Here is a 109,479-nt window from a genome sequence, read left to right on the forward strand (position 1 = left end):
GTCCCTTGCCTTACCGCTTGGCTATACCCCAAAAGACTCTTATTATTCTACAGAAAAACTAGTAGGCTGTCAACACTTTTTTAAACTTTTTTCAAAAAAAGCAACCGGAAATACCGATTGCTAGGAGTTAGGAGATTTCATCATCTAAGCGAACTTAGATAGATGATATGAGGTCGCTTCAACCTCATATGAAAAAAGAAAAGTTTTAGGATGGTTTAATTATATGTTTTGCTAGAAATAAAGTCAAAGAATTTGACTCGCAAAATCCGAGTTAAGGTTAAGAGTTATGAGAACCCTCTCTAGCCCCTAGATAACAAGCTTAGTTGATAGCTTTATTCATCATCCTGCGAAACCAAATGATGTCTAAAGGCATAAACGACTGCCTGAGTACGGTCATCAACATTGAGTTTTCCAAGGATATTAGACACGTGAGTTTTAACGGTTTTCAATGAAATAAATAGCTCATTAGCAATAGTTTGATTGTCATACCCCTTAGCCAAAAGGGCCAAGATATCACGTTCACGTGCCGTCAAGTCATCGTGTAGGTCCGGATGGCTATCATGGTATTTAATCTTATTGTCCACCTCAGTTTCGATAGCTTCTTCACCACGGTAAACCTTACGGATACTATTAAGAATCTCTGCCGCACTGCTGGTTTTAAGCATATAGCCTTTAGCACCAGCTTCAATGACTGGATAAATTTTTTCATTGTCCAAATAGCTAGTCAAAACCAAAATCTTGGCTTCAGGCCATTCTTTGAGCAATTCCAAAGTCGCTTGAACACCATCCAATTCAGGCATAACAAGGTCCATAACGACGACATCCGGACGCAGTTCCAAGGCAAGATCGACACCCTCTCGACCATTCCCTGCCTCCCCAACTACTTCTACATCTCCTTGGAGATTCAAGAAACTCTTAAGGCCCAAACGGACCATCTCATGGTCATCGACCAAAATCACATTAATCTTATTCGACATTGTCTTCTCCTCTTAATATCGGCACACGGACATCAATAGACGTCCCCTTACCTTTAGCAGATAGGAACTGCACAGTTCCTGCCATTTCATCGACTCGCTCTTGGATATTTTTCAGGCCATAACTCATCTCGTCAGTCGACGCATTTAAATCATAACCAACACCATTATCCAACATTTTCAATTGAATTTCCTGACTATTTTGATAGAGATAAACCTCTATCTGGCTAGCCTTGGCGTGTTTAAGGGTATTAGAGATAAACTCTTGGGCAATCCTAAAGAGATTATTTTCAATACGCTTGGGCACTTTCTTAACCATATCCTTGTAGACGACATGGATATTGGATTTATCGGTTAATTCCTTAAGGATCATCTGCAAGCCTTCTTGCAAGGTCTTGTTCTCAAGCTCTGTCGGGCGAAGATGCAAAAGCAAGACACGCATATCATTTTGAGCGTCCGTCAGCATAGCCTCAACCGCCTGGATTTGATTATGCAAATCTTCCTTACTTAGCTGATCCGCCATCTGAGATACACCAGATAAGATCATACTAGCCGCAAAAAGTTCCTGACTAACGGTATCGTGAAGGTCCCGAGCAATACGACCTCTCTCCTTCTTGATAATATCACGACTTTGTAGAGCTTGGGCATTCTCAGTTTTCTGCAAATCCTTAGTCAATTTACGCATCTTATGAGACAAGCGCATCATATTCTTGTCTAACTCAATATCTCCCTGACGTTTGACTGGTTGATTATTGATAATGCGGCGCAAATCCTGATTGACTGAACGCATACTGTTATCATTGGCAATGGCCCAAAGAATATAAAGCAAAATGAGCAAACTCAGAACCACAAAAACCATGTTAAAAAGGAAGTGGAAGGCCTGAGACAGATTGCCGAAAACCAGTGAAAAGTTGAGGTTAAAGCTATCCATCACTACAAGAGTAACTCCAACCAAAACAACAACCGAGTAAATCAGGATTAAAAATAGGTACTGTTTCTTCATTTGCGACGTACCTCCACTGGTCCAGCTCCCACATTGAGAATCAATTTAACCGTCCGATGAGCATGCTCATACTCCGCCCCCTGCAAGGTCAAGCTTTCATAACGGAGGTCGTATTCATCTTCATTAAAGAAGGTGACAGAGCTATAGATTGCCGATATGTTGAGTTTAACGGAAACATCAATTGGTACCAAGATAGTCGTCGGTCCATACAGTTTCTGCAAAATCACGACATTATCTCGCCCCGAAACAATAACCTGAGTCAAATCAATCACATCTGTCCCAAAGAAACGGATGATATTGATATCATCAAAGTCATAACGATCACTGACAGGTTCCATACGAGTCCCAATCCACTGATTTCGGACAGCCCGAGGATTCAAATTATCTTCTTTGAATTGAATGAGGGCATAGCGATTCTTTTTCTTAACCTGTGAGAAATGGTTTATCATGACATAGGCCACACCCACTAGGATAGCAAGTACCACATAGATATTCCACATGGAAACCAGAAAAAGTGAGATCAAACTGATGGTCAAGACAAAGTCACTCTTGGACTCCTTGTTAAAAAAGCGAACGGCCAACAAGGTCAAGACCAGAATGAAAATAAAACTGGTAATATCATTATTAAAGATGGTGATCAGACCCAGAGTCAAAAGCAGGGCTTCCACCACTAAGAAAAAATTAAATTTGGTCATAAGGACCTCTCAAATAAAAGTATACAGGCTTCATTCTATCAAATTTTAAGGCAATTGACAAAAAGACCCAGTTTGAGCACAGACTAGACAAGATAGAAAAGGGGCAGCAGAATGAAAAAAAGTGCCTCCATTATAGGAAACACTGTCTTTCATTCAAAAATCTTAATCGTCAGTTTCGTCCATTTTACTATTTATGAGTTGCACCGTACTTCTGATTTCCTCCAGTATGACACGCTGCTCTGCCAACTCCTTCTCAATCTCAGCTAATTTTCGTTCAGTCTGACGACCTGAACGCACAAAAATATTATTGAGAGAGCTTGTTAACAAGCCCAGAGTGGCAATCCCACTAAACATGAGAATAACAGCAACTGCCTTACCTACCAATGTTCGAGGAACGATATCGCCATAACCTACCGTAGTAACCGTTGCTACAGACCACCAAATAGCATCTATAAAATTATGGTGCTCTACCCGAGCAATAACGGCACTACTGATAAGGATGATAATACTATTAACCGAAAGTAGAAAATAAAAGCCATTTCTTCGATTAATGCGATTGGAAATGTGCTTGAGCTTGCTACTCAAACCAATTAAGCGTGAGAGTTTGGCCAAACGAGCAAAGCGTCCCACCCTTGAAAAACGAAGGAAGGTAAAGACTTCATTGTAGGGAATAATAGCCAACAAGTCCAAGACATGCGTTTTAACAAAAATTCGCTTACGAGGTGCCAGGGAGAAACGAATCGCATAATCAATGGCAAAGATGAGCGTTATAGACTGATCTATCACTCTGAAAGGTCGCCTTCCAATTGGAATTAAGCCAACTAAATCAAAGATAACCAAGCCAATGGAAATCAGGGCCAGGACCGTCATGACGATATCGTAGGTAATGATATACCTTCTCAGTTTTCTACGGTTTCTCATAGCGTCTCTCCTATATGTGATGTCTTCATTATAAAAGAATCTCTGACCCCTGGCAAGCAGGCTTTTTAAGCTATCGACAGAACTCTAGATAAGAAAAAAGAGAGATTGAATAACCTCTCTTTTTTATGTCTCAATTATTAAAAACTATTGTTGGTCTGTGTGAGTAGCCTCTGTCGGTGTTTCAGTACTAGAGCTTGTGCTTTCAGTACTTGAGCTCGTCGATGACGAATGTGTCGTACTGCTTGAGCTTGACTGTAGGCTTGAACTTGCTGTTGCAACCGAAACATAGAGAATCACTGTACCATCAACGCTTATACCAGCTTGTGGATCTTGATAAAGGACCTCTGTGCTGCTAGGAACCTTATCCTTGTCTAACTTAGCACCAGTATTATAGTCATGATACTCGATGCTACTACTTGAGATACTCTTACGATTCAAAGTTTGAACCGCTGTTGAAACCGTCAAACCAGTCACATCAGGCATGGTAACTGTCTTAGGAGTTGCCACACGGAACTTAATCTTGGCCTTACTATCCTTAGGATTGAAAGACTTGTTTTTACCTGGACTTTGAGATAGGATTTCTCCCTCTTCAGCACTGTCGTCTTCGACATGCTGAATATCAATTTGGTCCTCAGAAACGCCATAATTCGAAGTTAAATCCTCAATGGCATCCTTATAGTTTTTACCCTTGTAGTCTTTCAAAGCGAAACCTTTACTACCAGAAGAAACATAGATATCAATACTTGATCCTTCTTTTCGTGTGGTTCCAGCTGTAGGATCAGTCTTTACGACCTTGCCTGTATCGACAGAGTCATCTTCCATTTCCTTAACTTCTCCTACCTTAAATCCAGCACCCTCAATTTTAGTCTGAGCTGTGGACAACTCTTGACCGACCACGTTAGGCACCTGAGTACTATCAGGGTTGGTAAATACCAAATAGGCAAAAATGATAATCCCGATAAAGACCAACCCCAGGAATACCTTGAGTGATGTCGAGAAAAAGCTTTTCTTTTTTTTCTTCTTTTTATTCTTAGCTAGTGTTGAATTTTTCCTTGGTTGCTTACTTACAGCTTGTTTTGACTCTGATGACTTGGCAGTTGCCTTTTTCTCAGAGCTTACTGACGGAACTGGAGTAACCTTAGGCAAAGTCTTAGTATCCGTCATGTCATCAAAGACTACCTTAGCATCACGGCTATGGCTAGGATATAAGCTAGTTACTAAATCTCGGCTCATTTCCAAAGTACTGTTATAACGATTTTCAAGCTTTTTAGCTGTCGCTCGAATAACCACATTTTCCAATGCCTGAGGAACATTATGATTCTCAGCCAAGATTGATGGTAATGGTTTTTGGAAATGCTGAAGAGCGATGGTAACTGCACTATCACCATCATATGGAATACGCCCTGTCAACATTTCAAAGAGCATGATACCCATAGCATAGATATCACTTTGGATAGTTGCTTTAGATCCACGCGCCTGCTCTGGTGAGAGGTAGTGGACAGAACCCAACATAGAATTGGTTTGAGTCAAACTAGTCTCTGCAAAGGCAACCGCAATCCCGAAGTCTGTAACTTTGGCCCTACCGTCTTTAGTTAAAAGAACGTTTTGTGGCTTAAGGTCACGGTGGATAATACCCTTTTGATGGGCAAGAGTCATGGCAGAAAGAATCTCTCCCATAATACGCACAACATCTTGGTTAGAAAGTGGCGCATGGTCTTGAATATATTTCTTCAAGTCCGAACCATCCACGTACTCCATCACCAAGAACTGCTGGCCGTCTTCTTCGCCAATGTCTCGGATTGCAACGATATTGGGATGACTGAGTTCTGCCATGGCACGTGCTTCACGCTGGAAACGTGCCACAGCTACCTGATCGGTTTGATAATTAGTACGAAGCACCTTAATGGCCACTTTCTCATTATCCAAGATCAGGTCATTAGCCAGATAAACATCCGCCATACCACCACGTCCGATAGCTTTAAGGATTCGATAACGTCCAGCAAACAATTTGCCAACTTGGATCATTATCCTTCCTCACTTTCTACTTTAACGAGGGCAACGGTAATATTGTCAAGACCACCTGCCTCATTAGCAGCGGCTACTAGACGACTGGTTTTTTCTTCAAGGAAACCAGGACTGTTAACAATATGAACAATCTGTTCGGTTGAAATCATGTTAGTTAGGCCGTCTGAATTAGCCAGAATATAGTCTCCTGGTTCCAATTGTTGGACACCAAGATCAGCTTCAATTGGAGCGGCCTGCCCTACAGATTGTGTAATAATATTACGTTGTGGATGAACAGCTGCTTCCTCTTTTGTCAATTGACCAGCCTTAATCAGAGCATTGACCAAAGAGTGGTCATTCGTCAATTGCTTATACTCACCATTACGGATAAGGGCAATACGTGAATCTCCAACATGAGCAAAAATCACAGCGTTATCAACAAAGGCAAGAACCTCAATAGTTGTTCCCATTCCCTTATATTCTTCGTTTTGGCCAAGTTCATAGATTTTACGATTTTCTGCATCAATGGCAGCAATCATCCAATCACGAATTTGACTCAACTCACGAAAATCAGTGTTAATCCAGTCACGACCAAGGTCAGTCACTGACATCTCACTGGCAATATTTCCAGCACGGTGTCCACCCATTCCATCTGCAACAACGACAAGGGTAACACCAGCTTGGTTGACAAACTTATTAACAAAATCCTGGTTATTTGACCGTTTTTGGCCAATGTCCGTTAATAATGATATTTCCATAGTTTTCTTTCTGACTTGCGTCAGCATTTCCTCCTCTGTAACCCTAAGCTTTTTTACGCAACTGTGCGATGAAAAAACCATCAGTTAAATACTGTTCGGGGGTAATTGCCAAACAGCCATTGACCACGATGTCCTTACATAGATGGTCTAAGGCAACTTGCTCAAAATCAGGATGGCTCTCAAGAAAGGCTTGAATCACCTCTTGATTTTCTTCTGCTATGATGGTGCAAGTACTATATGTTATTATACCACCTTTTCGTAGGGTTTGACAAACGCTGGATAGGATATCCAACTGTACAGCCTTAAGGGACTCAAAGTCTTGGAGATCCTTGTTATATTTGATGTCGGGTTTCCGACGAATGAGTCCAATCCCTGAACAAGGAGCATCCACTAAAATCTTGTCAAAACTATCAGCCGGAAAGACTTGATGTACCTTACTTGCATCTAGTTTCTGTGTCTTAACCTTATCAGCTAGGCCAAGACGTTGTGCATTTTCTTCGATAAGGGCAAGCTTATGATCATAGAGGTCAAGCGCCGTCACATGTCCACTCGTCAAATAAGAGGCCATATGAACCGTCTTACCACCAGGTGCCGCACAGGCATCCAGGATTTCTTCCTCGCCTTGAATCCCTAAAGTTGGTGCAACCAGTTGACTGGTCTCATCCTGAATGGTCAATAAGCCCTCTTTAAAATAATCTGTCCCAGCAAAGTAACCTGAAGACTTAACAAGCCCGACTGGTGATAGGACTGAACGCTCAGCCCCAGTGGTCTCCGCTATCTCTTCCAAACGTGACGCATCCGTTACACGCACACTAGCCTTATTTCTCACAAAGAGGCTTTGGAAAATAGCAAGGGCACGGGCTTCTCCATACTGGTCGATAAGTTTTTTAACCAACCATACAGGTAGAGAATACTGAACAGAATAGCGTTTATTGACACGTTTAATCTGGCTTGGATCTGGCAAAGGGTGGCTAGATAGTTTACGAAGAACCGCATTTACCAGCTTCTCAGCACCCTTTTTATTGCCACGATTTTTGGCAATAGAAACGGCATCATTAACCACCGCATGGGCTGGAATCTTATCTAAATAGGCCAACTGATAAAGGCTCAAAAGTAATAAGTCATAAACCCAAGGTTCAAGCTTATCACGGTCCTCAATGACATGGGCTAGAATCCACTCCAAAGTAATCTTACGAGCCACGGTCCCATAGACAATTTCCGTCACCAAGGCCTTGTCCTTATCTGTCAGCTGCGACTTGCTCAGATGTACATTGAGAGCAATATTTGAGTAAGCCCCTTCCTGAAAGACTTCTTCTAAGACTTCAAGTGCCTGTCCACGAGCAGTTTTTTTCCAATCATTGGCCAAATGCATCACCTACTTCAAGATTGCGTCCGACCCCATTAAGGAAATCAGCAATAGCCATACGAGGTTTTCCTGCAGGTTGAACTGTCTTAAGCGAAATGGCTCCTTGACCAGTCGCAACTACCAAACTCTTCTTGGTCTTTTCAATGACATGACCAGCCTGTCCTTGGCCTTCTGCCAAATCTGCTTCATAAATTTTGAAACGTTTACCATCAAGCAAGGTATGTGCTACAGGCCATGGGTACATACCACGGATTTGATTGAAGATGTCACGAGCCGGCTTATTCCAATCAAGGCGCTCCTCTTCTGGACTAATATTTGGCGAAAATGTTACCTGACTGGCATCTTGAGGAACAGGTTTGATTTCTCCAGCGATATAGGCAGGCAAGGTTTCAAGCAAGAGGTCACGACCCAAGACTGCCAATTTTTCAAACATGGTACCAACATTATCCTCGTCAAGAATTGGCAAGGCCTTTTGGCTAACCATGTCACCAGCATCCATTTCCTTGACCATTTCCATAATCGTCACACCCGCTTCTGCATCACCATTGATAATGGCATAATGGATAGGTGCTCCACCACGGTATTTTGGCAGGAGTGAAGCGTGGACATTCACTGCAAAATCCATGCTATCAAGCAACTTGCTTGGCAAGAATTGTCCATAAGCCGCAGTAACAATACCATCAGCACCAAGTGACATAAGTTGTGCCATTTCCTCAGAACCTGATAACTTTTCAGGTTGATAAATTGGCAAGTCATGTGCCAAGGCAACTTCCTTGACCGGTGTCATGCGAATTTCTTTTTTACGGCCGACAGCTCGGTCTGGTTGCGTCACCACAGCGACAATATCATAACGCTCATCGGTCAAAAGTCCTTCCAGCACTGTCGCTGAAAAGGCAGGCGTTCCCATAAATACTAATTTTGTCATATTCTTCCTTTTCTAGATTAGGTAAAATTCTGAGGTTCGTGATCAATAATCAAACGCAGGTCCTTGTTTTCAGGTTCCTGAGTCATGTCAAGGACCCTATTAAGTGTTTCTTCCAAGTTATCCTCAAAACGGTATTTGATAATAATCTGATAGTGATAAAGGTTATGTGTTCGGGCAATTGGCTTAGGCGTAGGCCCTAGGAAGGTCACCTTGTCTGACAGGTGCTCTCTTAAATAAGCCATAACCTCATAGCTCTTGCGAACTACAAACTCTTCATCCTTGTGAGAAAGCGTAATTCCTACCGTATAGAAATAAGGCGGATAGGCCAACTGACGTCGAATCCCCATTTCATAGGCGTAGAAACCTTCATAATCCTGTTGCTGTGCAAAACGAATGGCATAATGACTAGGATTATAGGTTTGAATAATAACTTCCCCTTCCTTATCCGCACGACCAGCACGACCAGCCACCTGAGTCAAGAGTTGAAAGGTACGCTCAGCCGAACGAAAATCTGGTAAATTTAGCGACGTATCTGCATTCAAGACCCCTACCAAGGTAACATTTGGAAAATCCAAGCCCTTGGCAATCATCTGGGTTCCGAGCAAAATATCGGCCTTGCCACTTCCAAAGGCCTCCAAGAGTTTCTCGTGAGCCCCTTTCTTACGTGTCGTATCAACATCCATACGAATCACTTTGGCTTCTGGCAAAAGTTCCGTCAATTGGTCATAAGCCTTCTGTGTCCCAGTCCCATAATAGCGAATCTGACGACTCTGACAGTTAGGGCAGACATGTGGTATTGCTTTTTGAAAATCACAATAGTGGCAATTCATGGTCTTAGTATCCATGTGCAAGGTCAATGAAATATCACAGTTGGGACAATCATCCACATAGCCACAATCACGACACATGACAAAAGAGGAATAGCCACGACGGTTCAACATCAAAACGACTTGTTCCTTATGGGCCAAACGTTCTCTGATTTTTTCCAGGAGCGGTGGCGTAAAATCACTCGCCTCTTGACGGCCCACATAGTCCTTGAAGTCCACCACTTCCACCTGCGGAATTTTGGCATTCGGATTGGCCCTTTGCGTCAACTCAAGAAAATGGTAAACCCCTTTCTGAGCTCTCGCCCGTGTCTCAATAGATGGTGTTGCTGAACCAAGGACAAGCACGGCTCCATGACTCTTAGCCCTAAGCAAGGCCACATCTCTAGCATGGTAGCGAGGGTTAGACTCCTGTTTATAAGTCGCTTCATGTTCCTCATCAATGATGATGGCCCCAATATTTTCCAAGGGAGCAAAGATAGCCGAACGTGCACCAACCACAACCTTTGCTTGGCCAGATCTAACCTTACGCCACTCGTCAAATTTCTCACCATCTGACAAGCCTGAATGCATGATTGCCACCAAGTCACCAAAACGTGAAATGAAACGATTAGTCATTTGCGGTGTCAGGGAAATCTCTGGAACCAAGACAATGGCCGTTTTCCCCATGGCCAAGGTCCTCTCGATAAGATGCAAATAAACCTCGGTCTTACCAGATCCCGTCACCCCTTCCAACAAGAAAGGTTTACCACCTTGTCTGATTTGGCGCGTCATTTCTTCAACCGCATGCGCTTGTTGAGCATTAAGTTCAAGAAAATCCGTCTTCTCTACCTTTTCAAAGTAGCTGTCGGCACGATTGACCTCAACTTCTGTGATGACCAAGGCACCAGCTTCAATGAAAAACTTAACCACATCTCGTGAAAAAAGCTTGTGGAGGTCTGCCACCTTCCCTGGCTCACTCTTCTCGAGCAAGAAATCACGCATCTCCAAACGTCTCTTAGCCCGTTGTGAAATTGCCAAAGTCTCAAGAGTGCCCTTTTGAACACTATAGTGCTTCTCAGTCTTAATGTTCTGCTTATCCTTAGCAAGGTAATCAACCGTTACACGCCCAGACTGGACCAGACGAGGAATGGCTTGACGCTGCTCCTCTGACAACTGCGAGAAAAGAACATGATCCTGCCCCTGAAGAAAAGTCTGTTTATCTTCTTCACCTAGTTTATCAGTCGCCATGATAACCTTATCGTACTGAGAATTAAGGAGACCAGGTAGCATTGACTTCAAGATGGAAATCTTATAGGAAAAGACCGTATGTCGCATCTGATCAGCCAAGTCTAGTTGATCCTGATTAAGGACTGGCTCATAATCTAAAAGCTCAGCAATAGGTTTTAATTCAGGAAAGTCTCTTAAATCCTCCTGCTCCTCGAAGCCAATAACAAAGCCTTGCAATAGACGATTTCCTTTACCGAAAGGTACATGCACTCGCATACCAATGGCAATTTGACCTTGCATGGCTTCAGGGATAAGGTAACTATAAGGCCTATCCGTCTGCATCAGAGGAACGTCTACAATAATTTGTGCTACTAAAACCATAAATTTCCTCCTGTCACTTCCTTAAGACCAGTATCTTTCAAGCTCAAGAAAAGCTGAGCTCTTGATTATCATCATAAAGAAGGAAGCTGAGACACTATGCCTCAGCTCCCCTCTCCTCATAAACCAAAGCATGACTTTGATTTTAGATTTTATCGCCTTCTTCTTTTTCTTTAGCGATTTGTTCTTTGATTTTACGTTCTTCTTCCTCAGCAGCAAGACGTGCTTGAATCACTTTCAAACGTGCCAATTCACGTTTAGATTCTGGATCTGGGTGAATAGTCACATTACCAGTTTCAATTTCTTCAAGAGCTTGAAGGGTTGGTTTTACTGATGTAAACTCTTGAGTTGGTTCAGCACCAGCGGCCAATTCATGGGCGCGTTTCGCTTGCAAAATAACCAATGAATATTTTGAAGGCACTTTATCCAAAAGTTTGTCAATAGAGGGTTTCAACATCATAATTCTATACCTATTTCTAATTTATTTATCTGATAATTTCTTTTCTGAAATCATATTACGATAGCGGCCAATCACACGGTCAACACGGAAGTGTTCTGCTTCAATAACACGTTTGACACGTTCAGCAGCCAAAGGCACTTCGTCATTAACAATGGCATAATCGTATTCGCTCATGAGAGCAATTTCTTCACGCGCACGCTCGATACGTTGAGCAATAACTTCCTCAGAATCTGTTCCACGACCAACCAAACGTTCTTGAAGCTCGTTCAAATCTGGTGGCGTCAAAAAGATGAAGACAGCATCTGGAACCTTTTTCTTAACCTGAAGGGCACCTTGAACCTCGATTTCAAGGAAAACATCAATACCTTTATCCAAGGTTTCATTGACATAAGTTAAAGGTGTTCCGTAGTAGTTACCTACATACTCAGCATATTCCAACATTTGACCATTACGAATAAGCTCTTCAAATTCCTCACGTGAACGGAAGAAATAATCCTTTCCATCAACTTCACCAGGACGCTGGGCACGTGTGGTCATTGACACTGAGTATTCAAATTTATGGTCAGGTGTTGAAAAAATCTCCTGACGAACAGTTCCTTTTCCGACACCAGAAGGCCCTGAAAAAACAATCAAAAGTCCACGTTCAGACATGTCTTCTCCTTAAACTAAGATTAAAAATCTTCTTATGACTCACCTTAAAAAAGAGAAAGCAATCATCTCTTTTTATGGCTTAGGGGTTGTTCAGTGATTAAGTTACAGCTCACTTTTCAGAGCATGCGTTTTTCCTTACCATTTTACCAATAAAAGTGACTTTTTTCAAGGTGAGGACACCATTAAAAAGAGTGAATTCCTTTTCCCAGTACTCACTCTTTTTAAACACTCTTTTAAACCAAACCAGTCAAGAGACCTTGCATGAATTCTTCTGAATGGAACTCACCAATATCATCAATTTTCTCACCAAAACCAATTAACTTCACTGGAATATCCAACTCTTGGCGAATGGCTAGAACCACACCACCCTTGGCACTACCATCCAACTTAGTCAAGACAAGGCCTGTAAGAGGTGTGATTTTTGAAAATTCCTTAGCCTGACTAAGGGCATTTTGACCTGTTGAGGCATCCAAGGCCAAGAGGGTTTCATGAGGTGCTTCTGGAACCACACGTTTGATAATACGACCAATCTTTTCAAGCTCTGCCATAAGATTGTCTTTATTTTGCAAACGTCCCGCAGTATCAATCATAAGGACGTCAACTCCTTCAGCAAGGGCCTTTTCCATACCGTCAAAGACCACTGAAGCTGGGTCAGCCTTCTCAGCACCAGTCACTACTGGCACATCAACACGACGCCCCCACTCAACCAACTGAGCGACAGCTCCCGCACGGAAGGTATCAGCAGCTACCAACATAACCTTTTTGCCTTCTTGTTTGTATTTATGCGCCAACTTACCGATAGACGTTGTCTTACCAACCCCGTTGACACCAACGAAAAGCATGACTGTCAAACCATCTTGGAAATTAATCTGCTCCTTGTAGACATCATCCTTCTCGTAGATGTCCACAAGTTTTTCGATAATCAAGCGTTGCAAATCTTCAGTCTTTTTGACATTTTCAAGGCGGGCTTCATAGCGCAAGTCTTCCGTTAATTGCGTTGCAACATTAACCCCAACATCGGAAAGAATCAGCATTTCTTCCAATTCTTCGAAGAACTCCTCATCAACACGACGGAAATTCGCAAAGAATTCATTCAAGCGAGCAGCAAACCCTGTACGCGTCTTCTTAAGGGTACGATTGTATTTCTCTTGTTCTGTTTCAGTTTTTGAGGCCTGAACTTCTTCAGTTTTTTCCTCAACTTTACGGGTTTGAACAGCCTCAAAAGTAACCGTTTCACCTTTTTCTGCAGCAGCAGCTACCTGAGCCTTTTTAGCATAGTAATCAGCCATAACATCTGCGAAGTGGTTATCCACAGCGACTTGGCTTTCTTCTGACTCTGATACACCCTCTGCTTCACTTGACGCCTGATCATCAACAGATAGGTCCTCATCAGACGCTACTTCACTTTCTTCTGTTACAGTAGATTCGCTTTCTTCAACAGATTCTGTAGACAAAATCTCTTCTACTTGAGTCTCTGACTCACTGAGCTGTTCTGCTTGACTTTCACTTGTCCCTTCACTTGTTGACAAGTCTTGATTATCAAGGGCCTCAGTTTCTGAAATTTCTTGATTTGCTACAGTCTCCTGTGACTGGTTTTCCTCTTGTCCAAATAATCGATCAAATAGACCCATTTGGTTCTCCTTATTTCTCTAGAATATACTTGTAGATGGCCTCAGCCACTCCAGATTCCTCATTAGTTTTTGTCGTTACTGCCTTGGCAACAGCCTTTACCTTAGGAACAGCATTTGCCATAGCCACACCTAGACCAGCCCACTCCAACATGGTCAAGTCATTTTCCTCGTCTCCCATAGCCATTACCTGACTTTTATCAAGGGCAAGATAATCAGACAAAAGTTTCAAGCCTACAGCTTTATGAACTCCTTTGGGCATGACCTCAAGGATAATCTCACGAGACTTAAAAACTTCAAAATTCTGGTATAGCTGTTTAGGTAGTTTTTGAATTTGGGCATCCAAAAATGCTTCCTCACAGACCGTAACTACCTTATTATAGACGATATTTTCAGGAATGTCATCAATACTCTCCACATCGACGAAGGTCAAGGTAGGATTAGCCTGACGATAGAGAGAATGATTGCCTTTACTTGGCACACCATAGACAATGCCATCACTGATAACATCCATAGGGAGCCCTAGAGGTTCAAAGACAGCATAAATCTGCTTTAAATCTTCTCGACTCATCTCTTTCTTTATGAGGATATCCCCATTATTACGCTGAACCAAGCCACCATTGAAGGTCACACTATAGTGCTTATCATCTAACAAGCCCAAATCTTCCAAGATATGAGTAATAGCTGGCAGAGGACGACCAGTCGTAATGACCACATGAACTCCCTTAGCTTCTGCCGCCTTCAAAGCAGCTCTATTTTCAGCTGTTACTTGCTTATCCTTAGTAAAGAGGGTCCCATCTAGGTCCAAGGCTAGTAATTTAATCTCAGACATCTGAGCCCACCAATCCTTCCATGTAGTCAAAGACTGCACCATCTTTATGGTGACCAATCACCTCATCTGCTACTGCCTTAATCTCATCACGCGCATTTTCCGTAGCAACCGCACGCCCCGCGAAGGTCAACATCTCCATATCATTGAGATTATCACCAAAGGCTACAACATCTGAAGCCTGGCGCCCCAACTCTTGGCAAAGATGGTAAAGACCAAAGCCCTTGTCCACACCTTTAAGGATGATATCCATAGAATCAAAGCCAGTTGTCACAGCTGTCATATCCTCAAAAATCGTGTTGAGGTAGTCACCACGTTCCATGATGGTATCTCCTTGGAACTTAGCAGTTACCTTGAAAATATCATCTGTCACCGCTTCAAGGTCCGTTGCCATAACATTTTCATAGTAACGTTCCATGGCCTTAAGATAGGCTGGATCTGCATCGTTTGGTGCATAGGCACCTCGACGTCCCGACAAAAGAATTCCCTCACAAGTTGGCAAAGCTAGGGTTGTATCTGCAATTTCCAAATAATCCTTAGGGTCTAGTTTGGACTCAAACAAGACTTCACCCTTGTACTGAACCAAGGCCCCATTTTCCGCAATAATCGCAATGCGGTCCACAAACCCATCAAAAAGCTCTTCCAAAGCCAAGAGGGCTCGGCCAGAAGCTACGGTAAAAACGTAATCTTTAGCTTCACAAGCATCCAAAAGGTTATCCAAACGTGCTTTGTCATAGGCACCAAGATGGTCTAGAAAGGTACCATCCATATCTGTTGCTAAAATTTTCAAAATAATCTCCCTTCAGGTCGAATATACTTGCCCCTATTGTACCAAAAATAGGAATATAAGTTTGGGAAAAGCCAAAGAAATTAGAGAAAATATGGCATTTTACTTGCAAATTCAGTGTTTTAGTTGTATCATTACGGTAGTACAAAAATAATCCTATTATACTTTTAGAAAGGAGTCTCTTATGGCTTGGACATTTGATGAAAAATCGCCAATCTATCTCCAAATCGCCTATCGCGTCAAACTGAAGATAGCTTCCAAGGAATTGAGTATGGGACAACAACTCCTACCTGTAAGGGAATTTGCTCAGGAAGCCGGGGTCAATCCCAACACCGTACAAAGAGCCTTCCAAGAACTTGAAAAAGAGGGGCTGGTCTATTCTGCCCGTACCTCTGGTCGCTTTGTTACTGAAGATGAAAAACTTATTGATCAAAAACGACACGAGATTGCCCAAAGTCTCATGAAAAACTTTGTCACTGAGATGGCAGCCATTGGTTTTAGCTCACCTGAAATCAAAGCCATTATTACTGACTACATCCAACAAACAGGAAAGGACTTATAGACCGATGACTGATATTGTAACTCTAACAAATCTCACCAAGACCTATAATGGTATTCCAGCCCTTAGAGATGTGACCATGTCCATCCCGTCTGGTAAAATCATTGGTCTCTTAGGACCAAACGGTAGTGGTAAAACAACTCTCATCAAGATTTTGAATGGCCTCCTCCAACCCACTTCTGGTTTAGTAACCATTAATGGATTTCAGCCATCACCTATCACCAAAGCTCAAGTAGCATATCTACCTGATACAACTTATTTAGATGAAAGTAAGACTATCCAATACTACTTGGACTTCTTCCAAGATTTCTATGCTGACTTCCGCTATCCTCTTGCCTTGCAACTCTTGCAGGATTTAAAGCTCCAGCCTGATTTACGCCTTAAAGACCTTTCAAAAGGTAACAAAGAAAAAGTTCAGTTGATTTTGGTTATGAGTCGTGAGGCTAAACTCTATCTCCTCGATGAACCTATCGGTGGTGTCGATCCTGCATCACGTGACTACATCCTTAAAACCATCATCAACCAATACTCTGAAGATGCTTCTGTTATCATTTCAACCCATTTGATTGCAGACATTGAATCTGTCCTAGATGAAGTTGTCTTCTTAAAATACGGTCAGATTGAACTTCAGGGTGATGCTGATAATATTCGTCAAGCCCATGGCAAATCTATCGACAAACTCTTTAGAGAGATGTTCCACAACTAGGAGGTATGAGCATGTTTTGGAAATTAGTTAAGTATGAATTACAATCGGTCCGTAAATGGTATCTCGGCATCTATGGTATTGCCATCCTACTCTCTATCCCCTTAGGTTTAATGCTTCAAAAATTTATTTTTGTAACTGAACAGAGCCACCAAGAACCTAGTCTACTCTTTTTTGCTTTCTTCACACTGATGGTTTTTGCCACTATTATTGTTTGGGGAACTATTTATATAGCGACAATAGTCCTTATTATTAGACGCTTTGCAAAGACTGTCTTTGGAAGAGAAGGCTATCTAACCAATACGCTCCCAGTTTCTGCTCACCAATTAATCTTGTCTAAACTCTTGGTAGCCTTTATTTTAGATATCATTTCATCACTCGTTATACTCCTTTCGATTGGAATTATAGCTGCTTTCTGCCTTGATATGAAAGATATCCTCCTAGCTACCAGCTACTTTGGCCAGATCCTAAAAGAGATAGGCGCTTTCTACCTCTTCATCCCTTCTACAATCTTGTCAATGATTGCTGGTATCCTTTTCTATTACCTCTGTATTAGTATCGGAAACCTCTTCAACACTAACAAAGTTCTTATGGGATTTGTCGCCTTTTTCGCCATTCAGGCTATCCTATTCTTTATTGGTTTCTTCTTTGGACTCGGTGCAGCCTTGACCGGAGATGCAACATATACTGCAATTAATAACTCGTCATATATCATTAGTCTAGTTCAGTCTCTCATTCTCATCGCGGCAAGTTACTTTGGTACCTACTATATCATGACCAAACGCTTAAATTTGGACTAAAGAAAAACCGTGTTCCTTTTGGAACACGGTTTTTTTTGCATTGAAAAGACTTACTTACTTACTTTGTTCTTTACGATAAGTCTCGATTTCGGCTTTGTTACCCCAAACGAAGTGTCCTGGACGTACTTCAACCATTTCTGGTTTATCAACAGAATAGTCGTGTTGGTTTGGATCATAAACCTTCAAGACTTTCTTACGTTCCAAGATCGGATCTGGAATAGGAACAGCAGACAAGAGTGACTTGGTGTAAGGGTGGATAGGATTGTTGTAGAGTTCTTCTGTCTCAGCAACTTCCACGATTGTCCCCTTGTAGATAACAGCGATACGGTCAGAAATGAAACGGACCACTGACAAGTCGTGAGCGATAAAGAGGTAGGTCAATCCCAACTCTTTTTGGAATTTCTTAAGCAGGTTCAAAATTTGGGCACGAACTGACACGTCAAGGGCTGAGATTGGTTCGTCAGCGATGACCAAGTCAGGTTGCATAACCAAGGAACGCGCAATACCGATACGTTGACGTTGTCCTCCAGAAAATTCGTGAGGGTAACGTGTCAAGTGCTCCTCAAGAAGTCCCACTTCTTTGATGATTTCCTTGATTTTAGCTTTACGATCTTCCTCATCCTTATAGAGATGGAAGTTATGCAAGCCCTCAGACAAGATATAATCAACTGTTGCACGTTCATTCAAACTAGCCGCAGGGTCTTGGAAAATCATCTGAATACGACGGATAAGGTCGTTTTTCTCAGAGTGAGATAAGTGCCCATTGATTTTCTTACCGTCAAAAATAATCTCACCATTACTTGTATCATTCAGACCAATAATGGCACGACCGATAGTCGTTTTACCACTACCAGACTCACCAACGAGGGAAAAGGTTTCACCCTTGTTGATGAAAAAATTAGCATTGTGGACAGCAACGAATTTCTTGCTTCCTTCACCGAAGGAAATCTCCACATCTTTTACTTCAACTAACTTCTCAGGCATTGCCTTCCTCCTCATCTCCTAAATGTGCAAATCCCATATTAGTACGGATTTTTTCATGTAGATTTTGGATAACCTCAGGTTTTTCAACTTTTGGTGCATCCTCATGTAAGAGCCAGGTCTTAGCCCAGTGAGTATCTGAAACTTGGAATTGTGGTGCTTTTTCCTCGAAGTCAATTTGCATGGCATAGTCTGAACGCAAGGCAAAGGCATCTCCAACAACTGGTGTATAAAGTGATGGTGGTGTCCCTGGAATAGAGAAAAGCTCACCCTTATCGTCAGCCAACTGTGGCAAGCTTGAAAGCAAGCTCCAAGTGTATGGGTGACAAGGCTCATAGAAAATTTCCTCAACCGTTGCGTACTCGATGATTTCACCAGCATACATAACAGCAACCTTGTCAGCGATACTTGCTACCACACCAAGGTCATGGGTAATGAAAATCACTGAGAAACCATACTCCTCTTTGAGTGATTTCAAAAGGTCAATGATTTGAGCTTGAATGGTCACATCAAGGGCAGTTGTTGGCTCGTCACAGATAAGGACATCAGGACGACAAGCCAAGGCAATGGCAATGACGATACGTTGACGCATCCCACCAGAGTATTGGAAAGGATATTCGTTGAAACGTTTTTCAGCATCAGGAATACCAACCTTATCCATGTAATCAATGGCCATTTTTTTAGCTTCTTTGGCTGATTTTCCTTGGTGTTTGACAATAACTTCAACAATTTGGCTACCGATAGTCTTAATTGGGTCAAGACTGGTCATCGGATCTTGGAAGATAGTCGCAATCTTAGCCCCACGAATAGGTGCCCAATCTTGGTGACTCTTAAGTTTGGTCAAATCTTGGCCACGATAATCAATAGAACCGCTAGCTACACGACCATTTTCTTCAAGCATCCCTGTGAAAGTCTTAGTCAATACTGATTTACCTGAACCAGACTCACCAACCAAGGCTAAAACTTCACCTTCAACCAAATCAAGGGAAACTCCTCGAATGGCTGTCAAAACACGGTCACGAACGTCAAATTCCACGACGATATCGCGAGCCGATAATATTACATTTTTATTTTCTGTCATATTGGACTCCTATCTATGCGTACGTGGGTCGCTGGCATCCGCCAAGTTTTGACCGACAATAAAGAGAGCAAGGGAAACGAGGATCAAGGTAGTCAATGGAATCCAGAAGAGATAAGCATTGACTGTAACGTTCTGTGCATAGTCTGAAATCAAACGACCAAGACTAGGCGTCGTAACGGGAAGCCCCAAACCAAAGTATGAAAGGAAGGCTTCGTAAGAGATAAATCCTGGCAAGAGTTGACTAGCCATAGTTACGATAACTGACACAAGTTGCGGCATGATGTTTTTAACCACAATCTTAGCAGTTGGCGTTCCCAGTGTACGAGAAGCCAAGTTGTACTCCAAATCACGGTAACGCATGATTTGAATACGAATGGTATAGGCAATACCAATCCAACCTGTGACAGTCATGGCAAAGATCATATTCCAGAAACCAGCACCCAATGAGTAAGTCAAGACGATAACTACAAGGAGGGCAGGAATATTTGAGATGATGTTGTAGATTTCCATCATAATCATATCGAAGGTCTTAGAAATCCCCCAAACAGCACCTACAAGCAAACCAATGACAACGTTAAGGAAGGTAGCGATAACAGCAATAAGGATAGAATTACGAGCTCCAAACCAAACACTATCAAAGAGGGACTTACCATTACTGTCAGTACCGAACCAGTATTGAGCATTTGGATGTACATAACGCAAACTGAAATCATTTACTTTTGAGACATCATTGAAGTCAAATTTAGAGAACATTGGATAGATAAAACTCATCAAAACGATGGCAATCAAGATCCCCAACATTACTACTGTTGATTTCTTTTTAAAGAATTGACGCATCACTGATTTCCAGTAAGAATAAGCTGGTGCATCAATTGTTTCAGAGGCAAAATCATCGCGCTTTACAAATTGGAACTTACTTTTATCAATTGAAGCCATTATTTACCTCCTTTAGATGTCAATTTGATACGTGGGTCAATTATAGTCATAAGGATATCACCCACAAGCAATGAGAAGATGGTGAGAGCTGTGAAAATAAATACAAGACCCACAACCATAGCGTTATTTGAAGCACGAACAGAGTCGATCAACATTTTACCCATACCAGGGAAGGCAAAGATTGTTTCTGTCAAAGTTGCCCCTGTGATAACACTAACGATAGATGCCGGGATTCCTGAAACCAAGGAAACCATAGCATTTTTGAAAATGTGTTTATTCGAAATTTCTTGTTCTGACAACCCTTTGGCACGTGCAAAACGAACGAAGTCCTGTGATTGCAAGTCAATCATGTAACGACGAATCCAAATAGCAAGACCTGGTGTTGACAAGAGACCGAGAATAACAGATGGCAAGACGTATGAACGCCAGTCACCTGCACCCAAGATAGGGAAAGAATCTGGAAGACCAATCTCAGAACCAATCAAACGAATGATATAAACCAAGGCGATGGTTGGTAGTGAAAGCAAGAAAGTCAAGACACCTGTTGATACACTATCAAAGAGTGTGTTTTTAAAGCGTGCCATGTATGATCCCAATGGAATTGCCAAAGCATAAGACAAGACCAAACCAATCAAACCTGCAATAGCAGAACTTGTCACCATTGATGGGTATTGGTAGCGACTCTTGGTAGCTGTATATGGATCATTTCCATAGTAAGAACGATCTCTCGCATCAGCCTGACTTGGTGATTTATAAGTACGAGAGTAGATATCTACTGAAGATACCTTCTTACCAGTAGGGAAGTTGACCTCAGAGCTTTGTGTTTGCCCTTGACCTTGCGTAATAACATCAAGAACACCTTGCTCAGCATATGTTGGGTAAGAGGTACCAAGGTTCATCTTCACAAAGTTTTGGTGAACAAATGGGAACTGGCTGTTAAAGTAAAGCAAATATTTATGCTTAGTTCCTGAACCGACAACTGACCAACCGATAGCTGGATCATTTTCAATACGGATGTAACGCTTCAAGTTTGGATTTGTTTTATCTTTAACCCATCCAGTATTGTCAAATTCAAAGAGGTGCGTATAGAAGCCAAACACACGTTCAAGCACTGGCACATCACGTGTTGCATAGAATTGTTTACTTTGCTTGAATTGATGCAAACGCCAGCCATGTCCTAAACTATCCACATATTTTTGGTAAATAGCTTTATTTTCTTTTGTTGGCTTAGTGGTTACTGACTTATCAAGGGAGCTAGCTTTCTCCTGCAACTCCTTGGTGTCATAGTAATCAATGTAACCCATACGTTCATAGATTGTATTTTCATAGTTAGCCTTAGAATCAGCTGTCTTAGCAATCTTGTTGTAGTTTGGGTCCTGTCTGAAAATCAGACGCCTCGGCACCATGGTATAGATAATCGTGTAGGTCAAGGCCGTCACGACAAATATTGACAATAGAGAACGGAGGGTTCTCAATAAAATGTATTTTTTCATGTCTCTTCCTTTAATTCCAAAAGAACTTTCCCAATCTAATGAGAAAGTTCCATCGTCCTTTTATTTAACGTGTTTCTCAAGGTCTTTTTGAGCTTTTTCGTTGGACTTAGACTTTTCTTTAAGCCAGCTTTCACGGGCTTTATCATAGTTTTTCTTAGTGACAACATCTTTTTGAGGCTCAAGGTACTTGAAGTATCTGTCAGAACCCTTAGGTCCTACTTGAGAGTAAGCACCTGAGAATGGTGTCAAACGAGCTACCATTGGAGCAGCACCCTTATTAACCATAAGTGGCATGAAGAGTGAGCTATCTTCCAACCAAGCTTGTGCCTCTGCATAACGTTCATAACGTACGTTGAGGTCGCTTGTTTCTTTAGCTGCATTATCAACCAAAGCATCAAAGTCTTTAAGACCTACTTGAGCTGCTGCTGCATTGTTAGGATCGTCGAATCCCATGTAAGTTTTTGTGTTCTCACTAGCTGTTGTCTTGAAGATATCAAGGAATGTTGATGGGTCTTCGTAGTCAGGCACCCAAGCAACTGAAATATTGATATCCCAGTCTTCTGCTGCTGCGTTAGCTGCATACAAAGTACTGTTAAGAAGATCATCTTGAGACATTTGGTTAACGTCTACAACAACATTTTCTTTACCGAGTGTCTTTTCAACAGATTGTTTCAAAGATTGTGCACGTGCTACAGTTGGTTTTGCAGCTTGGTCAACTGGAAGGTCCAAGTGAATTGGGAATTGAACACCTTGTGCTTGGAGAGCTTCCTTAGCTTTATTAAATTCAGTCTTAGCCTTATCAGCGTTGAAGAGACCATCTTGACTGTCTTTAAGGTTAACACCTGACCACTCGTCACCATATGAAGGCATCTTTTCAGTTACCAAATCACCGAATGACTTGTCACCAGCATAAACAAAATCAGGTTTCACAAGAATGTTACGAACAGCAAGTGCTGCACCTTTTTCACCATTAAGTTGTGCTGAATAAGCTGTACGGTCAATAGCAAAGTTAACTGATTGACGGAAGTCCTTGTTAAGAAGAGCTTTCTTAGTTGAATCTTTCTCAGCATCAGTCTTTTTAGCTGTATGGTTGTAAGACTGACGGTCAATATTAACACCAACCCCACCAATATCTGCAGATGGTTGTGTATAGAAGATATTATCTTTATATTGTTTTTCTACTGAATTAAAGTTTGAGCTTGTTGGATATAGACGTGCTTGGCTATAAGCGCCATCAGTGAAATTACGAACAAGCGACTCTTGGTCTGATGCATCGTAGAAAGAAAGTTTAATGCCATCGAAGTGGACATTCTTCTTATCCCAGTAGTTTTCATTTTTAGCCAATTCAATAGATGATTTAGCTGTCAATGACTTAAGGATGTATGGACCATTATAAAGGATAGATGATGGATCTGTTGATTTACCAAAGCTATCCCCTTTTGACTTAAGGAACTCTTCATTTACAGGCCAGAAGAGAGAATAAGTCATCTTAGAATTCCAGTAAGGTTCTGGTTGTTTAAGTGTGTACTGAAGAGTGTAATCATCAAGTGCTTTAACGCCAACTTTAGAGAAGTCTTTATCAGTACCATTGAAATAATCAGCAAGACCTACTACAGAATCTTTTGCCAAGTAAATTGACTCTGTCTTTTTATCAGCAGCATGCTTAAGACCTGTTACGAAGTCCTTAGCTGTTACTTCCGCATACTCTTCACCGTCTGAAGTATACCATTTAACTCCCTTACGAAGTTTGTAAGTATAAGTCAAACCATCAGCTGAAACAGTCCAGTCCTTAGCAATTGAAGGTACCAAGTTACCATATTTATCGTTTTCCAAAAGGCCATCGACACCATTTGTCACAGCATCAGTCGTTGAACCTTTATTGGAAATAAGGTAATCCAATGTTTCAGGATCAGCAGTATAAACATAGTTATAAGTATTGCTTGAAGTGTTTGATTTTGATGAACAAGCCACTAAAACCCCAACACTTAGGAGGGAAACACCCGCAATGGCCAACCATTTACTTTTTTTCATAAGCATTCTCCAAAAAATCTTTTTTATATGCCTACATTATACCATAAAAAATAAGATGAGTACAATTTTCAGAATATTTTGTCTTATACTGACTTTCTCACAATTATACCCCTTATGAACACTATGGATTAGCCCTTTTGGGACAAAAGAAAAAGGCTAACTGCCTTTTTCTCAAGAATATTATTTAACGTGTTTCTCAAGATCTTTTTGAGCTTTTTCGTTAGATGCTTTCTTTTCTTTAAGCCATTTTTCACGACTTTGTTCATATTCTTTCTTAGTAACTACTTTTTCTTGTGGTTTCACATATTTGAAGTAGTCTGATGAGTTCTTATCACCCACTTGCATGCTAGCACCCGTAAATGGTGTCAAGCGTGAGATAACTGGTGCTGCACCGTTACCAACAGTCAATGGAATGACAAGCGAGCTATCTTCCAACCAAGCTTGAGCTTGAGCATAGCGGTCATAACGAGCGTTGAGGTCTGTTGTTTCTGAAGCTGCTGAATCAAGCAAGGCATCATAATCTTTAAGACCTACTTGAGCTGCGGCCGCATTGTTTGGATCATCATAACCCATGAAAGTCTTGGTATTTTCACTTGAAGTTGTCTTAAAGATATCAAGGTAAGTTGATGGATCTTGATAGTCTGGACCCCAAACCACACCGTTTGAAATATCCCAGTCTTCTGCTGTCGCATTAGCCGCATTAAGAGTAGCATTTTGCATATCATCAGATGACAACTGGTTGATATCGATAACGACATTTTCACTGCCCAATGATTTTTCAATCGTTTGTTTCAATGATTGAGCTTGAGCAACATTAAGTTTAGAACTTTGATCAACTGGAAGGTCCAAGTGAATTGGGAATTGAACACCTTCACCTTGAAGAGCTTCTTTGGCTTTGGCAAACTCAGTCTTAGCTTTTTCCGCATTGTAGAGACCATCTTGACCATCCGCAAAATTGACACCAGACCATTCATCACCGTAAGTGCTCATCTTGTCTGTCACAAGGTCACCAAAGGTCTTATCACCTGCACTGACAAAATCAGAAGGAACAAAGAGGTTACGTATAGCAAGAGCAGCCCCATCTTTACCGTTTACTTGTGATTGATAGGCTGTACGGTCAATAGCGAAGTTGATTGATTGACGGAAGTCTTTGTTTAGAAGAGCCTTCTTAGTTGATGTCTTTTCAGCATCTGTCTTCTTAGCTGAGAATTTATAGCTTTGACGGTCAATATTCACACCAATAGCTGATGTCGATGCACCTGGTGCAGTGTAATAAATGTTATCTTTATATTTCTTTTCTACTGACGCATAGTTAGAGCTCATAGGGAAGACACGTGCAATGCTGAGACCACCATCAGAGAAACTACGTTCTTGTGATTCTTGGTCAGAGCCATCATAATATGACAATTTGATAGAGTCAAAATGCACATTTTTCTTATCCCAGTAATTCTCATTCTTAGTCAACTCGATAGATGATTTAGCTGTCAAAGATTTAAGAAGGAAAGGACCATTATAGAGGATAGATGTTGGGTCTGTTGACTTACCAAAATCTTTTCCTTTGTTCTTAAGAAAGTCTTCGTTAACCGGGAAGAGCAAACCATAGGTTGTCTTAGAGTTCCAGTATGGTTCTGGTTTTTTAAGGGTGTATTGCAATGTATAATCGTCGATTGCTTTAACGCCTACATTTGAGAAATCTTTATTGGCACCAGAGAGGTAGTCAGACAAGCCAGCAATAGAATCTTGCACCAAGTAAAGAGCTCCAGCTTTGCTATCAGCCGCATGCTTAAGACCAGTCACAAAGTCCTTAGCAGTCACATCAGCATATTCTTCACCATCAGAAGTATACCATTTAACACCCTTACGGATTTTATAGGTATAAGTAAGACCGTCTTGAGAGACAGACCAATCTTCAGCTACTGAGGGAACAAGATTTCCATATTTATCTGCTTCCATAAGACCATCTACACCGTTAGTTACAGCAGTCTTAGTAGGTCCAGTATTTGACGTGATATAGTCTAAAGTTTCAGGATCTGAGTTATAAATATAACCATAAGTCGTTCCACTAGTACTTGACTTAGAAGAACAAGCCGCTAAGGCACCTACACTGAGGAGTGCCACACCCGCAAGGGCTAACCATTTGCTTTTTTTCATAAGATTTCTCCAAAAAATAAAATTTTACTCTTTCATTATAGCATAAATAATCAAGAAAAGCAGTCGTTGCCAGACAATTTTGCACAAGCATTTTACATGATAAAACACGACAAACTCAATAGTCCCTTGTATTCCCTATATTTCTAGCCACTTCATTCAATTTATTTTTAATCACTCGTCATGCATAAAACAAAAAGGTCTAACACCTTGGTCAGACCTCTGTTTTTAAGTTAAAATTAGCCATTAAGAGCTTGAGCAGCTGTGATAATCGCCAAATTGTAAATATCTTCAGCACTAGCCCCACGTGAAAGGTCGTTAACAGGTTTATTAAGACCTTGCAAGATTGGACCGATAGCTTCGAACATTCCCAAACGTTGGGCAATCTTATATCCAATGTTACCTGCTTGCAAACCTGGGAAGACAAAGACATTGGCATGTCCTGCTACGTTACTATCTGGAGCCTTAATAGCAGCTGTTGCTGGAACAAAGGCTGCATCAAACTGCAACTCACCATCAATAGCCAAGTCAGGACGCATTTCTTTAGCAATATTTGTTGCTTGAACAACCCTGTCAACTTTTGGCGATTTCGCAGAACCTTTAGTTGAGAAGCTAAGCATGGCCACTTTAGGATCAATACCAAAAACTTTAGCTGTTTCAGCAGTATTAATTGCAATTTCTGCCAATTCTTGAGCATTTGGTTCAATGTTGATGGCACAGTCGGCAAACACCAAACGATGATCGGTATTTTCACGGTTCATAAGGAAAACACCTGATGTACGTGAAATGCCTGGTTTTGTTTTGATAATTTGAAGGGCAGGACGCACCGTATCCGCTGTTGAGTGAATAGCACCTGAAACCATTCCATCAGCAAGACCAAGTTTAACTAGCATAACACCGAAATAGTTCACATCACGAAGCAATTTCTCTGCATCTTCGATCGTTGCTTTTCCTTTACGGATCTCAACAAATTTTTCCTTCATTTCCTCAAAACCTTCATAGGCTTCAGGATTAATAATCGTATAGTTAAAGTCTGCAAAGCCAAAATCGCTCAAGATTTTGTGAACCTCAACTGGGTCTCCCAAAATAATAGGATCCACCAATCCTTCAAATTTCAAACGGGCAGCAGCACGAACCACACGGTCGTCGTTACCCTCAGGAAAAACAATCTTAACACCTTTCCCTAAAATACGTTCACGAAGTTCACCAAATAGACTACGCATAAAAAATCCTCAATCAATCTTTTTTAGTTTGTAAGTTCATGATAACGGTTTCAAAATCATCTGTCAAGGAAGATGCATGGACCATCTCTTTTTTGGTGAAAGGATCGATAAAGGCAAGACGATGACAATGCAAGGCCTGGCGCTTAATACCATAATCTAGGGAACCGCCATAAAGGTCGTCTCCCAAAAGAGGCAAACCTAAGTGGGCAAAGTGCACACGAATCTGATGCGTACGTCCAGTATGAAGATTGATATCAACCAACTTCACTCGACCATAATCAGCTACCAAGCGATAGCTCGTATGGGCATATTTCCCTGATTTATGAACCCGACGTGTAATAATAGAATCCACATCACGCGCAATCGGTGCAATGATTTCACCCTGCTCCTCAAGTTTTGTATCACCTTCAACCAAGGCATAGTAATGTTTCTTAATAGACTTCTGCTGCAACTGTTTATCCATACGCGCGTGGGCATAACCATGCTTAGCAAACAACATGAGACCAGATGTATCCTTATCCAGACGTGTCACGATATGCACACGCTGATTAGGATAATTATTGCTAACGAAGTGATGTTTGACGAAATTAGCCATAGTATTGTCATGGTTGACACTTGGAATACTAGCATAGCCATAAGGTTTATTAATCACCAAGAAGTTGTCATCCTCATAGACAATATCCAAGTCAAAAGGAATAGGTTTCAAGGTCTCGTGCGGTGCCTCATCAGGGATTTCAATGGCAATCACATCTCCTTCATGGACAGGATAAGTCGCAAACTGCTCCTCACCATTGACCCAAATATGACCGCCCTCAAACTTAATCTTGGCTAGAATACCTTTAGAAATATCGTGCTCCTTCAAAAAGGTCTTAACCCGACAAGAACGCCCTACTGTAAACTCATATCTCATTCTTCCATGTCTCCGATAAAGGAATCACGTACACGTTCCCAGAAACTTGTATGGCTGGCACTAGCCACAAAGGAAATCTTACGTTGGTCAATTGAGAATTCTACCTTTTTCACATTACGGTTGGTATAGGTTTTATTATCAACGGATAGAGTATAGCTTCCCATTCGAGTAGGATAAACCGTAATCTTCTCATGCTTAGGTACAATAAGGGGACTTCCTAGGGTACGGTACACACGATTATTAAGACTGGCAATCTCAGTCAGTTGCAAGGCTTCAATGGTAGGATGAAGGACTGCACCACCCAAAGATTTATTGTAGGCCGTTGATCCTGTAGGCGTTGACACCGACAACCCATCTCCACGGAAGCTCTCAAACAAGACATCATTAAGGCAAACATCTGCTGCCATGGTTTTCTCATTACGCTTGATGGCTGCTTCATTGAGAGCAATCGACGTAAAAGAACGCCCGTCAGCCAGGGTCAATTTGACATTCAAAAGAGGGTAAGAAATCTTAGCACCACTGTCTTTTCGAAGCGTCTCAATTAATTGATCCACTTCACTGTCCAAATAATCCGTATAAAAGCCTAAGTGACCCGTGTGAATCCCTACAAAACGCACACGAGCAAGCTCTTTTTCATACATATGAAAGGCCGATAGCAACATGCCATCACCACCAATTGAGATGACCACATCTGGATTTTTCTTGGTCAAATAAAAATCAGGATCATCTCGAAAGGCATTAAAAAGTTTCGAGGCAACACGCCTACTTTGGGGTTTGCCATTGGCAATAATAGCTACCTTCATCTCATCCGAAGAGGTCTTCATCTGTGTCATCACTATTTCCTACACTATCCTTCAAAGTTCTGTTAATTGGATCAAAGAGCAACTGGGCTTCTCTAATATCATCACGTATCTTACGCATTTCTTCATCAAGTTCATAAGCCATACGAGCCGTAGTTTCCAAACGAAGTTTAATCTCCTCTGGAAAGTTCCCCTGATACTTGTAATTAAGGGAATGTTCAATGGTGGCCCAAAAGTTCATGGCTAGAGTCCTAATCTGAATCTCCGCAAGAATTTCCTTACGACCATCAATGGTATCAACGGGATAAGAGACGATAACATGATAAGAGCGATAACCCGAATGTTTACGGTTTCTGATGTAGTCACGCTCTGAAACAATGGTCATATCACTACGGCGACGAAGCAAAGCCAAAACTTCATCCACATCATCGACAAACTGGACCATGACTCGGAGACCAGCAATATCCTGCATATCTTGGGCCAGATTTTCAACCGAAAGGCCACGAAGGGCGATTTTCTCCTCAATGGAAGCCACTGACTTCACACGTCCGGTCACAAATTCAATAGGCGAGTGACGATTTTGCTTACGAAATTGTTTACGAATGCCTCGGAGCTTGATTTTGAGCTCACCTACGGCCTGAATATAGGGGTCTAAAAATTGTTCCCAATCCATGGTCAAGATAGGACTCCTCCTTGTCAAAAGCTTTAGTTTTTTATAAAATAAATACAATCTGTTATATTATACCACATTTGAAAGCACAAGGGAGGACACACATGAACCATTTAGAGATAGAGTACAAGACTCTACTCACCAAAGACGAGTACAATCGTTTAGCGATTCTTTTCTCCCATGTGACACCTGTTACGCAAACCAACTACTACATCGACACTCCTCAGAGTGACATGAAAAATAAAAAACTCTCCTTGCGTATCAGGACGCTTCCCACTCATGGTGAGCTGACCTTGAAGATACCTGAAAAAGTCGGGAACATGGAGTACAACGTTACCATGGATTGTTCGGATGCTAAGGCTTTGACTAAGTCGTTGGACTTTCCTGATTGTCAGATCAAATCCATTCTTCTGGAACGTGGGGTTAAACTTGAGGACCTAACCATCCTCGGGCATTTGACCACTACCCGTCGCGAGTATCAGACCAACATCGGCCTCATGGCCCTCGATGTCAATGTCTATGCCGATAAGAAAGACTACGAGCTTGAACTAGAAGTTTCGGATGCTGAGAAAGGTAAAGAAGACTTTGATGCTTTCCTTAAAGAAAATAACATTGACTTTAAATATGCCAAGAGTAAGGTTGCACGCTTTGTAGCTACCCTCAAACGAGACAAAGACTAAAATTTAGACAAGGAGTTGGCTCCTTGTCTTTTTATGTTCAAACACATGCAGCGTTAAATAATACAAGCATTTTATCTCATAAATGACTTCCAGAGGTCTAAAAACGCATACAAAGGAATTTTATCTAACAAAGGTTCGGTATTTTTCACTAATATCATACTTTGATGGCTGAAATTTCTGCTTCTTTTTGCTAAAATAGAACTGTCTGTAGTTTTATTACAATAGCCCTAACTGGGCTTAGCATCTTATTTTTTTAAAGGAGTCACCATCGTCATGGTACATCAAAAAGCAAACCCACAATTGAAATTGTTCTCGCTCAGCTCAAACCCAGAAATTGCTGAAAAAATTGCTGAGGCTACTGGATTGCCACTTGGTAAAGTATCTTCACGTCAATTTTCTGACGGTGAAATCATGATCAACATCGAAGAGTCTGTTCGTGGGGACGATATTTATATCATCCAATCTACTAGCAACCCTGTTAACGACCACCTTTGGGAATTGCTCATCATGATTGATGCCTGCAAACGTGCCAGTGCTAACTCTGTCAACGTGGTTATGCCTTACTTTGGTTATGCACGTCAAGACCGTATCGCTGCTTCACGTGAACCAATCACTGCTAAATTGATTGCCAATATGCTGGTTAAAGCTGGTGTCAATCGTGTCTTGACACTTGACCTTCACGCTGTCCAAGTTCAAGGTTTCTTCGATATCCCAGTAGATAACCTCTTCACAATGCCATTGTTTGCTGAATACTACAACGAAAAAGGATTCACAGGAAGTGATGTTGTCGTTGTTAGCCCTAAAAACTCAGGTGTTAAACGTGCTCGTAGCTTGGCGGAATACCTTGATGCACCAATCGCTATCATTGACTACGCTCAAGATGATTCAGAACGCGAAGAAGGCTACATCATCGGTGAGGTTGAAGGAAAAACAGCAATTTTGGTTGATGATATCCTTAATACTGGTAAAACATTTGCTGAAGCAGCTAAAATCCTTGAACGTGGTGGCGTTAAAGACATCTATGCAGTTGCTAGTCACGGGCTTTTTGCAGGAGGTGCTGCCGAAGTCCTCAACGCTGCTCCAATCAAAGAAATCTTGGTAACAGATTCAGTTGCGACTAAAGAAAAAGTGCCTACAAACGTTAAATACATTTCAGCAAGTGAGCTAATCGCTAACGCTACTACTCGTATCTTCGAACGTCAACCACTTAGTCCACTCTTTGCATATACAGCACACGAGGACTAAGCTATGGTTTATTTGGACAATGCAGCAACAACTCCTTTAAATACTGCTGCTATTTCAGCTATGACACATGTCATGACTGAAACCTTTGGAAATCCATCCAGCCTCCATGCTTATGGTCGTCAAGCTTCCAAGGAACTTCGTGAAGCCCGTGAAGAAATGGCCAAACAATTTGAAGTCCCTGCTCGTAAGCTCATTTTCACTTCTGGGGGGACCGAAGGAAACAATACAGCTATCAAAGGTTACGCCCTAGCCAATCAAGCTAAAGGTAAGCACCTGATTACAACTGCTATTGAACACCACTCTGTCCTTCACACCATGGCCTACTTGGAAGAGCGTTTTGGTTTTGAAGTAACCTATATTCAACCAGAAAATCAAGTCATTACTGCCCAACAAATCGCTGAGGCCTTACGTGACGATACTATTCTAGTTTCTGTTATGTATGCCAATAACGAGACCGGCCAATTGCTTCCTATCAAAGAAATTGGTGACTTGCTTGCCAATCACCCAGCTGCCTTCCACGTCGATGCCGTTCAGGTAGCAGGAAAACTTCCTATTCATCCAGAGGAACTTGGAGCCGATTTTCTCTCTATTAGTGCCCATAAATTCCATGGACCTAAAGGTGTCGGCCTGCTCTATCATAACGATTTGCATTTTGACAACCTTCTCCATGGTGGTGAGCAAGAGGAAAAACGTCGTGCCAGCACTGAAAATCTGGTCGGCATTGCAGGTATGACCGCTGCTTACAAACATGCTAGCGACCACTACCAAGACAATTACCAACATGTTGAAAAGATACGTCAGGTCTTTCTAGACGCTCTTACCGTTCCTTATGAAATTAATGGTGGAGGATCTAGCCTACCCCACGTCATCAACATCAGTTTTCCTGGTAAGGAAAATGGCCCTCTCTTAACCTTGTTAGACCTAGCTGGCTTTGCTGTTTCAACGGGTTCTGCTTGTACCGCTGGAACTGTTGACCCTAGCCACGTCATCCAAGCCCTCTATGGCAAGGATTCTGACAAGTTAAAAACAGCTATCCGCATTAGTTTATCAGAGGAAAATACCGCTGAAGAACTCCAAGCCCTAGCAGAAAAACTTAATCAAATCATAGGAGACTAACATGGCATTTGAAAAAAGCATTCATTTGACTGACTGTAAATACCGTTACACCATCAGTCCTAATGTCAAAAAATTCACCCTACGTGATACGACTTTTGTGCAAAATAAAATTGGAAACTACGAGTTGCACCGCCTTCTCGAAAAAGTGCCTAACTCAGGCGAAGGTTTCCCACTTAAAATCACTATTAACAAAGACTTGACTGGTTTCAAATTGTCAATTACAGATAAATCTGGTCTTCGTAACGTTAATATCTTTAAAAATGAAGATCATCACATCTTGCAAGAGAAATTCTATTTCTTGATGCAGAGTTTGGTTGACCGTAACGTTTTCGAACAAGAAGAAGTCTAAATTTTTTCTTACTACATAGAAATAGCCTATCCTTGTGATAGGTTTTTTATATCGCCTCTTCTACACTATTTTGTTGCAATCTTCACAAACTTTTCTTAAAATATAAGAGAATCATACTAATTGAAGAAAGGAAAGCGATCAATGACATTTGAGAAAAACATCCCAAACGCCACTGCCAAACGTCTCTCTCTCTACTATCGTATTTTCAAGCGATTCCATCGTGAAAATATCGAGAAAGCAAGCTCTAAACAAATTGCTGAAGCGATTGGGATTGACCCTGCCACTGTTCGTCGAGACTTCTCCTACTTTGGTGAGCTAGGTCGTCGTGGCTTTGGTTATGACGTGAACAAACTAATGACATTTTTCGCTGAACTCCTTAATGACAATGCGACTACCAAGGTACTTCTCGTAGGTGTGGGGAATGTCGGACGTGCCCTTCTCCACTACCGTTTTCAAGAGCGTAACCGCATGCAGCTGGTCATGGCTTTTGATACAGACGATAACGAACTGGTTGGAACTCAAACTGAGGACAATATTCCTATCTATGGGATTTCCCAAATTAAGGACAAGATTGCTCAAGAAGATATCAAAACAGCCATCCTGACAGTGCCATCAGTTAAGGCTCAGGAGGTGGCTGATCTTTTGGTTGATGCTGGAATTAAAGGCATCCTCTGCTTCTCTCCAGTCAACCTCAATCTTCCACGCCACGTGGTGGTCCAATACGTAGACCTGACTAGCGAATTACAAACCCTACTCTATTTCATGAAAGAAGAAGAAAAATCAAGGAGGAACAATGACTAAACCAATTATCGGAATCACAGCCAATGTAAGGCCTAATCCAGCCCATGAAGACATCAACTGGTCCTATGCCCCATCTGGCTTTGTAGAAGGAGTTCAAAGAGCCGGTGGCCTAGCAATCCTACTACCCGTATCCGATCCATCGGAAGCCAAGACCTATATCTCCATGATTGACAAGCTCATCCTTATCGGTGGGCAAAACGTTGACCCTAAATTCTACAACGAAAAGAACCATGCCAGTGAAGATGACTTCTTCCTCGAACGTGATATCTTTGAAATGGCACTTATCGAAGAAGCCACTAAGCAAAAGAAACCCATTTTTTCAATCTGTCGTGGAACTCAACTCATGAACGTCGCACTAGGTGGTAGTCTCCACCAAGACATCGAGAATCACTGGCAGGACAAGCCTTCTGATTACCTCTACCATGAGATGATTGTTGAAGAGGACAGTAAGTTGGCAGAAATTTACGGACGTGAAACCTCTATCAACTCCTTCCACCATCAAAGTATTAAACACTTGGCCTCTGACCTCCGTGTCATTGCGCGTGATCCTGAGGACAACACTGTCGAAGCCGTTGAGTCAAATACACCAGACCTTCGCTTCCTTGGTGTACAGTGGCACCCAGAGCTTCTGCTAGATAAACGTGAAGAAGACCTCAAACTCTTTGAATACGTCGTTAACGAACTTTAAAAGCAACTGAGACTGCACTCAGTTGCTTTTCTCTTGTCTTTATCACATAAGCTCAATCTAAAGCTCAAAATCCTCCCTCTCCTCACGAAAAGAATAATAGGTCGATTTGCCAACAATCAGATGATCAAGCAGACAAATCCCTAAATCATCACAAGACCGCTTAATCTTTTGTGTAAAATCAATATCATTTCGACTCGGATAGGCCTCACCCGATGGATGATTGTGAACCACAATCAGGGACGTTGCCATCAGATGACAAGCATAATGCAAAATCTCACGTGGCTCAGCAATCGAACGACGAACACCACCAATAAAGACCGTCTTCTGCTGAATAACACGATTCTGCGTATCCAAGTAGATAGCCACCAGATGCTCCTGAGGCTTGTCCCCAATATCCAACATCATACGACGGGCTACTTGCTGACTGGACATAATCTGCTCGGAACGAGCCAACTCGGCCTTCTCAATCCGCTTAGCCAACTCCACCATAGCCTTCAGCTCAATAGACTTCACACGCCCAATACCAGGAATCTTCTGAAGCTCATTCAAAGACAAACGAGACAAATCCGCCAAACTCGTCATCCCTTTCAAAATACGATTAGCCATAGATAAGACCGACTCAGATTTGGTCCCTGTTCGTAGTACTATCGCCAACAACTCCTGATCCGATAAAACCTCTGCTCCCTTCTGTAAGAGTCGCTCACGAGGCAAAAGCCCCGCCTCCTCAGATACAATACTATACATAAGAAAAAACCTCCTACTTACCTATTCGTAAGTGGGAGGGGGAAGTTAAACAGCTGAAGATTTTTTTAATCCTAGTTTCTTTAACAAGGCTTTTCGATATGCTGAAAATTTACTCTTTAAGGTCAGTGGTTCTGCCACCTGTGACCTTTCAATAAAATGGACCTTATAACGTTCTGCAAAAGATATTTTTTCTGAAGCAATAATACGATAATCAATTCCTACATCCCAGGCTTTTCGATAGAAAAGATAAGGGAGAGTATTTTCGTCAAAGTCATAAAAAATATGCTCATCCTTTAGAATAATGTTTTCCAGAAAATCTTTTGACAACCACATAAAACCTTGAAAAACATGAAGCGAATGATTGATTACTTTTTGACATTCGTTAGTTAGTTTAACTGTCTGTTCTAGATTTAAGGCACCAATTGCATCGGTCCAATAAAGTTCTTTTGACAAATCAGCAAAAACAAGGCCAACCTCTGGAAAATGGTCAAAGATTGATACTACCTTCTCTTCATCTGATAGCATATCCACTAGAGCATGTCTTGTAGCTTCATCAACAAGTTTACCTTCATTTCCAAAGGCTTCTGTGTGAAAATGCCCAACAAAGTCATAGTCACTAAGCTTTGAAGCCAGAGAAACCAAGGCATGATAATGATTATCAAACCGTTGTGAGACTATCTGAAATCTATCTTTATCAAAACTATTTAATAAGGTATTCTCAACTTCAGTTTTATCTAAACGACTTGATAAAGTGAAATAATAGAAAGCAGATAACTTACTATCCAAAAATACTTTCAGTCTCTCAAGGTCGCTAATGTGCACATGGATAGCCATACGATACTTATGCTTGCTTAAGGTTTTAAAAGAAGGGCCAATAATTTTCTCATCTAAAATGACTAAACTGTCAGGGGAATGGTAACGATTTAGATGTGACTTAATTAGTGCTACTGGATATGTTGATAGGTTAGCAAGATAGTCTAAAAGTAATTTTCCCTTTTTTTCATTGTCGGTAAAAGCTTTTAGTTTAATGAACGGTACCTTATGCTCAAGGGTACTTATTGGTCTATAGTAAGAAAAGTCAGGGTGGATTAAATCTCCTGCCTCTGCTTCAATGGTATTAAAGACAGCATCATAACGATAACCTGCCTCAGTAAGAACACTGGTAACTCTAGTTTCGTAATTGTCAATAACATCTTGAACATCAGTAAAAGTCTTTATAGAAGTCCAAAATTTCTGAAAGACTTCTGAAGCGACAACATGATTTTTGAAAGATATAAAATAACTTTGCAAATGCTCTTCGAAATATTTGGTCTTTCTAAAGTTCGTCATCCCCCAAAAGTCAACACTCTGTCGTTGTTCAAAGTCTTCAACTAGGTCAGACATATCCCAAAGAGGACCAAAGCAAGTGTCATTCATGAGTGTAACCGAATCAAAATCTGCTAACCGTTCGAATCCAACATGAGCCATACCATCTCTCCAAGCTGCAAAATCAAAGCCTAGATTCTCTCTCTGAATAACTTCAGCTATGCCAAGCTCTTCGAGAGTTACTGTTGCAGACTTCGTTAGTTGACTATTTGAAATCACAATAAGTTTAGAAAAAAGTGGTCGAAGTTGCTCCAATTGGTAGAGCACATGACCACTTAATTCGTCGTACTTATTATAATGAACATACAATAAGAGACGTTTCATCTATTCTTGAATCTCCCATTTTCCATTTCTCTTAACCATACCAGTTGCAGAATCTTTAGCAGACTTATCATCATCTTCAATATCATTTCGATTCAAGAGAATAACTGGTGAGTTATCTGAATCAGCAAAAGCAATCATCTGATCCTCCTTATCTCGGACAGAAACCTGAAGCTTAAGCTTAATGTTATTAAGATGGGCAAGACTACATTTATATGTGAGTGTTTTTCTTCCAGAACCACTCGTTTTATTGTCCATGGAATTGTCATTATAAATCCAGATACCACGGTCAATATCTGTCAATGAAAAGGCGATATAGGTCTCAATATCCTCATTGACATCATATGAAATCTCAAATGAAATATCTTGGTCAGGACTGATAATATTGTCATTCAAGAGTTTCACTTGTAAATCAGTGATTTTTGGATTTTCAACAACAACGTCGTCATTTGAAACCTTTTGACCAGCAGCATTATCAAAACTATATTGGTTAGCAACTTCATCTGGATCACCAACCACTTTGACCAAACCATGTTCAATCAGAACTGCCTTATTACAGTACTTTTTAACCGCTGACATGTCATGGGTAACTAAGATGGTTGTCTTTCCAGATTGCTTACGTTCCATGAAATAATCATTACACTTACGTTGGAAGGCCTCGTCACCTACAGCTAAGACTTCATCCAGGATAAGGATATCTCCTTGAGCCTTGATAGCAACTGAGAAAGCCAGACGAACCTGCATACCACTTGAGTAGTTCTTCAACTTTTGATTCATGAAATCATGAAGTTCAGCAAAGTCTACAATGTCATCATACATGGCATCTACTTCTTCAGTTGAAAAACCAAGCATTGCACCATTCATATAGACATTCTCACGACCAGTTAGTTCTGGATTAAACCCAACCCCAAGCTCAATGAAAGATACCAACTTACCATCAATGGTGACCTTACCTTTTTCAGGAACATAAATCTCAGAAATAATTTTTAGAAGTGTTGATTTCCCAGAACCATTACGCCCAACAATTCCATAAAAATCACCTTTTTCAACTTCAAAAGAAATATCTTTCAAGACATGTTGTTCAGTATACCCTTTAATCCCTTTAAAGCGATTGACTAAAGTTGTTCTCAAACTCTGACTCGCCTCAGTTGGTAATTTAAAATACTTACTTACATGATCTACTTTTACAGCAATATTATTTGACATTATAGAATCTCCGCAAATCGTTTAGCATTTCGATTAAAGACAAGGAAACCAATGATAAAAATCACTACAGGAATCGCATAAGGAACAAAAGCAATCAGTTTATTATTAATAATATCCCAGCCTCTTGGGTTAACTGGATCAATAATAAAATGACGCATATCCTGTAAAATCTGAGCGATTGGATTCAACATCATAACCTTTGCAACAAACGTCTGGTTTCTTTGAAGAAGGTAAGTGATGGAATAGATAATTGGGCTAGCATACATACCAGCTTGAAGCACAACTTCCCAGATAGGACCAATATCACGGTATTTAACAAAGAGTGCTGATAGAATAAAAGCAACTCCCATTGCCATCAATAACACCTCAATAAAGAGAGGAATGATAACCAAAGTATTGAAACCAATTGGAACATGGTTAATTAAGGCAAATACGAAAACAACCACAAGGTTAATCAAGAAATTAATCGCAGCTCCTAGTACAGATGAGATTACGATTGTTTGCTTCGGAAAGTTTAGTTTACGTAAGAGATCCCCACGTGAAACAATGGAAAGCATCCCCATATTGGTAGCCTCCGTAAAGAAGCCCCAAAAAATCATGGCCAAAAGCAATCCTACTGCATAGTGTGGTGTCCCATCATCAAATCTCAAGAAACGAACAAAGACAAGGTACATAATTGTAAACATCATCAAAGGTTTCAAAATAGACCAAAGATAACCAATGAAAGAACCTTGATAACGCAATTTAAAATCCGTTTTAATCAGTTCCTTAAGTAAAATCCTATTTTTTTGACTAAAGAAATTCATCTAGTCCTCCTTATACATGAATTTTGTCAAAATCAAGCTCGTAAATACAAAGGTATGAAAAGCCCTGTTTTTACGATAGCCATATGTTTTCAAACGACGATAACGCTCTCTGAATCCTTGGTCCATAATGGTCACAAAGTTTTCAACCAACTCTCTATTTTCAGCATTCAATGGCAAAGAAAGAAGATTTTCCGCCTGATTCTGACTAGCCTTAATCAACTTCCAATATTTGTTGAACAAGGTCTGAGGGCGAATCCAATTCTGCATACGTTTCCGAAGCGTTCTAGCTCCCAAGACATTATCCGCATGCTGACGGTAAAGCTCTGTTGGCTGATCAATATAAACGAGATTGCCAAATGCTGACGCAAGCAAACCTAAATACCAGTCATGCATCAAAAGCTCGTTCGTTTCCTTACCAGTCCATAATCCAGCCAGAGCATGATTGATTAAAGACACACCACCTGTAACAGTGTTTTCTGTCATTTCTTGAACCAATTCCGTATTGGCATGATCAGACTGAGTACGAATCATACTCTCATGAAGTACCTCTAAATCTTGATTCACAACCTTTAAATCCGTATATACCAAAAGTGGTTTATCAGATGGGTAGTGACTTGCTTTCTCAAGTTGAAGAGATAGTTTCTCAGGTAACCAAGTATCATCCTGATCTGAGAAAAGGTAGTAGTCAGATTCTTGATACTTCAAAAGCGTAAAGAAACTCTTTATAACACCTAAATTTTCAGTTTGATCAGGATTGATGAAAACAATGCGATCATCTTCTGAAGCGAAACGTTTGATAAGGTCTCTCGTTTTATCTTTAGAACCATCATCACGAATTAACAAGGTCCAATCAGTATAAGTCTGTTGCTGAATACTCTCTATTTGCTCTGCTAAAAAGTTCTCGCCATTATAAGTAGACATGAGAATAGTTACTTTCATGATAAAAATAGCTCCTCGTATTCACCCACGATTTTTTCCCAGGTGTAATTTTCTTTCATATTTGCTTTAGCAGCATTTCCCAAGTCCTCGAATGACACTTTACCATCTACAGAATCGATAAGCTGAGACAAATTCCCATCCTCTTTAGTCCAATACAAGGCGGTGTCTTGAGCAACCTGATGATTAAAGTCTACATTATAGATAAGGTTGAGGTCTGTTTGAGCCAAGGCCTCTAATAAGCCTGGATTCGTTCCACCTACTTCATGTCCATGAATATAAGCAAAGGCTTGGTTACGGATATACTTAAGCAAGTCCTGATCATAGACAGTCCCCACAAACTTCACACGTTTATCTTTATCAAATCCTGTTATCTGTCGTAGTTCATCAAAGTAAGCATTTCCTTCATGATTACAGATGATAACAAGATCACGCTCTGTAGAGGACTTCATAAATTCACGAATTGCAGTTTCGTAGTTGTTTTCAGGAACAAATCGACCCAGTATCAAATAATAATCTTTTTCTTGAGTTTGCCATTTCTGATACCAATCTCGAACAGGGGTATCCTCAGCAGTCAAAGTCGTCTTAGATAAGTCAGTTCCATAAGCGATAAAAGTCGTTCTAGACCACGGATAGGTATTTTGAATATAGGTCTCAATACCTCGGTTATCAGAAATAATCAAGTTTGCATACTTTGTCATCTCTTTTTCAGAGTATTTGAGATAGCTTTGAACAGGCTTAGACCACTTAGCACGTTTCCATTCCAAACCGTCAGGATTGACTAACAAAATCCCACCAATGGACTGAATTTTCTTGGCAAAATGAACAATGAAAGCACCAATGGTATTTCCTAAAATATAGAAAATTGGGGCTTGAATTCCCTCTTTTTTAATAAGTTTCAAGCTATAATTAATAGCCATCATATCGTAAGCTATGACACGCGCAGGACCTAGCTTTGGTGGATTGACCGTAAAACAATCCGCACCTTTATAGTCAAAATGCTTGCCAGTACTTTCGTCAGATAAGCAAGCCACGTGATAACGTATAGTAGGCGATACCTTATGAGAAACCAACTTCTCAACAAATGTCTCAAAACCACCGTATTGAGCAGGCAAACCTCTGCTACCTATGATAAAAACATCCTTCAAAGTTTACCTCCATTCGTCACATCTCTCAAATACACAGAATTATACATAGTAGCTTTTATTATACCATTTTGGAAGGTATTTTGCATGATTGGACAGAAAGAGAAGAACAAAAAAGACAGCCAAAAAACTGTCTTTATACGGCTATCTTCAAAAATCAATTTTTGATAAAAATAGTTTGTTTTAAAATCAGGAAAAGTCCTTATAAGTTAGGAGTAACTTTAACAATTATCATATTATCTATAACCTCTATACCAAAATCAGTATTTTTATGCTCCAAAGTTGTCCTATTTTTCCAATAATTCATATACTCTTCATATGTTGGTGATTGGTATGACATCCCCATGTTTTCCATTATTGAAACAACGTTAGTAGAAATTGCATACGTTCCTCCAAACTCAAACATAGAAACTCCTACCAAATCTCCAAAATTACCAAATCTTTGTTTATTCTTAGCTGGTGAGGAACCAATAATCATTAACTTATAGTCACTTTTATTTTCAAGCTGTAAATTTTCAACTGCCTGATAAATTAGTTGAATTTTTTGTTGATCTTCTCTGAAAATTGCATCTTCAGCAACCACTAAATTACTCGACATTTTTACCTGAGTAAACGTTAATAAGAGCACTATACCAAGAATAACATTAGTTATCAATTTATCATTATCTACAAGTATACTCAAATAAAATACAATAAATGCGATTAAAAAAGGGTATTGGGGCACCATACTTCTCGGAGTAGGTAGAGTACCTGAAGCTATAACAATTCCTAGACCAGCAAGGAATAATAAGAAGAGTAACAAAGAGCAAATCTTAACATCATATCTTTTATAGAAATAAATTATTAGGATAAGAAAAGCAAATAAAATTGCTACTATAAAACTAAAACCATAAATATTCGGTGTCTCACCTAAAGTGGGGAACATAGAAGTAAATGCCACTCTCAAACTTGATAAACCATCTACAAATGACTTATCAAACCACGTTATCATTCCTAAGGAGTGATTAGCATGTGTTGTTTTCAGAGCAAAGACAATAAGTTTATCTAGTAACCAATAACAAGCTATGCCTAATAGTAAAACTAGTACACTAGGAAAAGCTTTTACTATTAATTCAGAAAAAGAGAATTTTGATTTCTTATATTCCAACAAAAGCATCGCAACAATTATCTGTATGAAGAATAAAATAAATGTTTGATAGACACCTATAACTAAGGTCATTAAGCTAATTAGGATAATATAAATGATTATTTTTTTTAATCCAGAAAAAGTTCTCACTTTTAAGCAATAACTAGCCACTATAACAGTCAGTAACATTGCCAGCGAAAACTCAAAATTCTGAAGAACAAAATAATATTGAAAAACAAATAACTGGCTTGTAATAAATAGACTAGGAACTATAAAAAGTTTCTTATTTTCTCTAATTTCTATATAATCACTAAAAAGGTAAGTTATATATAATGAAGTTATTCCTAAAAGTATACAAGTTAAGGTGTTTATCATATATATATTGGTGAACTCTTTCAAAAAGATTTTTTTTAGAATCACCTCTCCAAAACGTCCAATACTTATCCAATAATTCATATAACCTGATGGATTTTGAATAAACCAATTGGTATCCATTCCATAAGATGTATTTGCAATTTTTAATCCATAAATCAATACTATTAAAAACATAGTATAAATGACTAAAGATTTTTTCTTAGACATAAATTCAATCATTGAAACATGCGAACCTCTAATTCATTTTTTTAAGCTGAAACAATTTTTTCACAGCAGATTTTATACTCTTGGTTAGAGCTTTTCGGCTGTTTAAAAAATCGATATCTTTCTGAGTTACTTTTTTATGACGCAATTCATCGCCCTCAATCTTTTCAGTAATATTAGCATAAACACTCTCAAGAGAATATCTCTCTTTTAAACTTGGAACAGCTTGCACTGCTTCAAGTTTCTCTTGGTCAAATCCATCAAGGACCCCTGAAATCATTCTAGTCAAGGCATCCAAATCACCCAGAGGGTAGATATAACCTTGCTCGTTCATATATTCAAAGGCAGATTTATGTCCCGCATTATCTGATAAAATCGTTGGAATACCATTCAAAACAGATTCAACATAAACGAGACCAAACGTTTCCATACTAGATGGGAAAACAGCTAAATCCTTATCAGTAATCTCTGACCAAGGATCATCTAAATACCCCAAAAATGAAATATTCTTCAAATCGTGTTCTGCAATATAATCATCACAAAGTTGTTTGTAATCCTCATCCCATGCACCTAAAAATACAAGTTCAGTTCCTGCTAAATCAAGCATCTGAAAAGCTTTTATTAACTCAAGCTGATTCTTTCTCTGAGTCAAGCGTCCAACTGAAACGATACGATGTTGGTCGTTAGATTCAGTTTTTACTCCTTCTTTAGGTTCAATTTGAGTATAAGGAGCAAAGGAATAAATCTTCCTATTTGGAAAATACTTTTCTAAATCCTCGGCCAAAGCTCCTGTTACAGCAAAGATTTCATCAGAAAACTTATCTATAAAGTCTAGTTTTTCTTTGTAATAACCGAACTCTCCCTCAGGAAATTCATGAATCAACCAAAAATGTTTGATATTCTCATAAGCGGCAGCCAATGCACCTTGAAAAACATTTACTGTATTGCTGATAACAAGCTCCACCTTATTATCTACAATAATATTTCGAATGTCTTTGACATTCTTATTATAAAAATTTACTCGCAAAAAATGATTGCCTGGTGAACCACCCGGTGCTTCTTCCCACCACCATTTGACAGCTGAAAGACCATAGGTTTCAATCCCTGCTTTCTGAAGTTCTGCTTGATACTCCTCTTGGGATGGAACCTTATAATCAGGAAAAACGTTTAATACACGATAACCTTTTTTTACAAGAAATTTCATAAGATTGACTATCGAGATTTCAGCACCATTATCTAGAGTTCCTGTCGGAGAAATAAATAAAATTGTTTTAGTCATAAATTATGCAAATACCCCCCAATAATGGAAAAGAATCAAATACATAGCCACTAAGAAATTAGCAATTAAAGTCAGAGTTGCTATCTTCAATCTTTTCTGTCGAGATAAATCAATCTTAGCTGTGTTAGCGACTAGCGGCAACAAAAGAATGATAAATGGCGTGAAATAACGTCCTTGAGCACCAACCGATATATTAGCTCCCTGACCAAGAACAATCGGTGTCCACTGCATATACATTACAGTAACAGCAGCTAAAATCTCAAGAAGGAAGAGAATCCAGGATGCATTAGCAAAGTCTTTTGTAAAGAAATCCTTCTTACTTGATAGGAACAAAATGGTAAGAACGATGATATCAATAAAAATTAACCACAGTGGCATTTGTAATGTAAGGTTACCAAGATAACCGAACATCCCAAGTGACAAGATACCATTCAAATTGTCATTCAACTCAGGATTAAAGAGTGTATTACGCAAAACTTCTCCATAATGACGAAGACCACCTTGATTCTTCATTAAGAATTGAAGAACCACTACAACACCTACTACAAAAAGAAGGTAGAAGACTGCTTTATATTTTGAAATAAAGGTCTTAATGGCTTGTGCTGGACGATTTAGAAAGGCAAGGACACCTTCAAACTCAAGTGGTACAAACGGAATCAATCCCAACAATAAAACGTTATTTGGCTTAGTTGCTAACAGTAAGATCGCAAGACCTATCACCTGGATAATATTACGATTGGTAAAACGTTTAGAATAGGCAAGATTCGTGATAAAACCGAGAGCCAACATCACTTCTAAATAGTTCATCACATCATAAGAAAGTGACGAAGCTTGCTGAACCATAATAGGTAGCAGCGAAATAAACATTAGGGCTGTTTTCCCATACTTGAAATAACGTATTAAAAAGTAAATTCCTAGTATATAGGCCAGTGCATTAAAGATGCGCCCCATATAGATAATCATTCCAACTGTGGGACTAATCCAACTTCCAATCGTCATCCCTATCAACTGTGGAATAAAGGAGATCGTTTTTAAACTCACACCGAATTGAAAAGGTTCTTTACTCATATCAATCTTTTGAGCAAAAATCTGTTTATATTCTGCTAACTTAACCTTATCATTACTTGGAATCTCATCCATCCACTTAAAAGATGTTTCGGTTGGTTTATGGAAAGTTTCCCAAGTCATTCGCGCGTGGTTTGTTTCGTCTGGCACACGATTAATTGGAAATACAAACATAAATGAGAAAATAAAAATCGTCGCTAAGATGAAAAATAAATTTTCAACTTTTATCTGTTTAATTCTGTTCAAAATAAGTCACCATATCATCTTTCTTGCTTAACGTACAGTTTTCAAGAACAGCCCGATAAGCAGCATCTGCAATTTTCTGTCTTAATTCTGGAGATAAAACCAAGGCTTCGAGCTTGTCGAACCACTCTTCATCAGTAGCTAACAATCCTGTTTCACCATCAACAACCGCATCTGAGAAAGCTCCTATCTTACTTGCTACTGTTGGTACCTTCACCAAGGCAGCTTCAATCCACTTAATCTCTGACTTCGCACGGTTAAAGATAGAATCCACAAGCGGTGCTAGGTTAATATCAACTTCACTAATCAAGGCAGGCAATTTATCCCAGTCCACATAATCGTGAGTTACAATTTGATTTTCAAAGGGCTTCATATCTTGCGGAATATCCAAAATCCCGACAATATGTAATTGGACATTGCTATATTTTGTAAGCAGTTGCTTAATAGCTGGTTTAATCAATTCAAAATTCTCATTATGACTAATTGAACCAGAGAAATAACCAATCTTAACAATATCAGATGTTTGAGAGTAATCTTTGATATATTGGCTACTAATAGCGATTAAGTCATCAGAAGCCAAGTTGCGATTAAGTAAAACCTTACTTTGGTACTTATACAACTCCTCCTGCAACTGGTTAGTCGAAGTAATGGCACCATCACAGTTTTCTAGCATATAGCCATAATTTCGAACACCAGCATCATAGTTTCCTTTTTCAACCGAATTAAGCCCTTGCGTATAACTCAATTGGTCTGTATAAACCGTATCAAAAACCAAATCATCAATATCAAAGAAAACAGGTTTTCCATATTCCTTAGCCAAATGACAGAGACGCAAAAGCTCAGGTGAGATTGGTGAACGGTAGATAACGATGTGACTAGCATTTTGAGCCATCGATAATTGGAAATCAGATAGGTTAACAACTTTGACTGCAAAGCCATGCTTACGTAATTGTTCTGCTTTGTTCAAGACACGGTAACGGGTACATTGCGGAATGATATTTTCAACCCCATCAATCAATAGAATGTATTGGTCACGTGGAACAGTCTTAAATTTATTCACAATATCTTCCAAGATTGCCACAGGGTAATCCGTTTCTTCTGCAACAAAGTCTAACAAGTCAGGGACTTCTGAATCACGATCCAGACCTTGCCACAAGAACTGGTCTTCATCATAATTTTTCAGAGCCGTATATTTTACCAAGGGACTTCCTGCCTTGAGCATCTTAAGCGGATGGATATACATGGCAGAATCTTCGTATTCTTGTACAACCGCATCGAAACGATAACCTAAATCAGCAAAATGCTTGGTAAAACGTGTCTCATGTCGACCAATAGCCTTATCACGAGAATCTGTATCCGTCAAATGTGTCCAGTACTCATAAAAGTCATCATCGTTTAGCATGAGTTTTTCAATAACTAGGAAATAAGATTGAAGATGCTTAGGAATGTAGCCGTAAGGATTCTCTTTAGTAACATCCTCTTGTTCTTCTCCAAAGGAAATTCCCCAGAAATCTAGTTGCTTATCAGCCATTTCCTGGAACACTTGAGACAAATCCCTCATCGGACCAATATTAGTATCATTCACCAAGAGGAGCTGGTCATAATCTTTAAGCTTATCTTTACCAAAGGCAAAGATTCCTTCTCTAAAGGCCGCAGTATCATATCCCTTGTTATCACGAGTTAAAACCCTACCATAGGTCTCAAGGGTATTAATATCATCATCGTGAAGCTGTCCATTAACAACAACAATAACATCATCTACCAATGGAGCCAAGGCTTGCAAGAAACGTAATTTGTATTCTTGAAGACGAGCTTCAGACTCAAAAATAACATAAACCAACGCTTTCTTACCATTATACGACAAGGCAGAACGTTGACGGTTTCTAAGATGTCGTAACTGACGAACTTTAAGTGGTGTCATTCGACGACGTAGCTGTATCACTTTGACTTTTAAAGCTCTCAAATAATTTTTAATAGCTTTTGGATTCTTAGCAATTACCCCTGCTGTCTTTATAGGTGTGATAAGAGCGTTCCCCAGACGATATGACAGTGAACCTCGGATAAGCTCCATCTCTTTATGGGCATCCTTCAATCTCTTAGATTGTGTATACTTTCTTCGTTCAAGTTGATCACGTTCTTTTTTCAAGCGATTAACATAGTCTGTCACATCATCATGATGATTTATCAAATCATCTATACGACTCTCCAAAATCAATAAGTTTTCGCAAACAGCTTGATAGATTTCATGTGGTAACTTTTCGAGATACTTCTCGAGAACTTCAAGATAGATTTCATAATGGTAGCGTACTGAATCCCTTTTTGAAATCGAATCTTTTTCAAAAACACGATAATTCAATTTGGTATTAGGTTGGTAAACAGCCTTCGCCCCATTATTGATAATAAGGCTCAAGAAAAAATCATAGTCCTCGAGTTTCTTCCCTGAAAGTTTTTCATCATAATAGGTACCCTTTAATATGGCTTTGTTTACTAAAGAACAATTTGAAATATAGTTCGATACCAATAAGCTATGTAATTCAAATTCCTGAGCTTTTAGATAGACTTCATTTTTTTCAAAATTGAATAAATCACAATACACTATATCTGCTTGATGATTAATCGCACATTCATATAATTCTTGTACATAAGTTTCATCCAAAAAATCATCACTATCTACAAATAAAAAATAGTCCCCATTTAAAAGATTAAGTCCCTTATTCCTTGTTCTCACGACACCAATATTTTCATGAGACTCAAATGTCGTCACGAAAGGTGACTCTTTCAGAACTTCCTGAATAATCTCTGGGGAATAATCTGTCGAACCATCATCAAGAACAATTAACTCAATATTTCGATAAGTTTGGTTAAAAATACTTCGTAAACATTGCTCAATATAATTTTCATGGTTGTAACATGTTACAACTACTGATATTAAATTAGTCATTTTTCCATCCATTTTATGTAAGAAAATATTAATTAGTACATAATAATTACTATTAATTCCAATCTTTCAAAGAAAGAACAACTATCTTATTTTGAAAGTGTACACCGCTTTAATTATACTATAGTTTGAAGAAAAAATCCCCTTACTACAGACAAAGAAAAAAGCAGAATAACTCTGCTTTTACTTTATAGCTTTAGACCGTTTAAAATGAATATAAATGTCATTCAAAAAATAACAAGTAATAATAAATAGACTAAGCATTATAGGTAAATACGTTCTGGTACTAGAAGCATAAAGTGTAGGTGAAAATGAAATCAGCAAACGTCCAATTAAACCTATCCCGAATAAGTATATAATCCATAACCTATCTGAAACTTTAGAAAGAGTCCATAGAGAATACATCAGTATCATAAATAAAACGATATTATAAATCACCGCTCCAAAATAGACAACATTGTAATCAAAGGTGCCACTCTCTCTAGCAACTTTACTAACACTAGAAAGTGTAAATAAAATATTTCTCCACTCAAACTTCTGACTTAAAATAGCAAATAGGGTAAAAGATGACAGAATCAGTGAAATAAAATTCTTTTTATAAAACGATAAAACTACTAAAACTATCAAAAACACAAAAATAAAGCCGAAAGATACTGAAAATATACCATCTCCAGTTTCTAAAATTCCTAACCCTATTTTTTGGAATGGGTTCAAGTGGACAAAATTGGGAAACCAAGATTCCACATTTTTTTCAAACCTCAATGTGTTTCCAGGAGAAAATTTTGCAGAGAGAATTCCTGTCAACGAAACCAAGCCATACAATATATTTCTGTACCTAAATGTAATGACTTTCCAATCCCTTATTAATTCGAAAACAATCCATAAAAAAGCATAGACTGCTAACTGTTCATTCATAATAGCAAAAACAAAAGATAGGAACGCTAGACATTGAACCCACCACTTATCTGAATAACGATAATACAGAGAGAACAAAAGAAATGATGCTGGAAATACATAATTAATATATGTAGGAATAGAACCTGCACTTAAAAATTCACTTGCTGGAAGAAAAATAAAAATGAAAAGTCCAGGTATCCAAGGTAAATTAGGGCAAATTTTCTTACTAGGTAAAAGCAAAAAGAAACTTGCAATAATAGAAGCAATTATAAATAACTTATCGTGTACTGAAAAGAATAATGTTGCGGATTCAATCAGTAACCGGCTACTCCATGTAAGATAACGATTAATTCCAAATTCAAGGTAATTATGGTGAAATTCCTTTGCATAATTTAAAAATGCTGTTTGATCCCCTACAGGTGTAATTTTATTATTAATATAGTACTGAAAACCATACAGTATAGAAATAATTAAGATGTAACAATAAAATCTACTTTTACTTTTCATTTTCTCTCTCAAACAATAACATTCATACTTACCCATTCGTCTTCTGACTCTTCACATATTGTTTCATAAGGATATTTGCTATCCATTTTGGCCAAAAGAGTTGGTACATATACAAATCTTCTTTACTACGAGTATTATCAGCAATAGTCTTAGAAGTCTCAGATTCCTCATGAATTCGGTGACACATTAGCTTATCTGACACATAGACAAAACGTCCCTTGTATTCACTAATCTTATACCAAGCATACCAATCAAGGCTAACCTTCATTCCCTCATCAAAATAGAAATTCTTCAATTTTTCAAGGTTATAGGTGACAGCTGGACAACAAATGGGATTACCAAAGGCCATTACACGATTACGCCAAAAATGACTACCAGGAAAAAGATCCATTGTTTTTAGCATCAAAGTTTTAATCTTTAGATTGGTATTTGCAGGAATCTTTAGATCATTTTTTTCTTCAAAATAATCAGAATATCCGATTAGAACATCACTATACTTTTCCATCTTGGCCAATAATTTTTCTGCATATTTTGGCTCATAATAGTCATCCTGATGGGCGATAGTAGCATATTTTGTTTCTACAAAAGAGATAGCATTATTCCAATCTTTGCCAATCCCCCCACCTTGTTTAGTATAGAATGGGATAGCATAACGCTGGCAAAGTTCCTTAATCGAATCCAGTGGCGTTGAACTATAACAGATAATTTGAGATTGAAGAGTTTGATTTTTCAAAGATTGAATACAGGCTTCAAGATAATCACTTTCTCCATAAGCGCAAATTACCCAAGTATGATTATCCTTCATTCTTTTCCTCTTCCTCTTCTACATGACTTTTTAGAATAGATAATTCCTGAACTAAATGCTTTATCTGCTCCTTTTGCTTTGATACAGTTAATGTTTGCAAAAAAGTGATGACCAACAAGAAAAAGATAGCAAGTGACAGCAAAAAATTCGAAGTCAGCTCAAATCCAAGTAATTCTGCAAAATAAACCGGAATAGCATCAAAAATGGAAATAATAATCATTACCAGACTGATGACAATCCACATGAAAGCCTGTTCAAATAAGATATTATTCTTATTGATATTTCTAATGACTAAATAAAGGAAAAAGATTGAAGCTATCAACATCACCATAGATAAAACTGACATTATTCACTCTCCTTCATAAATGCTGCAATAACAATCGATGAACACACTTCAAGCATATAACGAATGGATTTAATTGGCGTAATAGAAGAAACACCACCAGTACGTTCAAACATATTTGCTGGTCGTTCAACAACTCTATATTTACGTTTCAAAATATGAACAATAGTCTCTGGTTCTGGATACTTGATTGGATAACGCTTAGCGAACTGTTTGATAACAGTTTTATCAGCCAAACGGTAGCCTGATGTTGTATCTAGAACCCTTTGTCCAGTTGTCCATTTGATAAGATTGGAAATAACACTGATTCCGAAGCGTCTCATAAAAGTCGTTTGAAATTCAGACTTAACATCACCAACAAAACGAGAACCAATCACTAGGTCTGCTTCCTTCTTTCGAATTGGCTCTAGCAAATCTGACAAGGACTCAATATCATGCTGGCCATCGCCATCAAATTGAACTGCTACATCATAGTCATGCTCTAGTGCATATTTGTAACCTGTCTGGACCGCACCACCAATTCCAAGATTCATCACGAGATTAACAGCATTAAAATGATTCTCTTCCAGAATTTGTTTTGTCTTATCTGTTGATCCATCATTGATAACAACGTAGTCCAAATCAAAATCAACCTTCTTGCGGTAATTCAAGATACTCGTTACCGTTTCGAAAATACTCTCCTCCTCATTGTAGGCAGGAATTATCATTAAAACTCTCATGTATTCTTATTCTTTCTGTATTTAATACGTCTATCTTTTATTTTTTTGGAGCTGTTTTTTTCGGTATTTCATAAATGCTGGTATCAGTGAATTAATAATCTTATATCTCAACATTGGAAAAGGTTTCATAATTATATTAAATGTCCTAAAACAAATAAAGTAAAATTCCCAACCAGTTTCCATAGGCGTTTTAGACCAAGGTGTCTTTTCAAGATAATAAAGATAGTACTTTCTTAATTTATGAGTATTTCCCTTTCTCCAAGGGCGTTCCTCTCCTAGATAATGGACAATGATTGGATTTTCAATAGCTTCTCGCAACTCTTGTCTACTTATGAACTCCGCTGGTAAAGATAGTTTTTTTAATACTCTGTAAGGGTAAAAAAAGTATATATTGAAGAAATTATATTTTGGAGAAATAACATAAATATCATCTTTTAAAGATCCATTAATTGCATCTTGGTCGTTAGCAAAAAGATTACCATCATGTTTTTTATAATATGCTAGAACTTTCTCTCCAAGTTTACAATTTCTCCACTTCTCCAAATCAATAAGTAGAACTCCAGCGTTACAATACATCTGTTTTCCCAAACCTAGAAATTCTCTTCGCCCTGCATCAACAGTAGATTCAGGACCCATTCCGATTGAACGGTTACCCATGTCTAATTCCCATAGAGATTCAAGACTCCCCAATACCAAAGTATCACCATCTAAATACAAAATTCTATCAATATCTTCTGGTAAAAGCTTGTCAACTAAGAGTCGTGCTAACACAATTGGTGACCAACCATTTGTATCAAAATCAAAATCTATCAAGCTCCTCAGATTAGGTAGAGTAATAAAATGAACTGAACGGCCATAAAGTTTAGTAAATTCTTGCAGTTTAGCTTTATTAGCCTCAGAGATGTCGGTATTTAGTAAATAGATATTAATTTCATCCATTGATTTATTATTCTCAAAAATTGAACACATACATGTTGCAACTTGAGGAACAAAAGCGTTATTTAACGTAAATAAAATATTCATTAGCTTCTCTTTCTTTTATCCTTATTATTTACCCAAATATAAATTATTATGCTAGTGCTAAAAAAGATAATCATTGAAATTAAGAATGATAACGATGCACCAAGAATACCTTCTGACCTTACAAATGACAATGTAGCCAATTTAGCTACAATAAAAGTAGCTATATATGAAATCACTAGATATGATTGCTTTCTAAAAATTGTCATAACTATATCAATAACAAGTGCCAACACATTAAGAATACCTCCCGCCAGAAGAATTGCAAAAGGCACTTTATATTCTACCAATGATGTTCCATAGACTAAACCTAAAATCTCTGTACCTATTAGATAACCTAGACCGATAATAATTACACCTAAAACTGTCATGGCTGCAAACAAGAGACGAACTTGCTTATAAAATAACTCATATTTCTGTTCATACCAATAAATAGACAACTGTGTCGTCAAAGGTCTTAAAACGAAAAATAAAAGGGATAAAACAAAGACGGGCATAAACAACACATTAAAGTCTCTCTGAATACCATTGGAAAAAAATCCCTGGGTTAAAAGCAAGTCAATATCAATCTTAGCTTCATTATAGACATAGGTAATTAAAAAACCATTTAGAAATAAAGGAAAGGCTTCTTTCAAAATAGAGGTAATATTTTTTCTATCTTTTATTATTGATGGAAGAAAATCTACTTTAAAGTTATTTATAGAAACTCTATAATCTAGTATAGCTGTGAGAAATAGATTTATCAAACAGATAATACCACTTGAAAGCAATAAAGATTTTGTTAGGAGCAAACTTAACCCAAAGACTAATATACAGACCCAACTTCGAAAAAACTGAACCTTTCCAGCTAAATCTGATCTATTTCGTTGTTGAAAATACCCCTGAAAAACGTCCGAATAGGCATCAATTGCTCGATAAAATACTAAAAGTAATATAATTATTGCTTTATATAAATCATATCCCTGTACAAAAACATATCCAAGAGAGGTTATTAACATCATAATAATTGTTACTATACGTGTATTATGGTAGGAAACAAATGAATACCTTTCTTTAACATCTGTAGATTGCATATTACGTATTTGAAAATATCCTAACACAAAGAACTGCTGTCCAAGTGCGTATGCAATACTAAAAATATCTGAATTTCTAGAATCAAGAAGTCTGGAAGCTAAAAGTAGGAGAATAACTGAAATCAAAGAAGATGAAATAGTTCCCAACATATTCCAAATATAATTCTCTTTCATAGAACTTTGGTTAGATATTTTTTCTGAAATGAGTGGTTGTTGATCCATATTCTTTGTCAAAGTATATTTTTGTGAACTCATTATTTCTCCTACAAAACGATTTTTCCCTTTATTATACTATAGATTTTTTAAAAAGTGAAAATCCTACATAACGATTCACTAAAACACAAAAAAGGTCATAACGACCTTTTCGAAAAAATTGAATTCTTACACTTTTATTAGTAGAAAGTACTAATATATTATTCTTTTTAAGAACTATATAACCATAAAATGTTTCAAAGATACCATATACTAATGAAAGGGAGAAAAAAATCTTTTCCCAAATTGTAAAGTGGTACGAAACCTCTATCTCACGTTTTCCTTCTGGTACAGATATTCTCACCCCAGCATCTGAGGCTATATAAAACTATTAAAATATCCACTAAAAGACTAAACAGTAGCACTTTTTCTCGTATTCTTACTTCACTTCCTGTTTGTAGAACTCTTTCAAAGCATCTTTCCATGTTGGAATGACAAATCCTGTAGCCTTAGCCTTATCCAAACTCATTGTTGAGTTAAGTGGGCGTTTAGCTTTAGCTGGGAATTGGCTTGAATCAACAGGTTTCACTTCAACATCAGTATCTTTGAGGATTTCAACCGCGAAGTCATACCAAGTTGTATCTTCTGCTGCATCATTTGACAAGTGATAATAACCATATTCCTTACGGTTTTCAGCCAAATAAGTCATAAACTCTGCCAAAGTACGTGTCCAAGTTGGACGACCGTGTTGGTCATTAACAACTGTAAGTGTCTTGTGAGTCTTAGCAAGGTTTTGCATAGTGAAGACAAAGTTCTTACCGTAGTTACCGAACACCCAAGCTGTACGGATAATGTAGTAGTTAGTCACATATTTTTCGACTAACTCTTCACCCATGCGTTTTGTACGACCATACTCTGTCTGTGGATCTGGTTTATCATCAACTTCCCACTCTTGACCGACTGGTTTTTCACCATCAAAAACGTAGTCAGTTGAAATATAAACAAGCGTTGCACCATGTTTTTCAGCAGCCTTAGCGACATTTTCAGTACCTGTCACATTAATCGCATAGTCAAGCTCTTTACCTTCATCTTCAGCTGCATCAACAGCTGTGTAAGCAGCACAGTGATAAACCAAGGTTGGTTTTACTTCCGCAAAAACTTCGTCTACTTTTTCAGCATCTGTGATGTCCATTTCTGCCACATCTACTGCTACATATTCTTCGTTACGTTCGTCAAGAAGGTGACGAAGTTCAGTTCCGAGTTGGCCATTTGCACCTGTTACTAGAATCATATTTTTCTCCTTGTAGTTCCAATAATGTTAGTTTCATTTTAACAAAAAAAGCAGAAAAAATCTGCTTTCATAAAATATAATTTATCATTTCATCACTACAAAAAGTTCATTATCTTTGGTATAAACATCATACATTTTTGTTGTTTCTAATTGTTTATACTCTGAATTTACTGTTGTTGCATCAAATGGTTTAAAATCAACGTTAAATTTTGTGATTGCATTAAATCTCATCGTCATATCCCAAGAAACATTAGTATTAGGCATAATTAAACTACTAATCATTGGATAGACCGAGGTCGCATTTTCATAAATAGGCGAATTAGCAACAAAACGATTAATATTGACCACATTATTTTTATCATTCAAATACTTATTCAAACTATTTCCTAGCATAGCACTCTGAACTTCAAATGTATTATTCTGTTGCTTTAAATTGCTTACATAAATAAATGAAAAAGCAAGGAAATAAAAGATGAGTAAACTTGAAAATACTGATTTTAAAACATTAATAATCTGATTTCGATTGGTTATTCCCAAAGAAACAACTAACACAATCGAAGAAAAGACTCCTAGTCCGTACTCATATCTAGGTCTCAACAAATAAAATTGTTCTGAAAGTATTAAATAGCTTCCATAACTCAAAATACTTCCTAAAGCAAGCCAAGCAAACGTAAAAGCTAAAGCTACAATTTTCTTTTGCTTGCTACTAGTAATTATATTAAATACTAACAAGATAAGTATTACTAGAAATAAAAGAATCCAGACTTTTGTGCTTTGAAGATAAATATTTTTCAGATAACCTTTAGCATTTGCTAGCATAATACTAGGAAGATGTAATAAACTTGGGATATTCCCTTGGTCAGCAAAAATCGGTGGCTTAATAGTAATTTGTATTTTATATAAAACCATACCACCAACATAGGATAAAATCGAACATACTAAACTCTTTATATTCAATTTACCACTGTAGACTACTTCTAAAAAGAGAAGTGTTAGCGTCATGAGAATATAAATTCCTGACGATGCTTGGTATGAGTTACACATAAGATAAATACATACAACCGAACATATACTAAATAGTTTTCTAGACTCCCAAAAGATAAAAGGAAGAATTGACACTAAAATACTTAGTGACATAAATGGGTTGTCAAACCTAAAGCTCAAAGGCTCTAAAAACCAAGGATTTATTCCAATTACAGTTGAGGCTAAGGCTAAAACTGGAGTAACCTTTTTCGATGGAAACAATACAAACAATAATATCGTACTTGCAAATGTTAGTATAAAGGCTGAGATAATATTTGTTGTCAGGCCAGGATCCGTTAAATGAGTACCACCTTGAATAAGACGTGCTGAAAATTCACTCAAATATCTGGAGTAATGTTCAGAGAAGCCCGTATAACCCAGAACTTGACGACCAATATCGTCAATATAGGGGTACTCAGCTAAACTGATGTTAATATTAACTAAAAGATAAACACCTAAGATAAGAGATAAAACAAATTTATTCCTCTTAATATATCCTTTTAAATTATTAAATACTCCTAAAAACTCTTCAATCATTCTTTAGCCCTTCTCCTTAACAATATACACTGGTCGTTTCTTGGTTTCTAAAAAAATCTTGGAAATGTAGTGACCGATGATTCCAAGCGCTAAGAGCTGAATCCCCCCTATAAAGAGGATAATAGAGACAAGGCTCGCCCAACCAGCTACGCTTCCACCAATGGTCAACTTTCTGATGATGACGAAAATAATTCCAACCAAAGAAATCAAGAATGAGAAGGTCCCTGCCCATGTGGCAAGCTTCAAGGGTACTTCTGAGAAGTTGATAAAGCCATCAAGTGAGTAACTCAATAGGCTCCAGAAAGACCATGAAGTCTCTCCCGCCACACGTTCACGATTTTCATAAGAGACGTAGGCCACGTCAAAGCCGACCCAAGAAAAGAGGCCTTTTGAAAAGCGATTGACTTCCTTGAGCTCAAGAATGGCATCAACGACTTGACGAGTCATCAAGCGGAAATCACGTGCCCCATCCACCATTTCAGTATCAGAAACTTTATTAATCAACCAATAGAAGGCCTTAGCAAAGAGTGAACGAATAGGTGGCTCACCCTTGCGGTCTGCACGTCGTGTCCCGACAACGTCGTAACCTTCTTGGATTTTGGCATACATCTCGATGAGCAGTTCAGGTGGATCTTGAAGATCGGCATCCATAACTGTGACGTAGTCACCTTGGGTTGCTTCAAGTCCTGCCAGTAAGCCTGCTTCCTTCCCAAAATTACGAGAGAAAGAGAGATAGTGAACATTCTCAAATTGTTTTGAAACCTGTCTCAGAACTTCTAAGGTGCGATCTTTTGAACCGTCATTGACAAAGTAATAGTTGAAAGCCAACTGATTGGCCATTTGTCGCTCAACTGCCTGACAAGCCTCTAAAAAAGGATGAATAGTCTCTTCCTCGTTATAACAAGGAACAACGATAGCCAGTGTTTTCATAAGATTTCTCCTAACGAATACCTAGGGCGATACGGGCATAACGACTCATTTTTTCAACAGTCCACGCTGGTGTCCAGACCAACTTAACCTCAGTCTTAGTGACTTCTGGTACTTCTTTCATAGCGTCATAAATTTGGTCTGTCAAAAGGTCTGCCAGTGGGCATCCCATAGTCGTCAAGGTCATATCGATTTCAGTATAACCATCTTGCTGGAAACGGATATCGTAAATGAGGCCAAGGTTGACAATATCAATCCCCAACTCTGGATCAATGACCATTTCTAAGGCTTCCAAGATACGGTCTTTGATTTTTTCAATTTCTGCTTCAGTGTATTTTACTTCAGACATAGCTTTTCCTCCAAAATCAGGGCCTAATAATCAGGCCCCTTCCATTTACTATCTTAGTCTTCAATAAAGTCTTTAAGTTGTTTACTACGGCTTGGGTGGCGCAATTTACGAAGGGCTTTAGCTTCAATCTGACGAATACGTTCGCGAGTGACGTTGAAGACTTTACCAACATCTTCCAAAGTACGCATCTTCCCATCGTCAAGACCGAAACGGAGACGAAGAACATTCTCTTCACGGTCTGTAAGGGTATCAAGCACTTCATCCAATTGTTCACGAAGAACCACACGAGTTGTGTAATCTACTGGATTTTCAATAACTTCATCCTCGATAAAGTCACCCAAATGGCTATCATCTTCTTCACCAATAGGTGTTTCAAGAGAAACTGGCTCTTGAGCAATCTTAAGGATCTCACGAACCTTATCTGGAGTCATCTCCATACGTTCAGCGATTTGCTCAGGTGTTGGATCTTGTCCCAACTCTTGCAAGAGGTTACGTTGCTCACGCACCAATTTATTAATAGTTTCAACCATGTGAACTGGGATACGGATGGTACGTGCTTGGTCTGCGATAGCACGTGTGATTGCTTGACGAATCCACCATGTCGCATAAGTTGAGAATTTGAAACCTTTAGAGTAGTCAAATTTATCAACGGCTTTCATAAGCCCCATGTTACCTTCTTGAATCAAATCCAAGAACTGCATACCACGTCCCACATAACGTTTAGCGATTGAGACTACCAAACGAAGGTTGGCTTCTGCCAAACGTTGTTTAGCTTCCAAGTCACCATTTTCAACAGCGATAGCCAATTCTTTTTCTTCTTCGTTACTCAAGAGAGGCACTACCCCAATCTCTTTGAGGTACATACGAACAGGGTCATTGACCTTAGCTGAGTTTGAACCAAGAAGCTCCTCGTCTGTCAACTCTTCTGGTTTTGGGGCTTCAACAACATATTTAGATGAAGGATTTCCGTCCTTATCAGTGATAGAGATACCACCGTCTGTCAAACGTTCCAAAAGGTCATCAATCCCATCAGCATCCAGAACAAATGGGATAACTAGTTTTTCTGTGACTTCATCATCAATTGCTGTACCAGCTTTTTTGTGGTTACGAATGAAATCAGCGACTTGAACGTTAAATGCTGTATTTTGTTTTTTCTTTGCCATGTGTTACTCCATATCTCGTTTTTGGGCGATGAGCATCTGCAGGGCTTCCACCGCTGCATCCACATCACCGTGGTTACTTGATTCTCTTATTTGTTTACTTTGCTTACGAAAGTCCTGTTCCCTCAAAAAATGATTTCTACGTTCTTCGATAGCCTGAACTTCTTCAAGACTAGTTTCAGGTGGTAAAATCTCCTCTAAAACCTGATAATAGGCTGTCTGCACCTCTTGTGAAAGTAGAGACAAAGCTACGGTATCAATCTGACCATCCTGCTTCAGAATATGATAAAGCTCCTCTAACTCAGGTGTTTGGAAGAAAAACTCCTCTCTCATGCGATAGTCATTCAAAATCATCGGATGATTAAGCATACGATGGAAGAGTTGATTTTCCGCTCGGCGAAGACCTGTAATCTTAGGTGTAGAAGGTAGTTTGACCGTCCCTCTAAATCCTGATGCTGAAGACTCATAAGCACTATTACTAGCAGCTGATAATTGAGCCGTCTGCTGATTCCTCATGGTCAACCGTTCGTTATTGACCGCTTGCTCGACTTGGAAAAAATCAAAGTCTGGCAAAAGGTCAGCCACCTTAGAAATGTAGGAATTTTGTGCCGTCACAGAAGGTGACTTGGCAATAATCTTAGCAATCTGCTCAACATAGGCAATCTCCGCTTGAAGATTGTCCACATTAGCAGGCTTGAGCTGTCCTATCCAAAATTCCACATCTGAAATGCGTGACTCGACCAAAAGTTTACCCAAAGCTTCTTCAGATGTTTTCTGTAGATATTCATCAGGGTCCATATTGTCTGGAATTTTAACAATATCCACTTGAAAATCCGATAAAAGCTCAAGAGACTTGGCAATCGCATTTTGCCCAGCCTTATCACCATCATAGGTCAGAACAATTTTCTTGGTTAACTTACGAAGACGATTAACATGCTCAGGGGTCAACGCCGTCCCCATAGAAGCCACAGCATTAACATGCCCAGCCCTATAGGCAGCAATGACATCCATGAATCCCTCCATCAGATAGACCTCATGGGTCTTCTGAATCACTGGTTTAGCCTGATCGAGGTGGTAGAGTTCGTAAGACTTATTGAAAATGCGGGTAGCCCTCGTATTTTTGTACTTGGCTTGTCCTTTTTCAATATCGTCCTTGGTCCAAACACGCCCTGAAAAACCGATAGTCTTTCCAAACTCATTCTTAAGCGGAAACATGATTCGATTTTTAAAAGTATCGAAAAGGCGATTACTTTCAGAAAGATTAAAAAGACCTGATTCTGTCAGTACCTCTTCGTCATATTTTTTTGATACAGACTGATAGAGATAATCTGGTTCGTCAGGGGCTAGACCAATCTGGAAGGTCTTAAGTAAATCGTCAGTCATACCACGCTCATAGAGGTAGGCACGCGCTGCTTCTCCTATCTTAGTCGTCATCAGAACTGCGTGATAAAACTTAAGCGCATCCTCATGAAGATCATAGAAGGCTTGATTAGGAGAATTCTGCTGCTGAGCCTGTCTTGGTGCATCTATCGTAACTGCAATACCTAAGCGGTCTGCCAGAACCTTGACACTTTCTTGGAAAGAAATCTGACGGTATTCCTCTAAAAATTTAAAGACATCCCCAGACTTTCCACAACCAAAACAATGATAAAACTGCCTATCCTCGATAACATTAAATGAGGGGGTTTTCTCCTTATGGAAAGGGCAGAGACCGAGGTAATTTCGACCTGCGCGATTAAGACTGACAACTTCACCAATCACGTCGACGATATTGGTACTGCTCTTAATATCTTCTATTAAAGCTTTATCAATTACCATCTAACTGCCCCCTATCTTACCATAATTGCATTACTTCTAATTATAACACGATGAAAAATGAAAGTAAAATAAAATTGATTTTTCATGAGCAAATCCCTTGTCAAGAATTACAAAATTGGATAAACTATTAAAAATAAATAAAAGAAGGGAATCATTATCAAAATGATTAAAGAACTTAAAGATTTTTTATTCAGGGGGAATGTCCTTGATCTTGCTGTAGCCGTTGTTATGGGAGCTGCCTTCAACGCTATCATCACTTCACTTGTAAGTGATATTATCACTCCAGTTATCCTTAACCCAGTTGTTAAAGCTGCTAACGTTGAAAACCTCTCTAAATTGTCATGGAACGGTATCGCTTACGGTAACTTCTTGAGTGCAATTATCAACTTCATCATCGTTGGTACTACCCTCTTCTTCGTTGTTAAAGCTGCTAACCACGCTGTAGCTCTCGGTAAAAAAGAAGAAGCTACTGAAGAAGCAGCAGCTCCATCACAAGAAGAATTGCTTGCTGAAATCCGCGATCTTCTTGCAAACAAATAATCTTTATTTGTTCACCTAAAAGCATATGAAACTTAAGACGCTTGAACTATCAGACGTCTTATTTTTTTATACCAAGAGACTTATCTATTCGAAGTAACAGAAAAAAGCTTGAGTAAACTCAAGCTTTTTTCTGTTAATTTCATTCTTAATTAGAATTTTTTACGTTTGCGAGCTGCCTCTGATTTACGTTTACGTTTTACAGAAGGTTTTTCGTAATGTTCACGTTTACGAGCCTCTTGAAGAGTACCAGCTTTAGTCACAGAACGTTTGAAACGACGAAGAGCGTCGTCAAGTGATTCGTTTTTACGTACTACTGTTTTTGACATTGAATTCACCTCCTCAAGATAATGTAACATTTTACACGTTCTATTCAAGTATACAAGACTGATCTTTTTCTGTCAAGAAATATCTTTTAAGTTTGAGTAATTTTGATGTCAACACTATTTTCTAAGTCTTATTGGAGATTATCAGGGGCTTTACCATACAAAAAACTAGAGGAATCATCCTCTAGCTCTCTTTTATTCAACTGCTGTGTATTTAGAAGCATCCTTGATGTACTCGTCGTAAGTACCATTGTCTTTCAATTTCTTGATAACCTTGTTTACTGCTTCTTTCAATTTGTCATTGCCTTTAGCCATAGCGACTGCTTTAGCATCACCATCGTCAACTTTGAGGGCTACACTTGCCAATGCCAAATCTGGATTTTGTGCCACGTAACCTTCTGCTACTGGTTTTTCAAGGTCAACAGCATCAACTTGGCCAGATTTAACTTCGTTAATGGCTTCACCCATTGCTGTAAGTGATACGACTGTTGAGTCTTTCAACTGTTTCTTAGCAAGCCCTTCTTCGATAGCACCTTTTTGAACGGCAACTTTTTTACCTTTGAAAGCATCTAGGCTTGAGTAGGTAGATTCTTGATCTTTACGAACAATGATAGCATTTTGTGTTTCGTAGTAAGGATCTGAGAAATCGAAGGTTTTCTTACGTTCATCAGTCACTGAGATACCAGAGATGGCAATATCAGCCTTACCAGCTTGAAGACTAGAAAGGACATTGTCAAAGCTCATAGTTGTCACTTCGAGTTTAACCCCAAGTTCATCAGCGATAGCTTGTGCCAACTTGATGTCCGAACCAACGACTTGGTCTTTACCGTCAACCAAAGTTTTGAACTCAAATGGTGCATAGTCTGGACTGACAGCCACGACAAGTTTTTTATTTTCTTTAATAGATTCGTAAGCGTCTTTTTTTGACCCACATGCCACCAAAGTCACAGCAGCAAGGAGAGCCATGGCTCCAAGGAATAGTTTTTTCATAAGAAACTCCTGTATAAATATAATTTTTGCTTGTTTATTTTACTTAAAATTAGTGGTATTGTCAACATTTATTAAGAAATTGCGACAATTTTTCTAAGCCCTTTTGAAGGACTTCCTTGTCACAACAATAACCAATGCGAACATGGGACTCCTTGTCAAAACGGTTACCCGGAACCACAAGAACACCATAGTCCTGAAGAAGCTCTAAAGCAAAATCTTCGATAGGTCGATTCACATCTAATTTGACGAAAGAGGTGGAAACACTGGCAGGTCTAATCCATGACGCCTTAGATTCCCTGGCAATCCACGTATCCATAAGAGCTAGATTTTCCTCTACAATCTGACGATTACGTTCTAGGATGGCTTCTTTATTTTCCAAGACAAGGGTAGCCACCATATCATCAAAGACACCAGCACAAATCATCGTGTAGTCGCGGTAGTCACGCAGAATATCCGCCACCTCTGTGTTAGAAGCAACCCAACCCACACGAATACCGGGAATGGAATAGGTCTTTGACAGACTATTGACGGCAATACCCTTTTCATACAAATCTACAATAGAAGGCGCAGGCTGGTCAAAACTGCGATAGACCTCATCTGAGAAGATATAGGCGTCTACTTCTTTAGCGATAGCCACTAGCTCCTCAAGGTAAGCAGCGTCCATCAGGGCACCGGTAGGATTGTTGGCGTTGTTAATACAGATCATCTTGGTATTAGGGCGAATCAGACGACGGAGTTGGTCCAAATCAGGCAACCACCCCTTGTCCTCTTCAACCGCCCAGAGATCCACATCTGCTCCTAGTGACTTAGGAATGTCATAGAGCTGCTGATAAGTTGGATACATGGAGATGACATGGTCTTCAGGCTCAATAAGAGCGTAAAGGGCTAGCATCGTCGCTCCCGTTGCCCCGTTGGTTTGGAGGATATTATCAACCGGCATGTTCTTGTATAAACTAGCCACCTGAGTTTTGAACTCTGGTGCCCCCTCAATCCAGCCGTAATCCATCTTTTTCTTTAGCAGTTGGGCAAAAAAGGCGTCCTTATCAAGGCCTGACAGGTCAAATAATTCTTCCATTGTGAGGGCCTTAATTGAAACTCCTGCGATATCATATATGGCAGATTTTTCATGGACATTAAGCCATTCTTCAACACCAAAACGTGGTAGCTTCATAGTTTCTCCTTGCTTTTCTTAAGCACTCTATACGATGTCATTTGTCTATTGAACAGACTTACCTACTTTGATAATAACCGTTTTTAGCAGAGAATTCAATAAAAAATGGGGTATTGCCCCATTTTAGATTTAAGAATTTTTGGAGACTCCCCCTAAGTGAGTAAAGCGAGGACCAAACGAGACTTTTCACTGTTGATGAAAGCACCTGAAACATGCTCGTTTCAGGTGCTCGGGAGTTTTAAATTTACTTACTTTGTTTGTAGGTTGATGCTTCTTTCAACCATTGGTCAAATTTTCCAGAGTCCTTAGTCTCTTTGATGACGGCATTGATTTCTTTAAGCAAGTCATCTGAACCCTTACGTGTTGCGACGGCATAAGCATCTGTACCATCTGACTTGAGATTAAAGTTGGCAAGGGTTAAATCATCATTTTGGGCGATATAACCTTCTGCAATGGCCTTCTCAAGTACAACTGCTTGAAGCTGACCTGATTTAAGTTCGTTAATCATTTCACCATTTGAAGCTAGTGATACGACACTTGCCTTAGGGATTTGTTTCTTAGCAACGGTTTCTTGGACAGACCCTTTTTGCGTACCGACCGTTTGTTTAGCGAGACTATCATTGCTTGTGTAGTCATTTACCTTGTCTTTTTTGACAATCACTACATTTTCTGACGTATAGTAGCTGTCTGAAAAATCATAAACCTTCTTACGTTCGTCTGTCACCGAAATACCAGCAATGGCGATATCAGCTTTACCACTTTGCACGTTAGCAAGAACATTATCAAAAGACATCACGGAAAATTCAACCTTTACACCGAGTTTTTCACCGATAGCTTTGGCCAACTCGATATCTGCTCCAACCAGCGTATCTTTGCCGTTAACCAACGATTTGAACTCAAAAGGCGCAAATTCAGATTCTGTTGCCACGACAATTTTCTTCTTTTCCTTAATCGTTTTGGGACTTACTCCCTGACTTCCGCTACAAGCAACTAGAAAGCAGGTAGCGACTAGAGCTGTAAGGATAAACCAAAATTTCTTCATATAATAACCCCTTATTTAGTAGAACTCTTAAGAGAGAGAGCATAGGCATCTTGAACATAGCTGTCAATCTTACCTTCTTTTTTGAGTTTAGCGATAACCTTATTAACCTTTGCTTTTAGCTTATCGCTTCCTTTAGGCATTGCGACGGCATAGGCATCTTTTGAATCTGACTTGAGTGCAATATATGACACAGCTAGATCACTATTTTGATCTACATAACCTTGTGCAATGGCCTTTTCAAGAACCACTCCTTCAACTTGACCAGATTTCAATTCATTGATAGCTTCACCAGGTTGCGCCAAGGATACCACATTAGCATCTGACAAGTTGGCTTTGGCGATATTTTCTTGAATAGAACCTTTTTGAACGGCTACAGATTTTTTAGCAAAATCACCGGTTTGTTTGTAAGTTCCTGTTGCATCTTTTTTGACAACAAGAACCGTTTCAGACTCATAGTAGGTATCTGAGAAATCAAAGATTTTCTGGCGTTCTTTAGTGGCTGAGATTCCGGAAATGGCGATGTCTGCTTTACCAGATTGAACATTGGCCAAGACATTATCAAAAGACATTTCAGAGAATTTGACTTTTACACCAAGCTCATCTGCAATAGCCTTAGCAATTTCGACATCTGCCCCAACAATCGTATCCTTACCATTTTGGATCGTCTTGAATTCAAAAGGAGCAAAGTGAGGATTAAGAGCAACTGTCAATGTCCCTTTATCTTGTACCTTTTCCAAAGTGTCCTTCGACGAAGAACAAGCTGCTAAAGTCGTCAAAGCAAAGATCCCTGCAAATCCTAACAAAAGTTTTTTCCATGTTTTCATAATCAATCTCTTTTCTATATTTATTAACTTATGTAAGTATAATAATGTATTATTATGCATTTGTCAATGAAAAAATGAACTTTTATTGATTGTAATTTTCATTTTTATTAATTTTACCGTCATTACAAAATCTGAAAATCACTTATTTAAAGCTCTTTTATCTGATTTTAAAGACAAAAAAACTATTCATTCATCTGAATAAATAGTTCATATTATTACCAAAATTCTCGGATAAAGTCATTTTCAAGACGCTCACGATAGAAAAGTTCAGAGAGTTGATCCTCTTCAAACACGCGCAATAGGTTGAGCATGTCATAGGCCAGCTCCATCTTAGGAACATCCTCCCTGGCAACCCAACGGACTTCTCCCTCCTCTGTCGAGTGAATATCTCCTTCAAAGTCTGAAGTTCTATAGAGGAAAACGAGATAACGCTCGTCATCTGTCGTGTACCAATGTTTCATACCAACCAATTTAGGATTTTTAATGGTAAGACCGGTTTCTTCTTTGACTTCACGAATAACTGATTCCACTAGCCCCTCATGTGCTTCAATATGACCACCAGGCAAGGCAGCACCCGACCAAGAATATCTTTTCGGGTCGCGAATTTGCATGACAATATTTCCATGGTCATCTTCGATGAGACACATGTTGGTCAGAATAGTAGCTTGTGAACGTGACATAGATAGTCCTTTCTAGTAAGTAATCAAATAAAATCTTGACAATTAGTTTTTAATCGACTCTCGATGTCGCAAATGCAGATAAATAGAAGCATAGAAAGCCATAAACAATATATAACCAAACATTTGTATCCAAACAAGTTCTCTTTTTATAGTCCACATGGGCTCAAAAATAATTTGTGGATTATCTTCATTCATATCACTTATACCTACCATAGCATGCAACAGAAATACAATAAGGTTAAAATTTAAACCAATAAAAGCCGCAATTTTTCTCTGGCCCATCTTGTTAAAGTGTTAACCCAAGGCTCAGTATTTCTAATCCATACTCCTCAGTTCTAGCACCATATCACGGATTTGAGCCGCCAATTCAAAGTCAAGCAGTTCTGCTGCTTCGTGCATTTGTTTTTGAAGTTTCTTGATGGCTTCTTGGCGTTCTTTCTTGTTCATGGCACTGTAGTCCACAGTATCCTCTGCTACTTCTGCTTCATTAGCCTTGGTAATCGAAATAAGGTCACGAATTTCTTTCTTAATCGTTTGTGGAACAATGCCATGCTCCTTATTATAGGCCATCTGGATTTCACGACGACGAGCTGTTTCATCCATGGCTTTTTGCATAGACTCCGTAATCTTATCCGCATACATGATAACATGCCCTTCGCTATTTCGGGCAGCACGTCCAATCGTTTGGATAAGTCCACGTTCGTTACGAAGGAAACCTTCCTTATCAGCATCCAAAATAGCAACCAGACTAACTTCAGGAACGTCAATCCCTTCACGAAGAAGGTTAATCCCAATAAGAACATCAAAGACACCCAAACGTAGGTCACGGATAATCTCAGTACGTTCCAAAGTCTTAATGTCAGAGTGCATGTATTTGACCTTGACACCCATTTCCTTGAGATAGTCAGTCAAGTCTTCAGCCATCTTCTTAGTCAAAGTGGTTACAAAGACACGCTCGCCTTTTTCAGTTCGGGCATTGATTTCACCAAGGAGGTCATCCATTTGTCCCATGGTTGGACGCACTTCGACTTCTGGGTCAAGAAGCCCTGTCGGACGGATGATTTGCTCAACGACAGTCTCAGTCTGCTCCATCTCATAGTCCCCTGGAGTGGCAGACACATAGACAATCTGATGAACATGGCTCTCAAATTCTTCACGTCGAAGTGGACGGTTATCAAGAGCCGATGGTAAACGGAAACCGTAATCAACCAGCATCTTCTTACGGGCCTGGTCCCCGTTATACATTCCCTTAATCTGACCCATGGTCATGTGACTTTCATCAATCATTATGAGGAAATCTTCTGGGAAGAAATCAAGCAAGGTGAACGGTGGCTCGCCTTCTTTACGACCATCCATGTGGCGTGAGTAGTTTTCGACACCATTGATATAGCCCATCTCACGAAGCATTTCAACATCGTATTCTGTCCTTTGGCGGATACGTTGAGCCTCGATGAGCTTACCCTCAGCTTCAAATTGCTTAACCTGAGCTTCCATTTCTTCCATAATATTCTTGATGGCTTCTTCCATATGCTCTTCATTGGTCATAAAGTGAGTCGCCGGGAAAAGAACAAGGTGCTCAACCTCGCCGAGATTGCGTCCTGTCAAACTTTCAATCTCACAGATGCGGTCAATCTCATCACCGAAAAATTCGACACGAAAGGCATGTTCATCACGGCTAGCCGGGAAAATTTCGACTACATCACCACGTACACGGAATTTCCCACGTTGGAAATCAATGTCATTTCGCTCAAACTGGATATCAACCAGATCATTTAGCAACTTATCTCGAGAAATTTCCTGACCTGGACGAAGGCTAACCGCTGAATCGGCATATTCTTTTGGCGAACCCAAACCGTAAATACAAGAAACGGAAGCCACAACGATAACATCATTACGCTCAAGGAGGGCCGATGTCGCTGAGTGACGGAGTTTATCAATTTCATCGTTTACAGAGCTATCTTTTTCGATATAGGTATCTGATGATGGTACATAGGCCTCTGGCTGATAGAAATCATAGTAGGAAACGAAGTATTCCACAGCATTGTCTGGGAAGAACTCCTTGAACTCTCCATAAAGCTGACCTGCCAAAGTTTTATTGTGGGCGATAACCAAGGTTGGTTTATTGACGCGCTGGATGACCTGACTCATGGTATAGGTCTTACCTGTCCCTGTCGCCCCCTTTAGAATTTGAGCCTTCTCACCACCTTCAATATTATCCACCAAGGCTTCGATGGCCTGAGGTTGATCCCCAGAAGGTTCATATTTAGAAACCAAATGGAATTGGTTGTCTTCTTTTCTATCTATCATTCTTTTTCCTTTCATTTATGTAATCATTCATCTCTTGGTCGGAGAAAAATTCTCCTTCTGCGATAGGAATGTGAATCATTTTTGTCTCAGCAACGTATTTTCGCTTTTTTCGTGTCTGAAAACCAAGTTTTTTATCATATTTCAAGGCCCTTTTACTATCATTGAAAAAAATGTATAAAACTCTATATCTCTTTCTTTCCCAAGACCTTATATTTCCGAAATCATCGATACGTTTTAGAATATAGTATATAGTCGACGAGTGTTTGGCATCATCCATTGGCGTTGACCAATCCTTCATAACCAAGTCAATCTCAGACAGCGGAATCTCAAAGGTTACTCGTCCACATAACCTTCCATAATAAATAAAGGTATCATTGTTAATTTCCAAAATTTTTTTATGACCTTTAAGTCTCACAATACCATCAACTAAATTAGTCAGAGCATGAAGAGATATTAGTAAAATGAAGAATGCAACACAGTTGTCTACAAAGTTCCCAAAACGATAATCATCTAAAAGAAACCAGCAGAATAGACCGGTGGAAGCGACAAGAAATATAAGTCCATAGACAATTTGGACACAAATCATACCTCGCTCAAGTCTAACTCTCATCTCTTCCCCTTTTCCAAACTTTCTTCTATTTTAACACAGAAGTAAAAAGACCGAGTCTTTGAACTCAGCCTTAAAAGTTTTCTTTTTTCAATTGTAGACGAAGGATGACGATACCTACCAGGAGTACGAGACAGGTAACGAGATTTCCTTCCAGACCAAAGGCTCCACCTGATAACCAATCAGGCACGCCTGACCTGGCCTGAAAGTGCAATAAGCTACCGCCAGCATCCTGTCCACTAACTGCCACGCCAACTAGATTCCCTTGCGCAAAGTTCCAAGCACCGTGAAGGGCAGCGACACCCCAGATATTATCTGTCTTGAGCATGTAAAGAGCCAAAAGAACTCCTACTAGAACAATACTGATTAGAGACAAGGCGGTAACACCCTGGTTTCCTAGGTGTAATATTGAAAAGAAAGAACTTGAAATAGCAATTCCCCAGGAAAGGTTCAATTTATTAGTCACCGTCTGAAGTAACCATCCACGTGTCACCAGTTCCTCGGTTCCACCTTGGATAAACCAGAAAGGGATTAGGGATAGTATGTATAAGAGGGTTCTCTGAGAAAAGTCTACTTTTACAAATTCTAACCCTCCAAGTAAATAAGTCCCAAGGAAACTAACTAACAAGAGCAGGGTTCCCAATCCCCAGCCCTTAAGCAGGTTCAACCAAATATGACCCTTGAAGAATCCCAGTGTACGAATGGGACGTTTTTCAACAACTTTAACCCAGAAAAAGATAGCTAAGGCAGTAAAGGCAAAGGCTCCCAACTGAAAATACAAGGTTGAAAATATTTTATAGTAAATCGAATGTATATCCTGGAACTGAATGTTGCCATTTAATACTAAGAACGAAAGAACAATAGCCATTGGAATTCCCACAACAATCCCTGATAGAAATCCACTTATAAGGAAATAACCCAAGGCAATAAAACAGGACAGCATAATCATCAGCCAACTTGGAACTTTATCATATCGGCTAGTATATTTCTCAAGCATACGTTTCTTCATTTTTCAGCTCCTGTAACAAATCTTACATGTATTCGATTACAGTGTAACTAATTGACACAAGCTTGTCAACTTCTTCTCAGATAGCTCTCATATCTAACGAACCTTGTTACATTTCCTAACATCAAACTCCAAGAAGTTTGATAACAAGACCTTTTTTTGATAGAATAGGAAGGTATTTTATAAAGGAGACTTTTTATAATGAAGAAAAAACTTCTGACACTCTTCTTGAGTGCCATGTCAGTTTTCTTTGTTTTCGGAGCCAAGGTATCTGCTGAAACAATTTCAGTCGTTTCAGACACAGCCTATGCCCCATTTGAATTCAAAGATTCTGATCAGACCTACAAAGGTATCGACGTTGATATCATCAACGAAGTTGCCAAACGTAAAAATTGGGATGTTAACCAAACCTTCCCTGGTTTCGATGCAGCCGTTAACGCTGTTCAATCAGGCCAAGCAGACGCCCTAATGGCCGGTACGACTGTTACCGACGCACGTAAGAAGGTCTTCACTTTCTCAGACACTTATTACGACACTTCAATTGTTATCTACACACGTAGCAGCGACAAAGTCAGCGACTACAAACAATTGAAGGGTAAAACAGTCGGTGTTAAAAACGGTACCGCTGCTCAAACTTGGCTTGATAAAAATGCTAGCAAATATGGTTTCACAGTTAAAACTTTTGACACTAGTGATTTGATGAACAATAGCTTGGATTCAGGTTCAGTTGACGCAGCTATGGACGACACACCAGTTGTTAAATACGCTATTGGTCAAGGAAAAGACTACGCTATCAACATTAAGCCTGAATCTATCGGTAGCTTCGCTTTCGCTGTTAAAAAAGGCGGAAAACACGAAAATCTTATCAAAGACTTCAACGAAGCTCTTAAGGAAATGAAGAAAGACGGCACCTACGACAAAATCATGAACAAATGGTTGGGTGACTCAGAAAAATCTTCTTCATCAAAACCTTCAGCAGATCTTAAATTGACTGGTGATGCTAATGCAAAAGCCACTCCTGCTAAGGAAACCTACACTATCTCAATGGACTCATCTTTTGCTCCATTCGAATACCAAAATGGTTCAGGTAAATATGTAGGTATCGATGTTGATATCATCAATGCCATTGCTAAAAACCAAGGTTTCAATGTCAAATTGACTAACCCTGGTTTCGATGCATCACTTAATGCTGTACAATCTAGCCAAGCTGACGCGGTTATGGCTGGTATGACCATCACTGATGCTCGTAAACAAATCTTTGACTTCTCAGATCCTTACTACACATCAAATATTCGTTTGGCTGTAGCCAAAGGAAGTAAGGTTAAATCTTACAAGGATCTTAAAGGTAAGACTGTAGGAGCTAAGAACGGTACGTCATCATACTCATGGTTGGAAGACCACGCTGGTGAGTATGGCTTTACTGTTCGTGCTTACGATGAAGCTTCTACTATGTATGACAGCTTGAACTCTGGTTCAATCGATGCTCTTATGGATGATGAAGCCGTTCTTCTATACGCTATCCAACAAGGACGTAACTTTACAACACCAATTGAAGGTATTGCTACTGGTGAAGTCGGATTTGCTGTTAAAAAAGGCACTAACCCTGAGTTGATTGAGATGTTCAACAATGGTTTGGCTGCTATCGTTAAAGATGGTACTTACGATAAGATTATCAATAAATACCTCGATAACAACAAATCAAAAGAAGGAAGCTCAAAAAAAGCTACCGATGAAACAACCATCGTAGGCTTGATTAAAAACAACTACAAACAACTTCTCCAAGGTCTTGGAATTACCCTTGGATTGACCCTTCTTTCATTTGCTATTGCCATGATTATCGGTGTTATCTTCGGTATGATGGCAGTTGCACCAAACAAGACACTCCGAGTGATTTCGCAAGTCTTTGTTGACGTGGTTCGTGGTATCCCATTGATGATCGTTGCAGCCTTCATCTACTGGGGTATTCCTAACTTGATTGAAAATATCACTGGTCACCAGTCACCAATCAATGACTTTGTGGCAGCGACAATTGCCCTCTCACTTAACGGTGGTGCTTACATTGCCGAAATTGTACGTGGTGGTATCGAAGCTGTTCCTATTGGTCAGATGGAAGCTAGCCGAAGCTTGGGTGTCCCTTACAATACAACAATGCGTAAGGTTATCTTGCCACAAGCGGTTCGCTTGATGTTGCCAAACTTTATCAACCAATTTGTTATCTCATTGAAAGATACGACTATCGTATCAGCTATCGGTTTGGTTGAACTCTTCCAAACTGGTAAAATCATCATTGCTCGTAACTACCAATCATTCCGTATGTATGCGATCTTGGCCATCCTTTACTTGGTCATCATCACATGCTTGACGAAATTGGCTAAACGACTAGAAAAGAGACTTAAATAATGGCTGAATTGAAAATCGATGTGCAGGACTTGCACAAATCATACGGCGACAATGAAGTCCTTAAAGGCATTGACGCCAAATTCTACGAAGGTGACGTTGTGTGTATCATCGGTCCTTCAGGTTCAGGTAAATCAACCTTCCTTCGTACGCTTAACCTACTTGAAACAGTGACATCTGGTAAAGTAGTCGTTGATGGCTATGAATTATCAGATTCTAAGACAAATCTTGACAAAGCCCGTGAAAATATCGGGATGGTCTTCCAACATTTCAACCTCTTCCCACACATGACAGTCCTTGAAAACGTGACATTTGCACCTGTTGAACTCGGACGTATGAATAAGGAAGAAGCTGATAAATTAGCTATGGATCTTCTTGATCGTGTGGGACTTGCTGACAAGGCAGATGCAATGCCAGATAGCCTATCAGGTGGACAAAAACAACGTGTGGCAATTGCCCGTGGTTTGGCAATGAATCCTGATATCATGCTCTTTGACGAACCGACTTCTGCCCTTGACCCTGAGATGGTCGGAGACGTTCTTAACGTTATGAAAGAATTGGCAGAGCAAGGTATGACCATGATTATCGTTACTCACGAAATGGGATTTGCTCGTCAAGTTGCCAACCGAGTAATCTTTACTGCGGACGGTGAGTTCCTCGAAGATGGTACTCCAGATCAAATCTTTGATAACCCACAACACCCACGTTTGAAAGAATTCTTGGACAAGGTTCTAAACGCCTAATTATCAAAACAGTTACTCTTGCTAGAGTAGCTGTTTTTGATTACCATTTTGGATAAGAAAAACAGAGCAAGTGCTAGACTTGCTCTGTTTCTTCATTTAGTTCAGGGTGTTTTGCTGCTTCTTCCCTTGCCAAGCGTTCACGCTCAAGACGGAGTTTTCGGTTAGGATTTAAGCGCGTAAAGAGTTCTTCAAGTTTCTTTGGATTCCAAACATCGGCCGCAGAAACAAAATTTCCATCTTTATCCCTGAAGGATATCGGTTTATCTCCCATTGTAAACCTCTTATTTCAATAATTTATTGTATTCAGCAGATATTTATATCACACTTAGCCACGCCACACAAGTCGGTCGATTATACCGACTTTACGTAGTTAGTGAGGTTGATAGGCAGTCCGCCATAGCGGCTGCCGTAGACTATCAAGTGCTTCAGCACTTAGAGAGTCTTTCAACGTCAATCCACAAACTCAAACTCGAAGTTACCGATACGAACGATATCGCCATCCTTAGCACCACGTTCACGAAGCGCTTCATCAACTCCCATACCACGCAATTGACGTGCAAATTTCATGATAGATTCGTCACGTTCCATGTTAGTCATGACAAAGAGTTTTTCAAGTTTCTCACCAGAAAGTACCCATGAAGCATCGTCGTCACGGCTAATTTCAAATGGACGTTCATCCTCGTTAAAGCCGTAGTAAACTTCTTCTTGTTCCATATCGTCTTCGCTATAAAGCAAGAATTCATCAGTCTCATCAAGCAACTCTGCAGTAGCTTCCAAGAGATTTTCCAAACCTTGGTGAGCCAAACTTGAAATTGGGAAAATTTGTGGCAACTCATCAAATTCATCATAGTTAGCAGCCAATTTTTCCTTAAACTCCTTCAAGTTCTCCTCAGCCCCAGGCATGTCCATCTTATTAGCAACAATAATTTGTGGACGTTCCATCAAGCGAAGGTTGTAAGTTTCCAACTCTTTGTTAATTTGAAGATAATCCTCGTAAGGATCACGCCCTTCACTCGCTGACATATCAATCACATGAAGGATAACACGTGTACGCTCAATGTGACGAAGGAACTGTGTTCCCAAACCAACACCCTGGCTAGCCCCTTCAATCAATCCTGGAAGGTCAGCCATGGCAAAGCTCTCACCTGACTTCGTACGAACCATACCTAAGTTAGGAACAATTGTCGTAAAGTGATAGGCACCAATCTTTGGTTTTGCTGCTGTTACCACACTGAGAATCGTTGATTTACCAACGGATGGGAAACCAACCAAACCAACATCAGCCAAAATCTTCAATTCCAATTGAAGTTCACGCTCTTCACCTGGTTCACCATTTTCAGCGATTTCAGGAGCAGGGTTACGAGGTGTCGCAAAACGGATATTTCCACGTCCACCACGTCCACCGTGAGCAATGACAAACTCTTGGCCATCCTCAACCATATCAGTAATGACCTTACCGGTCTCAGCATCACGAACTGTCGTACCAGGTGGGATGCTAACGATGAGGTCTTCAGCACCTCGTCCGTGCATTCCCTTGGTCATCCCTTTTTCGCCATTCTTAGCCTTGAATTTACGATTATAACGGAAATCCATAAGGGTACGCAAGCCTTCGTCAACCTTGAAAATGACTGAGCCACCCTTACCACCGTCACCGCCCCAAGGACCGCCATTGGGTACATATTTCTCACGACGGAAGGCAACCATCCCGTCTCCACCACGACCAGCTTTGACACTAATCTTGGCTGTATCTAAAAACATACTCATCTATATTTCTCTCTTTCTGATTTGTATGCCATGTACAAATTCAATCACAAACGAAAGAATTTCCGACATACACAAAAAAACGCTTGATAGCGTCTTAAAGGACAGCTGCGACTGCTTGGAAAATCAATGCCCCAACTGTTACTAATAGCATAATCAAAACGACCAATACTGTTAGACGTTCAAAAAATGATTTCTTACGTGGTCCGTTATCTCCAAATGCCACTTGAATTTACCTCGTTTTTTCTTCTATTATTTCACAATAATAGTAACAAAAATCTGCCTATTTCGCAACTCTTAGACTAGCTTAAGCCAAAGGAATTCCAAAAACCGTTAAAGCTTCCAACTCCTCCTCGGTCAAACGTCGCCAAGCACCGACTTCTAAATCATTGGGCAGGCTTAAAGGCCCCATACTTAGGCGTTGTAACTCTGTCACTTCCTTACCACAAGCAGCTACCATACGCTTAACCTGATGAAATTTCCCTTCAGCAATGGTAATCTGAACTAGGCTAGTCCCAACAGCCCTATCTACGGATACAATTTCTAGTTTAGCTGGTTGGCAAGTGTGATCTTTGAGTTCAATCCCTTTTTCAAAAGCCAGAATATCCTCCTGCTCCATGATTCCATCCACCTTAGCCTGATAAATCTTATCAACATGTTTCTTTGGAGACAGCATAGCGTGAGCTAAATCGCCATTATTTGTCAAAAGCAGGAGACCGTGAGTATCAATATCCAAACGACCAACAGGAAAGACCTGCTTATGTCGTGCTGTATCATCCAGTAAATCAAGTACTGTCTTGTGACGGGCATCCTCCGTCGCTGAAATAACACCCTGAGGCTTATTTAACAGATAGTAAACAAAGGTCTCGTGTGTTAATGCTTGACCTTGAAAAGCAATCTGGTCTTGATTCTCATCAATCTGAGTCTTGGGCGACGTCTCCACCTGACCATTTACGGTTACTTGCTTCTTTTTGAGAAAGGTCTTGACTTGACTGCGACTACCAACACCACAATCAACCAAAAACTTATCCAGACGCATCTATACTTCCTCCTTTATTGGAATCCAAACTTCCATTTCATAATCTTCAGCCTGACGATTCCCTGGTGGATAAACCTCTACAGTTGGCTGATCAATCATTTCAAAATGTTTCTTAGCATAATGAAAACTCTCCCAAACAGCTGCTGTTGCAGGCCCTCTAAGTTTAAAAACCGCATAAGTAGCTGGTGCAAGAGCAATCATTTCCATACTATCATCCTCACCAGCCAAGGCCGTTACATAAGTCTTGCGACTGCCATCATTGATTCGAATACCATAGGTAGGAACAGCCAAATCATCTTGTTCTGCCAAAAAGGGTACCCAAAGAAAGTCTGTCGGCTTACCTAGTTCCTCGCCCTCAAAAGCCATCCCTGAAAAACTCAAAAATCCCTTTCGAACAACCTTCACATCATAACGAACGGTTACTAAATCCAACTTTTGAATCACCTTTTTCAGTTTTTTCAGCTCAACTGGAACCTCGTCCGCTAGGACATAGGAAATTTTTTCCACAAATGCTTCTTTTTCAGCATTACCAGAACCTATAGGAACCAAGACCCAATCTTCTGCTGCAACACTTTGATCTTCACAAAGGTAGGTAAAGTGCTTTCCTCCTTCGTTAAAAGACACATCAGCTAAACGAAAAAGGGGCTCAGGCAAATCGACAACCACCATCTCAAGCCCCTTTGCTTGAAACAAGAGCTCTTGATCCCTTAAACGCACTTTCATAGCCAAGCTATCACTATCAATAGAAAAGCTGTTATCCAAGTCCATTACAGACTGAAAGAAGGCCTGGTGTAACCCTGAAAAAGTCCAGACAGCATGCCAACGACACATCATCTCATAATCATCAACGGTCACAAGAAGAGAGAGCTCCTGTTGGTCTGACGCATAAGAATAGGCTTGAACTTTCAATTGGTCTGGTGTCAGGTAGTCATTAACAAAGACCACAAAGTCATCCATGGTTTGAAAATCTGACATAAACGCTCCTTTTCTATTCCTCGACCGAGCCTGTCACATACATGGTAAATGTAGCCCTTGTAAGGATTTTCTCTTCCTGATTAGTAATGACAACTTCCACCACCTTAGTCGTCTTACCATTATGAACACACAGACCTTCAATCTTGAGTTGGTCAGACAAATGCCCTGCCTTGAGATAATTGATATTAGACTGAAGCGTCACCGCATAGTCACCTGTTGAAATGGCTACGAGCCCTGCGACCTGATCACAAAGCGTAAACAAATAGCCTCCGTGAGCATTACCAAAATAATTCAGGGACTTCTCGACTACCATAGTTGTCACGATGACATGGCCCGTTTCAAATAGTTCTTCTTGAAAATTCTCAAACACTCGGATTTCATGTAGTTTGTCTTGCATAGCAAGCCCTCCTATTGTTGCTCATTCCACAGCTAGTGAAATGACACGTCTTTATCTACTAGTATAACACGAAGTTCATAAAGGATAGTAAGCTTATTTGGCTAAGCTAATATCAACCTGAATATCTTCACGAAAGAGCTTCTTCACTCGGCAAAAATTATCCACAAAAGCCAAGAGTTCTTGCTCATTTTCCAAAATCAGATCCTCAGGTAAATGAATGGCAAGGGTGAACTGCCCTTCTTCATAGTTGGAATCAACCTGAATAGCAAGCTCCTCGATTCCCTGATACTTGGCAAAATAGCTCTGTAGACACATGGTCACACAGGAAGCCAAGGCAATATTCACCAAGCTCATCGGTGTTTCCCCATCTTCCGTATAGCCAAAAAGTTCTACAGGTGCTCCGTAACCCTCTGAAAGCGAATGGAAACGTTTGTCACCTTTAATTGTTGTTTGATACATCATGTCACCTCAATCTATTTTTTATTATTATAACAAAGAGAGGCCTAAGTACCGAGCTGAACGCTTTGAAATATCTATCAAAAGAAGAAAAAGCGTAAAGGCTTGTAGCTCTTATTTTCCAATAGATTAGCCTTGTACAACACGGATATTACCGAGGGATTACAGTTGATTAAAAATAACTGGAAGCGCTTTTAAAATTTCATTTTTTCATTTAAAATGAATTTACTAAGGAAAAAGGGAGACTATTATGAAAACATTTTCTAAATTAACTTTAGCCTCTGTCTCAGTTCTTGCCTTGTTGACCTTAGCAGCATGTGGCAACTCTAAAGACAAAACTGACTCGTCATCTTCAACAACATCATCAAGCAAGGTGACCAAAGAATCTTCTTCAACTGATTCAAGTGCTTCAGTAAAAGTCAACAAAGACGGATCAACTGAGGTCAGCGACGGAAACGGTAACTCAGCAAAAACAAACGGCAATAATACTGTCGAAGCCAACGATAGCGAAGGTAACAGCGCAACAGTTGGTCAAGACGGCTCAGTCGAAGTTAATAGCCAAGACGGTACAAATGTCAAAGTTGGATCAGACGGAACTGTCTCAATTGGTAACTAAATAAGATAAAAAAGGCTAGCTCTTCTGCTAGTCTATTTTTTAGATTTAGATTGATGTAAACGCTTCCTGAAAGTGCTATAATAGGCGTGGAAATCCAAATTCAGGAGGTGAGACAATGAAAAATAAAATCATCTTGGGATGTCTGGCTGCAGCGACTTGTGAAATTCTCTTTGGTCTCAGTTTTATCTTTACTAAATCTATTACAGCACAGGTCAGTGACCTGGCTTTAATCTCTTGGCGCTTTGTCACAGCCTTCCTTTTTATCAACCTCTATTTTCTCATCAGTCGACGTCGGATAAACATGAACGGTAGAAATCTTAAACCCCTGACACGTATTGCCATCCTCAATCCGATAATCTATTTTATCTGTGAAACCATTGGCATTCGTATGACGACGGCTTCTGAAAGTGGAGCCTTTCTTGCCTGCATCCCAGTCGTTGCCCTTATCATGTCTAGCCTTATTTTAAAAGAATGGCCCAGCCGTTGGCAGGTGGTCGGTGTCATCACAACCCTCATCGGTATCATCATAGCTGTCTTTGCTGCTGGCGGTTCTACCCACTTCTCCCTTGTGGGCTACTTGATTCTAGGTCTAGCAGTTGTCTCCTACGCCCTCTATTGCGTTGATGTCGAAAGAGCCAGTCAATTCAGTAGCCTTGAGATTACCTACTTTATGCTTGCCAGTGGTTGTCTGACATTTGGACTCTTTGCACTCAGCCAAGGCTTTCTAGCAGGTGATTTGAAAGAGCTCTTGCTTCTCCCTGTGAGCAATCCAAAATTCACTATCACTATCATTTATCAAGGCTTGGGATGCAGTGTTCTGGGCTATCTGCTTTCAAATTTTGCCATCGCAAATATCGGGGTCAACCGAACAGCATCCTTTATTGGGATTTCGACCATTATCTCAATTCTAGCTGCTGTTGTCGTCTTAGGAGAACCCTTCTCGCAGCTACAAATTTTTGCAGGCATTTTAGTCGTCCTGGGCGTCTATGTAGCCAATAAAACCTAAAACTCTCGGGAATTAATCTTCCGAGAGTTTTTTAGTCTTAATCAAGCTCTGTTTGAATCAACACGACGAGTTCTTCCTCATTAGGAATACTGCTAACCGCAGTCGGCTCAGGTAAAGGCTTATCTTCATACCCTTTAATAATATGTGATAAAAACACAGATGCTTTCGTCATGGCAAGAGGCAAAGAATCTGCCCTAATGCTACGACCAAAGTCAGGAAAACTAATTTGATAACCTTCCTCAATCGTGTGAAAAATCGCTGGATATTCGTATAACATGTCTCTTCCCCCATTTCAATACTAGACTCCTCTATGATAGGATGAGTTTGAGGAGAAGTCAACCAAAAATCGTTACAAAGAGAGGGTGAAACCATTCGAAACAATACAGCAAAGTTAAAATAAGGCTTAGTCCGTATTCAACTTGAGAAAGTGGCACCGAATCGGTGCTTTTTTTGTTATACAAATAGTCCTTTGGAATCATCCAAAGGACTATTTATATATCTACTATTTCTTGACCTCATCCAAAATCTTAATTACCTTATACAAATCTGGTTCTGTGATTTGGTAGGGAGCTTGTTCACGAACAATTGGTTTGGCACAAAAGGCGATACCAATACCAGCTGTCTTAATCATAGGTAAATCATTGGCACCGTCACCCATTGCAATGGTTTGCGAGAGTTCGAGACCATTTTCTGCTGCCCAATCTTTGAGTTTGGCTACCTTGACATCTTTGGTAACAATCTCACCATAAACCTTACCAGTTAAGACACCATCAACCACCTCTAGGTGATTAGCCTTGACATAATCGATTCCTGCTTCAGCTGCTAGTCTATCCACAGTCTCATGGAAGCCTCCAGAAACCAAGCCTACCTTAAAGCCACGGGCGTGAAGTTCATCCACAAGTTTCTTGGCTCCTTTGTTGAAATGAATACGAGCATAGACCTTATCAAATATACTCTCTGGCAATCCCTTGAGGGTCGCTACACGCTCATTTAAGGCCTGTCTAAAATCCAATTCTCCACGCATGGCACGCTCTGTGATTTCAGCAACTTCTTGACCAACGCCTGCTTCTTCTCCCAATAAATCGATAACTTCTTCTTGGACTAGCGTTGAATCTACGTCCATAACTAATAAACCTTTAACTTCTGACATAATTACCTCGATTCTTTGATGCCTATCTAAGCCTTCACTAGATTTAATTTTAATATGAAATGAAAAACGGACCTTACAAAAAATTCTGGACCCTAGTCCAGAATCTTTCTCTTACATACGAATTTGTTCGCGTGTCTTCTCGTAAGATGATACAAAACGATCTGTCACACCTGGTTCAACTGTTTCCAAGGCATAAGAGATTTCTTCCAAAGATGCATCATAATCATGATCAACTTCAAACAACTTAAGCGCATGCTCAAAGCTGCTTTGAACAGCAGGTTCAAATGAACGGTAGCGGTTTGAGTATTGCAAGAGTTGCTCAGTCAAGGTTGCATTTTGAACAACCAAGTAGGCAGTCTCTTCCAAATGATCAATGGAATTTTTAGATGTTTCTGTCAAACGCATTACCGCATCGATATTGATACGTCCACGGCTGAGTTCATCCATAAGTGCCTCAATTTGAGCACTTGTTGAGAAGAAGACACTCAAGAAGGATTGAGGAATACCTGGCAGGTTACGTTTTTCCATGTAACGCTTGATAACATGCAATTTATTAACATAAATATCAAGCTCTTCACGTGCCTTAGCTTCGTTTTTCTCAATAGCCTGAAGATTTTCAAAGACCTCAACCTGACCATTTTCAACAGCAGACAAGGTATTGAGACTCTTTTCAAAGATCTTTTCAAGTTCTGAGAAAGGTTTCACCTGAGTTTCAAAGTTTTCAAGAGTTGGAAGAACAGCTGTCTCCACACCTGAAATATCAGATGCAAAGCTACGAACATCTGCTGCATAAGTTTCATCGAAGATATAAGTCAACATGAGACGCTCAAGCTCTTCTTGAAGTTTCTTGTTGTTTTCTTTAGCGTGTTTAAGATAGTCTGGCAAGATTTTCTTATGACGCATAACAACCTTGTATGAGGCAATTTCACGTTCGAAAATACTATACAAGTTGTTAATTTTATCTTGAATCTCAACGTTTTCTTCTTCCGCACGGTCCAAATCAAGAGAAACCAATTCACTTGAGTTAGAACGGATAGCTTCACGAATTTCTTGGAAGCGACGTTCGATATTTTTTTCAGGGAAGTGATAATTTTGCTCAATCAACTTGCGATAGCCAGATTCCAAATCATCTAACTGATCTGGGAAATCATCTTCCAACTTAGCTACAATCGCAGGAATCTTCTCTGAAATTTGACCCAATGCAATAGTGTGTTCTTCTGCACGATCCAAAATACTTGATGCCTCAATAGGGTCACCTGATGAGTTAAGCGTCACGAATTCTGCAAACTCAGCTTCAATGTTTTTAAGCTGTTTATTGATTTCGGTCATGGTAGAACCGAAATTATCAGAGTTTTCCTCGATTGAGTTTTGCAACTCTTCGTACAAGTCTAATGCATGCTTAACGCGAGCACTGTTCTTTTCTTCTTGTTCTTTCAAGGTTGAGAGCGCTTCGCGAATAGACTTGATGTCTTCTTCCACAAGATCCAACTGACTCTCAATGTTATTGATTTCACCACTAGCCTTGAAGAAATGGAAAGTATCATTCATATTTTCAGCTTCGAAAATATGATTCTCAATATCTGTAAATGAGTTTGTTGAGATATCTACCCATTTCTGATTCCATTCACGGAAGGTTGTTTGACTTTGTCCAATCAAGTGAAGCTTTTTGACTTCTTCAATTTCTTCATTAACTGGCAAGTCAAACAAGCTTTGCTTGCGCTCTTCAAGCTCTGCAATCCGCGAATCATTTCGTTTTCTAATAAGAATACCGATTAAGTAAGCGATAATTACGAGTATAACTACCACTACAATCAGTAAAACAATTCCGCTAGACATAGTTTCTCCTTAATCGTCTATTATGTTCATAAATGTAGAATAACATTACGATTATATCATAGTTATCCTAGCATTGCATCCTTTTTTAAAAGAATATTAGATATCTAGAGTACTGTAAACGGCATTTTCTTCGATAAATTCGCGGCGAGGTTCAACCTTGTCTCCCATCAGCATATCGAAAATCTTATCTGCCTCCGCAGCATCGTCCACAGAAACACGTGCCATCAAACGATTTTCAGGGTCCATGGTAGTTTCCCAAAGTTGGTGGTCATCCATTTCACCCAAACCTTTATAACGTTGTACCGTAGGTTTTGAACGTCCCACACTATACTTTTCAAGTGCAGCACGCAATTTGTCTTCTTGATCTGCACCAGGTTGGATATATTCTTTAATCTCAGAACCAACCTTAACCCCATAAATTGGTGGTTGTGCAATGTAGACATAACCTGATTCCAAGACTGGACGCATAAAGCGGTAAATCAAAGTCAGAAGCAGGGTACGGATGTGAGCCCCATCGACATCGGCATCGGTCATAATTACCAACTTGTGGTAACGTGCCTTGCTGACATCGAATTCAGCTCCAAAACCTGTTCCCATAGCTGTGAAGAGAGAACGAATTTCTTCATTGGCTAGAATCTTATCCATGCTAGCCTTTTCAACGTTCAAAATCTTACCTCGAATTGGCAGAATAGCTTGGAATTCACGGTTACGACCTGATTTAGCAGAACCACCGGCTGAGTCCCCTTCGACAATGAAAAGCTCGTTCATTTCGGCATTATTTGATGAACAGTCTGCCAACTTCCCTGGAAGGTTAGAAATTTCAAGACCTGACTTCTTACGTGTCACTTCACGGGCACGCTTAGCGGCGATACGAGCCTTAGAAGCCAAAATTCCTTTTTCAACAATCTTCTTAGCGATGGCAGGATTTTCCAAAAGGAAGCGACTCAGAGCCTCACTGAAGAGGCGATTGGTAATCTTAACCACTTCAGAGTTTCCGAGCTTGGTCTTGGTTTGACCTTCAAACTGTGGGTTTGGATGCTTGACAGAAATGATAGCAGTCAATCCTTCACGAACATCATCCCCAGTCAAATTATCATCTTTTTCTTTGAGAATCTTATTCTGACGCGCATAGTCATTAATGACACGCGTTAGGGCTGTACGGAAACCTTGTTCGTGGGTACCACCTTCATGGGTGTGAATGTTGTTGGCAAAACTCATCACCGTTTCATGATAGCCAGTCGTGTATTGCATAGCAACTTCAACCGAAATACCATCCATTTCACCATCAGTGTAGATAGGTTCATCAAAGATAACATCCTTGTTTTCATTGATGTACTTCACATAAGATGTGATACCACCTTCGTAGTGATAATGTTTCTCTTGTTCGAGACCTTCACGCTTATCTGTGATAGAGATACGGAGCCCCTTGTTCAAAAAGGCTAGCTCTTGGATACGTTTAGCCAATTTTCCAAAATCAAACTCGGTTGTCTCTTGGAAAATCTCTGGGTCTGGCGTAAAGTGAACAGTCGTACCATGTTTCTCTGTTTCACCAATTACTGCTAAATCTGCTACCACGACCCCACGTTTATACTCTTGGAAGTGGATATGGCCATTTTTATAAACCTTAACATCAAGTTGTGTTGAGAGAGCATTAACGACCGAAGAACCAACCCCGTGCAATCCACCAGAGACCTTATAACCGCCTCCGCCGAATTTACCACCAGCGTGAAGTACCGTAAAGACAGTTTCAACTGCAGGACGACCAGTTTTTTCTTGGATATCGACTGGAATACCACGACCATCATCGACAACCGTGATAGAATTGTCCGGCTCAATAAAGACCTGAATATGAGTGGCGAAACCAGCCAAGGCCTCATCGATTGAGTTATCGACAATCTCCCATACCAAATGATGCAACCCTTCTTTTGAGGTTGATCCAATATACATACCTGGGCGCATACGTACCGCTTCAAGACCCTCTAGGACTTGAATCTGGCTGGCATCATATTCTTGCGCTTTTTCTTCAAGATTTTTTAATTCATCAGTCATTTATGTCACAATCTCCAATAATGATTTATGGCCGTCAACAAGCAAGGTATCCAGACCCGCTGCTTTTCCTGCCTCTATATCTATCTGGCGGTCACCAATGACCAAGCCGTGTTTAATATCGTATTTTTTAATTAAATAAAGGAAACTATCTGGACTCGGCTTTCTAGCAAAGCCACTTTCAGAAGTTACAACCTCTGTAAAATAAGAGGCAATTTCTGCTTTGCCAAGGATTTCTAGCACCAAGTGATTACGGTGGCTAACCAAAAAATTACGCCCACCCTCAGCCACAATCTTAGCTAGGACAGCCTTAGCACCTTCAAAAAGAACAGGTTCCTGTAAATGCTTGGCTTCCTCTTGCTTATATAGGGTTCGAAAATCAGCTATATCAGGCGCAAACATAGCAATGGCAGTGCTCGTTGATACCTTAAGGGCATCATAGACTGCTTGAGGTTCTGCTGTACGCTCAAATTGTTCTAAAGTTGCTAGAAAGGCTTGGGTTGATACCTGGTAATTATCCAACAAGGTACCACCCAAATCCCAGATATAATCTCCATAATTCATAACTTTAATTATAACATAAAAGGTCAGATTTTGCTTGTTTTTCACAGCTAAAAAGGCTTGGAAAACCTATCCAAACCTTAATTTTTTATTTCAGAATCAAACTTGCCACAATAGGACTAATAAAGACATATAGAATCCCTGTTACAGCAATTGAAAGACCACCCATGGCACCTGCAACCTGACCATATCTGAAGGCAGCTCCGGTACCTACGGCGTGTCCAGTTCCTCCGAGTGAAAGTCCGATAGCAACTGGATCTTTAATGCCAATCATTTTTAAGAAGACAGGACCCAAGACAGAGGTTAAAATACCCGTAATAACAACGACAACCAAGGTTACTGTCGTAATCCCCTGCATTTTTTCCGAAATCCCTACAGCCATGGCAGTTGTTACAGACTTAGGAAAGAGAGAAATGGCTAAGAAATAATCCATCCCAAAAAGCTTAGCAATCAAGGCCGTATAACTCGTATTTAGAACACAGGCAACCGTTGATCCAATTAGAATACTCTTATAGTGATGGCGCATGAGGTGTAGATTTTTATAAAAAGGAACTGCTAGCGCAACTGTTGAAGGTATAATCAAACTGTTAAGATAAGAACCACCTACATAGTAATCCTTGTAGGAAATACCTGTATAATGCAAAATGACGATAATCAAGGCAGTCGATACAAGGAGAGGCGTTGTCAAAGGATTAGGAAAACGGCGATAAATCAAAAGCCCTATTGTGTAAGCTAGTACAGAAAGTGTTAGCCCAAACAAGGGTGTATTAAAAAAATTAGCCACGTTTAACCTCCTCGTAATCACCTTCAAAATGTTTTTTGATGAAACCGACAACTACTGCAATCACTACAATATTAAGAACCAAGGCTCCCATAATAATCAAAATAATAGGGACAATATTAGCTGAAATAGCATTCCATCGTTCCATAATACCGACACCTGCTGGCAAAAATAGAATAGTCATATTGGCAATCAAAAACTCTGCTACTGCATGAATATGACGTAGACGAATCCACTTAAGCTGAAGAGCAATAAGAAGCAAGAATAGGCCAATAATGCTTCCAGGAATAGGTAATTTGAAAAATGTTGAAATAGCTTCACCAATAACAGCAAACAAACAAATCAACATGAATTGAACGTAGTATTTCACGACTTGCCTCCTAGGTTTAATCACCTATTAGTCTACTCCTTTTTTCTTGAATTTCAAGAGTTTTCAGTAAATTCTTTTGAAAAATTAAGAGCCCTATACGAACCTTTTTGAATATGAAAAAACAAGCTCAACACTGAAAGTTGGGCTTGTAAAAAATAGTCAAATATTTATCTTAATCACAATTTCATTTTACAGCCCAAAAAATTCTATTTTTTCAAAATAAGAGACTATTCAAAGAAGTTGTCATAAAAAATTCTTATGTCACCACATACATAGAGGCGGATAAGGTCCCACGATTAGCAAAATATAAATTTGAATCATTTAAACAATCAGACTGACAACCATACCTATCATATTCATTGGTTTGTTCAAACTATAACTCTATTTTTCAACATCTGAGAAAGAAACTACAATGTTGTACTTCTCAGGTCGGTTCGAACTTACAGAATTTGTCATGTAGTAACCTACTTTCTAAAATATTGACTTTTCTAGTATAACATGAATAATTCATTGAGAACAGAGATTCAGCATTTTTTATTTATTCATCAATTCTTCAATCAGAGTTCGTGAGCTACCAAACTCATTTTCAAACATTTGATCAATAATATCTAAACACCTATCAGCAATATCGTCCCCCATATGTTTATCGTAAAGTTGCATCATCAATCTAGAAAGATATTCTTCTATTCGTCTATAATAATATGGTTCTAATTTCAATTTATTAGTTTTACTCACAATATTGCATACTGTTTCAAAAATGATGTTTTCATATTCTGAAATTGATTCTTGTTTTTCAAGAGATTCTAAAAAATAATAATATAATTTATCTCTATATTCAGAAGTTAGTAGATTAAATATTAAATCCTTATCTTCTTTAATATCTAATAAATCATCCCTGAATAGTTGTGGTAAAATTTTTTCTAAATTTGTAACATTCTTACCTAAATAATTCAGTATAATCTTCTTTGATTTGTCTTCATGGTTCTTTACCTTTAAATACTTAATAGCCATCTGACAAATACTTTCTACTTGAAGTCCACTTCCACTATATACAGTTGATTCCATATCTCCTTTATTTAAGTAAATTTCTGTAATCAGGCATGAAGCATTTTTTACAAGTAATGTATCTTTTGAATCAAAAGCTAACTGCAATAGACATTGAATTTGTTCTTTCTCATCTTCGTATAGTCTATACAAAATGTAGTTACTATGCCAATGAGCTAACATCTTTTCATCCGTAAAAATCCCTCTAAATAACTCTCTAGCAAAATCCTTATCTAAATCCAAAATTATATACAGAAGAAAAATAGCATTTAAGCGTATGTGATCGGTCTTATCATTAGCAAGTGAAATGATAGTATTTTTGAAGTACGAAATGTTTGTTGGTGAATTTTCTATTAGTTTTGTTAAAGCATGTATTCCATGACCTCTTAAAGTTGAGTATGACTGTTGTAAATAATTTTCCATAGTTTGATTCTCGTTAAATTTATCAAGAGCATCTAAATCAGTTTTCTTAAGATAATAATTAAGCCTTTTCAAAACTTTCTCGGACCATTCTATGTTTGCGTGTTTCTCTATGACTCGGAAAAAATAATAAAGATTCTCCCAATTATTTTCATTTACAAAATTTAATAGTATGAATTCAAGATCACTTAAAACAGTATCTGGAATTTTTTCTAAGTCTACAATCCCCCCCAGTAGACCATCTATATAATGTTCATTGATTTTATGATTAGACGATAAGTTTAAAAATAAAGAAACGTACTCTTTAGGATTTTTAGAAACAGTACTTCTAAAATCAGTAGCCAATTCTCTAGGAGAAGACTCAATAAATATGTTTCTCTCACTATTCCATCTACATTTTGTCTCACCTTTTGGGCTGATGAGAATATTTCTCCAAGATTTAGCAGAAATATTCTTACCTTGTAATGGAGAAACTACACTTCCACAATGTGAGTCATAAAAAGAATCAGAAAAACTATTAGATCGTTCTAATACCTTTAATAATTCGATAGCTTCTTTACTTATCCTTTCTTTCGGTAAAACTGATAGTAATTCATATTGTAAACTTCCCCAAAATGGCCAATAAACCCTGTAATCATCTTGAGATTTATTTCTTTCAATTCTTCTTGCTAGTCTTTGTTTAGCCTCAGGTGAAACATAATGAATAATTTGTTCTTCAAGTTTATTATACATTTCTAACGAACAGCTCTGTGAAACTTTTGAAATCAATCGTTTGGCTAAAAATAATTTACTTGAATGGCCTTGAGATTTTTCAAAGAGTGTTTTATCAAAATCAGCCAGCAAATATTCAATACAAATATCAAAATGATTTGAGGACAAGTAATACATTGCATCTAAAATAACTTCATTGTAGAGATAGTCACCCTTTCCCATATAATTACTATAAGTTTTCCAAAATATCTCAGGATGTTTCGAAATTAGACATTTATTTGCTTCATTTAACAAATGAAGGTAATATCTTTGTAAGCTATCGCGTTCTTTCAAAGCTATATTATATTTAGTAGAATTATTCTCGGAATATCTTTTAAGATAAGGCAATAATACTTGGACGATTTGTATACAATTTTTATCTATGTAATTATGGGACTCTTCATCGAATTCCGTTGATTCACTATAAAATCTATTACTATTCTCAGAGTCTTGAAATTTGTCAAGTAATAAGCAAATCATTTTAATTTTATAATAATTCAGATTTTTATAGTAATTATCATAGAATTCTATATTTCCAATAAAATCACTCCAATATTGTAATCTTAGATAAAAAAAGTATTCAGAGTCATTATTATAGTCACTAAAAAAACAACTACGCCATTCGCTCTTATCGGTAGAATTTTCTATAGAATCCTTTATAAATTGAGTTGTTTCAGTTGTATATTCTGGAGAAATACTACTTAATAAATTAATTACTAATGATTTATTGATATCTAAAAATTGTTGCAACACATTCTTTTTTATTAAAAAATTAACATATGCTGGACGACCACTAATTACTGTTTGACACAAATGATTTCTATACTCTGTTTCTTGAATCAGCTCTGCTATATAATTTAAAATCTTTTGAGACGGTTCTTGAATACTTCCTAAGATTTCAAAGAAAACATATTTGAAATTAAACCTGACATTATCACTCTTTATTAATCTAGTTCCAAAATTTAAAAAATCTTTTTCTGATTCCTCTAACAATGATTGAAGAAAAATCTGAAATTGATATCGTCTTGTTGGATTCTGTTGTGTTTTATTTCCAAGAATGTCGTTTACATCAGAATTAGTATAGTAATCAAGAATCATTCGCTCTGCAACAAAACAATCTAGGAATGACTGATGAACAAAAGAAACTTTGTTGGAATGTTCTGTTAACATCCCTTGACTAGTTAGATAACGCAAAGCCCTCTCATTACCCGGTAGTCTTCTCTTGCTAAATACAGTTTCACCTGTATCCGTAAATAGTTTTACAAATTTTTCTTTTAAATCACTCAGATTATCTTCAATGAGGCTAGCATCGTGACACTTCTCTGATAAATCTCTCCACCATTTATCTACTAGATTATATGTACTTGTTATTTGATAGTACTCCTCTTTATTATTAATTTGTTCCCATATGTAGAGATTGCTGGGAGTTCTTAGTAACTGTTTTAATTTATTTGGAAAGCTATGGTATTTACTTCCTAAAATTTCCTCAACCTCATTTTCCAATAATTCATTAACTTCAACTTTATGCCAAGATTCAGTATCATCTTTCGATTTATTTTCAAATAACGCCTTAATTCCGTTATCATTTTCTAAATCATAAGTTCTGCAAACAAAAATAATTGAGATTTTATTTTCTCTTTCCGAATTAAGGTTCCGTATCTCTCGAATCAACTCCAAACAAGTCGCAAGTGAACTTTTAGAATTTTTTGCTGTCCATCTTAATGCATCTAGTTGATCTAATATGAGAACAGTATTATCCTCTTTAGAAAAAGCGTTCAAACAATAACTTATGCTAGCAGGAAATCCTAACTTCTCCCCCCATTCTTGTGCTGTACCCTCAGGAATATAACAATCTAGTTTTAAATCTAAGTGTAAAATATTACTTTTATTACACCAATCAATAATATTTTCTGTTAAACCACTTTTACCATTCCCAGCTTTCCCGTGAATGATAATTGACTTTCCTTCTTGAATATATTTCTTACATTCATCAAATTGTGTGCGAATTTTTAGACCCGAATCCAATGTTTTAAAGCTATTTTTATACTCATCATTTAAAATATGTATTCTAGGAATTATCCTATCATCACGTGCTAAATTTCTGAATTCAATTTTCTCATTTTTAATAAATTTCTCTAAATCCTTAAATGAAAACCATCTTCCATAAATTTCTCCATTAAAAATTAAATTAATGAATTTTGACTTTATGCTTGTAGCATCCCCAATAAAATATTGACTTATCATATCTTTTATAAATTCTTCATTTTCTGGAGATGGCTCTTGTCTAATCACCGTTCTACTTAAAAAATTTATAATTTTTGGAATATCATTTTCCTTAGAAAATCCTAGATAATTAATATAATTATTCAATAGGTTGCTAATTACTGAAGATGTTTCAACTTGATATTCAATAAAATACCGAACATCATCATTAGTTTTAGCCCTATAAATCAAATCTGAGAAACTTGTAAACGGCAGTGGACTAACTAGTGCAACCTTTACTTTTGGGTCTCTTTCTAAATGTCTTCTCCAACTATTAAGAATTCCTTTTTGATTTAAATCTGCAAGAGACCAATTTTCTTTACTAGCATTTCTTCCTTTGCATTGCTGTGCCTCTGTATTCCCATTTCTATATCTTACTAAAATATCTACACAATCAGCTTCAGGACCAATTGGTTCAATTTTTATAGCATCAATTTTTTCTGAGATAATGTCAATAAATTTTAAAACAATCCAATTAAATTCATATTTATTACCTTGTTTATCCGCTCTCCCGCCTACTTCATAAGGCATAACTTCATCCCTCTTTTAATGTATATTTGATTTCATTATACCAAAAAAACACGGCATTCCGCCGTGTATCTATGTTTATTTAACGAGTTTCTTCATCTCATCAATCCGTGCTACGGTTGCGTCGTACTTGGCTTGGTAATCTTCTTGTTTGTCACGTTCTTTTTGGACGACTTCTGGTTTGGCATTGGCTACGAAGCGTTCGTTGCTAAGTTTCTTACCAACCATGTCGAGTTCTTTTTGCCATTTGGCCAATTCTTTTTCAAGACGAGCCAATTCTTCTTCAACATTGAGAAGGTCAGCGAGTGGCAAGTAGATTTCTGCACCTGTGATGATGCTTGACATAACCAAGTCAGGTACTTCTACTTCTGCTGCAATTTCCAAGTGTTCTGGGTTTGTGAAGCGTTTGATGTAGTTGACGTTGTCATTGAAGAAGGCATCGAGCTTGCTGTCACTTGTCTTAATCAAAATAGTGATTGGCTTGCTTGGTGCTACGTTCACTTCTGCACGTGAGTTACGTACTGAGCGAATCACGTCTTTAAGAGCTTCAACGCCGGCTGCTGCTTCTTCGTTTTCAAATTCTGGACGAACCACTGGGTATTCAGCAGTCACGATCGTTCCTTCAGAGATTTGGCCATAGATTTCTTCGGTTACGAATGGCATGATTGGGTGAAGGAGACGCAAGATTTGATCCAAGGTATAAAGAAGAACAGAACGTGTGATGACTTTTTCGTCCTCGTTGTCGCTATAAAGCACTTCCTTGGTCAACTCAACATACCAGTCCGCAAACTCGTCCCAGATGAAGTTGTAGAGGATGTGACCAGCCACACCGAATTCAAACTTATCAAAGTTTTCAGTGACTTTTCCGATAGTTTCGTTAAGGTTGTGGAGAATCCAGCGGTCTGTGACATTACCTGCTTGACCAGCAGCCACTTTAGCTACATTTTCACGCGCCGCATCCAGGGTCAACCCTTCATTGTTCATGAGGATATAGCGAGAGATATTCCAAATCTTGTTAATGAAGTTCCAAGACGCATCCATTTTCTCGTAAGAGAAGCGCACGTCTTGACCTGGTGCAGAACCGTTTGAAAGGAACCAACGAAGGGCATCGGCACCATATTTCTCGATAACATCCATTGGATCAATACCGTTACCGAGTGACTTAGACATCTTACGCCCTTGCTCGTCACGGATAAGACCGTGGATAAGGACATTCTTAAATGGTTGGCGTCCTGTGAATTCCAATGATTGGAAGATCATACGAGACACCCAGAAGAAGATGATATCGTAACCTGTTACCAAGGTTGACGTTGGGAAGTAACGTTTGAAGTCTTCTGAGTCGACATCAGGCCAGCCCATAGTTGAGAATGGCCAGAGGGCCGAACTAAACCAAGTATCCAAGACATCTTCGTCTTGTTTCCATCCGTCACCTTCTGGTGCTTCTTCGCCAACGTACATTTCACCCTCAGCATTGTACCAAGCAGGGATTTGGTGACCCCACCAGAGCTGACGAGAGATTACCCAGTCATGGACATTTTCCATCCATTGAAGGAAGGTATCGTTGAAACGAGGTGGGTAGAAATCAACCTTGTCGTCTGTGTCTTGGTTTGCGATAGCATTCTTAGCCAATTGATCCATCTTAACAAACCATTGGGTAGACAAACGTGGCTCAACGGGCACACCTGTACGCTCTGAGTGACCAACTGAGTGAGTCATTTTTTCAATTTCGACAAGGGCACCGATTTCTTCCAATTTCTTAACAACAGCCTTACGTGCTTCAAAGCGGTCCATACCGTTGAATTCGTCAGCCAATTCATTCATGGTACCATCATCATTCATAACGTTGACTTGTGGCAAGTTATGACGTTGACCAACCAAGAAGTCATTAGGGTCGTGGGCAGGTGTGATTTTAACCACACCAGTACCAAATTCAGGGTCTGCGTGTTCGTCTCCAACGATTGGAATTGGTTTATTCAAGATTGGCAAGATAACATTTTTACCAATCAAGTCTTTGTAACGGTCATCATTTGGGTTAACCGCTACGGCAGTATCCCCAAACATAGTCTCAGGACGTGTCGTTGCTACTTCAAGGGCACGTGAACCGTCTTCCAACATGTAGTTCATGTGGTAGAAGGCACCTTCGACATCCTTGTGAATAACCTCGATATCAGAAAGGGCAGTACGGGCTTTCGGATCCCAGTTGATGATAAATTCACCACGGTAGATCCAGCCTTTTTTGTAAAGCTCTACAAAGACCTTACGAACCGCTTTTGAAAGACCTTCGTCAAGTGTGAAACGCTCACGAGAGTAGTCTACAGAAAGACCCATCTTACCCCATTGTTGCTTGATAGTTGAGGCGTACTCGTCTTTCCATTCCCAGACTTTATCAAGGAATTTTTCACGACCAAGGTCATAACGGGAGATGCCGTCTTCAGCCAAACGCGCTTCTACTTTAGCTTGAGTGGCAATACCTGCGTGGTCCATACCTGGAAGCCAAAGCGTATCGAAACCTTGCATACGTTTTTGACGGATAATGATATCTTGCAAAGTTGTATCCCAAGCGTGACCAAGGTGAAGTTTACCAGTTACGTTTGGTGGTGGAATAACGATTGAATAAGGCTTAGCCTTTTTATCGCCAGAAGGCCTGAAAACATCCTCATCAAGCCATTTTTGGTAACGACCAGCCTCAACCTCGGCTGGATTGTATTTAGGTGAAAGTTCTTTAGACATGTGTGTGTCCTTTCTAGTTATTTCTATTGTTTATTTAAATTTTTATTAATAAATAATTAATTATCTTTTTTAAACCTTATCCCATTTTCCTTTAGCTTCTGAACGGTAACAGGACCAATTCCCTTCAAAGCGAGGACTTCTTTTTCTGTCCAATTTTTAAAGTCAGCAGACGTTTGAATTCCATTTTCAACAAAGGTGCGGACAATATCCATCCGAATTCCCTTCATTTTCTCTTCTCGCATAAACGAGAACCAGTTAGTTACCGTAGATAAGTTTTTCGCTAAATCAGGAGGGCTAGTGATTCTTGATTTAGAGCAAAATTTCTCTGCTTCATTTGTCAAAAAATCTGTCAAAATAATATTTTCCTGTAAATAATCAGACATAGGATACAGGCTAGCTTGTAGCGATTCGACTGAATTTGGGTAATAACATTCCAGTTCTTCTATTTCAGGAATCTTAAAGGGCCAATCTTCATCTATAAAATAGTCAACAGCATCATCGTTGATTTCCACAAGTTTTGCAAATAATTTACTTGCCTCTTCAACCTTTCCTCTAGAGAAAGCAGAAATAATAGCATGTATCAACACAGTATCACTACGTATTCCTTGATTCAGTTCTTCCTGATAGAACCGTTCAACTTTAGATTCTTGGCCAGTGATATGATATAGAGAGAGCATACAGAAAACAAAGTTAGGAGGGAATCGCTCTGGTTGTTTACTTAAGTATAAGTTAACCATTTCCAAAGCCTTATAATAAAATCTTTCCGCCATATAATATTCAATCAGAAACATAAGAGCAGTTAGGATCGGGCGTGCTTCAAAGGAGTTCCAATTGTCATACCCATTGATTTTCCATTTTTCTAAAACCAGAGTTTCAAATTCCAATACTCTTTTAAAAGTTGGTAAGTCAATGTCTTGAACAGTCGAAAGAAAAAGATGATACTCGGCAGCAAAATAATCGGGGTTAAGCTTTAAAACTTGTTTTAACAGTTTATTTCTCTTTTGTTTATTTGGAGTATACATAGCTTCTCTGAATAAAGCATGATCTTGATTCCAATCAAAAGTCCCGGTTCCCAATTTGGAATTGATTTCCTGAACATCCGGATAAACCCCATATTCATAAAAATATTGCATCATTGCTATGTTTTGTTCATCAAAATTTTGAATTTTCCGACGTTCTACAAAGACAGGTTGATACCCAAGTGATTCTGTCAATGCAATTTCTTCTTCAGAAACAACTTTTATCATCAATTTTTGCTTACGCTTAAATTCTTTTTGTCGATTTTTCTTTTTAGCCATCTATCATTACTTCCCACTCACTCTTTAGCAAGCCGTATCTCAAATCATCACAGCGATTTCCTTGGGCATCTTTGCGGTCCCTTATGCAAGCTTCGAGGGTAAAACCAAGCTTCTCAGCGACGCGTTGACTTTGGACATTGTAGCCAAAACATGTCAGCTCAATCTTGTGAAGACCCAAATCCTTAAATCCTAGGTCAATCAAAGCACGCGCCGCTTCTGGCACATAGCTTCGGCCCCAATAGTCTGGGTGCAAGGTATAGCCAATTTCCAGCACATCATCTTCGTGTCTATGGTTGAAATCAACAGAACCGATCACTTTATCAGTCCCTTTGACTATAATGCCGTAACCAGCTGGAAGATTGTCCTTTTCATTGCGATCGGGAAGGATATGCTTTAGGTAATAGATCTCATCTTCCAAGGTCTTGACGGGTGGAAATCCTGCTGGGTAAGAGACTTCTGGACGACTGGCAAAATCAAAGATATCTTCGGCATCCGCCACTGTTCGGACTCGTAAAAGAAGACGTTCTGTTTCGATTTGTTCTGGTAATTCAGCTCTTGTCATTCTTCTTCCTCGCTTTCTTGATGAAGCTTCCCATGGGGTCGATTCGGTCATCTAGATAGCGATAGACACGCTTATGTCCATCTCCCATAAAGTAAGCCGGTGCAAAACGGTCATTTTTAAAATGTCCCCTATCATCTAACAAATCAGATTCAGCCAGACGGTCTAGAATCTTAGCAAAGATATGACAGATACCATCTTCATCAATAATTCTGTCGACCTTACAATCCAGAACGACTGGACAAGCATCCAAGATAGGTGCTTGTGTCAGTTTAGAAGGTTGGAAATCTAGGCCAAGTTTAGCAATCTTTTCACGATGACTAATAAAACCAGCCTGTTCCATCTCTAGCATTAGGTTTTCATCAGGGATATTAACCGTAAATTTCTGATAATGTTTAATCTGGTCTGCCGCATTTTCCTCGCTACCAACCCCGATGACTAGCCAATCTCCTAGACTATAGGAAGAACTGCATGTCGTCACATTATAACCATGTGTCTGATCCTGGTAACCCAAGATAAAAATGGGAAAACCATAATACAATTTACTGGTCTCAAAAGATTGCTTCATGTCACCCTCCTTTGGTAGGAACGTAGACCTCGCTTTCGCTCCGTCTACATCAATATCTCTAAATTCACCTGCAACCTTCGGTCTTGGTTCTTTAAAAGATATAGAAAATCCCTGCCATAACTATGACAGGGACGAATGTGTATCCGCGGTACCACCCAGTTTTGAGTGGCAACCACTCACAGCTTTCTTGATTCAATTTGACCATCAGCAACCAGCTTTGACATTTGTGCGGATTTCTCAGTACCACCACTTCCTGTGACAAATGGGCTTCAAAGCACCTCTGATTGGTCTTATTCTATCACATTTTTAATCTCAAGACAAACGAAATTATGGGGAAGATGTTATCACAATAAGTCAGACTACAGATTCCACCTTGAAACATAAATACAATGCATCACTTCTTATTCTCATAAGAAAAATCCCTGTCTTCCGACAAGGATTGTATCTTATTTTTCTTCCTTAGCTCTTTCTTCTTTTAGCCATTTTTCATAGCTTTCAAGTAGATTGATAGCCATTTGGGTTGCCAAGGCTAGTGAGAAAGCTTCTGTACCTTCAGTTGTTTCGTCTTGGACTTCCAATTTACTTTCTTCGTAAATGGCTTTGAGAGCCTTATTGCTAAGCGTGTCTTTAAATGCTTGGAATTCTTTCATGGTCAAAGCCTCCTTGATTCTACGGCAACCTTTACAGCTACTGTTACCGTTTTCACTTTAAGTTTACACCATTTCAGAGAAATTGCAAGGATTTTCCTCAATGATAAGGAGAGCTTTCACTCTATCTGCGACCTACTGAGCAGGAGTCGCAACCCCTGTGAGATACTCAGTTGTATAGGCTACGATAGCTCCCGAATCAGCATTTACTGTGTATTTATAACGCAAATGACTCACTGCATAATCAAAGCTAATATTGTAGACTTTCCCGCTTCCTTCAGTCTTCAAATCTACCGTCAAGTTCGTTACAGAACCTTCAGCCAATCCCGCATGATTGAGGGCTGTTGTTTGAGCAGCTTCTTTAGATACTGGTGGCTCATCCTTGCTTTCGCTAGACTGACTCTCATCTTTAGGCTCTTCACCTTTTTTAGTATCATCCTCATCCTTAGATGTTGGATGGTCACTCTTATGTTTCAAAATAGATCCTGACTGACCATCAATAGTGTATTCAAAATGATTGTCGGGTGTTGTAAAACTAACACTATAGCTTCCATGTAATCCAATACGTAATTTTGAGATTGCTGATTGAGAAATCTCAGAAGTTTGGACACCAGCATTTTTGTAGGCGATGTCTGCCGCATCTTGTTCTGACAAGCGATAACCCGAACCGTTAAAAACAAACAGGGCTACAGCAATAGCAACTGGAATAGCAAGCAGAATCAGATAGCTCACTAGCTTTTTCGTTTTTCGCATAAAATACTCCATTATTTTAATCTAATATCACTATTATATCTTAAAATTCTAAAATTGTCAGATAAGCTTGATTAATTTTTAGGACGGCATTATAAAAAGTTCCCGATAGCTATCAGGAACTTCTACGAAATGTTACTATTTGGCCAGTTACAAAGACTAGGATGGCTATCCAGATAAAGAGAAAACCTTTCAATTCTCCAATGCTGACTGTCTCACCAAAAATGAGAATGGCTACGAGAAGTTGAATGGTAGGATTAAGATACTGGATGAAACCGATAAGGTTAAGCGGTGCCCTTTTGACTGCTTCTGAGAAGCAAAGCAAAGGAACAGCCGTCACTACACCTGAGATGGCTAGGAGAAACATCTCCAAGCTCGAATAGGAAGAAAATGATTCTGGAGAAAAGAATATGAGATAGATAGCTACAAAAGGTAGTAGCAATCCACTTTCTACTAACATGGCTACGTCACTGGAGAGCTTAACCCCTTTTTTGATTAAACCATAGAAACCAAAGGTCAGGGACAATCCCAAAGAAACCATGGGAAGTTTTCCTGTATTGACAACAAGAACCAGTACTCCTATAAAGGCCAATACCACTGCTGCCCACATGGTCCTACTCAATGATTCACGAAGAAAAATGAGGGCAAATAGGATAGAAACAATAGGCATAATGTAATAGCCCAAGCTAGCCTGCGTCGCTTGACCATGACCCACAGCATAGATATAAATCAACCAGTTAGCTGCTATGAGAAAACTAGCAAGTAGCATCCGAAGTAAGACTTTCTTATCTCGCCAAAGTTCGATTAATTCATCTTTAAAACGTGCATTTTGCTTAGCAACTAGGGCATAGACCAACATAGTCACTACAGTAAAAACAATTCGCCATGAGAAGGTGTTGTAAGCCGAAACACCTGCTAAAAGCTTCCAAAAAAGAGATAAAAATCCCCATTGAATATAGGTTGCTAAACCAAAGAGTAGCCCTTGATTTTTTCTAGTCAACGACAACACCTGCTTTATCCACAGATAGGATGAAGGTTTCACCATCTAAACCAAGACCATCTATTGCAGTTTTAAGTGCCTCAGCCTGATTCTTTGGCGTCAAGGTCATAACTGTTGGGCCAGCGCCTGAGAGATAGGTCGCATAAGCACCGTATTGACCTGACAATTCCTTAATAGTCGCAAATTCTTTAACCAATTTTTGACGGTAGCGTTCGTGGAACATGTCTCCTTGGATAGCACGTCCTGCCTTAACCAAATCACCTGCAAAGAGGGCAGCAATGGCAACGTTGGCAATAGATGATGCAGCTACAGCTTCTTTGTAAGACAAGTCACTTGGAAGCACCCCACGTGAATCAGACGTCTTAAGTTCATAGCTCGGAATGAAAGCTACAAAAGCACACTCTGGAAAATCTGTAACAACGCTATTAACATGTTCGTCCACATAAGATGCCACAACAAGATTCCCAAAAATAGCTGGGGCAACATTGTCTGGGTGCCCTTCAATCTTGGTCGCAATATCAAGTTTATCATCGTCTGATAGCTGCAAGTCTGCCAATTGATTAGCCAACTCGATTCCTGCGACAATAACAGAACTTGAAGAACCTAGACCACGCGCCAAGGGAATATCTGATGTCATCACCAATTTATGAGGCTGCAAATCAGACTTCACTTGCAAGGCTGTTGAAATGAGGAGGTTATTTTCATCTGAAGGAATATCTCCCAAATCGTGTTCGATATACCATGCATCTGCTGGTTCAAGCACCTCGATTGTCAAATATTTAGAAACGGCAACACCCACAGAGTCAAAACCTGGACCAATATTGGCAGATGTTGCTGGGACAGTAATTTTCATAATAATACACCAAAAGGAGGAAAGCCATTAGAGACTTTTCTCCTTGAATACCTTTCTTATATGCACCAGTATGGGCTTATCGATTAGTTAGACAAAACTTTCAATGTGTTGACAACAGTGAAGTCTTCTGCTGCTTCAAGTTTTTCAGTAACAGCTTTGAGCTGTGTCTTAGACATAGCATGTGTAATCACAACGATACGAGCTGTTGTACCATTTGCTTTTTGTTGCAAGACTTGTTCAAATGAAATATCTTCTGAGTTGAAGATTTCAGACAAGTGAAGGATTTTACCTTTTTCGTCTGGCGTATCAAGGGCAAAGTAATAGTTACTCTTGACGTCTGCTGGATTAGCCAATGGCAAGTCACGACGGAACTCGTTGAATGGTTTCCCAACATTGCCATCTGAAAGACGACGAGCAATACGGATAATGTCTGCCAAAACAGATGTTGCTGTTGGTTTTTGACCAGCACCTGGTCCGTAGTACATTGATTCGCCGATACCGATAGATTCAACAAAGACTGCATTCATAACATCGTTGACGCTAGCAAGTGGGTGATTTTTTGGCAAGAATGTTGGCGATACTTCTGCTGAGATACCTGATTCTACTTCACGCACATCACCAACCAATTTGATAACATAGCCCAATTCTTGAGCGACAGCTACATCATCAGTAGAGATGTTTGTAATCCCCTTGTGAGTCACATCGTCAAAATCAATTGTGGCACCAAAACCAAATTGGCTAAGGATAACAGCTTTATAAGCAGCGTCAATACCTTCAACGTCGTTGGTTGGATCACTTTCAGCATAACCAAGTTCTTGGGCAGTCTTAAGAGCATCCTCATATGACCAACCTTCGTCCACCATCTTAGTCATCATGAAGTTAGATGTTCCGTTGAGCACACCAAGGATACGTGTTACCTTGTCAGATGTCAAAGAATTAGCCAAAGTACGCAAAATTGGAATACCACCAGCAACGGCAGCTTCATAGTAGAAAGCCACACCCTTATCTTGAGCAAGAGAAATCAACTCTTTACCGTGAGTAGCAATCAAGTCTTTGTTGGCAGAAACTACGTTTTTACCTGCTTCAAGCGCTTTTGTGATGAAAGTACGAGCTGGCTCGATACGTCCCATCAATTCGACAACGATTTGAATCTCGTCATCGTTAAGGATTTCGTCAACATTTGTGACAAAATTGTAGTCGTTACCTGCAGCGATAAGACGATTTTTTTCCTCGTCATCTTTAACCAAAACCTTCGCAATTTCGAGTTGGTCACGTGAGGCTGCAAGAACCTTTTCACCATTTTCCTTCAAAAGGAAAGGAATACCGCTAGCTACTGTACCAAAGCCAAGCAATCCAATTTTAATAGACATTTACGATTTCTCCTTAAAAACATACATTTTTTTAATTGTACCATATTTCTATCGGAATTGACAGAATATTGTTGCCATTTAAGGAGCTAAGTATTCTTTTTTACTGAAAATCCTGTGCATTTCCAGCCCATTTTTGTTAGAATAATAGCTAGACCTATCCGAAAGGGGATACAATGACTTCTCAAAAGAAAAAATCAACTAAAACCAATAGAAAAAAATTGAACCTTCTTCTGCTTTTACTAAACCTAGTTCTTCTTGGCTTACTGGCAGTTTTCATGTTAAGCCGACCAAACCAGTCGAAAAGCAATCAACAACAGACTCAGACCAGTCAGTCTAAGACTATAAGTAAATGGAAAACCTATGACGAGCCTGTCCAAATCCCTATCCTGATGTATCATGCTGTGCACGTCATGGATCCATCTGAAGCTTCTAACGCCAACCTTATCGTTGACCCAGACCTCTTCGAGGCACAAATCAAGGCATTAGCTAAGGCAGGTTACTATTTCCTAACACCTGAAGAAGCCTATAAAGCCTTCACCGAAAATGCCTTACCATCATCAAAGGTTGTTTGGCTGACCTTTGATGATGGTAACGAAGACTTCTATACGATTGCCTATCCGATTCTCAAAAAATACAAGGCTAAGGCGACCAACAATGTGATTACTGGCTTTGTTAAGAAAGGAAATGCTGGAAATCTTACCGTCAAGCAGATGAAAGAAATGATGGCGCACGGCATGAGCTTCCAGTCTCATACGGTTAACCACCCTGATTTATCAGCCACTGACAAGGCAACACAAAAAGTTGAATTAACGGATTCTATTGACTTCCTTGAAAACAAACTCAATACCAAGGTCAATACCATTGCCTACCCATCAGGTCGCTACAATCAAACGACACTGGACCTAGCTAAGAAAACATACAAGTTAGGACTGACAACTAACGAAGGGCTAGCTAGTGCCAAGGATGGTCTCCTCTCACTTAATCGTGTCCGTATTCTGCCAACAACAACAGCTAAAGGACTTCTCAGCGAGATTGCTACTGACAATGAGTAAAAGAAATCACTTGATTCAAGAATCAAGTGATTTTTATGTTCTAGTCAAATATTTCTGATAGGATAGCCACACCCTTTTCGATTTCAGTATCACTTAGGGTGATTGGTGGCAAAAGACGAATCACATTTGTCCCTGCAGTTAAGACAATCAACCCTTTATCTCTAGCTGCCTGAACTAGTTCTCCCAGATTGCCAGTGGTCTCAATTCCAATCATATAACCTAAACCACGCACAGTTGTAACTGTCTCTTTATCAGATAAAGCCGCCTGCAATTGTTCTTGTAGTTTGTTTCCATTTTCAAGAGCAGTATCCAGAAAACCTGGAGCCAACATAACTTCAAGCGTAGCCTTGGCCGCCGCCATGGCCAGTTTATTTCCTCCAAAGGTAGAGCCATGACTTCCGTAAGAAAAAGCTGCCCCAAGGGAGGACTTGGCAAGCATGGCACCAACTGGCACCCCATTGGCCAAACCTTTGGCTAAAGTAAAGATATCTGGTTCAATATCGTAGTGCTCATAAGCATAAAGCTTACCAGTACGACCAATTCCTGTCTGAACCTCATCTACAATGAGGTAAATACCTGTCTCCTTACAAAAATCAGACAAAGCCTTAACAAAGTCCTGATCCGCAGGTTGCACACCTGATTCCCCTTGAAGCAACTCCAGCATAATAGCCGCAGTTGCTTCATTGGCTAGGGACTTGACACTGTCTATGTCATTGAAAATAGCATAGCTAAAGTGGGGCACACCTTCACCAAAACCTTGTTTGATTTTATCCTGACCAGTGGCAGACATAGATCCAAACGTTCGACCATGGAAGGAATTTTGGAAGGTAATGATTTCTTGTTTACCCGAAGCCTTACGGGCAATTTTGATGGCTGCCTCATTGGCCTCTGCACCACTGTTACAGAAAAAGGCCAGATAGTCCTTGTCACCAATTAAAAGGTTAGCAACATCTTCTTGCAACTGATTGTGATAAAGATTAGGCTGGTGCAAAATCTTGCCCACCTGATCTGTCAAAGCCTGATTGACATGGGGATGGTAACCCAGATTGGTTACCCCAATACCTGATGAAAAATCCAAGTAGGTCTTGCCATCTGTATCCGTCAAATAATTGCCCTGAGCCGAAGCAAAATCAATCGCTGCCCGCTTATAGTTTGAAAATAATTTTGTCATCTCTTACTCCTTGATTATGGTGCCGTCTGTCAGGTTATCACCAATAATGACCTGCTCGACACCAGCCTGAACTGTCTGAACAGCACTTTGAATTTTAGGAATCATGCCTCCAGTAACCACACCTGAATCTATTTTTTTCTGAACGTCCACAAAATTCAGCTGCTCCAAAACCTGACCATTTTCTAAAACGCCCTTGACATCTGTCAGAAGGATAAGTTTTTTAGCACCTAGACTAATCGCCACTGCTCTGGCAAGGTAATCGGCATTAATATTGAGAAAATCCCCCTGCTCACTATAGCCTAGACTCGGAATCAAGGGAAGTTTGCCTTGAGATAGGAGGCTCACTAGGGTTTGATTAGTGATGTTTTTGACCTCACCCACAAAACCATAGGTCTCTTGATCTAAGAAATCAGCATGAACAAGGTCTGACAATTCATCTACAAGCTGATAGGCTGGCAAACCTGCAGTTGTAAGCTCATCCGCTAAGTTTTTCCCAACTATGTCAACCAAAGCTTCTTTGATCAAGGCCATATCTGACTGACCCGTCACACGAAGACCATTGACCTTGTGAATTGGAATATGATTCTCCTCCATCAGCTGATTAATGGCAAAACCGCCCCCATGAACGATAACTATTTTTTGACCAGCCTGCTGCCATTCGGACAGTTTAGCCAATATCTCAGGAGTTAGCTGCTTACTGGCTACTCCACCAATCTTGATTACAATATATTCAGTAGTCATCAGTTAACTCCTTTATCATAGATAACTTAAGTATGGTAGAGGGCATTAATCTTAACATAATCGTAGGAAAGATCACACCCCCATGCAGTTCCTTTTTCATGACCAGCATGAAGATCTACCGTTATAGTAACTTCATCATCATGCATGATGTCTTTCATTTCTTCATCATCAAAGGAAACAGGACTAGAGGCCAACATAACTGGCAGACCGCCAAGCATAATATCAACATTATCCACAGGAACATCCACACCAGCGTAGCCAACAGCGGCTAAAATACGTCCCCAGTTAGGATCTTCACCAAAGATAGCCGTTTTAACTAGGCTTGAACCGACAACTGATTTTGCCATCATACGTGCATCAAGGGCATTAGGGGCATTAACCACATCAACTTGGATGAGTTTATTAGCACCTTCACCGTCCTTGGCAATTTTCTTAGCCAACTCTTGCATCACAAAATTCAGCATCTTCGAAAATTTATCGAATTCTGGTGTATCTGGCAGAATCTCTTCATTGAGCGTGCAACCATTTGACATAACAAGAACCATATCATTGGTTGAAGTATCTCCGTCAACTGTAATCTGATTAAAGGTCTTTTCCACATTTTGGCTCAAGGCCAATTGCAGGGTGTCACTAGAAATATTAGCATCACAAGTAACAAATCCAAGCATGGTCGCCATATTAGGGTGAATCATCCCTGAGCCCTTAGCGACACCAGCCATAGTGACCACATCACGTCCAAAGGTCTCCGTCACAGCAATGGTCTTAGTCGCTGTATCAGTCGTCAAAATCGCCTTGGCAAAATCATCAGCATTCCCATTAACTACTATCTTGGAAAGACCATTTTTCAAAGTATCCATTGGTAGCAACTCACCGATAATCCCTGTAGATGCTACACCAACCAACTCTGGTTCAACACCTAGCTTTTCAGCGGTCCACTCCTGCATGGTGTAAGCATCCTCCAAGCCTTGAGTCCCTGTGCAAGAATTGGCTACACCTGAGTTAACAACGATAGCCTTCATTTTCCCAGCCTTTTTAACGGAGGTCTTGGTCACAATCAGAGGAGCTGCAATCACCTTATTGGTCGTGTAAACTCCTGCCACACTGGCTGGTTTTTCAGAGACAATCCAACCAAAATCCATTTTTCTCTTTTTAAATCCTGCATGTAGCCCATCTGCTGAGAATCCCAGCGGACTAGCAATTGTTCCATCGATGACTTTCATATTTTTTTCTCCTAACTCTATGCTTACATCTACAAGTATGACGGTGTCATAAGCAAACCTTCCGTCTCATCCCACCCCTGCATGAGGTTGAGATTTTGCACTGCCTGTCCAGCTGCTCCTTTAAGCAGATTATCAATGACTGAAATAACTGTCAGAACATTGGTTTTTTCATTATAGGCAAATCCAATATCTGTAAAATTCGATCCGATAACGTTGTGTAGTTCTGGCAAGCTGTCTTGAACACGTACAAAGGGTTTATCGCTATAAGCCTTTGTGAATGCTGAAGCCACATCAGCTACAGTCACGTCCTTCTTCAACTTACAATAAACCGTAGACATGATTCCGCGATTAACTGGTAAAAGCGACGTTGAAAACTGAATCTCAGGCATTTCCGGATTAAAGGTCTGCAAGGTTTGAACAATTTCAGGAATATGCTGATGATGATTGAGTTTATAAGTCACGTAATTATCGTGAACATTGACAAAATGACTAGACTCGCTCAAAGCCTTACCCGCACCAGTTAAACCAGACTTGGCATCCACAATGACACTATCCGTCTCAATCAGACCAGAAGCAACCAAAGGAATCAGGGACAGCTCCGTCGCTGTTGCATAGCATCCAGGATTGGCGATAAATTTCTTATCCTTCACATCTGTATATTCTGATAATGCGTATGTAAATTTATTCAAAACACTCTGCTTAGCAGGTGATTTTTTATACCATTCTTGATAAACATTTGCCGGTAAGCGATGATCCCCAGATAAATCAATAACAGAAAAATCAGCTTGAACAAATTCCTCCGCAAGCGAACTAGCAACTCCTGAAGGTGTGGCAAAGAAAACCAAATCCGCCTTTTTCATAATCTTTTCCGCATCATAAGCTTCAATGTCTAAGTCACAAACACCTGTCAGATAGGGATACACATCAGACAATCGTCGGCCCACTTCCTTGGTTGCGTGAATAGAAACAAGTTCCACTTTTTTATGATTATTCAAAATTTTAACTAACTCTAAACCACTATAACCAGTGATACCAACAATTGAAACTTTCATTTATGCACTCCTTTTGTATAAATATGTAACCAGTTTATTGTATTTTTATTCATTTGTCAAGGAAAAACTGAAATTAATATGAAAAAAACAAGCAGTCTTTTTCAACTACTTGTTTTCACGAATGCTATCTAGTTATTAAATAAATGCAAGTTGGCAATACGATCGACCGCTTCGACCAGACGCTCTGGCTCTACCAAAAGCCCAATACGAACATAAGCATCACCCGCAGGACCAAATCCTTTACCTGGTGCCACAGCAACATGGACCTTCTCAAGTAAAAGATCCGCAAAACTCTCACTGGTGTACCCCTCTGGCACAGGCATCCAAGCATAGAAAGAACCTCTGGATGGAAAGGCCTGCCAGCCAATCTTAGCAGCTGCCTGGACAAAAGCATCTCGACGGCTATCATAAGTCGCATTCAGTTGAGCAACAGCCTCCTCAGATTTAGGGTCTAAGAGAGCTGCAATCCCAGCCTCCTGCAAGGCAGGAAAGATTCCCACAAAAAGATGGTCTTGAATCAGATTTAAGGCTTCAATCATCTGGTCATTCCCAGCCGCAAAGGCCAGACGCCAACCAGCCATATTGAAGGTTTTCGAGAAAGTATAGAACTCAATCCCCACATCTTTAGCACCAGGCGTTGATAAAAAGCTAGGATTCTCATAACCCTGATACCCCAAAGCTCCGTAAGCCAAATCACTCACCACTCCTACTTCGTAGGTCTTAGCCCAAGCAACCAACTTTTCATAAAAGGCCTTAGTCGCCACAGCCCCCGTAGGATTATTCGGATAATTGATATAGATAAACTTAGCACGACGAGCTGTCTCTTCAGGAATGGCATCCAAATCTGGCAAGAAATCATTTTCAGCCGTCAAAGGAAAGGTCTCATAGGCTACACGTCCTAGACTCACTCCTGATAAATAATCAGGATATCCTGGGTCAGGCAAGAGAAGGAGGTCTCCAGGATTCATCAAAGCTAGGGGCAATTCCACTAGTCCAATTTTAGCTCCACCCATGACACAAATCTCACGCTCCGAATCCAAATCAACCCCATAATGTTTCTTGTAAAAACTAGCAGCTGCTTCCTTAAAAGGACGATTGCCTCGAAACTGTGAATACTTATGGCTAGCAGGATTTTTCGCTGAAAGGCACAGCGCCTCAACAATATGGTCATAAGTCGGTTGGTCGGGATTGCCCTGACCAAGATTGATCACATCTGCTCCTTCCGCCACCTTGGCATTAACCTTAGCAACCAAACCTGCAAAAAACTGTTCTGGCAATGCCTTCAATAAGTCCGATTCTTCAAATAACATAAACGCTCCTTAATGATACAAGTCCGTGCGACGATCCTCAAAAACAGGAATCTGACCTCGAACCTTATCTACCTCTTCAAGATTAATATCGGCCGTAAAAATGCCCTCCTCATGCTCCTTGGATTGCAAGACCACATTTCCAAGTGGATCGATAACCATAGAATGCCCTGAAAAGACATCATCTGGTCCTGTTCCGACACGATTAACCGCAACTACAAAAGCTTGATTTTCAACCGCACGCGCCTTTAACAAAATCTCCCATTGTTGCACACGAGGTTCTGGCCACTGCGCTACCACAAAAAGTACCTTGGCTCCTTGTGCCATCTGTGTTCGCACCCATTCAGGAAAACGTATATCATAACAAATGACACTAGCAGCTGTCACACCATCAAGCTCAAAAACAGACTCCGCAGACCCAGCAGACATATACTGGTCTTCTGCCATGAGACCAAAGAGATGGACCTTGCTATAGGTATTGATTAGGTCCCCAGACTTATTGTAGACGTAGGTCGTGTTGTAGAATTTGCCGTCCTTCTCAATAGCAACGGACCCTCCGATAATAGCCACAGCATGTTTCCTAGCAAAATGAGACAAGATTTCTTGAGAGTCCAAACCTTCCTTATCTGCAAGCCCATCCAGTTCATCTAAAGCATAGCCAGTATTCCACATTTCAGGTAGCACAATGACGTCAGGCTTTTCGCTAAGTGCCCTCTCCAACATCTCTTTCACGTGCTTTTTATTTTCCACAGGCTTTCCGTGAGCAACATCCATCTGTACCAATGCAATTTTCATAGTAACCTCGATTCTATATTAACCATTATAGCACTCCAAAAGACGTCACAAAAATTGAAAAATTCAATCTCATGATAAAGAAAGGCTATCAAAAAAGGCTGGACACATTGTCCAACCTGATTCATTACTTCATTAAGCAATATCAACATAACGACGGTTGCCACTCGCTGCCACATATGAAAGCCATGTGTGGCCATCGGCTGTCAAAACTTTGTCATAGTTAACACTCATGCCCTTGTCATAGTAGGCTAACTCTGGACTTGAAACCTTAGCTTCTGCCTTGATTGACGCACGACCTGTGAAGGTATAACAACCTGATTCTGGGAGACTTGGTTTTGCGGCTGGTTGACTTACTTCTGTCTTAGCTACTGCAATATCAACATAACGACGGTTACCACTTGCTGTCACGTATGAAAGCCATTGACGGCCATCGGCTGTGAGAACCTTATCGTAGTTAACACTCATACCCTTGTCATAGTAGGCCAACTCTGGACTTGAAACCTTAGCTTCTGCCTTAATTGACGCACGACCTGTGAAAGTATAAGTGCCTGATTCTGAGAGACTTGGGTTATTCGCTGGTTTCGCAACTGGTTTTGTTTCTGGCTTAGCTTCTGCCTTGGCCGCTGCAATATCAACATAACGACGTTTACCACTTGCTGTTACATATGAAAGCCATTGACGGCCATCGGCTGTGAGAA

General features: G+C 39.5%; 101 protein-coding genes. 15 read left to right on the forward strand and 86 right to left on the reverse strand.

What is annotated here, in order from left to right; translation table 11 throughout:
- Positions 1-332: 332 nt before the first annotated feature.
- The 14 genes from HMPREF2697_RS04985 to HMPREF2697_RS05050 all read right to left on the reverse strand — a co-directional run bounded on the left by HMPREF2697_RS04985 (position 333) and on the right by HMPREF2697_RS05050 (position 15,415).
- Positions 333-977, reverse strand: coding sequence for a response regulator transcription factor (locus tag HMPREF2697_RS04985; RefSeq protein ID WP_002884791.1), 645 nt, complete (start codon positions 975-977; stop codon positions 333-335).
- Positions 967-1,977 carry an envelope stress sensor histidine kinase LiaS gene (locus HMPREF2697_RS04990; RefSeq protein ID WP_013990239.1) on the reverse strand — a complete coding sequence of 337 codons (1,011 nt, stop codon included), beginning with the start codon at positions 1,975-1,977 and terminating at the stop codon, positions 967-969. The genes HMPREF2697_RS04985 and HMPREF2697_RS04990 overlap by 11 nt, the downstream gene beginning before the upstream one ends.
- Positions 1,974-2,672: a cell wall-active antibiotics response protein LiaF gene (gene liaF, locus HMPREF2697_RS04995; RefSeq protein ID WP_002886862.1), complete on the reverse strand. Its 699-nt coding sequence runs from the start codon at positions 2,670-2,672 to the stop codon at positions 1,974-1,976. The genes HMPREF2697_RS04990 and liaF overlap by 4 nt, the downstream gene beginning before the upstream one ends.
- 162 nt (positions 2,673-2,834) lie before the next feature.
- Positions 2,835-3,593: a potassium channel family protein gene (locus HMPREF2697_RS05000; protein ID WP_045768526.1), complete on the reverse strand. Its 759-nt coding sequence runs from the start codon at positions 3,591-3,593 to the stop codon at positions 2,835-2,837.
- 144 nt (positions 3,594-3,737) lie between these two features.
- Positions 3,738-5,618 (reverse strand): Stk1 family PASTA domain-containing Ser/Thr kinase, encoded by a 1,881-nt coding sequence (gene pknB / locus HMPREF2697_RS05005; protein ID WP_045768525.1) that lies wholly within the window; start codon positions 5,616-5,618, stop codon positions 3,738-3,740.
- Positions 5,618-6,355 carry a Stp1/IreP family PP2C-type Ser/Thr phosphatase gene (locus HMPREF2697_RS05010; RefSeq protein ID WP_002886859.1) on the reverse strand — a complete coding sequence of 246 codons (738 nt, stop codon included), beginning with the start codon at positions 6,353-6,355 and terminating at the stop codon, positions 5,618-5,620. Before HMPREF2697_RS05010 ends, pknB begins: the two co-directional genes overlap by 1 nt.
- 43 nt (positions 6,356-6,398) lie before the next feature.
- Positions 6,399-7,721, reverse strand: a complete 1,323-nt coding sequence (gene rsmB, locus HMPREF2697_RS05015; RefSeq protein WP_045002041.1) for a 16S rRNA (cytosine(967)-C(5))-methyltransferase RsmB — start codon at positions 7,719-7,721, stop codon at positions 6,399-6,401.
- Entirely contained in the window at positions 7,711-8,646 is a 936-nt protein-coding gene (gene fmt, locus HMPREF2697_RS05020; RefSeq protein WP_070849816.1) for a methionyl-tRNA formyltransferase, read from the reverse strand. Before fmt ends, rsmB begins: the two co-directional genes overlap by 11 nt.
- Before the next feature lie 17 nt (positions 8,647-8,663).
- On the reverse strand, positions 8,664-11,060 hold the full coding sequence (locus tag HMPREF2697_RS05025; RefSeq protein ID WP_070849818.1) for a primosomal protein N': 2,397 nt from the start codon (positions 11,058-11,060) through the stop codon (positions 8,664-8,666).
- A gap of 142 nt (positions 11,061-11,202) precedes the next feature.
- Positions 11,203-11,517 carry a DNA-directed RNA polymerase subunit omega gene (gene rpoZ, locus HMPREF2697_RS05030; RefSeq protein WP_013990232.1) on the reverse strand — a complete coding sequence of 105 codons (315 nt, stop codon included), beginning with the start codon at positions 11,515-11,517 and terminating at the stop codon, positions 11,203-11,205.
- 21 nt (positions 11,518-11,538) lie between these two features.
- Positions 11,539-12,168 carry a guanylate kinase gene (gene gmk, locus HMPREF2697_RS05035; RefSeq protein ID WP_002884259.1) on the reverse strand — a complete coding sequence of 210 codons (630 nt, stop codon included), beginning with the start codon at positions 12,166-12,168 and terminating at the stop codon, positions 11,539-11,541.
- Between the two features lie 233 nt (positions 12,169-12,401).
- The gene (ftsY, locus tag HMPREF2697_RS05040; protein WP_070849821.1) at positions 12,402-13,799 is read right to left on the reverse strand and encodes a signal recognition particle-docking protein FtsY; all 1,398 of its coding nucleotides are present in this window, start codon (positions 13,797-13,799) and stop codon (positions 12,402-12,404) included.
- Positions 13,800-13,809: 10 nt separating this feature from the next.
- Positions 13,810-14,628 carry a Cof-type HAD-IIB family hydrolase gene (locus HMPREF2697_RS05045; protein WP_070849823.1) on the reverse strand — a complete coding sequence of 273 codons (819 nt, stop codon included), beginning with the start codon at positions 14,626-14,628 and terminating at the stop codon, positions 13,810-13,812.
- Entirely contained in the window at positions 14,621-15,415 is a 795-nt protein-coding gene (locus HMPREF2697_RS05050) for an HAD-IIB family hydrolase (protein ID WP_013990229.1), read from the reverse strand. Before HMPREF2697_RS05050 ends, HMPREF2697_RS05045 begins: the two co-directional genes overlap by 8 nt.
- Before the next feature lie 181 nt (positions 15,416-15,596).
- Here HMPREF2697_RS05050 and HMPREF2697_RS05055 point away from each other — a divergent pair, with 181 nt between their 5' ends.
- The 3 genes from HMPREF2697_RS05055 to HMPREF2697_RS05065 are packed head-to-tail and all read left to right on the forward strand — an operon-like array spanning position 15,597 to position 17,474.
- Positions 15,597-15,974 (forward strand): GntR family transcriptional regulator, encoded by a 378-nt coding sequence (locus HMPREF2697_RS05055; RefSeq protein WP_045772229.1) that lies wholly within the window; start codon positions 15,597-15,599, stop codon positions 15,972-15,974.
- 4 nt (positions 15,975-15,978) lie between these two features.
- A complete protein-coding gene (locus HMPREF2697_RS05060) occupies positions 15,979-16,677 on the forward strand; it encodes an ABC transporter ATP-binding protein (RefSeq protein WP_002884466.1) in 699 nt (232 codons plus the stop codon).
- Positions 16,678-16,688: 11 nt separating this feature from the next.
- Entirely contained in the window at positions 16,689-17,474 is a 786-nt protein-coding gene (locus tag HMPREF2697_RS05065) for a hypothetical protein (protein ID WP_045772228.1), read from the forward strand.
- A gap of 54 nt (positions 17,475-17,528) precedes the next feature.
- Here the strand turns inward: HMPREF2697_RS05065 and HMPREF2697_RS05070 are convergent, their stop codons facing one another.
- The 10 genes from HMPREF2697_RS05070 to HMPREF2697_RS05115 form a co-directional block, all read right to left on the reverse strand.
- Entirely contained in the window at positions 17,529-18,458 is a 930-nt protein-coding gene (locus HMPREF2697_RS05070; RefSeq protein ID WP_014634820.1) for an ATP-binding cassette domain-containing protein, read from the reverse strand.
- Positions 18,451-19,536 (reverse strand): ABC transporter ATP-binding protein, encoded by a 1,086-nt coding sequence (locus HMPREF2697_RS05075; protein ID WP_013990226.1) that lies wholly within the window; start codon positions 19,534-19,536, stop codon positions 18,451-18,453. The genes HMPREF2697_RS05070 and HMPREF2697_RS05075 overlap by 8 nt, the downstream gene beginning before the upstream one ends.
- 9 nt (positions 19,537-19,545) lie before the next feature.
- Positions 19,546-20,472, reverse strand: a complete 927-nt coding sequence (oppC, locus tag HMPREF2697_RS05080) for an oligopeptide ABC transporter permease OppC (RefSeq protein WP_002886846.1) — start codon at positions 20,470-20,472, stop codon at positions 19,546-19,548.
- Entirely contained in the window at positions 20,472-21,965 is a 1,494-nt protein-coding gene (locus HMPREF2697_RS05085) for an ABC transporter permease (RefSeq protein WP_070849825.1), read from the reverse strand. The genes oppC and HMPREF2697_RS05085 overlap by 1 nt, the downstream gene beginning before the upstream one ends.
- 60 nt (positions 21,966-22,025) lie before the next feature.
- Positions 22,026-23,996: a peptide ABC transporter substrate-binding protein gene (locus HMPREF2697_RS05090; RefSeq protein WP_070849827.1), complete on the reverse strand. Its 1,971-nt coding sequence runs from the start codon at positions 23,994-23,996 to the stop codon at positions 22,026-22,028.
- A 180-nt stretch (positions 23,997-24,176) separates the two neighbouring features.
- A complete protein-coding gene (locus tag HMPREF2697_RS05095; RefSeq protein WP_070849829.1) occupies positions 24,177-26,147 on the reverse strand; it encodes a peptide ABC transporter substrate-binding protein in 1,971 nt (656 codons plus the stop codon).
- Between the two features lie 236 nt (positions 26,148-26,383).
- Positions 26,384-27,367: a phosphate acetyltransferase gene (gene pta / locus HMPREF2697_RS05100; RefSeq protein WP_070849831.1), complete on the reverse strand. Its 984-nt coding sequence runs from the start codon at positions 27,365-27,367 to the stop codon at positions 26,384-26,386.
- Between the two features lie 13 nt (positions 27,368-27,380).
- Positions 27,381-28,277: an RluA family pseudouridine synthase gene (locus tag HMPREF2697_RS05105; protein WP_070849833.1), complete on the reverse strand. Its 897-nt coding sequence runs from the start codon at positions 28,275-28,277 to the stop codon at positions 27,381-27,383.
- Entirely contained in the window at positions 28,274-29,110 is an 837-nt protein-coding gene (locus HMPREF2697_RS05110; protein ID WP_002884507.1) for an NAD kinase, read from the reverse strand. The genes HMPREF2697_RS05105 and HMPREF2697_RS05110 overlap by 4 nt, the downstream gene beginning before the upstream one ends.
- On the reverse strand, positions 29,082-29,756 hold the full coding sequence (locus tag HMPREF2697_RS05115) for a GTP diphosphokinase (RefSeq protein ID WP_045001570.1): 675 nt from the start codon (positions 29,754-29,756) through the stop codon (positions 29,082-29,084). The genes HMPREF2697_RS05110 and HMPREF2697_RS05115 overlap by 29 nt, the downstream gene beginning before the upstream one ends.
- A gap of 95 nt (positions 29,757-29,851) precedes the next feature.
- On the opposite strand from HMPREF2697_RS05115, the gene HMPREF2697_RS05120 reads away from it, so the two are divergent.
- From HMPREF2697_RS05120 to HMPREF2697_RS05145, 6 genes are all read left to right on the forward strand, one after another.
- Positions 29,852-30,427, forward strand: a complete 576-nt coding sequence (locus HMPREF2697_RS05120) for a CYTH domain-containing protein (RefSeq protein WP_070849837.1) — start codon at positions 29,852-29,854, stop codon at positions 30,425-30,427.
- Positions 30,428-30,700: 273 nt separating this feature from the next.
- The gene (locus HMPREF2697_RS05125) at positions 30,701-31,672 is read left to right on the forward strand and encodes a ribose-phosphate diphosphokinase (protein ID WP_013990217.1); all 972 of its coding nucleotides are present in this window, start codon (positions 30,701-30,703) and stop codon (positions 31,670-31,672) included.
- A gap of 3 nt (positions 31,673-31,675) precedes the next feature.
- Positions 31,676-32,788 carry a cysteine desulfurase family protein gene (locus HMPREF2697_RS05130; RefSeq protein ID WP_070849840.1) on the forward strand — a complete coding sequence of 371 codons (1,113 nt, stop codon included), beginning with the start codon at positions 31,676-31,678 and terminating at the stop codon, positions 32,786-32,788.
- Position 32,789: 1 nt separating this feature from the next.
- Positions 32,790-33,137: a DUF1831 domain-containing protein gene (locus HMPREF2697_RS05135; RefSeq protein WP_002884733.1), complete on the forward strand. Its 348-nt coding sequence runs from the start codon at positions 32,790-32,792 to the stop codon at positions 33,135-33,137.
- 141 nt (positions 33,138-33,278) lie between these two features.
- On the forward strand, positions 33,279-33,938 hold the full coding sequence (locus HMPREF2697_RS05140) for a redox-sensing transcriptional repressor Rex (RefSeq protein WP_045768511.1): 660 nt from the start codon (positions 33,279-33,281) through the stop codon (positions 33,936-33,938).
- Positions 33,931-34,626 (forward strand): gamma-glutamyl-gamma-aminobutyrate hydrolase family protein, encoded by a 696-nt coding sequence (locus HMPREF2697_RS05145; protein ID WP_070849842.1) that lies wholly within the window; start codon positions 33,931-33,933, stop codon positions 34,624-34,626. Before HMPREF2697_RS05140 ends, HMPREF2697_RS05145 begins: the two co-directional genes overlap by 8 nt.
- 57 nt (positions 34,627-34,683) lie before the next feature.
- Here HMPREF2697_RS05145 and radC read toward each other — a convergent pair whose 3' ends face one another.
- The 22 genes from radC to dnaG form a co-directional block, all read right to left on the reverse strand.
- Complete coding sequence (gene radC, locus HMPREF2697_RS05150; protein ID WP_045768510.1) at positions 34,684-35,370, reverse strand: RadC family protein; 687 nt, start codon at positions 35,368-35,370, stop codon at positions 34,684-34,686.
- A 45-nt stretch (positions 35,371-35,415) separates the two neighbouring features.
- Positions 35,416-37,059, reverse strand: a complete 1,644-nt coding sequence (locus tag HMPREF2697_RS05155) for a rhamnan synthesis F family protein (protein ID WP_070849844.1) — start codon at positions 37,057-37,059, stop codon at positions 35,416-35,418.
- The gene (locus HMPREF2697_RS05160) at positions 37,060-38,262 is read right to left on the reverse strand and encodes an ABC transporter ATP-binding protein (protein WP_070849846.1); all 1,203 of its coding nucleotides are present in this window, start codon (positions 38,260-38,262) and stop codon (positions 37,060-37,062) included.
- Entirely contained in the window at positions 38,262-39,068 is an 807-nt protein-coding gene (locus HMPREF2697_RS05165; protein ID WP_002886828.1) for an ABC transporter permease, read from the reverse strand. The genes HMPREF2697_RS05160 and HMPREF2697_RS05165 overlap by 1 nt, the downstream gene beginning before the upstream one ends.
- Positions 39,069-40,007 (reverse strand): glycosyltransferase family 2 protein, encoded by a 939-nt coding sequence (locus HMPREF2697_RS05170; protein WP_070849848.1) that lies wholly within the window; start codon positions 40,005-40,007, stop codon positions 39,069-39,071. It lies immediately after the preceding gene.
- Positions 40,004-41,152 (reverse strand): beta 1-4 rhamnosyltransferase Cps2T, encoded by a 1,149-nt coding sequence (cps2T, locus tag HMPREF2697_RS05175; protein ID WP_013990209.1) that lies wholly within the window; start codon positions 41,150-41,152, stop codon positions 40,004-40,006. The genes HMPREF2697_RS05170 and cps2T overlap by 4 nt, the downstream gene beginning before the upstream one ends.
- Positions 41,153-41,351: 199 nt before the next feature.
- A complete protein-coding gene (locus HMPREF2697_RS05180) occupies positions 41,352-42,869 on the reverse strand; it encodes a glucosyltransferase domain-containing protein (RefSeq protein WP_002886823.1) in 1,518 nt (505 codons plus the stop codon).
- A 16-nt stretch (positions 42,870-42,885) separates the two neighbouring features.
- Complete coding sequence (locus tag HMPREF2697_RS05185) at positions 42,886-44,133, reverse strand: glycosyltransferase family 4 protein (RefSeq protein ID WP_070849850.1); 1,248 nt, start codon at positions 44,131-44,133, stop codon at positions 42,886-42,888.
- 3 nt (positions 44,134-44,136) lie between these two features.
- Entirely contained in the window at positions 44,137-45,444 is a 1,308-nt protein-coding gene (locus tag HMPREF2697_RS05190) for a DUF2142 domain-containing protein (protein WP_049554128.1), read from the reverse strand.
- On the reverse strand, positions 45,431-48,382 hold the full coding sequence (locus HMPREF2697_RS05195; RefSeq protein WP_070849852.1) for a rhamnan synthesis F family protein: 2,952 nt from the start codon (positions 48,380-48,382) through the stop codon (positions 45,431-45,433). The genes HMPREF2697_RS05190 and HMPREF2697_RS05195 overlap by 14 nt, the downstream gene beginning before the upstream one ends.
- Positions 48,383-48,562: 180 nt before the next feature.
- Entirely contained in the window at positions 48,563-49,819 is a 1,257-nt protein-coding gene (locus HMPREF2697_RS05200) for a beta-carotene 15,15'-monooxygenase (protein ID WP_227834261.1), read from the reverse strand.
- The gene (locus HMPREF2697_RS05205) at positions 49,812-50,588 is read right to left on the reverse strand and encodes a glycosyltransferase family 2 protein (RefSeq protein WP_070849854.1); all 777 of its coding nucleotides are present in this window, start codon (positions 50,586-50,588) and stop codon (positions 49,812-49,814) included. Before HMPREF2697_RS05205 ends, HMPREF2697_RS05200 begins: the two co-directional genes overlap by 8 nt.
- The gene (locus HMPREF2697_RS05210; RefSeq protein WP_002886817.1) at positions 50,578-50,934 is read right to left on the reverse strand and encodes a DUF2304 domain-containing protein; all 357 of its coding nucleotides are present in this window, start codon (positions 50,932-50,934) and stop codon (positions 50,578-50,580) included. Before HMPREF2697_RS05210 ends, HMPREF2697_RS05205 begins: the two co-directional genes overlap by 11 nt.
- A complete protein-coding gene (locus HMPREF2697_RS05215) occupies positions 50,934-51,650 on the reverse strand; it encodes a glycosyltransferase family 2 protein (protein ID WP_070849857.1) in 717 nt (238 codons plus the stop codon). The genes HMPREF2697_RS05210 and HMPREF2697_RS05215 overlap by 1 nt, the downstream gene beginning before the upstream one ends.
- Positions 51,651-51,680: 30 nt before the next feature.
- A complete protein-coding gene (locus tag HMPREF2697_RS05220) occupies positions 51,681-52,673 on the reverse strand; it encodes a glycosyltransferase family 8 protein (protein WP_070849859.1) in 993 nt (330 codons plus the stop codon).
- Positions 52,673-53,998: a lipopolysaccharide biosynthesis protein gene (locus tag HMPREF2697_RS05225; RefSeq protein ID WP_070849861.1), complete on the reverse strand. Its 1,326-nt coding sequence runs from the start codon at positions 53,996-53,998 to the stop codon at positions 52,673-52,675. The genes HMPREF2697_RS05220 and HMPREF2697_RS05225 overlap by 1 nt, the downstream gene beginning before the upstream one ends.
- Before the next feature lie 376 nt (positions 53,999-54,374).
- Positions 54,375-55,226, reverse strand: coding sequence for a dTDP-4-dehydrorhamnose reductase (gene rfbD, locus HMPREF2697_RS05230; RefSeq protein WP_070849863.1), 852 nt, complete (start codon positions 55,224-55,226; stop codon positions 54,375-54,377).
- Positions 55,227-55,310: 84 nt separating this feature from the next.
- Positions 55,311-56,786, reverse strand: coding sequence for a glucosyltransferase domain-containing protein (locus tag HMPREF2697_RS05235; RefSeq protein ID WP_014632797.1), 1,476 nt, complete (start codon positions 56,784-56,786; stop codon positions 55,311-55,313).
- Positions 56,787-56,789: 3 nt separating this feature from the next.
- Positions 56,790-57,716, reverse strand: a complete 927-nt coding sequence (locus HMPREF2697_RS05240) for a glycosyltransferase family 2 protein (protein ID WP_014632796.1) — start codon at positions 57,714-57,716, stop codon at positions 56,790-56,792.
- Between the two features lie 10 nt (positions 57,717-57,726).
- Positions 57,727-58,062, reverse strand: a complete 336-nt coding sequence (locus tag HMPREF2697_RS05245) for a metal-sulfur cluster assembly factor (RefSeq protein WP_002886809.1) — start codon at positions 58,060-58,062, stop codon at positions 57,727-57,729.
- Positions 58,063-58,115: 53 nt separating this feature from the next.
- Complete coding sequence (gene rpoD / locus HMPREF2697_RS10360) at positions 58,116-59,225, reverse strand: RNA polymerase sigma factor RpoD (protein WP_014632795.1); 1,110 nt, start codon at positions 59,223-59,225, stop codon at positions 58,116-58,118.
- Positions 59,226-59,228: 3 nt separating this feature from the next.
- Complete coding sequence (dnaG, locus tag HMPREF2697_RS10365; protein WP_002886808.1) at positions 59,229-61,040, reverse strand: DNA primase; 1,812 nt, start codon at positions 61,038-61,040, stop codon at positions 59,229-59,231.
- Between the two features lie 162 nt (positions 61,041-61,202).
- Between dnaG and mscL the strand changes: the two genes are divergently transcribed.
- The gene (gene mscL, locus HMPREF2697_RS05260; protein WP_002886807.1) at positions 61,203-61,580 is read left to right on the forward strand and encodes a large conductance mechanosensitive channel protein MscL; all 378 of its coding nucleotides are present in this window, start codon (positions 61,203-61,205) and stop codon (positions 61,578-61,580) included.
- 149 nt (positions 61,581-61,729) lie between these two features.
- Here the strand turns inward: mscL and rpsU are convergent, their stop codons facing one another.
- The 9 genes from rpsU to HMPREF2697_RS05310 all read right to left on the reverse strand — a co-directional run bounded on the left by rpsU (position 61,730) and on the right by HMPREF2697_RS05310 (position 70,533).
- Positions 61,730-61,906 (reverse strand): 30S ribosomal protein S21, encoded by a 177-nt coding sequence (rpsU, locus tag HMPREF2697_RS05265; RefSeq protein ID WP_002884573.1) that lies wholly within the window; start codon positions 61,904-61,906, stop codon positions 61,730-61,732.
- A 192-nt stretch (positions 61,907-62,098) separates the two neighbouring features.
- Positions 62,099-62,893, reverse strand: a complete 795-nt coding sequence (locus HMPREF2697_RS05270; RefSeq protein WP_045772215.1) for an ABC transporter substrate-binding protein — start codon at positions 62,891-62,893, stop codon at positions 62,099-62,101.
- Between the two features lie 61 nt (positions 62,894-62,954).
- Positions 62,955-64,064: an aminotransferase gene (locus HMPREF2697_RS05275; protein ID WP_070849864.1), complete on the reverse strand. Its 1,110-nt coding sequence runs from the start codon at positions 64,062-64,064 to the stop codon at positions 62,955-62,957.
- Between the two features lie 244 nt (positions 64,065-64,308).
- Positions 64,309-65,106 carry a transporter substrate-binding domain-containing protein gene (locus HMPREF2697_RS05280; RefSeq protein ID WP_070849866.1) on the reverse strand — a complete coding sequence of 266 codons (798 nt, stop codon included), beginning with the start codon at positions 65,104-65,106 and terminating at the stop codon, positions 64,309-64,311.
- Between the two features lie 11 nt (positions 65,107-65,117).
- Positions 65,118-65,930, reverse strand: a complete 813-nt coding sequence (locus HMPREF2697_RS05285) for a transporter substrate-binding domain-containing protein (protein WP_070849868.1) — start codon at positions 65,928-65,930, stop codon at positions 65,118-65,120.
- Positions 65,931-66,145: 215 nt separating this feature from the next.
- Positions 66,146-66,610 carry an 8-oxo-dGTP diphosphatase gene (locus HMPREF2697_RS05290; RefSeq protein WP_002886803.1) on the reverse strand — a complete coding sequence of 155 codons (465 nt, stop codon included), beginning with the start codon at positions 66,608-66,610 and terminating at the stop codon, positions 66,146-66,148.
- A gap of 315 nt (positions 66,611-66,925) precedes the next feature.
- Entirely contained in the window at positions 66,926-68,917 is a 1,992-nt protein-coding gene (gene uvrB / locus HMPREF2697_RS05300; protein WP_070849870.1) for an excinuclease ABC subunit UvrB, read from the reverse strand.
- Positions 68,907-69,527, reverse strand: coding sequence for a hypothetical protein (locus HMPREF2697_RS05305; RefSeq protein ID WP_070849872.1), 621 nt, complete (start codon positions 69,525-69,527; stop codon positions 68,907-68,909). The genes uvrB and HMPREF2697_RS05305 overlap by 11 nt, the downstream gene beginning before the upstream one ends.
- Before the next feature lie 70 nt (positions 69,528-69,597).
- Entirely contained in the window at positions 69,598-70,533 is a 936-nt protein-coding gene (locus HMPREF2697_RS05310; RefSeq protein ID WP_070849874.1) for a CPBP family intramembrane glutamic endopeptidase, read from the reverse strand.
- A gap of 198 nt (positions 70,534-70,731) precedes the next feature.
- Between HMPREF2697_RS05310 and HMPREF2697_RS05315 the strand changes: the two genes are divergently transcribed.
- Positions 70,732-72,930 (forward strand): ABC transporter substrate-binding protein/permease, encoded by a 2,199-nt coding sequence (locus tag HMPREF2697_RS05315; RefSeq protein WP_070849876.1) that lies wholly within the window; start codon positions 70,732-70,734, stop codon positions 72,928-72,930.
- Positions 72,930-73,670, forward strand: coding sequence for an amino acid ABC transporter ATP-binding protein (locus HMPREF2697_RS05320; RefSeq protein ID WP_002886797.1), 741 nt, complete (start codon positions 72,930-72,932; stop codon positions 73,668-73,670). The genes HMPREF2697_RS05315 and HMPREF2697_RS05320 overlap by 1 nt, the downstream gene beginning before the upstream one ends.
- A 73-nt stretch (positions 73,671-73,743) precedes the next feature.
- On the opposite strand, the gene HMPREF2697_RS05325 is transcribed toward HMPREF2697_RS05320, so the two are convergent.
- The 7 genes from HMPREF2697_RS05325 to HMPREF2697_RS05355 form a co-directional block, all read right to left on the reverse strand.
- Positions 73,744-73,941: a hypothetical protein gene (locus HMPREF2697_RS05325; protein WP_002884415.1), complete on the reverse strand. Its 198-nt coding sequence runs from the start codon at positions 73,939-73,941 to the stop codon at positions 73,744-73,746.
- 179 nt (positions 73,942-74,120) lie between these two features.
- Positions 74,121-75,434: a GTPase ObgE gene (gene obgE, locus HMPREF2697_RS05330; RefSeq protein ID WP_002884694.1), complete on the reverse strand. Its 1,314-nt coding sequence runs from the start codon at positions 75,432-75,434 to the stop codon at positions 74,121-74,123.
- Positions 75,435-75,528: 94 nt separating this feature from the next.
- Positions 75,529-75,657 carry a DUF4044 domain-containing protein gene (locus HMPREF2697_RS05335; RefSeq protein WP_002884629.1) on the reverse strand — a complete coding sequence of 43 codons (129 nt, stop codon included), beginning with the start codon at positions 75,655-75,657 and terminating at the stop codon, positions 75,529-75,531.
- 81 nt (positions 75,658-75,738) lie between these two features.
- Positions 75,739-76,470 (reverse strand): pseudouridine synthase, encoded by a 732-nt coding sequence (locus tag HMPREF2697_RS05340; protein ID WP_002886795.1) that lies wholly within the window; start codon positions 76,468-76,470, stop codon positions 75,739-75,741.
- Entirely contained in the window at positions 76,471-77,445 is a 975-nt protein-coding gene (locus tag HMPREF2697_RS05345) for a GyrI-like domain-containing protein (RefSeq protein WP_070849878.1), read from the reverse strand. It lies immediately after the preceding gene.
- Positions 77,446-77,458: 13 nt separating this feature from the next.
- A complete protein-coding gene (locus HMPREF2697_RS05350; protein WP_002886793.1) occupies positions 77,459-77,842 on the reverse strand; it encodes a PaaI family thioesterase in 384 nt (127 codons plus the stop codon).
- 93 nt (positions 77,843-77,935) lie between these two features.
- The gene (locus HMPREF2697_RS05355; RefSeq protein WP_002886792.1) at positions 77,936-78,301 is read right to left on the reverse strand and encodes an OsmC family protein; all 366 of its coding nucleotides are present in this window, start codon (positions 78,299-78,301) and stop codon (positions 77,936-77,938) included.
- Positions 78,302-78,548: 247 nt separating this feature from the next.
- Between HMPREF2697_RS05355 and HMPREF2697_RS05360 the strand changes: the two genes are divergently transcribed.
- Together HMPREF2697_RS05360 and HMPREF2697_RS05365 are read left to right on the forward strand one after the other, a co-directional pair.
- Positions 78,549-78,914 (forward strand): hypothetical protein, encoded by a 366-nt coding sequence (locus HMPREF2697_RS05360; RefSeq protein ID WP_013990188.1) that lies wholly within the window; start codon positions 78,549-78,551, stop codon positions 78,912-78,914.
- A 115-nt stretch (positions 78,915-79,029) separates the two neighbouring features.
- The gene (locus HMPREF2697_RS05365; protein ID WP_045768491.1) at positions 79,030-79,920 is read left to right on the forward strand and encodes a DMT family transporter; all 891 of its coding nucleotides are present in this window, start codon (positions 79,030-79,032) and stop codon (positions 79,918-79,920) included.
- A 37-nt stretch (positions 79,921-79,957) separates the two neighbouring features.
- On the opposite strand, the gene HMPREF2697_RS05370 is transcribed toward HMPREF2697_RS05365, so the two are convergent.
- The 17 genes from HMPREF2697_RS05370 to HMPREF2697_RS05450 all read right to left on the reverse strand — a co-directional run bounded on the left by HMPREF2697_RS05370 (position 79,958) and on the right by HMPREF2697_RS05450 (position 101,443).
- Complete coding sequence (locus HMPREF2697_RS05370; RefSeq protein ID WP_013990186.1) at positions 79,958-80,197, reverse strand: hypothetical protein; 240 nt, start codon at positions 80,195-80,197, stop codon at positions 79,958-79,960.
- 225 nt (positions 80,198-80,422) lie between these two features.
- Complete coding sequence (gene serB, locus HMPREF2697_RS05375) at positions 80,423-81,070, reverse strand: phosphoserine phosphatase SerB (protein ID WP_070849881.1); 648 nt, start codon at positions 81,068-81,070, stop codon at positions 80,423-80,425.
- Positions 81,071-81,181: 111 nt separating this feature from the next.
- The gene (ezrA, locus tag HMPREF2697_RS05380; RefSeq protein ID WP_070849883.1) at positions 81,182-82,906 is read right to left on the reverse strand and encodes a septation ring formation regulator EzrA; all 1,725 of its coding nucleotides are present in this window, start codon (positions 82,904-82,906) and stop codon (positions 81,182-81,184) included.
- 96 nt (positions 82,907-83,002) lie between these two features.
- Positions 83,003-84,955, reverse strand: coding sequence for a DNA topoisomerase (ATP-hydrolyzing) subunit B (gene gyrB / locus HMPREF2697_RS05385; RefSeq protein ID WP_002886787.1), 1,953 nt, complete (start codon positions 84,953-84,955; stop codon positions 83,003-83,005).
- Positions 84,956-85,516: an HAD-IA family hydrolase gene (locus HMPREF2697_RS05390; protein WP_070849885.1), complete on the reverse strand. Its 561-nt coding sequence runs from the start codon at positions 85,514-85,516 to the stop codon at positions 84,956-84,958.
- Between the two features lie 85 nt (positions 85,517-85,601).
- The gene (locus tag HMPREF2697_RS05395) at positions 85,602-86,297 is read right to left on the reverse strand and encodes an LrgB family protein (RefSeq protein ID WP_002886784.1); all 696 of its coding nucleotides are present in this window, start codon (positions 86,295-86,297) and stop codon (positions 85,602-85,604) included.
- A complete protein-coding gene (locus HMPREF2697_RS05400) occupies positions 86,290-86,664 on the reverse strand; it encodes a CidA/LrgA family protein (RefSeq protein ID WP_002884266.1) in 375 nt (124 codons plus the stop codon). Before HMPREF2697_RS05400 ends, HMPREF2697_RS05395 begins: the two co-directional genes overlap by 8 nt.
- Positions 86,665-87,198: 534 nt before the next feature.
- Entirely contained in the window at positions 87,199-91,671 is a 4,473-nt protein-coding gene (locus tag HMPREF2697_RS05405; protein ID WP_045772191.1) for an NACHT domain-containing protein, read from the reverse strand.
- 75 nt (positions 91,672-91,746) lie between these two features.
- Positions 91,747-94,398, reverse strand: a complete 2,652-nt coding sequence (locus HMPREF2697_RS05410) for a valine--tRNA ligase (RefSeq protein ID WP_070849887.1) — start codon at positions 94,396-94,398, stop codon at positions 91,747-91,749.
- A 56-nt stretch (positions 94,399-94,454) separates the two neighbouring features.
- Positions 94,455-95,696: a helix-hairpin-helix domain-containing protein gene (locus HMPREF2697_RS05415; RefSeq protein WP_070849889.1), complete on the reverse strand. Its 1,242-nt coding sequence runs from the start codon at positions 95,694-95,696 to the stop codon at positions 94,455-94,457.
- Positions 95,689-96,258: a GNAT family N-acetyltransferase gene (locus HMPREF2697_RS05420; protein WP_070849891.1), complete on the reverse strand. Its 570-nt coding sequence runs from the start codon at positions 96,256-96,258 to the stop codon at positions 95,689-95,691. The genes HMPREF2697_RS05415 and HMPREF2697_RS05420 overlap by 8 nt, the downstream gene beginning before the upstream one ends.
- Positions 96,245-96,823: a flavin reductase family protein gene (locus tag HMPREF2697_RS05425; protein ID WP_070849893.1), complete on the reverse strand. Its 579-nt coding sequence runs from the start codon at positions 96,821-96,823 to the stop codon at positions 96,245-96,247. The genes HMPREF2697_RS05420 and HMPREF2697_RS05425 overlap by 14 nt, the downstream gene beginning before the upstream one ends.
- A 446-nt stretch (positions 96,824-97,269) precedes the next feature.
- Positions 97,270-97,473, reverse strand: a complete 204-nt coding sequence (locus HMPREF2697_RS05430) for a hypothetical protein (RefSeq protein WP_002886082.1) — start codon at positions 97,471-97,473, stop codon at positions 97,270-97,272.
- A 132-nt stretch (positions 97,474-97,605) separates the two neighbouring features.
- Positions 97,606-98,223 carry a PepSY domain-containing protein gene (locus HMPREF2697_RS05435; protein ID WP_070849895.1) on the reverse strand — a complete coding sequence of 206 codons (618 nt, stop codon included), beginning with the start codon at positions 98,221-98,223 and terminating at the stop codon, positions 97,606-97,608.
- 112 nt (positions 98,224-98,335) lie between these two features.
- Complete coding sequence (rarD, locus tag HMPREF2697_RS05440) at positions 98,336-99,220, reverse strand: EamA family transporter RarD (protein ID WP_045772186.1); 885 nt, start codon at positions 99,218-99,220, stop codon at positions 98,336-98,338.
- Complete coding sequence (gene thrB, locus HMPREF2697_RS05445) at positions 99,213-100,073, reverse strand: homoserine kinase (protein WP_013990176.1); 861 nt, start codon at positions 100,071-100,073, stop codon at positions 99,213-99,215. Before thrB ends, rarD begins: the two co-directional genes overlap by 8 nt.
- Before the next feature lie 83 nt (positions 100,074-100,156).
- A complete protein-coding gene (locus HMPREF2697_RS05450) occupies positions 100,157-101,443 on the reverse strand; it encodes a homoserine dehydrogenase (protein ID WP_002885943.1) in 1,287 nt (428 codons plus the stop codon).
- 173 nt (positions 101,444-101,616) lie between these two features.
- On the opposite strand from HMPREF2697_RS05450, the gene HMPREF2697_RS05455 reads away from it, so the two are divergent.
- Positions 101,617-102,495, forward strand: a complete 879-nt coding sequence (locus HMPREF2697_RS05455; protein ID WP_070849898.1) for a polysaccharide deacetylase family protein — start codon at positions 101,617-101,619, stop codon at positions 102,493-102,495.
- Between the two features lie 40 nt (positions 102,496-102,535).
- Here the strand turns inward: HMPREF2697_RS05455 and HMPREF2697_RS05460 are convergent, their stop codons facing one another.
- The 7 genes from HMPREF2697_RS05460 to HMPREF2697_RS05490 form a co-directional block, all read right to left on the reverse strand.
- Positions 102,536-103,666: an acetylornithine transaminase gene (locus HMPREF2697_RS05460; RefSeq protein ID WP_070849900.1), complete on the reverse strand. Its 1,131-nt coding sequence runs from the start codon at positions 103,664-103,666 to the stop codon at positions 102,536-102,538.
- A gap of 3 nt (positions 103,667-103,669) precedes the next feature.
- On the reverse strand, positions 103,670-104,407 hold the full coding sequence (gene argB / locus HMPREF2697_RS05465) for an acetylglutamate kinase (RefSeq protein ID WP_070849902.1): 738 nt from the start codon (positions 104,405-104,407) through the stop codon (positions 103,670-103,672).
- 26 nt (positions 104,408-104,433) lie between these two features.
- On the reverse strand, positions 104,434-105,627 hold the full coding sequence (gene argJ / locus HMPREF2697_RS05470; RefSeq protein WP_070849906.1) for a bifunctional ornithine acetyltransferase/N-acetylglutamate synthase: 1,194 nt from the start codon (positions 105,625-105,627) through the stop codon (positions 104,434-104,436).
- A gap of 29 nt (positions 105,628-105,656) precedes the next feature.
- Positions 105,657-106,679 (reverse strand): N-acetyl-gamma-glutamyl-phosphate reductase, encoded by a 1,023-nt coding sequence (argC, locus tag HMPREF2697_RS05475; RefSeq protein ID WP_070849908.1) that lies wholly within the window; start codon positions 106,677-106,679, stop codon positions 105,657-105,659.
- Positions 106,680-106,807: 128 nt separating this feature from the next.
- Positions 106,808-107,989, reverse strand: a complete 1,182-nt coding sequence (locus HMPREF2697_RS05480; protein ID WP_070849910.1) for a pyridoxal phosphate-dependent aminotransferase — start codon at positions 107,987-107,989, stop codon at positions 106,808-106,810.
- Positions 107,990-107,998: 9 nt separating this feature from the next.
- Complete coding sequence (locus HMPREF2697_RS05485; protein WP_070849912.1) at positions 107,999-108,781, reverse strand: carbon-nitrogen family hydrolase; 783 nt, start codon at positions 108,779-108,781, stop codon at positions 107,999-108,001.
- 132 nt (positions 108,782-108,913) lie between these two features.
- A partial coding sequence (locus HMPREF2697_RS05490; RefSeq protein WP_180364358.1) for an SH3 domain-containing protein occupies positions 108,914-109,479 on the reverse strand: 566 nt, incomplete at its 5' end.

Source organism: Streptococcus sp. HMSC064D12 (genome assembly GCF_001837205.1).
GTDB lineage: Bacteria > Bacillota > Bacilli > Lactobacillales > Streptococcaceae > Streptococcus > Streptococcus salivarius_D.

Coding starts and splice junctions, on each gene's coding strand:
- HMPREF2697_RS04985 (WP_002884791.1), bottom strand. CDS start 977: ATGTCGAATAAGATTAATGTGATTTTGGTCGATGACCATGAGATGGTC.
- HMPREF2697_RS04990 (WP_013990239.1), bottom strand. CDS start 1,977: ATGAAGAAACAGTACCTATTTTTAATCCTGATTTACTCGGTTGTTGTT.
- liaF (WP_002886862.1), bottom strand. CDS start 2,672: ATGACCAAATTTAATTTTTTCTTAGTGGTGGAAGCCCTGCTTTTGACT.
- HMPREF2697_RS05000 (WP_045768526.1), bottom strand. CDS start 3,593: ATGAGAAACCGTAGAAAACTGAGAAGGTATATCATTACCTACGATATC.
- pknB (WP_045768525.1), bottom strand. CDS start 5,618: ATGATCCAAGTTGGCAAATTGTTTGCTGGACGTTATCGAATCCTTAAA.
- HMPREF2697_RS05010 (WP_002886859.1), bottom strand. CDS start 6,355: ATGGAAATATCATTATTAACGGACATTGGCCAAAAACGGTCAAATAAC.
- fmt (WP_070849816.1), bottom strand. CDS start 8,646: ATGACAAAATTAGTATTTATGGGAACGCCTGCCTTTTCAGCGACAGTG.
- HMPREF2697_RS05025 (WP_070849818.1), bottom strand. CDS start 11,060: ATGGTTTTAGTAGCACAAATTATTGTAGACGTTCCTCTGATGCAGACG.
- rpoZ (WP_013990232.1), bottom strand. CDS start 11,517: ATGATGTTGAAACCCTCTATTGACAAACTTTTGGATAAAGTGCCTTCA.
- gmk (WP_002884259.1), bottom strand. CDS start 12,168: ATGTCTGAACGTGGACTTTTGATTGTTTTTTCAGGGCCTTCTGGTGTC.
- ftsY (WP_070849821.1), bottom strand. CDS start 13,799: ATGGGTCTATTTGATCGATTATTTGGACAAGAGGAAAACCAGTCACAG.
- HMPREF2697_RS05045 (WP_070849823.1), bottom strand. CDS start 14,628: ATGTCTGAGATTAAATTACTAGCCTTGGACCTAGATGGGACCCTCTTT.
- HMPREF2697_RS05055 (WP_045772229.1), top strand. CDS start 15,597: ATGGCTTGGACATTTGATGAAAAATCGCCAATCTATCTCCAAATCGCC.
- HMPREF2697_RS05060 (WP_002884466.1), top strand. CDS start 15,979: ATGACTGATATTGTAACTCTAACAAATCTCACCAAGACCTATAATGGT.
- HMPREF2697_RS05065 (WP_045772228.1), top strand. CDS start 16,689: ATGTTTTGGAAATTAGTTAAGTATGAATTACAATCGGTCCGTAAATGG.
- HMPREF2697_RS05070 (WP_014634820.1), bottom strand. CDS start 18,458: ATGCCTGAGAAGTTAGTTGAAGTAAAAGATGTGGAGATTTCCTTCGGT.
- HMPREF2697_RS05075 (WP_013990226.1), bottom strand. CDS start 19,536: ATGACAGAAAATAAAAATGTAATATTATCGGCTCGCGATATCGTCGTG.
- oppC (WP_002886846.1), bottom strand. CDS start 20,472: ATGGCTTCAATTGATAAAAGTAAGTTCCAATTTGTAAAGCGCGATGAT.
- HMPREF2697_RS05085 (WP_070849825.1), bottom strand. CDS start 21,965: ATGAAAAAATACATTTTATTGAGAACCCTCCGTTCTCTATTGTCAATA.
- HMPREF2697_RS05090 (WP_070849827.1), bottom strand. CDS start 23,996: ATGAAAAAAAGTAAATGGTTGGCCATTGCGGGTGTTTCCCTCCTAAGT.
- HMPREF2697_RS05095 (WP_070849829.1), bottom strand. CDS start 26,147: ATGAAAAAAAGCAAATGGTTAGCCCTTGCGGGTGTGGCACTCCTCAGT.
- pta (WP_070849831.1), bottom strand. CDS start 27,367: ATGCGTAGTCTATTTGGTGAACTTCGTGAACGTATTTTAGGGAAAGGT.
- HMPREF2697_RS05105 (WP_070849833.1), bottom strand. CDS start 28,277: ATGAGATATGAGTTTACAGTAGGGCGTTCTTGTCGGGTTAAGACCTTT.
- HMPREF2697_RS05110 (WP_002884507.1), bottom strand. CDS start 29,110: ATGACACAGATGAAGACCTCTTCGGATGAGATGAAGGTAGCTATTATT.
- HMPREF2697_RS05120 (WP_070849837.1), top strand. CDS start 29,852: ATGAACCATTTAGAGATAGAGTACAAGACTCTACTCACCAAAGACGAG.
- HMPREF2697_RS05125 (WP_013990217.1), top strand. CDS start 30,701: ATGGTACATCAAAAAGCAAACCCACAATTGAAATTGTTCTCGCTCAGC.
- HMPREF2697_RS05130 (WP_070849840.1), top strand. CDS start 31,676: ATGGTTTATTTGGACAATGCAGCAACAACTCCTTTAAATACTGCTGCT.
- HMPREF2697_RS05135 (WP_002884733.1), top strand. CDS start 32,790: ATGGCATTTGAAAAAAGCATTCATTTGACTGACTGTAAATACCGTTAC.
- HMPREF2697_RS05140 (WP_045768511.1), top strand. CDS start 33,279: ATGACATTTGAGAAAAACATCCCAAACGCCACTGCCAAACGTCTCTCT.
- HMPREF2697_RS05145 (WP_070849842.1), top strand. CDS start 33,931: ATGACTAAACCAATTATCGGAATCACAGCCAATGTAAGGCCTAATCCA.
- radC (WP_045768510.1), bottom strand. CDS start 35,370: ATGTATAGTATTGTATCTGAGGAGGCGGGGCTTTTGCCTCGTGAGCGA.
- HMPREF2697_RS05155 (WP_070849844.1), bottom strand. CDS start 37,059: ATGAAACGTCTCTTATTGTATGTTCATTATAATAAGTACGACGAATTA.
- HMPREF2697_RS05160 (WP_070849846.1), bottom strand. CDS start 38,262: ATGTCAAATAATATTGCTGTAAAAGTAGATCATGTAAGTAAGTATTTT.
- HMPREF2697_RS05165 (WP_002886828.1), bottom strand. CDS start 39,068: ATGAATTTCTTTAGTCAAAAAAATAGGATTTTACTTAAGGAACTGATT.
- HMPREF2697_RS05170 (WP_070849848.1), bottom strand. CDS start 40,007: ATGAAAGTAACTATTCTCATGTCTACTTATAATGGCGAGAACTTTTTA.
- HMPREF2697_RS05180 (WP_002886823.1), bottom strand. CDS start 42,869: ATGATTGAATTTATGTCTAAGAAAAAATCTTTAGTCATTTATACTATG.
- HMPREF2697_RS05185 (WP_070849850.1), bottom strand. CDS start 44,133: ATGACTAAAACAATTTTATTTATTTCTCCGACAGGAACTCTAGATAAT.
- HMPREF2697_RS05195 (WP_070849852.1), bottom strand. CDS start 48,382: ATGACTAATTTAATATCAGTAGTTGTAACATGTTACAACCATGAAAAT.
- HMPREF2697_RS05200 (WP_227834261.1), bottom strand. CDS start 49,819: ATGGGTAAGTATGAATGTTATTGTTTGAGAGAGAAAATGAAAAGTAAA.
- HMPREF2697_RS05205 (WP_070849854.1), bottom strand. CDS start 50,588: ATGAAGGATAATCATACTTGGGTAATTTGCGCTTATGGAGAAAGTGAT.
- HMPREF2697_RS05210 (WP_002886817.1), bottom strand. CDS start 50,934: ATGTCAGTTTTATCTATGGTGATGTTGATAGCTTCAATCTTTTTCCTT.
- HMPREF2697_RS05215 (WP_070849857.1), bottom strand. CDS start 51,650: ATGAGAGTTTTAATGATAATTCCTGCCTACAATGAGGAGGAGAGTATT.
- HMPREF2697_RS05220 (WP_070849859.1), bottom strand. CDS start 52,673: ATGAATATTTTATTTACGTTAAATAACGCTTTTGTTCCTCAAGTTGCA.
- HMPREF2697_RS05225 (WP_070849861.1), bottom strand. CDS start 53,998: ATGAGTTCACAAAAATATACTTTGACAAAGAATATGGATCAACAACCA.
- rfbD (WP_070849863.1), bottom strand. CDS start 55,226: ATGATTCTAGTAACAGGTGCAAATGGCCAACTCGGAACTGAACTTCGT.
- HMPREF2697_RS05235 (WP_014632797.1), bottom strand. CDS start 56,786: ATGATTGAAGAGTTTTTAGGAGTATTTAATAATTTAAAAGGATATATT.
- HMPREF2697_RS05240 (WP_014632796.1), bottom strand. CDS start 57,716: ATGAAAACACTGGCTATCGTTGTTCCTTGTTATAACGAGGAAGAGACT.
- HMPREF2697_RS05245 (WP_002886809.1), bottom strand. CDS start 58,062: ATGTCTGAAGTAAAATACACTGAAGCAGAAATTGAAAAAATCAAAGAC.
- rpoD (WP_014632795.1), bottom strand. CDS start 59,225: ATGGCAAAGAAAAAACAAAATACAGCATTTAACGTTCAAGTCGCTGAT.
- dnaG (WP_002886808.1), bottom strand. CDS start 61,040: ATGGTAATTGATAAAGCTTTAATAGAAGATATTAAGAGCAGTACCAAT.
- mscL (WP_002886807.1), top strand. CDS start 61,203: ATGATTAAAGAACTTAAAGATTTTTTATTCAGGGGGAATGTCCTTGAT.
- rpsU (WP_002884573.1), bottom strand. CDS start 61,906: ATGTCAAAAACAGTAGTACGTAAAAACGAATCACTTGACGACGCTCTT.
- HMPREF2697_RS05270 (WP_045772215.1), bottom strand. CDS start 62,893: ATGAAAAAACTATTCCTTGGAGCCATGGCTCTCCTTGCTGCTGTGACT.
- HMPREF2697_RS05275 (WP_070849864.1), bottom strand. CDS start 64,064: ATGAAGCTACCACGTTTTGGTGTTGAAGAATGGCTTAATGTCCATGAA.
- HMPREF2697_RS05280 (WP_070849866.1), bottom strand. CDS start 65,106: ATGAAGAAATTTTGGTTTATCCTTACAGCTCTAGTCGCTACCTGCTTT.
- HMPREF2697_RS05285 (WP_070849868.1), bottom strand. CDS start 65,930: ATGAAAACATGGAAAAAACTTTTGTTAGGATTTGCAGGGATCTTTGCT.
- HMPREF2697_RS05290 (WP_002886803.1), bottom strand. CDS start 66,610: ATGTCACGTTCACAAGCTACTATTCTGACCAACATGTGTCTCATCGAA.
- uvrB (WP_070849870.1), bottom strand. CDS start 68,917: ATGATAGATAGAAAAGAAGACAACCAATTCCATTTGGTTTCTAAATAT.
- HMPREF2697_RS05305 (WP_070849872.1), bottom strand. CDS start 69,527: ATGAGAGTTAGACTTGAGCGAGGTATGATTTGTGTCCAAATTGTCTAT.
- HMPREF2697_RS05310 (WP_070849874.1), bottom strand. CDS start 70,533: ATGAAGAAACGTATGCTTGAGAAATATACTAGCCGATATGATAAAGTT.
- HMPREF2697_RS05315 (WP_070849876.1), top strand. CDS start 70,732: ATGAAGAAAAAACTTCTGACACTCTTCTTGAGTGCCATGTCAGTTTTC.
- HMPREF2697_RS05320 (WP_002886797.1), top strand. CDS start 72,930: ATGGCTGAATTGAAAATCGATGTGCAGGACTTGCACAAATCATACGGC.
- HMPREF2697_RS05325 (WP_002884415.1), bottom strand. CDS start 73,941: ATGGGAGATAAACCGATATCCTTCAGGGATAAAGATGGAAATTTTGTT.
- obgE (WP_002884694.1), bottom strand. CDS start 75,434: ATGAGTATGTTTTTAGATACAGCCAAGATTAGTGTCAAAGCTGGTCGT.
- HMPREF2697_RS05340 (WP_002886795.1), bottom strand. CDS start 76,470: ATGCGTCTGGATAAGTTTTTGGTTGATTGTGGTGTTGGTAGTCGCAGT.
- HMPREF2697_RS05345 (WP_070849878.1), bottom strand. CDS start 77,445: ATGTCAGATTTTCAAACCATGGATGACTTTGTGGTCTTTGTTAATGAC.
- HMPREF2697_RS05350 (WP_002886793.1), bottom strand. CDS start 77,842: ATGCAAGACAAACTACATGAAATCCGAGTGTTTGAGAATTTTCAAGAA.
- HMPREF2697_RS05355 (WP_002886792.1), bottom strand. CDS start 78,301: ATGTATCAAACAACAATTAAAGGTGACAAACGTTTCCATTCGCTTTCA.
- HMPREF2697_RS05360 (WP_013990188.1), top strand. CDS start 78,549: ATGAAAACATTTTCTAAATTAACTTTAGCCTCTGTCTCAGTTCTTGCC.
- HMPREF2697_RS05365 (WP_045768491.1), top strand. CDS start 79,030: ATGAAAAATAAAATCATCTTGGGATGTCTGGCTGCAGCGACTTGTGAA.
- HMPREF2697_RS05370 (WP_013990186.1), bottom strand. CDS start 80,197: ATGTTATACGAATATCCAGCGATTTTTCACACGATTGAGGAAGGTTAT.
- serB (WP_070849881.1), bottom strand. CDS start 81,070: ATGTCAGAAGTTAAAGGTTTATTAGTTATGGACGTAGATTCAACGCTA.
- ezrA (WP_070849883.1), bottom strand. CDS start 82,906: ATGTCTAGCGGAATTGTTTTACTGATTGTAGTGGTAGTTATACTCGTA.
- gyrB (WP_002886787.1), bottom strand. CDS start 84,955: ATGACTGATGAATTAAAAAATCTTGAAGAAAAAGCGCAAGAATATGAT.
- HMPREF2697_RS05390 (WP_070849885.1), bottom strand. CDS start 85,516: ATGAATTATGGAGATTATATCTGGGATTTGGGTGGTACCTTGTTGGAT.
- HMPREF2697_RS05405 (WP_045772191.1), bottom strand. CDS start 91,671: ATGCCTTATGAAGTAGGCGGGAGAGCGGATAAACAAGGTAATAAATAT.
- HMPREF2697_RS05410 (WP_070849887.1), bottom strand. CDS start 94,398: ATGTCTAAAGAACTTTCACCTAAATACAATCCAGCCGAGGTTGAGGCT.
- HMPREF2697_RS05415 (WP_070849889.1), bottom strand. CDS start 95,696: ATGGCTAAAAAGAAAAATCGACAAAAAGAATTTAAGCGTAAGCAAAAA.
- HMPREF2697_RS05420 (WP_070849891.1), bottom strand. CDS start 96,258: ATGACAAGAGCTGAATTACCAGAACAAATCGAAACAGAACGTCTTCTT.
- HMPREF2697_RS05425 (WP_070849893.1), bottom strand. CDS start 96,823: ATGAAGCAATCTTTTGAGACCAGTAAATTGTATTATGGTTTTCCCATT.
- HMPREF2697_RS05430 (WP_002886082.1), bottom strand. CDS start 97,473: ATGAAAGAATTCCAAGCATTTAAAGACACGCTTAGCAATAAGGCTCTC.
- HMPREF2697_RS05435 (WP_070849895.1), bottom strand. CDS start 98,223: ATGCGAAAAACGAAAAAGCTAGTGAGCTATCTGATTCTGCTTGCTATT.
- thrB (WP_013990176.1), bottom strand. CDS start 100,073: ATGAAAATTACTGTCCCAGCAACATCTGCCAATATTGGTCCAGGTTTT.
- HMPREF2697_RS05450 (WP_002885943.1), bottom strand. CDS start 101,443: ATGTCTATTAAAATTGGATTGCTTGGCTTTGGTACAGTAGCTAGCGGT.
- HMPREF2697_RS05455 (WP_070849898.1), top strand. CDS start 101,617: ATGACTTCTCAAAAGAAAAAATCAACTAAAACCAATAGAAAAAAATTG.
- HMPREF2697_RS05460 (WP_070849900.1), bottom strand. CDS start 103,666: ATGACAAAATTATTTTCAAACTATAAGCGGGCAGCGATTGATTTTGCT.
- argB (WP_070849902.1), bottom strand. CDS start 104,407: ATGACTACTGAATATATTGTAATCAAGATTGGTGGAGTAGCCAGTAAG.
- argJ (WP_070849906.1), bottom strand. CDS start 105,627: ATGAAAGTCATCGATGGAACAATTGCTAGTCCGCTGGGATTCTCAGCA.
- argC (WP_070849908.1), bottom strand. CDS start 106,679: ATGAAAGTTTCAATTGTTGGTATCACTGGTTATAGTGGTTTAGAGTTA.
- HMPREF2697_RS05480 (WP_070849910.1), bottom strand. CDS start 107,989: ATGTTATTTGAAGAATCGGACTTATTGAAGGCATTGCCAGAACAGTTT.
- HMPREF2697_RS05485 (WP_070849912.1), bottom strand. CDS start 108,781: ATGAAAATTGCATTGGTACAGATGGATGTTGCTCACGGAAAGCCTGTG.